This is a genomic window from Enterobacter sp. QK-SA4 (assembly GCF_056856775.1).
Genome location: NZ_JBXFXH010000007.1, coordinates 1,197,961 through 1,312,897, shown reverse-complemented (window position 1 = coordinate 1,312,897; position 114,937 = coordinate 1,197,961). Strand labels below are relative to the sequence as shown.

General features: G+C 58.0%; 101 protein-coding genes (2 of these 101 running past the window's edge). 31 read left to right on the top strand and 70 right to left on the bottom strand.

The features are described 5' to 3' along the window. The 5 genes from AC1VYI_RS07885 to dapA form a co-directional block, all read right to left on the bottom strand. A protein-coding gene (locus AC1VYI_RS07885; protein WP_226484166.1) for a tRNA(Met) cytidine acetyltransferase TmcA crosses the window boundary here: on the bottom strand, positions 1-1,631 show its 5' portion. It extends 316 nt beyond the left edge of the window; only the first 1,631 of its 1,947 coding nucleotides appear in the window; the start codon lies at positions 1,629-1,631; its stop codon lies off the left edge, out of view. Beyond that, entirely contained in the window at positions 1,631-2,497 is an 867-nt protein-coding gene (gene ypfJ / locus AC1VYI_RS07880) for a KPN_02809 family neutral zinc metallopeptidase (protein WP_047749253.1), read from the bottom strand. The genes AC1VYI_RS07885 and ypfJ overlap by 1 nt, the downstream gene beginning before the upstream one ends. Positions 2,498-2,617: 120 nt before the next feature. Further along, positions 2,618-3,331, bottom strand: a complete 714-nt coding sequence (purC, locus tag AC1VYI_RS07875; protein ID WP_023308755.1) for a phosphoribosylaminoimidazolesuccinocarboxamide synthase — start codon at positions 3,329-3,331, stop codon at positions 2,618-2,620. Positions 3,332-3,440: 109 nt separating this feature from the next. Continuing rightward, on the bottom strand, positions 3,441-4,475 hold the full coding sequence (gene bamC / locus AC1VYI_RS07870) for an outer membrane protein assembly factor BamC (protein WP_134867293.1): 1,035 nt from the start codon (positions 4,473-4,475) through the stop codon (positions 3,441-3,443). A 16-nt stretch (positions 4,476-4,491) separates the two neighbouring features. Further along, positions 4,492-5,370 (bottom strand): 4-hydroxy-tetrahydrodipicolinate synthase, encoded by an 879-nt coding sequence (dapA, locus tag AC1VYI_RS07865; protein WP_023308757.1) that lies wholly within the window; start codon positions 5,368-5,370, stop codon positions 4,492-4,494. A gap of 145 nt (positions 5,371-5,515) precedes the next feature. Here dapA and AC1VYI_RS07860 point away from each other — a divergent pair, with 145 nt between their 5' ends. Both AC1VYI_RS07860 and bcp read left to right on the top strand, forming a co-directional pair. Then, entirely contained in the window at positions 5,516-6,085 is a 570-nt protein-coding gene (locus AC1VYI_RS07860; protein WP_023308758.1) for a glycine cleavage system transcriptional repressor, read from the top strand. After that, positions 6,085-6,555, top strand: a complete 471-nt coding sequence (gene bcp / locus AC1VYI_RS07855; RefSeq protein WP_023308759.1) for a thioredoxin-dependent thiol peroxidase — start codon at positions 6,085-6,087, stop codon at positions 6,553-6,555. Before AC1VYI_RS07860 ends, bcp begins: the two co-directional genes overlap by 1 nt. A 95-nt stretch (positions 6,556-6,650) precedes the next feature. On the opposite strand, the gene AC1VYI_RS07850 is transcribed toward bcp, so the two are convergent. Next, a complete protein-coding gene (locus AC1VYI_RS07850; RefSeq protein ID WP_023308760.1) occupies positions 6,651-7,715 on the bottom strand; it encodes an AI-2E family transporter in 1,065 nt (354 codons plus the stop codon). Positions 7,716-7,936: 221 nt separating this feature from the next. On the opposite strand from AC1VYI_RS07850, the gene bepA reads away from it, so the two are divergent. Both bepA and arsC read left to right on the top strand, forming a co-directional pair. Then, positions 7,937-9,400 carry a beta-barrel assembly-enhancing protease gene (bepA, locus tag AC1VYI_RS07845; RefSeq protein ID WP_023308761.1) on the top strand — a complete coding sequence of 488 codons (1,464 nt, stop codon included), beginning with the start codon at positions 7,937-7,939 and terminating at the stop codon, positions 9,398-9,400. Between the two features lie 18 nt (positions 9,401-9,418). Then, positions 9,419-9,775, top strand: a complete 357-nt coding sequence (gene arsC, locus AC1VYI_RS07840; RefSeq protein WP_023308762.1) for an arsenate reductase (glutaredoxin) — start codon at positions 9,419-9,421, stop codon at positions 9,773-9,775. On the opposite strand, the gene AC1VYI_RS07835 is transcribed toward arsC, so the two are convergent. Then, positions 9,772-10,596 carry a helix-turn-helix domain-containing protein gene (locus AC1VYI_RS07835; protein ID WP_134867292.1) on the bottom strand — a complete coding sequence of 275 codons (825 nt, stop codon included), beginning with the start codon at positions 10,594-10,596 and terminating at the stop codon, positions 9,772-9,774. The genes arsC and AC1VYI_RS07835 overlap by 4 nt on opposite strands. 146 nt (positions 10,597-10,742) lie before the next feature. Between AC1VYI_RS07835 and celB the strand changes: the two genes are divergently transcribed. The 3 genes from celB to AC1VYI_RS07820 are packed head-to-tail and all read left to right on the top strand — an operon-like array spanning position 10,743 to position 14,443. Further along, the gene (gene celB, locus AC1VYI_RS07830) at positions 10,743-12,062 is read left to right on the top strand and encodes a PTS cellobiose transporter subunit IIC (protein WP_045399719.1); all 1,320 of its coding nucleotides are present in this window, start codon (positions 10,743-10,745) and stop codon (positions 12,060-12,062) included. A 3-nt stretch (positions 12,063-12,065) separates the two neighbouring features. Beyond that, entirely contained in the window at positions 12,066-13,022 is a 957-nt protein-coding gene (locus tag AC1VYI_RS07825) for a glycosylasparaginase (protein WP_047744109.1), read from the top strand. Beyond that, entirely contained in the window at positions 13,022-14,443 is a 1,422-nt protein-coding gene (locus tag AC1VYI_RS07820) for a leucyl aminopeptidase family protein (protein ID WP_226484558.1), read from the top strand. Before AC1VYI_RS07825 ends, AC1VYI_RS07820 begins: the two co-directional genes overlap by 1 nt. Before the next feature lie 44 nt (positions 14,444-14,487). Here the strand turns inward: AC1VYI_RS07820 and AC1VYI_RS07815 are convergent, their stop codons facing one another. The 4 genes from AC1VYI_RS07815 to AC1VYI_RS07800 all read right to left on the bottom strand — a co-directional run bounded on the left by AC1VYI_RS07815 (position 14,488) and on the right by AC1VYI_RS07800 (position 18,873). Then, positions 14,488-15,189, bottom strand: coding sequence for a DnaA inactivator Hda (locus AC1VYI_RS07815; RefSeq protein WP_211438414.1), 702 nt, complete (start codon positions 15,187-15,189; stop codon positions 14,488-14,490). A gap of 96 nt (positions 15,190-15,285) precedes the next feature. Beyond that, positions 15,286-16,575: a uracil permease gene (gene uraA, locus AC1VYI_RS07810; protein ID WP_023308768.1), complete on the bottom strand. Its 1,290-nt coding sequence runs from the start codon at positions 16,573-16,575 to the stop codon at positions 15,286-15,288. Between the two features lie 83 nt (positions 16,576-16,658). Then, entirely contained in the window at positions 16,659-17,285 is a 627-nt protein-coding gene (gene upp, locus AC1VYI_RS07805) for a uracil phosphoribosyltransferase (RefSeq protein ID WP_023308769.1), read from the bottom strand. Between the two features lie 157 nt (positions 17,286-17,442). Beyond that, the gene (locus tag AC1VYI_RS07800; protein ID WP_134867291.1) at positions 17,443-18,873 is read right to left on the bottom strand and encodes a 6-phospho-beta-glucosidase; all 1,431 of its coding nucleotides are present in this window, start codon (positions 18,871-18,873) and stop codon (positions 17,443-17,445) included. A 266-nt stretch (positions 18,874-19,139) separates the two neighbouring features. Between AC1VYI_RS07800 and purM the strand changes: the two genes are divergently transcribed. The 4 genes from purM to ppx all read left to right on the top strand — a co-directional run bounded on the left by purM (position 19,140) and on the right by ppx (position 24,625). Next, positions 19,140-20,177: a phosphoribosylformylglycinamidine cyclo-ligase gene (gene purM, locus AC1VYI_RS07795; protein ID WP_008501643.1), complete on the top strand. Its 1,038-nt coding sequence runs from the start codon at positions 19,140-19,142 to the stop codon at positions 20,175-20,177. Continuing rightward, entirely contained in the window at positions 20,174-20,815 is a 642-nt protein-coding gene (gene purN / locus AC1VYI_RS07790) for a phosphoribosylglycinamide formyltransferase (protein WP_023308771.1), read from the top strand. Before purM ends, purN begins: the two co-directional genes overlap by 4 nt. Before the next feature lie 207 nt (positions 20,816-21,022). Further along, the gene (gene ppk1 / locus AC1VYI_RS07785) at positions 21,023-23,083 is read left to right on the top strand and encodes a polyphosphate kinase 1 (RefSeq protein WP_032643595.1); all 2,061 of its coding nucleotides are present in this window, start codon (positions 21,023-21,025) and stop codon (positions 23,081-23,083) included. A 3-nt stretch (positions 23,084-23,086) separates the two neighbouring features. After that, positions 23,087-24,625 (top strand): exopolyphosphatase, encoded by a 1,539-nt coding sequence (gene ppx, locus AC1VYI_RS07780; protein WP_023308773.1) that lies wholly within the window; start codon positions 23,087-23,089, stop codon positions 24,623-24,625. A gap of 4 nt (positions 24,626-24,629) precedes the next feature. Here the strand turns inward: ppx and AC1VYI_RS07775 are convergent, their stop codons facing one another. Continuing rightward, a complete protein-coding gene (locus AC1VYI_RS07775) occupies positions 24,630-26,870 on the bottom strand; it encodes an EAL domain-containing protein (protein ID WP_134867289.1) in 2,241 nt (746 codons plus the stop codon). Positions 26,871-27,240: 370 nt separating this feature from the next. On the opposite strand from AC1VYI_RS07775, the gene AC1VYI_RS07770 reads away from it, so the two are divergent. Next, the gene (locus AC1VYI_RS07770; protein ID WP_023308775.1) at positions 27,241-27,411 is read left to right on the top strand and encodes a YfgG family protein; all 171 of its coding nucleotides are present in this window, start codon (positions 27,241-27,243) and stop codon (positions 27,409-27,411) included. On the opposite strand, the gene AC1VYI_RS07765 is transcribed toward AC1VYI_RS07770, so the two are convergent. Then, positions 27,408-28,298, bottom strand: coding sequence for a LysR family transcriptional regulator (locus AC1VYI_RS07765; protein ID WP_134867288.1), 891 nt, complete (start codon positions 28,296-28,298; stop codon positions 27,408-27,410). The genes AC1VYI_RS07770 and AC1VYI_RS07765 overlap by 4 nt on opposite strands. A 97-nt stretch (positions 28,299-28,395) precedes the next feature. Here AC1VYI_RS07765 and AC1VYI_RS07760 point away from each other — a divergent pair, with 97 nt between their 5' ends. From AC1VYI_RS07760 to AC1VYI_RS07750, 3 genes are read left to right on the top strand one after another with little or no spacing between them, the layout of a single operon-like run. Then, a complete protein-coding gene (locus tag AC1VYI_RS07760; RefSeq protein ID WP_134867287.1) occupies positions 28,396-29,625 on the top strand; it encodes an MFS transporter in 1,230 nt (409 codons plus the stop codon). A 50-nt stretch (positions 29,626-29,675) separates the two neighbouring features. After that, positions 29,676-30,143 (top strand): DUF6130 family protein, encoded by a 468-nt coding sequence (locus AC1VYI_RS07755; RefSeq protein WP_134867286.1) that lies wholly within the window; start codon positions 29,676-29,678, stop codon positions 30,141-30,143. 11 nt (positions 30,144-30,154) lie between these two features. Continuing rightward, on the top strand, positions 30,155-30,898 hold the full coding sequence (locus AC1VYI_RS07750; protein WP_134867285.1) for an alpha/beta fold hydrolase: 744 nt from the start codon (positions 30,155-30,157) through the stop codon (positions 30,896-30,898). Positions 30,899-30,908: 10 nt separating this feature from the next. Here AC1VYI_RS07750 and AC1VYI_RS07745 read toward each other — a convergent pair whose 3' ends face one another. Continuing rightward, positions 30,909-31,352 carry a winged helix-turn-helix transcriptional regulator gene (locus AC1VYI_RS07745; protein WP_045355326.1) on the bottom strand — a complete coding sequence of 148 codons (444 nt, stop codon included), beginning with the start codon at positions 31,350-31,352 and terminating at the stop codon, positions 30,909-30,911. Positions 31,353-31,467: 115 nt separating this feature from the next. Here AC1VYI_RS07745 and AC1VYI_RS07740 point away from each other — a divergent pair, with 115 nt between their 5' ends. Further along, positions 31,468-32,682, top strand: a complete 1,215-nt coding sequence (locus AC1VYI_RS07740) for an MFS transporter (RefSeq protein WP_134867284.1) — start codon at positions 31,468-31,470, stop codon at positions 32,680-32,682. On the opposite strand, the gene iolB is transcribed toward AC1VYI_RS07740, so the two are convergent. From iolB to AC1VYI_RS07690, 10 genes are all read right to left on the bottom strand, one after another. Continuing rightward, positions 32,648-33,472 (bottom strand): 5-deoxy-glucuronate isomerase, encoded by an 825-nt coding sequence (gene iolB, locus AC1VYI_RS07735; protein WP_045355324.1) that lies wholly within the window; start codon positions 33,470-33,472, stop codon positions 32,648-32,650. The genes AC1VYI_RS07740 and iolB overlap by 35 nt on opposite strands. Before the next feature lie 9 nt (positions 33,473-33,481). Beyond that, complete coding sequence (gene iolE / locus AC1VYI_RS07730) at positions 33,482-34,372, bottom strand: myo-inosose-2 dehydratase (protein ID WP_047647087.1); 891 nt, start codon at positions 34,370-34,372, stop codon at positions 33,482-33,484. An 11-nt stretch (positions 34,373-34,383) separates the two neighbouring features. Further along, positions 34,384-36,288 (bottom strand): bifunctional 5-dehydro-2-deoxygluconokinase/5-dehydro-2-deoxyphosphogluconate aldolase, encoded by a 1,905-nt coding sequence (locus tag AC1VYI_RS07725; RefSeq protein WP_059446282.1) that lies wholly within the window; start codon positions 36,286-36,288, stop codon positions 34,384-34,386. Between the two features lie 12 nt (positions 36,289-36,300). After that, positions 36,301-37,434 carry a Gfo/Idh/MocA family protein gene (locus tag AC1VYI_RS07720; protein WP_134867283.1) on the bottom strand — a complete coding sequence of 378 codons (1,134 nt, stop codon included), beginning with the start codon at positions 37,432-37,434 and terminating at the stop codon, positions 36,301-36,303. Positions 37,435-37,442: 8 nt separating this feature from the next. Continuing rightward, a complete protein-coding gene (locus tag AC1VYI_RS07715; RefSeq protein ID WP_008502116.1) occupies positions 37,443-38,471 on the bottom strand; it encodes an ABC transporter permease in 1,029 nt (342 codons plus the stop codon). A gap of 11 nt (positions 38,472-38,482) precedes the next feature. After that, positions 38,483-40,030 carry a sugar ABC transporter ATP-binding protein gene (locus tag AC1VYI_RS07710; RefSeq protein WP_226484170.1) on the bottom strand — a complete coding sequence of 516 codons (1,548 nt, stop codon included), beginning with the start codon at positions 40,028-40,030 and terminating at the stop codon, positions 38,483-38,485. A 54-nt stretch (positions 40,031-40,084) separates the two neighbouring features. Beyond that, the gene (locus AC1VYI_RS07705) at positions 40,085-41,014 is read right to left on the bottom strand and encodes a sugar ABC transporter substrate-binding protein (protein ID WP_023308788.1); all 930 of its coding nucleotides are present in this window, start codon (positions 41,012-41,014) and stop codon (positions 40,085-40,087) included. Between the two features lie 31 nt (positions 41,015-41,045). Next, positions 41,046-42,032, bottom strand: a complete 987-nt coding sequence (gene iolG, locus AC1VYI_RS07700) for an inositol 2-dehydrogenase (RefSeq protein WP_134867282.1) — start codon at positions 42,030-42,032, stop codon at positions 41,046-41,048. A gap of 303 nt (positions 42,033-42,335) precedes the next feature. Next, the gene (gene iolD / locus AC1VYI_RS07695; protein ID WP_134867281.1) at positions 42,336-44,261 is read right to left on the bottom strand and encodes a 3D-(3,5/4)-trihydroxycyclohexane-1,2-dione acylhydrolase (decyclizing); all 1,926 of its coding nucleotides are present in this window, start codon (positions 44,259-44,261) and stop codon (positions 42,336-42,338) included. Between the two features lie 11 nt (positions 44,262-44,272). Further along, the gene (locus AC1VYI_RS07690; protein WP_134867280.1) at positions 44,273-45,778 is read right to left on the bottom strand and encodes a CoA-acylating methylmalonate-semialdehyde dehydrogenase; all 1,506 of its coding nucleotides are present in this window, start codon (positions 45,776-45,778) and stop codon (positions 44,273-44,275) included. A gap of 291 nt (positions 45,779-46,069) precedes the next feature. On the opposite strand from AC1VYI_RS07690, the gene AC1VYI_RS07685 reads away from it, so the two are divergent. Next, complete coding sequence (locus AC1VYI_RS07685; protein WP_008502123.1) at positions 46,070-46,900, top strand: MurR/RpiR family transcriptional regulator; 831 nt, start codon at positions 46,070-46,072, stop codon at positions 46,898-46,900. Between the two features lie 56 nt (positions 46,901-46,956). Here the strand turns inward: AC1VYI_RS07685 and guaA are convergent, their stop codons facing one another. Both guaA and guaB read right to left on the bottom strand, forming a co-directional pair. Beyond that, positions 46,957-48,534 (bottom strand): glutamine-hydrolyzing GMP synthase, encoded by a 1,578-nt coding sequence (gene guaA, locus AC1VYI_RS07680; RefSeq protein ID WP_006811514.1) that lies wholly within the window; start codon positions 48,532-48,534, stop codon positions 46,957-46,959. Between the two features lie 67 nt (positions 48,535-48,601). Next, on the bottom strand, positions 48,602-50,068 hold the full coding sequence (gene guaB / locus AC1VYI_RS07675) for an IMP dehydrogenase (protein WP_023333022.1): 1,467 nt from the start codon (positions 50,066-50,068) through the stop codon (positions 48,602-48,604). Positions 50,069-50,226: 158 nt separating this feature from the next. On the opposite strand from guaB, the gene xseA reads away from it, so the two are divergent. The 3 genes from xseA to AC1VYI_RS07660 are packed head-to-tail and all read left to right on the top strand — an operon-like array spanning position 50,227 to position 53,030. Next, positions 50,227-51,600: an exodeoxyribonuclease VII large subunit gene (gene xseA / locus AC1VYI_RS07670; RefSeq protein ID WP_134867279.1), complete on the top strand. Its 1,374-nt coding sequence runs from the start codon at positions 50,227-50,229 to the stop codon at positions 51,598-51,600. 59 nt (positions 51,601-51,659) lie between these two features. Then, positions 51,660-52,679 carry a M4 family metallopeptidase gene (locus tag AC1VYI_RS07665; protein ID WP_226484181.1) on the top strand — a complete coding sequence of 340 codons (1,020 nt, stop codon included), beginning with the start codon at positions 51,660-51,662 and terminating at the stop codon, positions 52,677-52,679. Further along, on the top strand, positions 52,680-53,030 hold the full coding sequence (locus AC1VYI_RS07660; RefSeq protein WP_023308795.1) for a protealysin inhibitor emfourin: 351 nt from the start codon (positions 52,680-52,682) through the stop codon (positions 53,028-53,030). Here the strand turns inward: AC1VYI_RS07660 and AC1VYI_RS07655 are convergent. The 12 genes from AC1VYI_RS07655 to AC1VYI_RS07600 all read right to left on the bottom strand — a co-directional run bounded on the left by AC1VYI_RS07655 (position 53,027) and on the right by AC1VYI_RS07600 (position 71,565). Next, complete coding sequence (locus AC1VYI_RS07655; protein ID WP_023308796.1) at positions 53,027-53,248, bottom strand: zinc ribbon domain-containing protein; 222 nt, start codon at positions 53,246-53,248, stop codon at positions 53,027-53,029. The genes AC1VYI_RS07660 and AC1VYI_RS07655 overlap by 4 nt on opposite strands. A gap of 58 nt (positions 53,249-53,306) precedes the next feature. After that, positions 53,307-54,848, bottom strand: coding sequence for a peptide MFS transporter (locus AC1VYI_RS07650; protein WP_023308797.1), 1,542 nt, complete (start codon positions 54,846-54,848; stop codon positions 53,307-53,309). 300 nt (positions 54,849-55,148) lie between these two features. Continuing rightward, complete coding sequence (gene der, locus AC1VYI_RS07645) at positions 55,149-56,621, bottom strand: ribosome biogenesis GTPase Der (RefSeq protein ID WP_023308811.1); 1,473 nt, start codon at positions 56,619-56,621, stop codon at positions 55,149-55,151. Between the two features lie 111 nt (positions 56,622-56,732). Then, positions 56,733-57,911 carry an outer membrane protein assembly factor BamB gene (bamB, locus tag AC1VYI_RS07640; RefSeq protein WP_008502135.1) on the bottom strand — a complete coding sequence of 393 codons (1,179 nt, stop codon included), beginning with the start codon at positions 57,909-57,911 and terminating at the stop codon, positions 56,733-56,735. 10 nt (positions 57,912-57,921) lie between these two features. Then, positions 57,922-58,542 carry a YfgM family protein gene (locus tag AC1VYI_RS07635; protein ID WP_023308812.1) on the bottom strand — a complete coding sequence of 207 codons (621 nt, stop codon included), beginning with the start codon at positions 58,540-58,542 and terminating at the stop codon, positions 57,922-57,924. 13 nt (positions 58,543-58,555) lie between these two features. Beyond that, positions 58,556-59,830: a histidine--tRNA ligase gene (gene hisS, locus AC1VYI_RS07630; RefSeq protein ID WP_134867278.1), complete on the bottom strand. Its 1,275-nt coding sequence runs from the start codon at positions 59,828-59,830 to the stop codon at positions 58,556-58,558. Between the two features lie 80 nt (positions 59,831-59,910). Further along, positions 59,911-61,029 carry a flavodoxin-dependent (E)-4-hydroxy-3-methylbut-2-enyl-diphosphate synthase gene (gene ispG, locus AC1VYI_RS07625; protein ID WP_223604595.1) on the bottom strand — a complete coding sequence of 373 codons (1,119 nt, stop codon included), beginning with the start codon at positions 61,027-61,029 and terminating at the stop codon, positions 59,911-59,913. A 26-nt stretch (positions 61,030-61,055) separates the two neighbouring features. After that, the gene (gene rodZ, locus AC1VYI_RS07620; RefSeq protein ID WP_023308815.1) at positions 61,056-62,069 is read right to left on the bottom strand and encodes a cytoskeleton protein RodZ; all 1,014 of its coding nucleotides are present in this window, start codon (positions 62,067-62,069) and stop codon (positions 61,056-61,058) included. A 293-nt stretch (positions 62,070-62,362) separates the two neighbouring features. Further along, on the bottom strand, positions 62,363-63,529 hold the full coding sequence (rlmN, locus tag AC1VYI_RS07615; protein ID WP_014171168.1) for a dual-specificity RNA methyltransferase RlmN: 1,167 nt from the start codon (positions 63,527-63,529) through the stop codon (positions 62,363-62,365). A gap of 169 nt (positions 63,530-63,698) precedes the next feature. Then, on the bottom strand, positions 63,699-64,130 hold the full coding sequence (gene ndk / locus AC1VYI_RS07610) for a nucleoside-diphosphate kinase (RefSeq protein ID WP_003860625.1): 432 nt from the start codon (positions 64,128-64,130) through the stop codon (positions 63,699-63,701). Between the two features lie 156 nt (positions 64,131-64,286). Next, the gene (pbpC, locus tag AC1VYI_RS07605; protein WP_226484191.1) at positions 64,287-66,611 is read right to left on the bottom strand and encodes a peptidoglycan glycosyltransferase PbpC; all 2,325 of its coding nucleotides are present in this window, start codon (positions 66,609-66,611) and stop codon (positions 64,287-64,289) included. Between the two features lies 1 nt (position 66,612). Continuing rightward, entirely contained in the window at positions 66,613-71,565 is a 4,953-nt protein-coding gene (locus AC1VYI_RS07600; protein WP_482878702.1) for an alpha-2-macroglobulin family protein, read from the bottom strand. 286 nt (positions 71,566-71,851) lie between these two features. On the opposite strand from AC1VYI_RS07600, the gene AC1VYI_RS07595 reads away from it, so the two are divergent. From AC1VYI_RS07595 to AC1VYI_RS07580, 4 genes are all read left to right on the top strand, one after another. Then, positions 71,852-73,396: a PTS transporter subunit EIIC gene (locus AC1VYI_RS07595; protein WP_134867276.1), complete on the top strand. Its 1,545-nt coding sequence runs from the start codon at positions 71,852-71,854 to the stop codon at positions 73,394-73,396. A gap of 12 nt (positions 73,397-73,408) precedes the next feature. Beyond that, positions 73,409-74,776 (top strand): 6-phospho-alpha-glucosidase, encoded by a 1,368-nt coding sequence (locus AC1VYI_RS07590; RefSeq protein ID WP_134867275.1) that lies wholly within the window; start codon positions 73,409-73,411, stop codon positions 74,774-74,776. 90 nt (positions 74,777-74,866) lie between these two features. Then, positions 74,867-75,712, top strand: a complete 846-nt coding sequence (gene sseA / locus AC1VYI_RS07585; protein ID WP_023308820.1) for a 3-mercaptopyruvate sulfurtransferase — start codon at positions 74,867-74,869, stop codon at positions 75,710-75,712. After that, positions 75,712-76,482: a MurR/RpiR family transcriptional regulator gene (locus AC1VYI_RS07580; RefSeq protein ID WP_045399628.1), complete on the top strand. Its 771-nt coding sequence runs from the start codon at positions 75,712-75,714 to the stop codon at positions 76,480-76,482. The genes sseA and AC1VYI_RS07580 overlap by 1 nt, the downstream gene beginning before the upstream one ends. Positions 76,483-76,499: 17 nt before the next feature. Here the strand turns inward: AC1VYI_RS07580 and sseB are convergent, their stop codons facing one another. From sseB to trmJ, 11 genes are all read right to left on the bottom strand, one after another. Continuing rightward, a complete protein-coding gene (gene sseB, locus AC1VYI_RS07575; protein ID WP_023308822.1) occupies positions 76,500-77,276 on the bottom strand; it encodes an enhanced serine sensitivity protein SseB in 777 nt (258 codons plus the stop codon). Positions 77,277-77,386: 110 nt separating this feature from the next. After that, a complete protein-coding gene (pepB, locus tag AC1VYI_RS07570; protein WP_226484193.1) occupies positions 77,387-78,673 on the bottom strand; it encodes an aminopeptidase PepB in 1,287 nt (428 codons plus the stop codon). A 180-nt stretch (positions 78,674-78,853) separates the two neighbouring features. Then, the gene (gene iscX, locus AC1VYI_RS07565; protein ID WP_003860650.1) at positions 78,854-79,054 is read right to left on the bottom strand and encodes a Fe-S cluster assembly protein IscX; all 201 of its coding nucleotides are present in this window, start codon (positions 79,052-79,054) and stop codon (positions 78,854-78,856) included. 1 nt (position 79,055) lies between these two features. After that, positions 79,056-79,391, bottom strand: coding sequence for an ISC system 2Fe-2S type ferredoxin (fdx, locus tag AC1VYI_RS07560; RefSeq protein ID WP_003860652.1), 336 nt, complete (start codon positions 79,389-79,391; stop codon positions 79,056-79,058). Position 79,392: 1 nt separating this feature from the next. After that, positions 79,393-81,243: a Fe-S protein assembly chaperone HscA gene (hscA, locus tag AC1VYI_RS07555; RefSeq protein ID WP_023333038.1), complete on the bottom strand. Its 1,851-nt coding sequence runs from the start codon at positions 81,241-81,243 to the stop codon at positions 79,393-79,395. Between the two features lie 14 nt (positions 81,244-81,257). Beyond that, the gene (gene hscB, locus AC1VYI_RS07550; RefSeq protein WP_134867274.1) at positions 81,258-81,773 is read right to left on the bottom strand and encodes a co-chaperone HscB; all 516 of its coding nucleotides are present in this window, start codon (positions 81,771-81,773) and stop codon (positions 81,258-81,260) included. A 79-nt stretch (positions 81,774-81,852) separates the two neighbouring features. Then, complete coding sequence (gene iscA, locus AC1VYI_RS07545) at positions 81,853-82,176, bottom strand: iron-sulfur cluster assembly protein IscA (RefSeq protein ID WP_003860659.1); 324 nt, start codon at positions 82,174-82,176, stop codon at positions 81,853-81,855. A 13-nt stretch (positions 82,177-82,189) separates the two neighbouring features. Then, on the bottom strand, positions 82,190-82,576 hold the full coding sequence (iscU, locus tag AC1VYI_RS07540) for a Fe-S cluster assembly scaffold IscU (RefSeq protein ID WP_003860661.1): 387 nt from the start codon (positions 82,574-82,576) through the stop codon (positions 82,190-82,192). Positions 82,577-82,600: 24 nt separating this feature from the next. Further along, positions 82,601-83,815, bottom strand: coding sequence for a cysteine desulfurase (iscS, locus tag AC1VYI_RS07535; protein WP_008502157.1), 1,215 nt, complete (start codon positions 83,813-83,815; stop codon positions 82,601-82,603). 119 nt (positions 83,816-83,934) lie between these two features. Next, positions 83,935-84,426 (bottom strand): Fe-S cluster assembly transcriptional regulator IscR, encoded by a 492-nt coding sequence (gene iscR, locus AC1VYI_RS07530; protein WP_045399615.1) that lies wholly within the window; start codon positions 84,424-84,426, stop codon positions 83,935-83,937. A 216-nt stretch (positions 84,427-84,642) separates the two neighbouring features. After that, positions 84,643-85,368, bottom strand: a complete 726-nt coding sequence (trmJ, locus tag AC1VYI_RS07525; protein ID WP_023308827.1) for a tRNA (cytosine(32)/uridine(32)-2'-O)-methyltransferase TrmJ — start codon at positions 85,366-85,368, stop codon at positions 84,643-84,645. A 131-nt stretch (positions 85,369-85,499) separates the two neighbouring features. Between trmJ and suhB the strand changes: the two genes are divergently transcribed. After that, the gene (suhB, locus tag AC1VYI_RS07520; RefSeq protein ID WP_023308828.1) at positions 85,500-86,303 is read left to right on the top strand and encodes an inositol-1-monophosphatase; all 804 of its coding nucleotides are present in this window, start codon (positions 85,500-85,502) and stop codon (positions 86,301-86,303) included. Between the two features lie 59 nt (positions 86,304-86,362). On the opposite strand, the gene AC1VYI_RS07515 is transcribed toward suhB, so the two are convergent. Together AC1VYI_RS07515 and AC1VYI_RS07510 are read right to left on the bottom strand one after the other, a co-directional pair. After that, positions 86,363-87,343 (bottom strand): nickel/cobalt transporter, encoded by a 981-nt coding sequence (locus AC1VYI_RS07515; RefSeq protein WP_134867273.1) that lies wholly within the window; start codon positions 87,341-87,343, stop codon positions 86,363-86,365. After that, positions 87,334-87,972: a DUF1007 family protein gene (locus AC1VYI_RS07510; protein ID WP_134867272.1), complete on the bottom strand. Its 639-nt coding sequence runs from the start codon at positions 87,970-87,972 to the stop codon at positions 87,334-87,336. Before AC1VYI_RS07510 ends, AC1VYI_RS07515 begins: the two co-directional genes overlap by 10 nt. A 125-nt stretch (positions 87,973-88,097) precedes the next feature. On the opposite strand from AC1VYI_RS07510, the gene csiE reads away from it, so the two are divergent. Further along, on the top strand, positions 88,098-89,375 hold the full coding sequence (csiE, locus tag AC1VYI_RS07505) for a stationary phase inducible protein CsiE (protein ID WP_134867271.1): 1,278 nt from the start codon (positions 88,098-88,100) through the stop codon (positions 89,373-89,375). Here the strand turns inward: csiE and AC1VYI_RS07500 are convergent. Together AC1VYI_RS07500 and AC1VYI_RS07495 are read right to left on the bottom strand one after the other, a co-directional pair. Continuing rightward, entirely contained in the window at positions 89,370-90,515 is a 1,146-nt protein-coding gene (locus tag AC1VYI_RS07500) for a 3-phenylpropionate MFS transporter (RefSeq protein WP_134867270.1), read from the bottom strand. The genes csiE and AC1VYI_RS07500 overlap by 6 nt on opposite strands. A gap of 116 nt (positions 90,516-90,631) precedes the next feature. After that, positions 90,632-91,123 (bottom strand): DUF2569 domain-containing protein, encoded by a 492-nt coding sequence (locus AC1VYI_RS07495; protein WP_045355304.1) that lies wholly within the window; start codon positions 91,121-91,123, stop codon positions 90,632-90,634. 149 nt (positions 91,124-91,272) lie between these two features. Here AC1VYI_RS07495 and AC1VYI_RS07490 point away from each other — a divergent pair, with 149 nt between their 5' ends. After that, a complete protein-coding gene (locus AC1VYI_RS07490; protein ID WP_032667909.1) occupies positions 91,273-91,695 on the top strand; it encodes a DoxX family protein in 423 nt (140 codons plus the stop codon). Between the two features lie 54 nt (positions 91,696-91,749). Here AC1VYI_RS07490 and glyA read toward each other — a convergent pair whose 3' ends face one another. Then, positions 91,750-93,003, bottom strand: coding sequence for a serine hydroxymethyltransferase (glyA, locus tag AC1VYI_RS07485; protein WP_008502165.1), 1,254 nt, complete (start codon positions 93,001-93,003; stop codon positions 91,750-91,752). Between the two features lie 304 nt (positions 93,004-93,307). Between glyA and hmpA the strand changes: the two genes are divergently transcribed. Then, positions 93,308-94,498 (top strand): NO-inducible flavohemoprotein, encoded by a 1,191-nt coding sequence (gene hmpA, locus AC1VYI_RS07480; protein WP_134867269.1) that lies wholly within the window; start codon positions 93,308-93,310, stop codon positions 94,496-94,498. A 78-nt stretch (positions 94,499-94,576) separates the two neighbouring features. Here hmpA and glnB read toward each other — a convergent pair whose 3' ends face one another. The 5 genes from glnB to purL all read right to left on the bottom strand — a co-directional run bounded on the left by glnB (position 94,577) and on the right by purL (position 102,893). Beyond that, on the bottom strand, positions 94,577-94,915 hold the full coding sequence (gene glnB, locus AC1VYI_RS07475; protein WP_003860685.1) for a nitrogen regulatory protein P-II: 339 nt from the start codon (positions 94,913-94,915) through the stop codon (positions 94,577-94,579). Positions 94,916-94,980: 65 nt separating this feature from the next. After that, positions 94,981-96,318, bottom strand: coding sequence for a two-component system response regulator GlrR (gene glrR / locus AC1VYI_RS07470; protein WP_134867268.1), 1,338 nt, complete (start codon positions 96,316-96,318; stop codon positions 94,981-94,983). Then, positions 96,305-97,042 (bottom strand): two-component system QseEF-associated lipoprotein QseG, encoded by a 738-nt coding sequence (gene qseG, locus AC1VYI_RS07465; RefSeq protein WP_023308836.1) that lies wholly within the window; start codon positions 97,040-97,042, stop codon positions 96,305-96,307. The genes glrR and qseG overlap by 14 nt, the downstream gene beginning before the upstream one ends. A gap of 1 nt (position 97,043) precedes the next feature. Next, on the bottom strand, positions 97,044-98,471 hold the full coding sequence (gene qseE / locus AC1VYI_RS07460) for a two component system sensor histidine kinase QseE/GlrK (RefSeq protein WP_045355302.1): 1,428 nt from the start codon (positions 98,469-98,471) through the stop codon (positions 97,044-97,046). Positions 98,472-99,005: 534 nt separating this feature from the next. After that, positions 99,006-102,893, bottom strand: a complete 3,888-nt coding sequence (gene purL, locus AC1VYI_RS07455; RefSeq protein WP_047173872.1) for a phosphoribosylformylglycinamidine synthase — start codon at positions 102,891-102,893, stop codon at positions 99,006-99,008. Between the two features lie 267 nt (positions 102,894-103,160). Here purL and mltF point away from each other — a divergent pair, with 267 nt between their 5' ends. Further along, positions 103,161-104,711, top strand: coding sequence for a membrane-bound lytic murein transglycosylase MltF (gene mltF, locus AC1VYI_RS07450; protein WP_029741140.1), 1,551 nt, complete (start codon positions 103,161-103,163; stop codon positions 104,709-104,711). Here mltF and tadA read toward each other — a convergent pair. Genes tadA through murQ form a run of 4 tightly spaced genes read right to left on the bottom strand, consistent with a single transcriptional unit; the run spans position 104,608 to position 108,068 of the window. After that, positions 104,608-105,138: a tRNA adenosine(34) deaminase TadA gene (gene tadA / locus AC1VYI_RS07445; RefSeq protein WP_134867267.1), complete on the bottom strand. Its 531-nt coding sequence runs from the start codon at positions 105,136-105,138 to the stop codon at positions 104,608-104,610. The two genes, mltF and tadA, sit on opposite strands and share 104 nt — an antisense overlap. Positions 105,139-105,162: 24 nt before the next feature. After that, complete coding sequence (gene yfhb / locus AC1VYI_RS07440) at positions 105,163-105,798, bottom strand: phosphatidylglycerophosphatase C (protein WP_134867266.1); 636 nt, start codon at positions 105,796-105,798, stop codon at positions 105,163-105,165. A gap of 3 nt (positions 105,799-105,801) precedes the next feature. Further along, positions 105,802-107,163, bottom strand: coding sequence for a PTS transporter subunit EIIC (locus AC1VYI_RS07435; RefSeq protein ID WP_023308842.1), 1,362 nt, complete (start codon positions 107,161-107,163; stop codon positions 105,802-105,804). An 11-nt stretch (positions 107,164-107,174) separates the two neighbouring features. Further along, positions 107,175-108,068 carry an N-acetylmuramic acid 6-phosphate etherase gene (gene murQ, locus AC1VYI_RS07430; RefSeq protein ID WP_226484204.1) on the bottom strand — a complete coding sequence of 298 codons (894 nt, stop codon included), beginning with the start codon at positions 108,066-108,068 and terminating at the stop codon, positions 107,175-107,177. Between the two features lie 117 nt (positions 108,069-108,185). Here murQ and AC1VYI_RS07425 point away from each other — a divergent pair, with 117 nt between their 5' ends. Together AC1VYI_RS07425 and AC1VYI_RS07420 are read left to right on the top strand one after the other, a co-directional pair. Further along, positions 108,186-109,034: a MurR/RpiR family transcriptional regulator gene (locus tag AC1VYI_RS07425; protein ID WP_023308844.1), complete on the top strand. Its 849-nt coding sequence runs from the start codon at positions 108,186-108,188 to the stop codon at positions 109,032-109,034. A gap of 46 nt (positions 109,035-109,080) precedes the next feature. Beyond that, on the top strand, positions 109,081-109,341 hold the full coding sequence (locus AC1VYI_RS07420) for a YfhL family 4Fe-4S dicluster ferredoxin (RefSeq protein WP_008502177.1): 261 nt from the start codon (positions 109,081-109,083) through the stop codon (positions 109,339-109,341). On the opposite strand, the gene acpS is transcribed toward AC1VYI_RS07420, so the two are convergent. The 7 genes from acpS to lepA form a co-directional block, all read right to left on the bottom strand. Beyond that, positions 109,338-109,718, bottom strand: a complete 381-nt coding sequence (acpS, locus tag AC1VYI_RS07415) for a holo-ACP synthase (RefSeq protein WP_023294331.1) — start codon at positions 109,716-109,718, stop codon at positions 109,338-109,340. The two genes, AC1VYI_RS07420 and acpS, sit on opposite strands and share 4 nt — an antisense overlap. Next, positions 109,718-110,449 carry a pyridoxine 5'-phosphate synthase gene (gene pdxJ / locus AC1VYI_RS07410; protein WP_032659491.1) on the bottom strand — a complete coding sequence of 244 codons (732 nt, stop codon included), beginning with the start codon at positions 110,447-110,449 and terminating at the stop codon, positions 109,718-109,720. The genes acpS and pdxJ overlap by 1 nt, the downstream gene beginning before the upstream one ends. A gap of 75 nt (positions 110,450-110,524) precedes the next feature. Further along, complete coding sequence (recO, locus tag AC1VYI_RS07405) at positions 110,525-111,232, bottom strand: DNA repair protein RecO (protein WP_023308846.1); 708 nt, start codon at positions 111,230-111,232, stop codon at positions 110,525-110,527. 17 nt (positions 111,233-111,249) lie between these two features. Continuing rightward, complete coding sequence (gene era, locus AC1VYI_RS07400) at positions 111,250-112,155, bottom strand: GTPase Era (RefSeq protein WP_134867265.1); 906 nt, start codon at positions 112,153-112,155, stop codon at positions 111,250-111,252. Beyond that, the gene (gene rnc, locus AC1VYI_RS07395; RefSeq protein ID WP_003860711.1) at positions 112,152-112,832 is read right to left on the bottom strand and encodes a ribonuclease III; all 681 of its coding nucleotides are present in this window, start codon (positions 112,830-112,832) and stop codon (positions 112,152-112,154) included. The genes era and rnc overlap by 4 nt, the downstream gene beginning before the upstream one ends. A gap of 222 nt (positions 112,833-113,054) precedes the next feature. Next, the gene (gene lepB, locus AC1VYI_RS07390) at positions 113,055-114,029 is read right to left on the bottom strand and encodes a signal peptidase I (RefSeq protein WP_023308848.1); all 975 of its coding nucleotides are present in this window, start codon (positions 114,027-114,029) and stop codon (positions 113,055-113,057) included. Positions 114,030-114,044: 15 nt separating this feature from the next. Then, a protein-coding gene (gene lepA, locus AC1VYI_RS07385) for a translation elongation factor 4 (RefSeq protein WP_024908619.1) crosses the window boundary here: on the bottom strand, positions 114,045-114,937 show its end. The gene runs 907 nt beyond the window's last position; 893 of the gene's 1,800 nt are visible here — the last part of the coding sequence; its start codon lies beyond the right edge, outside the window — the gene reads right to left on this strand; its stop codon occupies positions 114,045-114,047.

The following is a 114,937-nucleotide window of genomic DNA, read 5'->3' as shown; positions in this document are numbered from 1 at the left end:
CAGGCCGATAGCACCCGCGCATCGCGCTTCAGACGCCGCTGCGCCTGCTCGCACAGCTGACGCCCGGCCTCGCTCTGCGGCAGCAACGCCATCGCGGTGTAGCAGCCGCTGCTGGCTTCACGATGGCTGCCCATCCGCACCAGCACAAAGCCGCATTGCTGCCAGAAACGCCAAAGCTCATCGGTATAGCCGAAGCTCACCGACAGATAATCTTCGCCGCTGGCGCTGCGAACAAGCGCCTGGCCAATCCCTTCCCGCTGACGGTGAGGATGTACGGCAATGCGGGTGACCCGTCGTCCTCTGAGCGTCGCCGCCAGCGGAGAGCCGCCGTGCGCCGCCAGGGACTGCGCCACCAGGTTACCGCGCGGACGCCGGTATCCTGCCCACACGGCGCGGCTAAGCTCAGGGGAGAGCCCGCCCTCCTCCACCAGCCAGAGCGCCCCGGCGATATCCGGGTCCGTTTCTGCAACGGCAAACTGCTGCCCGGGCGCGTCCATCATGCGGCGTAAATCGAGCGGCGAGGTGCGATAATGCGCCGCGCAGAGGAGTTCGTATACGCTCGCTGCAAGCGCCGGGCGGCGTTCCCAGGCCTCCGGGGTCAGGGAGGTTAAACGCACCTCTCCCTCCGGGCGGCGGTCGATCAGCGTATCGTCAAACAGCAGCGCGCTGGCGACAACCCGCTCAAGCGGGCAGCCCGCCGCCCAGCGTACCGGTGTAGATAAGCTGTAGCGCTGCAGCCCGGTAAACCGACCGCAGAATTTAAGCAGGAATCCCCGGCCCGTCCCTTCATAGCCCTGCACCGTGGTGGTCAACAACACGCGAGGGAAACGGACAGCCAGCTTTTCCAGCAGAGGTCCGGGGATAGCAGCGGCTTCATCAACAATCAGCCAGTCAGCCCGGCGTGAAGAGGCAAGCAGCGCGTCCGGGGCCATAAAATGAAAACGCTCTCCGGCGAAGCGGGCGATGATATCCGTCGCCCCTTTCGACGGCGCGGTAACCACGGCGCTGCCCGCAATGCGGTTCAGCAACATGCCCGCCAGGGCTGATTTTCCGCGCCCGCGCGCGGCGGTAACGGCCACGATGCCCTCCGCCATCCCCTGCAGCACATCCAGGATCTCAGCCTGCTCGCGCTGCGGTGCGCCGCTGGCAGGCTGCCAGTCTGGCGCGTCGGGTAAAGGCGGAAGGGAAAACGCGCGGCCCTGAAGCCAGACAATCGCGTCGGGATCGGCGGCAATCGTCCGGCAGAAATGGTGGACAAAATGCGGCGTGGCTATCGCTTCTGCGCTGTCGCTCCAGCGCAGTGAATCGCTGTCTGGCAACCCGGACCACGCGTCGAGCGACGGAACCCGCAGCACCAGAAGGCTTCCGGCGCTTAGCGTTCCGCTCAGGGCGGCAAACGCGGCGACATCAAACCCGGCGCTGGCGTCAAAAACGGCATGCCGGAACTCGCGTCCCAGCAGACCGCTGATGGCTTTTGAAGGATGTTCGTCAAGCCTTACCCAGTCTCCGGGCAAGGCGTCACGCAGGGCCAGCGCCTGGGTTAACGTCCACTGCGCCTCGCCGCTGAGCACCACCAGCCGACGATGGCCGGTGCGCTCAAGCTCGCTTATCAGCTGTTCAAACTGCAGCATTACATCGCTTTGCCGAAGGTATTACACTGCGCCGGATCGCCGCTGTCGAAGCCGCGTTTAAACCAGCTATAGCGCTGCTGTGAGGTACCGTGAGTGAAGCTGTCCGGCACGACGCGCCCCTGGCTTTGCTGCTGAAGGCGGTCGTCACCGATAGCCTGAGCGGCATTTAACGCCTCTTCAAGATCGCCGGATTCCAGCACGCCCTGCTGCTGCATGCTGTGGCCCCAGACGCCCGCGAAGCAGTCCGCCTGCAGTTCCATTTTAACGGAAAGGCGGTTCACTTCAGCCTGAGACGCATTTTGCTGGAGCTGGCGCACTTTTGGCTCAATCCCCAGCAGCTTTTGCACGTGATGACCGACTTCATGCGCGATCACGTAGCCCTGGGCAAAATCACCGTCGGCGCCAAGCTTGCGTTTCATGTCATCGTAAAAAGAGAGATCGATATAGACGGTGCCGTCTGCCGGGCAGTAGAACGGCCCCATCACAGATTGCCCGGTACCGCATCCGGTGCGGGTTGCCCCCCGGTACATCACCAGCTTCGGCTGCTGGTAGGTACGCCCCATCTTCTCAAACAGCTGACTCCAGGTGTCTTCTGTTGTGGCGAGAATAACGGAGGTAAATTTGGCCGCTTCATCTTCATTCGGGCTGATGGAGCGCTGAGAATGCTGCTGTTGCAGCGGCTGACCGGTCATTAAACCGGTGAGATCGACGCCGTAGTACCCCGCGACTAAAACCACAATCAGCAGGATGATACCGCCCTTGCCGCTGGGTAACCGGAAGCCAGGCCCACCCATTGAAGGACCGCCGCCGCCATCACTGCGTCTGTCTTCTACATTGTCACTTTCACGACGCCCTTGCCAGCGCATAACCACCTCGAACTATTCCATTTATAATAGCTATGATCGTAGGCGGTTAACGGCAAGATTACCATAGGAAACAAAGGTAAGACGCCAAAGGATGCAAACATCCTTTGGCAAGTGAGGAAGTTAGTCGAGCTTAACGCCTAAACGGTGAGCAACCGCTTCGTACGCTTCAATCAGACCACCCAGGCTCTGACGGAAACGGTCTTTGTCCATTTTATCCAGGGTTTCTTTATCCCACAGGCGGCTACCGTCCGGTGAGAACTCATCGCCCAGCACCACTTCGCCTTTGAACAGACCAAACTCCAGCTTGAAGTCAACGAGGATCAGACCCGCGTCATCAAACAGTTTTTTCAACACGTCGTTGGCTTTGTAGGTCAGCTCTTTCATGCGCGCCAGGTTCTTCTGGTTCACCCAGCCGAAGGTTTCGCAGTAGGATTCGTTGACCATCGGGTCGTGCATGGCATCGTTTTTCAGGAACAGGTCGAACAGCGGTGGATTCAGTTCGATACCTTCTTCAATGCCGAGACGCTTCACCAGGGAGCCCGCCGCACGGTTACGAATAACGCACTCAACCGGAACCATATCCAGTTTTTTCACCAGACATTCCGTATCGGACAGCAACGCTTCCATCTGGGTCGGGATGCCCGCTTCGGCCAGTTTGGTCATAATGAAGTGGTTAAACTTGTTGTTCACCATGCCTTTACGATCGAACTGCTCAATGCGTGCGCCATCCCCTGCTGACGTATCATTGCGGAACTCGAGCACCAACAGATCCGGGTTTTCCGTGCTGTATACGGTCTTCGCTTTGCCACGATACAACTCAGCTTGCTTCTGCATCTTCATTACTCCTGGTGTGATGATTTGTGTTCAAAACTGGGGATATTATGCCACGCACACGTTTGCGTAGCACTAAAATAAAAAGGGCTGGATTCACCAGCCCTCGTATTTATTTGCTGAATGCTGCCTGGAAGACAGCGACCAGCGCATCGTTCTGCGACTGGGTCAGCGTGTGACCTTTTGGATCGATAAACTGCAGACTGCTGCGGTTATCAAGGTCGCCTACCTGAATCTTGTAGTCACCGGAGGCAAGCTGAGGATCTTTCGCGCCCAGTTCCTGCCATGCGCTGTCGGAGAGCGGCTTATACGTTGCCGTCATGCTGCCGGTTGAACGCGTGCTGTCGGTCACTTTCATGCCCACTTTTTCCAGCGTCGCTGGCAGACGCTGCCAGGTCTGGTTAAACGGTGCACGCACCACCAGCATTGGCAGGCCGGTATCATCCGCACCGCTTTGTACATCGAAGGTCGCGCCGTTGCGGCTCTGCGCGGCGTTGGCGGCATCGGTAGCGGTCTTATCCAGACCCGCGGCAATCACGTTCAGCATTTCGGTGCTGTAACGCTGCAGGGACGCGGCATCCGCAACCGGTTTACCCGCCTGCTCCAGGTTCAACAGCTTAACGTTAACCGCCTGCTGGTAACCCTGTGGTTTTACGGAGACTTGATAGCGACCGCGGTACTGCTGGTCTTCATCCAGACGGTTCCATTCGACCCAGTCGGTGGTTAACGTCTGGCTGGCGTCATCGCGTTTATCGATAGTGTAGTTCTTCGACTGAATGACGCTGACAACCTGCGGCCACAGCGAGCTACCGCGCGCGCTCTCAACCATCAGAGACGCCGTATCACCGGTGAACTGGGTACGCGCCCCGCTGACCAGCGCCAGAGGTTGTGCTGGCGGACGAATATCAAGCGCTTTACCGACCGGGCCGCTGCCGTTGGTCACGGGAATATTATAATCGCCGTTCTGAATCGGCAGGATCATACCAGCCGGTGCGTGAAGTTCAGCAAGCGGGGTCGCATCCAGATAGGATTCATCACCGCTCACCTGGCGCTTGTAGCGCGAATCTGAACTACAGGCAGCGAGCAGCATAACAAGCGAAACACTCGCAACCTTCGCCAGGCGCGACTTCTGTACTGAATAAGCCATCAAATCTCCCTAAACTCTACAGCAAACCGGCATGCTTCAGCGCCGCCCTGACGATGTCACGACCGTGGTCGGTAATCGGTGTCATTGGCAGACGCAGCGTGTCGGATGCTACAAGTCCCAACTCCTTACATGCCCATTTCACTGGGATCGGATTGGGTTCGACAAATAATTTATTGTGCAGCGGCATCAGACGCTGATTAATGACACGCGCTTCATCAAAGTGACCGGCTGCGGCCAGTTTGCACATTTCTGCCATATCGCGCGCCGCAACGTTTGCCGTTACGGAGATCACGCCATGACCACCGAGCTGCATAAAGTCCAGCGCGGTCGCATCATCACCACTCAACAGGATAAAGTCGTCTGAAACCAGCTCTTTGATCTGATGAACGCGGCTTAAGTTCCCTGTCGCCTCTTTAATACCGATAATATTTTTTACTTCCGAGAGACGACCAACGGTTTCCGGCAGCATATCGCAACCGGTACGGGACGGCACATTATACAGAATTTGTGGCAAGTCAGTATGTTCAGCGATGGCTTTGAAGTGCTGGAACAAACCTTCCTGAGTAGGACGGTTGTAATATGGGGTCACCGTCAGACAGCCAACGATGCCGCTGTCGTTAAAACGTTTGGTCAGGCTGATAGCTTCTGCGGTTGCATTAGCGCCTGTCCCCGCGATGACCGGAATACGTCCGTCCGCCAGTTCCAGGGTCAGCATCACCACATCGCCGTGCTCGTCGTGGCTCAGCGTTGCGGATTCACCGGTAGTCCCTACCGAAACGATCGCCGAGGTTCCGTTGGCGACATGGTAATCAATGAGCTTCTTCATGCTTGACCGGCAGACATTACCTTTTTCATCCATCGGTGTAACAAGCGCGACAATACTTCCCGTGAACATGAGCCATCCTCTGTGCGAACAAGAGCCTCAATGTTACGTTTGGAACTGTAATAAAAGCAAGCGACCTGAGGCTCTCAGGCGGTTGTATGCATGTTTTTTTTATGCTTTCCTTAGGAAGACTTAACCATGCAAAGGAAGAACAGGTTTGACAACCTCATCACAACATTACCTGGTTATCACTGCGCTGGGTGCCGACAGGCCGGGTATCGTGAACACCATCACCCGTCACGTAAGCAGCTGCGGCTGTAATATCGAAGACAGCCGTCTGGCGATGCTTGGCGAAGAGTTCACATTTATTATGTTGCTTTCCGGGACATGGAACGCCATTACGTTGATTGAATCGACCCTGCCGCTGAAAGGGGCCGAACTGGATTTGCTGATTGTCATGAAGCGCACCACCGCGCGTCCGCGTCCGGCACTGCCTTCTACCGTCTGGGTACAGGTTGAAGTGCCTGATTCTCCGCATCTGATTGAGCGTTTCACGGCGCTTTTTGACAGTCACCAGATGAATATTGCCGAACTGGTATCCCGTACGCAGACAAGCGATGACCATGGTCTTCCGGTGCTGTTTATTCAAATTACCGCGCACAGCCCTGCCTCACAGGATGCGTCAAATATCGAGCAAGCGTTCAAAGCCCTCTGTACAGAATTAAACGCGCAGGGCAGTATAAGCGTCGTCAATTATTCGCAGCACGAACAGGATGGAGTTGAGTAATGAACCCACTGAAAGCCGGTGACATCGCACCGAAATTTAGCTTACCGGATCAAGACGGCGAGCAAGTAAATTTGACCGACTTCCAGGGACAGCGTGTTCTGGTCTATTTCTACCCGAAAGCCATGACCCCCGGCTGCACCGTACAGGCCTGCGGCTTACGCGACAACATGGACGACTTGAAAAAAGTCGGCGTGGAAGTGCTGGGTATCAGCACGGATAAACCAGAAAAGCTGTCACGATTTGCTGAAAAAGAGCTGCTGAACTTCACGCTGCTTTCTGATGAAGACCATCAGGTATGCGAGCAGTTCGGCGTCTGGGGCGAGAAGACGTTTATGGGTAAAACCTACGACGGCATTCACCGTATCAGCTTCCTGATTGACGCCGACGGTAAAGTTGAACATGTGTTTGACGACTTCAAAACCAGCAACCACCACGACGTGGTGTTGAACTGGCTGAAAGAGAACGCCTGATAAACAGCAAAACGGCAACCCAGGTTGCCGTTTTTAGTGTTTTCCCCCTCTTCCATAGGAGAGGGTCGGAGTGAGAGCATCGGGCCGCACAAAAACTACTTCTCTTCCACCGCCGGCACATCCGGCCACGCGTGGACCACGGCTTTAATCAGCGTCGCCAGCGGAATCGCAAAGAACACGCCCCAGAATCCCCACAGCCCGCCGAAAATCACCACGGATAAGATAATCACCAGCGGATGCAGGTTCACCGCTTCGGAGAACAGCACTGGCACCAGCAGGTTACCGTCCAGGCCCTGAATAATCAGGTACACCGCAAAGCAGCTCCAGAACTCTGTCCCCAGCCCAAACTGGAACAGCGCGACCCCAACAACCGGGATGGTCACTACAAACGCGCCGATGTACGGGATCAGGACCGACAGCCCCACCAGCACCGCCAGCAGCAGCGAGTAGTTCAGGCCAAAAATCAGGAAGCCAATCCAGGTGGCTACCCCCACGACAATCATCTCCAGCACCTTGCCGCGAATGTAGTTGGTGATCTGCTGGTTCATCTCTTCCCAGACCTGCCCTGCCAGCCCGCGGTTACGCGGCAGAATACGGCGTACGGCATTGAGCATCTGATCTTTATCCTTCACGAGGAAGAAGACCATTAGCGGCACGAGCACAAGGTAAACCGCGAGCGTGAGCAGACCGACCAGCGAGGCCAGAGAGTACTTCACCACCGAATCGCCCATCGTCATGATGCGGGCGCGCATATTTTCGGCCATCGCGTCGATAATCCCGGCATCCATCAGGGCCGGGTAACGGCGCGGCAGCGTGGCGGCGAAATCAGACAGCTTGTTCAGCATACCTGGCATGTCGCGGATCAGGTTAATTCCCTGCTGCCAGGCAACCGGCATCACCACAAAGGCCATCAACAGCAGGATGCCGACAAACAGCACCAGCACGATGCTGGTCGCCCAGCGCCGGGAACAGCCAATGTGCTCCAGGCGCACCGTTGGCCACTCCAGCAGGTACGCCAGCACAATCGCCACCAGCAGGGGAGCGAGCAGGCCGCTGAAGAAGAACAGAATACCGAACCCGGCAACCAGAATAACCAACAAAGCAATGGCTTCCGGGTCGCTGAACCGACGCCGGTACCACTGCATTAACATTTCGAGCATACAACCCTTCCCTGAATCGAATGGCGGGAGTGAGACGGTGAATTGTATCTAACTGTCACAAAAAAGACTTTCGCTTTTTGTATCCCGATCGCAATCCGCAAAAGCCTGATGAATGGGATTTTCTTCATGCTGTAACACGGCTACACTCGCAGAGCAGCAGAGATGAACGTTATGCCGGTTCATCGGTCAAATTAGCACATCCAACATACAGGACAGTGGTTATGTTCAGGCAGTTGAGAAAAACACTGGTTGCAACACTGATTGCCGCGGTGACGGTCGGTCAGGTGTTGCCCGCTTTTGCTGACTCGTCCGATTCATTGCCGGACATGGGCACCACAGCAGGAAGCACGCTCTCTATTGGGCAAGAGATGCAAATGGGGGATTACTATGTTCGCCAGCTGCGCGGCAGCGCCCCGCTGATTAACGACCCTTTGCTGGTACAGTACATTAACGGGCTGGGGATGCGTCTGGTTTCGCACGCCGACTCGGTAAAAACGCCCTTCCACTTCTATTTAATCAATAATGACGAAATCAACGCCTTCGCCTTCTTTGGCGGTAACGTGGTGCTGCATTCGGCGTTATTCCGTTACTCTGACAACGAAAGCCAGCTGGCCTCGGTAATGGCGCACGAAATTTCGCACGTCACCCAGCGCCACCTGGCGCGCGCCATGGAAGACCAGAAACGTAACGCCCCCCTCACCTGGGTGGGCGCGCTGGGCTCTATTCTGCTGGCGATGGCCAGCCCGCAGGCCGGGATGGCGGCCCTGACCGGTACGCTGGCGGGAACGCGCCAGGGGATGATCAGCTTTACCCAGCAAAACGAACAGGAAGCGGACCGCATCGGGATTCAGGTGCTGCAGCGCTCGGGCTTTGACCCGCAGGCCATGCCGAGCTTCCTCGAAAAACTGCTCGATCAGGCGCGTTACTCTTCCCGTCCGCCGGAAATTCTGTTGACCCACCCGCTGCCGGAAAGCCGCCTGTCGGACGCCCGTAACCGTGCCAACCAGATGCGTCCGGTGGTGGTTCAGTCTTCGCAGGATTTCTACATGGCGAAAGTGAGAACGCTTGGGATGTACAATTCCGGGCGTAACCAGCTCACCAGCGACCTGCTGGATACCCTGGCGAAAGGCAACGTGCGTGAGAAAAACGCCGCGCAGTATGGTCAGGCGCTCCAGGCGATGGAAGCCAGCAAATACGACGAGGCGCGCAAAGCGCTGCAACCGCTTCTGGCTGCCGACCCGAACAACCCGTGGTACCTCGATCTGTCGACGGATATCGATCTGGGCCAGAAGAAAACGGCCGATGCGATTAACCGTCTGAAGGGGGCGAAAGACGTCCGTACCAACCCGGTGCTGCAGCTTAACCTGGCGAACGCTTACTTACAGGGCGGTCAGCCTGGCGAAGCGGCGACCATTCTGAACCGCTATACCTTTAACAATAAAGACGATCAAAACGGCTGGGATTTGCTCGCTCAGGCGCAAGCCCAGCTCGGCAACCGCGATCAGGAGCTGGCGGCGCGTGCCGAAGGTTTTGCCCTGGTGGGCCGCCTCGATCAGGCGATTTCCGCGCTCAGCAGCGCCAGCTCGCAGGTCAAGCTCGGCAGCCTCCAGCAGGCCCGTTACGACGCGCGTATCGATCAGCTGCGCGGCCTGCAGCAGCGCTTTAAGCCGTACGAGAAGATGTAATAAAGGAGAATTCACGTCATGACAGACGCCGTAAAAATTTATCACAACCCTCGCTGCTCCAAGAGCCGCGATACCCTGAGCCTGCTGAAGTCTAACGGCGTTGAGCCGGAAGTGGTGCTGTACCTCGACACCCCACCTGACGCGCAAACCCTCCGCCAGCTGCTGCACATGCTGGGAATGGGCAGTGCAAGAGAGCTGATGCGCCAGAAAGAAGATCTGTATAAGTCGCTTAACCTGGATGACAGCCGTCTCACCGAGGCTGAGCTGATCCAGGCGATGGTTGAAAATCCAAAGCTGATTGAGCGCCCGATTGTGGTGGCGAACGGCCAGGCGCGCATTGGACGCCCGCCGGAAGACGTGCTCGAGATCCTCTAGTTCTTATGCCGCAGCGCTTCCAGAAAGGCCTGCGGCGTACTCTCTCCCAGCTTTTTCTGCGCTTTTCCGCGGTTGTAAAATTTGCACAGCTGGATCAACAGCTCGCCTGCCGGTTCACTGCTCAGACGCGGGATGATTTCACATAGCGGCAGAGCAACCTGAACGGCGCGGTACTGCTGCGGATGCGCTGTCACGGTGGTATTACGCTCCTCAAGCTTCACCTCAAAACCAAAAGTCTCAACAGATTGAATATCAGCCGGACAGGCTGCCAGCGCGTCGTTCGCCCAGTGGGCCAGCAGCTGCGGAGAAATGCCCGCGTACAGCCGGGCGTAGCACCAGCCGCTCACGGGTTCACGCGCCCACAGCAGATGCTGTTCCCCGCCATCGTCCATATGCAGCGACAGAGGCTGATGATGTAACAGGAGTTTTTGCGGCACGATGCCTGCCTTCAGCGCCTTTTTCCCCTGCAACGTCGCGCCCTTCTGCTTTACCGAAGCCGGTTTGAGATAGCGATTCAGGGTCGCGCGGGACACGGCGATCCCGAGTCCGCTATTGACCATCTGCAGCAGTTCGTCCAGCGGGGCGCCAGTGATATCCCGTAGGGCATTGACCAGCGCAACCTGCTCCTGTCTCAATGCTTTGTGTATCACTTTTGGCGTCGTATGGTTATCCGAAACCTGCTCGCGGTTGCGCCAGCGCCTGACGGTAGTGACCGAAATACCCAGCTCGGTAGCAAGCTCTCTGTCGCTTTTATCTGACTGCTGAAGATAGCGACGGATGCGCGGCGTCGTGGTGGCATTAGCATGCAGTTTAATTTCCATCGCAGGATCCTCAAAACTAATCTTATGAGATTTATATTACACCAGCGATTGCTTTGTGACCGATTTCACCTTTCGCTCGCCACGCTTCACTGATAATCCCCAGACATAACACAAACAACACCCCTCAATCTTGTACGGAGTTCACAATGAACAATGTTCTGGGATTTCTTGAAGCAAAACTGATGCCGCTGGCGGCCAAAACGGCCCAGCAGCGCCATCTCGGGGCCATTCGCGGCGCCTACGTGTCATTCATGCCGTTTATCATCGTCGGCTCTATTCTGCTGGTGATCTCGTCGTTCCCGAATCAAGCCTATCAGCAGTTTATGTCTCAGGCCTTTGGTGAGAGCTGGAGCGCCATCATAGAAATCCCGTTCAACGCGGTGTTCTCCACCATGTCGCTGTTCATCAGCTTCCTGGTCGCCTTCCGCCTGGCGGAACACTACGGTGAAGACCGCATCTCCTGCGGTATCCTGGCGCTGGTCGCCTTTCTCATCCTGACACCCTTTATCAAAGTGGCGGAAAACGGCGGTATCACCGTCATTCCGGTGGAGTGGATTGGCAGCAAAGGGCTGTTCGTGGCGATGATCGGTTCCCTGCTGTGGACGGAGCTGTTCTGCTGGCTCAAGCGCAAAAAGCTGGTGATCAAAATGCCGGACGGCGTGCCTCCGGCGGTGCAGGAGTCGTTCGCCGCGCTGATCCCGGCCCTGCTGGTGATGATTCTGGTACTGGGTATCCGCATCGTGTTTGAAAACACCCACTACAACACCATCCACCAGTTTATTTACGAAGTGGTTGCCACGCCGGTGCGCCACTACGGCACCTCTTACTTTGGCGCGCTGATGACGGTGTTCAGCATCACCATTCTGTGGTCAGTGGGCATTAACTCCGGCTCGATGATCAACGGCATCATTCGCCCACTGTGGATGGAGAACCAGACCGACAACATCGCCGCGATTCAGGCAGGCGCGACGCCGCCGCACATTATTACTGAACAGTTTTTTGACATGATCTGGATGGGCGGCGCGGGGGCCACGCTGTCGCTGGTGATTGCGATGCTGATTTTCGCCCGCAGCAAAAACATGCGTGAAGTGGCGCGCCTCGGCGCCGGGGCATCGGTGTTTAACATCAACGAACCGATCCTGTTTGGCCTGCCGGTGATCATGAACCCGATCATGCTCATCCCGTTCAACCTGGTGCCGCTGGTGCTGGTCACCGTGCAGTATGCGGCGATGAAGATTGGCGCGGTTGCCGTCACCACCGGGGTGTTTATTCCCTGGACGCTGCCGCCGGTCATCAGCGGCTTTATCGTTACCGGACACCTGAGCGGCAGCGTCATGCAGCTTATCAACCTGCTGATTGGCGCCATGCTGTATCTGCCTTTTATGCGTATCGTGGACAAACAGTACCGCGCGGCGGAAATGGCCACCGTTACGCAAACCGACACCACCCTTGCAAAACAGGAGTAAAGCATGTGGGGAATTATCGCGACCTGGAGAATGGCGCTTGAAGGCGTTACGGAGTCTGCGTCAGCGCTGGCTGCGGGTAAACCGGTCTCTGCAGCGGTGGTGGATGCAGTCGCCGCCGTCGAAGACTTTCCGTTTTATAAATCCGTCGGCTACGGCGGGCTGCCCACCGAAAATGGCGAGGTGGAGCTGGACGCCGCCTACATGGACGGCGATACGCTGGCGTTTGGCGCCGTGGGCAACCTGGTGGATATCGCCAACCCGGTGCGCGTGGCGCATGCGTTAAGCCGCCAGCGCTACAACAGCCTGCTTGTCGGCCAGGGCGCGCGGGAATGGGCGCTGAGCCAGGGCTTCGCCGACAAAACCATGCTCACTGACCGCGCCATGCAGCACTACCGCAAGCGCTGCCGCGAGACGCTGGATAAGGGCTTAAGCCCTTACGACGGGCATGACACCGTCGGCATTATCGGACTCGATAAACAAGGGTCAATGAGCGTCGCCACCTCCACCAGCGGCCTGTTCATGAAGAAACGTGGTCGACTCGGGGATTCGCCCATTATTGGTTCCGGCTTTTACTGCGACAGTGAAACCGGCGCCGCCACCGCCACGGGAGTCGGTGAAGATCTGATGAAAGGCTGCACCAGCTACGAAATTGTCCGCCGAATGGCGCAGGGTATGACGCCGCAGCAGGCGGCGGATTCAGTGGTGTTCGAGCTGGAAGACAAGCTGATGTCGCGCTTTGGCCGTGCGGGCGATCTTTCCGTGGTGTGCATGAACAAGAGAGGCGAGTTCGGGGCCGCCACCAACATCAAAACGTTCTCGTTTGTGGTGGCGACGGCTCGCCAGCCCCTCACCGTTTTTCGTACCGAACGCCTGCGGGAGAAAACGCATTATTACGCCGTAGACGATGAGTGGATGCAGGCCTATGCCGCGCGGATCCGCGCGCCGATTGAGGAATCATGATGATTACGTATCAGTTTATCAACGCGCTTTCTGACGCTGCTCCGCAAAGCCATTTGATTGCGTCCGCCTCCTGTACGCATTTGCCCGAAACGGCGCTTGTCGCGGAAATGCGCGAGTCTGCCAGCATCGCTGACACCCGCTTTGGCTGCGCCCCGTTTGCCCGGATCACCCTGCTGCCGGATGCCCTCTGGCAGGATAGCCTGACCGAAGGATTGCTGACGGCGCTGCGCCCGCTGCTGGCCTCGCCCGTCAGCCCCGAGCTGATACTGGACGTTACTGCTATCGACGATGTGGTGCTGGCGCAGGTGCTGCGCTTTCTCTTTAATCAGGCGCACAGGCTGAGCGACCTGAAGCTGAAGAAAACGGATGAATCGGCGGTGCGACTTGCGAACATCACCGCCCTCTGCCTGCCGGAACAGCAGGCAAAACTGGAGGGTGTTTTCCGCCAGCAGCAGGCCATCGCCCACGGCATGGTCGCGGCGCGACGTCTGGCGGATATCCCGTCCGACCGATGCACGCCGCAGTTTGTGGTGGAAGAGGCGCAAAGGCACTGTGCCGCCTTCCCCGCCCTGCGCTGCGAAGTGCTGAACGAAAAGGCTATTGCTGAGCAGGGTCTGGGGCTGCTGCAGGCCGTTGGCAAAGGGGCGACCTGTCCGCCGCGCCTGCTGGCTATTCATTATGACGGCGTCAACGACGGCCCGGTGCGCTGCTATGTGGGTAAAGGCATTACCTTCGATACCGGTGGCCTGTGGCTGAAAGAAGGCGCGGGCATGTACACCATGAAATACGACATGTGCGGTGCGGCTAACGTGCTGGGCCTGATGCTGACCGTGGCAGAGCTGGGGTTACCCGTGCGCATCATGGGCGTGCTGGCGCTGGCAGAAAACGCCATCGGCCCCGACGCCATGCAGCCCGGCACGGTGGCGACGGCCTGCAACGGCATCACGGTTGAAATCAACAACACCGATGCCGAAGGCCGACTGGTGCTGGCGGACGCCATCGCCTGGGCCAGCCAGCGCCATCCGCAGGCGCGCTATATTATTGATATGGCGACCTTAACCGGCGCGGTCGTGAAGGCGCTGGGGTATGAATTGAGCGGATTAATGACGCAGGATGAACCGCTGCGCGCGGCGCTGACGCTGGCGGGTAAGCAGAGCGGCGATGAAGTGTGGTCCCTGCCGCTGGATGCGCGGCTGAAAAAACAGACCGACAGCGCCATCGCCGATCTGTGCAACACGCCGACCAACAATGCGGCGATCAGCGCCTCGGCAGCGTGGCTGCTGCACCACTTTTGCCCGCCGACGATCCCGTGGGCGCATCTGGATATCAGCGGTACGGCGCTGTGGCGAGAAAACGGACGTAGCGTGGCGTCGGGAAGACCAATTCCGCTTTTGGTTGAGCACTTGCTGGGGGATGTCTAATTTTCGTAGGCCCGGTAAGACGCAGCCGCCACCGGGCAAAAAACTCAAAGCTTAAGAATATCTTTCACGAACGGAATGGTCAGCTTGCGCTGGGCGGTAATGGAGGCGCGATCGAGCTGATCGAGCGTGTCAAACAGCGTGCGCATTTCGCGATCCAGCCGCTTGAGCAGGAAGCGCCCCACGTCCTCCGGCAGCTCAAACCCGCGCTGCTTTGCGCGCAGCTGTAACGCCTGAAGCTTATCTTCATCCGACAGCGGCTGAAGCTTGTAGATTTGCCCCCAGTCCAGACGAGACGCCAGGTCCGGCAGCCCCAGATTGAGCTGTCTCGGCGGACGATCGCCGGTGATCAGCAGCCGGGTTTTGCCCGACTCCAGAATGCGGTTGTAGAGGTTAAAGATCGCCATTTCCCACGGCTCGTCCCCCGCCACGCATTCGATATTATCGATGCAGACCAGCGAGAGATGTTCCATTCCCTCCAGCACCTCAGGTACGAACCAGGTGCGTTTATCCAGCGGCACGTAGCCTACCGCATCTCCGCGCGCGGAAAGCTCCGCGCAGGCGGCATGCAGCAGGTGGCTGCGCCCCGCGCCTTCGCGTGACCAGATATAGATGTATCCGCTGTGATCCTGGCGCAGCACGTTTTGCAGTGCAGCCAGTAAAGAGGGGTTATCACCCGGCCAGAAACTCGCGAAAGTTTCGTCGTCAGGGAGATAGAGTGGCAGAGAGAGCTGTGCCGGTCCGTTCAGAAATACCTCAACCAGAGATCCTACGTAAAATCGGAATGGAGTTTAACACGGAACCTGCAAGGAGAGAACCGGGCGATCCCTCGCCCGGTAATACGATCAATGTGACGCTTTTTCGCTGTCGTCCGCGTCCAGAATTTCCTCTTCCGGGCGGATGACCGAGATCAGCTTGAAGATCAGGCTCAGGCCCACGCCGACGATGGTCGCCAGCGCCATGCCCTTCAGCTCGGCCGCACCAATGTGCACCTTCGCGCCGCTCACGCCGATGATCAGGATAACGGAGGTCAGGATCAGGTTTTGCGCCTTGCTGTAATCCACTTTGGATTCAATCAGCACGCGAATACCGGAGGCGCCGATCACGCCGTACAGCAGCAGAGAAACGCCGCCCATTACCGGTACCGGAATGATCTGAATCGCTGCCGCCAGTTTACCGACGCAGGAGAGCAGAATGGCGATGATCGCCGCGCCGCCGATAACCCAGGTACTGTAGACGCGGGTAATCGCCATCACGCCGATGTTCTCGCCGTAGGTAGTGTTTGGCGTCGAGCCGAAGAAACCGGAGATGATGGTGGAGAAACCGTTCGCAAACATGGAGCGGTGCAGACCCGGGTCGCGGATTAAATCGCGCTTAACGATGTTCGCCGTCACCACCAGGTGACCGACGTGCTCCGCAATCACCACCAGCGCCGCAGGCAGAATGGTGAAAATAGCAAACCATTCAAAGCGTGGCGTATAGAAGGTTGGCAGCGCGAACCAGTGGGCCTGAGCGATCGGGGTGGTATCCACCACGCCCATCGCGAAGGAGAGCGCATAGCCCGCCAGCACGCCGATCAGGATCGGGATAATCGCCATGAAGCCGCGGAACAGCACGGAGCCAAACACCGTTACGCCCAGCGTTACCAGCGAGATGATAATGGTTTTGGAATCCGGTGACTGACCGTCAGCAGGCAGCAGACCGGCCATATTCGCCGCGACGCCCGCCAGCTCAAGACCGATGACGGCAACGATTGCGCCCATCGCCGCAGGCGGGAACATCACGTCCAGCCAGCCGGTACCGGCTTTCTTCACAATGAAGGACACCACGCAGAACAGGACGCCACACATGATAAAGCCGCCCAGCGCGACTTCATAACCCAGCGGCAGCAGCAGCAACACCGGCGAGATAAAGGCGAAGCTCGACCCGAGATACGCCGGGATTTTGCCTTTACAGATAAAGAGGTACAGAAGCGTACCAATGCCGTTGAACAGCAGCACGGTGGCCGGGTTAATGTGGAACAGGATTGGCACCAGCACGGTTGCGCCAAACATGGCGAACAGGTGCTGCAAACTAAGCGGGATAGTCTGTAAAAGCGGCGGTCTTTCACTCACCCCGATAGCACGGCGCGTCATAGTGTTTTCCTCTGTGTAGTATTGTTGGTGTTTTATTCAAAAAAAAGCCGACTATCAAAGTCGGCTTATTTATCGTTATTCGATTATTTCGTACCAAAGATCTTATCGCCGGCATCGCCGAGCCCCGGGATGATGTACCCGTGCTCGTTCAGCCCCTGGTCGATAGAGGCGGTATACAGCTCAACGTCCGGGTGCGCTTTTTCCAGCGCCGCGATCCCTTCCGGAGCAGCAACCAATACCAGCACCTTAATGCTGTTACAGCCCGCGTTTTTCAGCAGGTCGATGGTGGCGATCATAGAGCCACCGGTCGCGAGCATTGGGTCAACCACCAGCGCCATACGCTCGTCGATGTTAGACACCAGCTTCTGGAAGTAAGGAACAGGCTCAAGGGTTTCTTCGTTACGGTAGATACCCACCACGCTGATACGCGCGCTTGGCACGTGCTCCAGCACGCCTTCCATCATGCCGAGACCGGCACGCAGGATTGGCACCACGGTAATTTTCTTACCTTTGATCTGCTCAACCTGCACCGGGCCGTTCCAGCCTTCGATGGTGACTTTTTCTGTTTCCAGATCAGAGGTCGCTTCGTAGGTCAGCAGGCTGCCGACTTCAGATGCCAGTTCGCGAAAACGCTTCGTGCTGATGTCATGCTCACGCATCAGGCCCAACTTGTGTTTAACGAGTGGGTGTTTCACTTCCACAATCTTCATTCTCTTTCTCCTCTGAGGTGGCGTCCGCAAAAAATCGCGGGATTATACCGCTTTTTTCAGATTAGGCCATACCCATGTTGCTTGACAGGGATCAAGCAAAGACAAAAAAGCCGGAGACTGGGCTCCGGCTTTTTTGCGGGGTTCTGCCGGGTGGCGCTTAGAGCTGCTCTCCGTTGCTGGCAATCACCTGCTTATACCAGTCGAACGATTTCTTTTTACTGCGGTTCAGCGTGCCGTTGCCTTCATTGTCTTTATCCACAAAGATAAAGCCGTAGCGCTTTTTCATTTCGCCCGTGCCGGCAGACACCAGGTCGATACAGCCCCAGGGGGTGTAGCCCATCAGATCCACGCCATCTTCCACCACCGCTTTTTTCATCTCGCGGATGTGGGCGGCCAGATAATCAATACGGTACTGGTCGTTCACCGTGCCGTCGCTCTCCTGCGCGTCGATCGCGCCAAAGCCGTTCTCAACGATAAACAGCGGCAGCTGGTAGTGATCCCAGAACCAGTTCAGGGAGTAGCGCAGCCCGACCGGGTCAATCTGCCAGCCCCAGTCGGATTTCTGGACGTACGGGTTAGAGACCAGGCTCTTGCTTTCGTCGTAATCCAGCTGCGGGTTGTCCGCCGTCGCCTTGGTGGCGAAGGACATGTAGTAGCTGAAGCCGATGTAATCGACGCAGCCCTGCTTCAGCGCGGCTTTATCCTCTTCGGTTATATCCAGCGCGAAGCCGCGACGTTCGAAGTAGTTGAGCAGGTGCTGCGGGTACCTGCCGCGCACGTGCACGTCGGTGAACCAGTAGCGGCGATGCATGGCGTTCATCGCCATCATCATATCGTCCGGCGCACAGGTCAGCGGGTAGATAGGACACATGGCAATCATGCAGCCAATCTGCAGCGACGGGTTAATCTCGCGCCCCGCCTTCACCGCCAGGGCGCTGGCCACCAGCTCATAGTGCGCCGCCTGGAACATCACCGGTTCACGGTCTTCACCCGGCGCGTACTTCAGCCCGGAGTTCGTAAACGGCGCAAAGTCTTCGTGGAAGTTAGCCTGGTTGTTGATTTCGTTGAAGGTCATCCAGTACTTCACCTTATGCTGGTAGCGCTGGAAAACCACTTTTGCAAAACGAACGAAGAAGTCGATCAGCTTACGGTTGCGCCAGCCGCCGTATTCGGTGACCAGATGGAAAGGCATCTCGAAGTGAGACAGGGTGATAACCGGTTCGATGCCGTACTTCAGGCATTCGTCGAACAGATCGTCATAGAATTTCAGGCCAGCCTCGTTAGGCTCAAGCTCGTCGCCTTTCGGGAAGATCCGCGTCCAGGCAATAGAGGTGCGGAAGCATTTGAACCCCATCTCGGCAAAGAGTCTGATGTCTTCTTTATAGCGGTGGTAGAAATCAATGGCTTCATGGTTAGGGTAATTTTTCCCCTCCAGCACGCCGTTGGTGATTTCACGCGGCACGCCGTGCGCCCCCGCGGTCATGACATCGGCAACGCTCACGCCCTTGCCGCCCTCTTTCCAGCCGCCTTCCAGCTGGTGCGCCGCAACGGCCCCGCCCCACAGAAAATCTGCTTTAAATCCTGACATTCGCTTTCCCTCATTCTGCGTTATTTTCTGCAAAAACAATTACAGAAACCGGTTTCAGTTCGATGATGTGCAAAGGGCATAGCTGTTGCAAGCAGTTCTCAGAAACCGGTTTCATTTTCGTGAACAGAGTCAAGTTTGGCTGCATTCATAAGGCACACAGAAAAAAAGATCCCCACCTCCAGAATAGGCTCGCAAACGTTTGCCTGGACTGTTAGAATTGCGCCGATTTTTCTTACTAGCTATGCAATCGCGTGGGGATTTAAGCCGTGACCAACAAAACTTCTCTCAGCTACAAAGATGCCGGTGTTGATATTGACGCAGGTAATGCGCTGGTTGACCGAATCAAAGGTGTGGTGAAAAAAACCCGCCGCCCGGAAGTGATGGGTGGTCTGGGTGGATTCGGCGCACTGTGCGCGCTGCCGCAAAAATATCGTGAACCTGTTCTGGTCTCGGGTACTGACGGTGTAGGCACCAAACTGCGCCTGGCGATGGATTTAAAACGTCACGACACGATCGGTATCGATTTGGTCGCGATGTGCGTGAATGACCTGGTGGTACAGGGCGCAGAGCCGTTGTTCTTCCTCGATTACTACGCGACCGGCAAACTGGACGTGGATACCGCTGCCAGCGTGATTAACGGTATCGCCGAAGGCTGTCTGCAGTCCGGCTGTGCGCTTGTCGGTGGTGAAACCGCGGAAATGCCGGGCATGTATCACGGCGAAGATTATGACGTCGCGGGCTTCTGCGTCGGCGTAGTAGAAAAATCAGAAATTATCGACGGCAGCAAAGTGGCCGATGGCGATGTGCTGATCGCGCTGGCCTCCAGCGGCCCGCACTCCAACGGCTACTCCCTGGTGCGTAAAATCCTCGAAGTGAGCGGCTGTGACCCGCTGACGACCGAGCTTGACGGCAAACCGCTGGCTGACCATCTGCTGGCGCCGACCCGCATCTACGTGAAAAACGTGCTTGAGCTTATCGAGAACGTCGACGTTCACGCTATCGCTCACCTGACCGGCGGCGGCTTCTGGGAAAACATCCCGCGCGTCCTGCCGGACAACACCCAGGCGGTGATCGACGAATCGTCATGGCAGTGGCCAGCCGTGTTTAACTGGCTGCAGACCGCGGGCAACGTGAGCTCTCACGAAATGTACCGCACCTTTAACTGCGGCGTGGGCATGGTTATCGCCCTGCCGGCAAGCGAAGCGGATAAAGCGGTTAAGCTGCTGACTGAAAAAGGTGAAAACGCGTGGAAAATCGGTACGATTAAAGCTTCCGATTCCGAACAGCGTGTGGTCATTGAATGAAAAACATCGTGGTGCTCATTTCCGGCAACGGAAGCAATTTGCAGGCCATCATAGACGCCTGCAAGCAGAAGAAAATCAATGGCACCATTCGGGCAGTTTTCAGCAACAAGGCCGACGCGTTCGGCCTTGAGCGCGCGCGGGAAGCGAACATTCCCGCGCACGCGCTGGAAGCCAGCCAGTTCGCCGGGCGTGAAGCCTTTGACCGCGAGCTGGTGCATGAGATTGATGCCTACGCGCCGGACGTGGTCGTGCTGGCGGGCTATATGCGTATTCTGAGCCCGGCCTTCGTCGAACACTTCGCCGGTCGTCTGCTGAATATCCACCCTTCCCTGCTGCCAAAATATCCCGGCCTGCATACCCATCGTCAGGTTCTGGAAAACGGCGATGAGGAGCACGGTACCTCCGTGCATTTCGTTACCGACGAGCTGGACGGCGGTCCGGTGATCCTGCAGGCGAAAGTTCCGGTCTTTGACGGCGACAGCGAAGAAGACGTGACCGAACGCGTGCAGACCCAGGAACACGCCATTTACCCGCTGGTGGTCAGCTGGTTTGTCGACGGGCGTCTCGAGATGCGCGACGGTGCAGCCTGGCTGGACGGCGTGAAGTTACCCCCGCAGGGTTATGCGGCCGAAGAGTAGTTTGTTATGTCGGGTGGCGCTGCTGCGCTTACCCGACCTGTACATTGCATTACCCGATATCCCCTTCTCCAACCTTCTAAAATCCCCAACAAAAAAAATAACTGTCATACTTTTCTGGCACTGTTGGACATATCGTGGAATTGCTCGCCATAATAAGGACGAGACGGATTTACCACGTCCTGTGATTGAACTGGAGTGTGAGCTGTAATGGGTCAGGAAAAGTTATATATCGAGAAAGAGCTAAGCTGGTTAGCATTCAACGAACGTGTACTCCAGGAAGCGGCAGACAAAAGTAACCCGCTTATCGAGCGCATGCGTTTTTTGGGCATTTATTCCAACAACCTGGATGAGTTCTACAAGGTTCGCTTTGCCGAGCTGAAAAGACGCATCATCATCAGCGAAGAACAGGGCTTAAACTCGCACTCGCGGCATCTGCTGGGCAAAATCCAGTCCCGCGTGCTGAAAGCCGATCAGGAATTTGACGGCCTGTATAACGAACTGCTGCTGGAGATGGCGCGCAATCAAATCTTCCTGATTAACGAACGCCAGCTTTCCGTTAACCAACAAAACTGGCTGCGCCACTACTTCAAACACTACCTGCGCCAGCACATTACCCCGATTCTCATCAACCGCGAAACCGATCTGGTTCAGTTCCTGAAAGATGATTACACCTACCTGGCGGTGGAAATTATTCGCGGTGAGTCTATCCGTTACGCGCTGCTGGAGATCCCGTCCGACAAGGTGCCCCGTTTTGTGAACCTGCCGCCGGAAACCCCGCGCAGACGCAAGCCGATGATCCTGCTGGACAACATCCTGCGCTACTGCCTGGACGACATCTTCAAAGGCTTCTTCGATTACGATGCGTTAAACGCCTATTCGATGAAGATGACCCGTGACGCCGAATATGACCTGGTGCACGAGATGGAAGCCAGCCTGATGGAGCTGATGTCCTCCAGCCTGAAACAGCGCCTGACGGCCGAGCCGGTGCGCTTTGTCTATCAGCGCGATATGCCGGACGCCATGGTGGAGATGCTGCGCGATAAACTGACCATTTCGCGCTATGACTCCATCGTGCCGGGCGGTCGTTACCACAACTTTAAAGACTTTATTGGCTTCCCGAACGTCGGCAAAGCCAATCTGGTGAACAAGCCGCTGCCGCGCCTGCGCCACCTGTGGTTCGATAAATTCCGCAACGGATTCGACGCCATTCGCGAACGCGACGTGCTGCTTTACTATCCGTATCACACGTTTGAGCACGTGCTCGAACTGCTGCGTCAGGCCTCGTTCGATCCGAGCGTGCTGGCGATCAAAATCAACATCTACCGCGTGGCAAAAGATTCCCGCATCATCGACGCGATGATCCACGCGGCGCACAACGCCAAAAAAGTCACCGTGGTGGTTGAGCTGCAGGCGCGCTTCGACGAAGAGGCCAACATTCACTGGGCGCGCCGTCTGACGGAAGCCGGTGTGCACGTCATCTTCTCCGCGCCGGGGCTGAAAATTCACGCCAAGCTGTTCCTGATTTCCCGTAAAGAGGGTGACGATGTAGTGCGCTATGCCCACATCGGTACCGGGAACTTTAACGAGAAAACGGCGCGAATTTATACCGACTACTCGCTCTTAACCGCCGACGCCCGCATTACTAACGAAGTGCGCCGGGTCTTTAACTTTATCGAAAACCCGTACCGTCCGGTGAGCTTTGACTATCTGCTGGTCTCGCCGCAGAACTCGCGCCGCCTGCTGTACGATATGATCGATAAAGAGATCGCCAATGCCCAAAAAGGGCTGTCGTCCGGCATCACGCTGAAGCTTAACAACCTGGTCGACAAAGGGCTGGTGGACAGGCTGTACGCGGCGTCCAGCTCAGGCGTGCCGGTTAACCTGCTGATCCGCGGCATGTGCTCGCTGATCCCGGAACTGGAAGGCATCAGCGACAATATTCGTGTGATCAGCATTGTTGACCGTTACCTGGAACACGATCGGATCTATATTTTTGATAATGCGGGTGATAAACAGGTCTATCTCTCTTCGGCAGACTGGATGACGCGCAATATTGACTACCGTATTGAAGTCGCGGCACCGCTGCTGGATCCGCGTCTGAAGCAGCAGATCCTCGACATCATCGAGATTCTGTTCAGCGATACCGTGAAAGCACGCTATATCGACAAAGAACTCAGTAACCGCTATGTGCCGCGCGGCAACCGCCGCAAAGTGCGGTCGCAACTGGCGATTTACGACTATATCAAATCACTCGAGCAACCCGATTAACCTATGCCGATAAATGATAAGACCCCACGCCCGCAGGAATTCGCCGCGGTCGATCTTGGCTCTAACAGTTTCCACATGGTCATCGCCCGTGAGGTGGATGGCGCGTTGCAGATCATCGGTCGTCTGAAGCAGCGCGTACACCTGGCGGATGGTCTTGATGAACGCAGCATGCTCAGCGAAGAGGCGATGGAGCGCGGGTTAAACTGCCTGTCGCTGTTTGCTGAGCGCCTGCAGGGCTTCTCGCCCTCCAGCGTGTGCATCGTGGGCACTCATACCCTGCGCCAGGCCCTGAACGCCCCGGAGTTCCTTAAGCGGGCAGAAAAAGTGATCCCCTACCCGATTGAGATCATCTCCGGCAACGAGGAAGCGCGTCTGATTTTCATGGGCGTTGAGCACACCCAGCCGGAAAAAGGCCGCAAGCTGGTTATCGATATCGGCGGTGGCTCAACGGAGCTGGTGATCGGCGAAGACTTTGAGCCGCGCCTGGTGGAAAGCCGCCGTATGGGCTGCGTCAGCTTCGCGCAGATGTATTTCCCGGGCGGCACCATCACCCGCGAGAACTTCCAGCGCGCGCGTATGGCGGCTGTCCAGAAGCTGGAAAACCTGGCCTGGCAGTACCGTATTCAGGGCTGGAACGTGGCGCTGGGCGCGTCGGGCACCATCAAGGCGGCGCATGAAGTGCTGCTGGCGATGGGTGAAAAAGACGGGTTTATCACGCCCGAACGCCTGACGTTGCTGACCGAAGAAGTGCTGAAGCATAAAAGTTTTGACGCCTTAAGCCTGCCGGGTCTTTCCGACGAGCGCAAGGCGGTCTTCGTGCCGGGGCTGGCTATTCTCTGCGGCGTGTTTGATGCCCTCGCCATAAAAGAGCTGCGTCTGTCGGACGGCGCGCTGCGTGAAGGCGTGCTGTATGAGATGGAAGGCCGCTTCCGCCATCAGGATATTCGCAGCCGCACCGCGCAAAGCCTGGCCAACCAGTACAACATCGACCGTGAACAGGCGAAGCGCGTGCTGGACACCACGGTACAGATGTATGAACAGTGGCAGGAGCAAAATCCTAAGCTGGCGCACCCGCAGCTTGCCGCGCTGTTGAAATGGGCCGCGATGCTGCACGAGGTGGGGCTGAACATCAACCACAGCGGGATGCACCGCCATTCGGCCTATATTCTGCAAAACAGCGATCTGCCTGGCTTCAACCAGGAGCAGCAAACCATGATGGCGACCCTGGTGCGTTATCACCGCAAAGCCATCAAGCTCGACGACCTGCCGCGCTTTACGCTGTTCAAGAAAAAACAGTTCCTGCCGCTTATTCAGCTCCTGCGCCTTGGCGTATTGCTCAATAACCAGCGTCAGGCGACAACCACGCCGCCCACGCTGAAGCTTAAAACCGACGACCATCACTGGACGCTGAGCTTCCCGCACGACTGGTTCAGCCAGAACGCGCTGGTCCTGCTGGACCTGGAAAAAGAGCAGCAGTACTGGGAAGCGGTCACCGGCTGGCTGCTTAAGATTGAAGAAGAGAGCGCTGACGTCGCCGCGTAACGGTTCAGGCGTCCGCGCAGGACGCCTCTGCTTCCGGCAGTGACTCAAGCGGCACCGGTCTGCCAATCAGATAGCCCTGCACATAATCGATGCCTAGCGCGTGAACCGCGCTACGTATCTCTTCGGTTTCAACATACTCCGCCACCACCAGCATCTTTTTCATGCGCGCCAGATGGCAGATAGACGCCACAATCTGATAATCCAGACTGTTATTGACGATATTGCGAATAAAGCTGCCGTCAATCTTGAGAATATCCGCATCCACGCTTTTCAGCCGCGCATAGCTCGCATAGCCGGTGCCAAAATCATCAATCGCAATACGTACCCCCATTTTCTGTAGCTGCCGGAGGATGTGTTGCGCCTGCTCCGCATTGCAAAAGGTGCTGCACTCCGTCACTTCAAAGATTAGCTGCCACGGCTCAATGGCGTATTTCGCCAGCAGGCGACTCACTTCAAGCGGAAACTGCACCCGACACACGGTCGACGGGGCCAGATTAATGGCAAAGCGCTGGCCGGGCAGTCTTTCGCGATGCGCGGCGAGAAAGCGCAGGGTGTGCTCGAGCACCCACAAATCTACCCGAGAAGAGAGACCAAACTCCTGTGCCACGGGCAGGAACTGGTCGGGGGAGATCAATAGCCCGTTGATATCCGGCATCCGGAGCAGGACTTCGTGATAGCAATCGCCACGCATGCCGCGAACGGGTTGAACCAGCAGGGTGAATTCGTCGTTATCAAGCGCCTTTTGCAGGCGGCTCATCATCGCGACTTTATCCTTCAGGTTGCGCTGCAAATGGACGGCACCCCGCTGCTGAAGGTTTTCCGGATGGTTGGAGGAGAGCGACAGGTCGGCAACCACACCCAGCTCGCCCAGCACCAGATAAAGATGGTTAACCGGGGACCGGACATAGCAATAGCTCACGCCCACCTGCGGCTGCAGCGGCATGCCGTCCCAGACAAAGCGGAACTGCTTGATATGCTCGTCCAGGGCTTCAATCCGCTGCTGGTGCGATTCCGCGTTGAGCCGTACCGCCAGGTCATACCCGGTCAGGTGATACACCAGCTCATTGGGCTGGAGAATGCCATTCACCCACTGCGCCAGCTGCTGCTTGTACTGAATCCGCAGCAACACGCCGTAATTTCGGCCCAGAATTTCCAGCTCCGGAATGCGCAGCAGGCAGAGCGCCGACCACGGGTTTTTCGCCAGATCGCGCGACAGCGCCCGCAGGTTAGGCATATGGACGACCGGGTCGAGCAGCGCCAGCCTGCGGGAGCGTTTGTTCGCCGCGCGCTGCCGTGTTGCCAGCATCGACATATAAATCACCACGAAGGAGAAGACCAGGTAACTGGAAGAGGTGATCGCCAGCTGAATGTCATACCCCGGATTTACCGGGATATAGCGATAAAAATAGTGAATTGACACCAGCAGTATCGGCGTCCAGATAAGCGAAATCAGCTTATAGCCAAAACGCATCGCGCCCCAGAGCATCACCGGCATCAGCAGGGAAAGAGTGTAGTTGGTGGTGAAAATGGAGCTGTTCTCATTCATCGGAATCAGCAGCAGCGAAAGCAGCACGCCAAGCGCGATAGCCCACACCAGCAACTCAACGACCGTCACCTTTTTGTCTATCTCGGAACGGATCTGCGAGAGAAGGCTTTTGATATAGCGCGGATGTCGAAGCAGGCGGATCAGCAGATAGCTCAGCGGCACGCCCGTTAGCCCGCTGACCAGCAGCGTCTGATAGTTGATGAGCGTGCGAATATTGAGGGGATTTAATCCCGCAAGGCTCTGACGGCTCTCATACACGCCTAAATACACCGCAAACTGAAACAGCACCAGAAATAGCGTCGCGGGGCAGAACGCCTGCCAGAAGATGCGCTGCGCCATCAGCCGCACGTCGCCGTACGCGGTCATATTCCGTCTGGGCGCAAACACCCGGTAGCCACCCCAGCTGAGCACTAAAGGGACGACAAAATGGAGGATCCCCGCGACGGTTTCAAACATCCCGACCGACGGGTAATAGCGGATAAACAGCGATAATACGATCCCGGGCAGCGCTTCCAGGCCAAAGAACATCATCAGCGAAAGCAAAAATGAGAGGGGTAAATAATAGAGTGCCGCAATGCCGTCGCCCAGCTGCGTGAATGTATTCGCGATGCTCAGCACGGGAAGTAAAACCACAGGCAAAATAAGCGGTAATGCCCACCAGCGGTTTTCATTTTTTTTCAGGAAAGCCAGAATGTTCATAGATGCCCGGTTAAACCCCTTTCGCTCCAGAGGGAAAATAAAGACAGGCATCCAACCTGACGTACGCGCCGCCCGGCGTCGTGCGGGGCGAACAGTATGGAGGAAGGATTTTAAATATCAGGGCCGGGAAGCCGTTGACTTAAATCAAACTACTTTACGCAAATAACTTTTTGCGGCATTTTTTTGAAATTATTTTCTTCATATTATCAATATGGTAAATGCATTAATTAATTTCAATAACATTAATCAATGTAAACATTGACGGTTATTTACACACTTCAGAATTGACCCCATCTTCCCGCTGTGCCTTAATATCCTTGTCGCCCAAAAGGGCTTATCCAGGAAAAACAGAGTGAGTCAGGTCACGCGTATGCGAAAACGACATCAATTTAATACCCGAATGACCCGCATCATACTGCTCATCAGCTTCCTGTTTTTCTTTGGCCGCTTCGTTTACTCTTCAATTGGCGCCTGGTACCACCATCAGGACAAAACCCAGTCGCAGCAATCCAGCCTGACCGTCGACACCACCGATCGCTAAACAGCCGCAGGATGTTGCACGAGCCGAATAATGGCCGCGATCCCTTTGCTGAGGATTTTATCCTGCCGCATGACCACCGCCAGCTGCCGCTGGAGCATGGGCGTAAGCGACATCACGCATAGCCCTTCGCGATCGGCATCCTGTTCGACCGCCATTCGCGGCACAATACTGTAGCCCAGCCCCGCGCGAACCATGCGTTTGATCGCCTCGATGCTGCCAAACTGCATCACCGGTGCGATCGCTAATCCATTAGCCGCAAACCAGCCATCGATCAGCGCCCGGGTACCGCTGCCTGATTCAAAGGCAATCAGCGGCTGAGCGTGCAGCGCCTCCGGGGTAAAGTCCCTGAAAGCATCCTGCTGCTCCCGCGACGCGATAAAGACAAACTCTTCGTCCATCACCGGCATGACGTCCAGCGCTCTGCCGCTCACCGGCAGCGTCACCAGCCCCATATCGAGCCGGTTCTCTTCGATGGCCCTGACGATGTCGAGGGTGTTGCCCGTCGTCACCCCCACGCTCAGGAGCGGATAGTCCTGGCGCAGCTTCTCCAGCAGCGGGGGCAGAAAATGGATGCAGGCCGTTGCCCCCGTGCCAAGCGTAATGGTGCCGCTCACATCGTGGCTGAATGCGCTCACGGACCGAATGGCGGCATCCACCGCCTGCTGAATACGCTCCCCATGCGCCAGCAACGCTTCTCCGGCAGGAGTCGCCTTTATCCCTCGCCCGGTACGCTCCACCAGCCGCGTTTGCAGAAATTGCTCCAGCTGGCGTATTTGCAGGCTGACGGCGGGCTGGGAAATACCCAGCACATCCGCTGCCGCTGAAAAGCTGCCGCGCTGGATCACCAGACGGAACGTGGCGAGATAGCCCAGATTAAGCGTTGTCATTCAAAGTTTCTCTTATACCGCGCATAAGGTTGCTGCCCTGCCAGCACAATAGCGCGCGAGTTATGCTCAGGACAACTGCATAACGGAATGAAAAACAATGGAAACACCCGCCCTGCCACGCCGCCTCGCCCTCACGGCGGGATGTAATCAGCTTATCAACTGGGGGATCTCGTTTTATATGCCCGGCACCTTTGCAATGGCGATTTCAGCCGACCGGGGATGGTCATCACCGCAAATTTACCTCGGCCTGACGCTGGCGATGCTGGTGATGGCGGCGGTTTCTCCGTTTGTCGCCCGCCTGCTGGCACGCTTTGGCGGTCAGAAAGTGGTGATGAGCGGCACGTTGCTGATCGCCGCAAGCTGCGCAGGGATGGCGTATACCCAGACGCTTTTTGGCTGGTACTGCGCCTGGCTTATCGGCGGCACAGGGATGCGCCTGTCGCTGTACGACGCGCTGTTCGCCGCGCTGGTAAACCTCTACGGGCAGCAGGCGCGAAGAACGATCTCACGCGTCACGCTGGCGGGCGGGCTGGCCTCCGCCGTTTTCTGGCCGCTGGGTGATGCCCTGCTTCAGGTCATGAGCTGGCAGGAGGCGCTGCGCGTCTATGCTCTCTTCGGCCTGCTGAGCGCGATGCTGATTCGAACGCTTCCCCGGCAAAGGCTGACGGTGACGACAAAGGTCACCGCGCCGCCGCTGAACAACGAGCGGCATAACGCCTGGCTTTATGCTGCCTTCATTGCCCTCATCACCTTTGTCTCTAACGGCACATCCACCCATCTGCCGGAGTTTATTGCCCACTTTGGCCTGCCGGTCGCCATCGGCATGCTGTGGGGGATCGGCCAGACGGGCGCCCGCTCGCTGGAAGTGCTGGCGGGTGCCCGCTTAACCCCCTTCAAACTCACGCTTTTTACCGCGATCGCCATGCCGCTCTGCTTTCTACTGGGGATAAGCAGCGCCCTGTTTATGTGGTGTGCAGCCGGGTTTGTGCTGGGCTACGGCGCCATCAACGGGCTGGTCACCATCGTAAAAGCCACCCTGCCGCTGGAGCTGTTTAGCACCGAAAGCTATGCCCGCCGCACGGGGATGCTGCTGATCCCAGGCCAGCTAATGGCGGCAGCCTCACCGTTTGCCTATGCGTGGCTGAATAAAACCCTGGGGATCGCGGGTGCAATGTGGGTTTCAACGGGGCTGACGCTGGTGATTGCCGGGCTGGCGATAGCGATTGTGCGCCGTCCACGCAGGCAAACTGTATCGCACTGTATCCAGAGCGCCACGCTGACAAACGGGTACAAAACGCCGCCTCCGGCAAATATCTCCGATACATAAAAATGTTTTTCTTTCCCTGTCGCCATTCAGAACCGATGAGGAGAGAACCCATGATTCGTCGTTATGCACTTATCCCCCTGCTTGTCCTGGCATCTGTAGCCCATGCCCGGGCCACACCGCTGGACAGCCTGAGCGCCGCGGACGTGAACGGCCCCGCCGCCGTTGCGCCGCTGGCGCAGCCGCAGCCGCCCGCAAAGCTGATAGTCGATCCCCCGCTTGTCGGGCCGCTGAGCAAAGGCGCGGTGTTTATTCAGTACCGTGCCGAAAACCTGCGCATCGAGCCGGTATTCGGCCCCGAAGCGCTCAAGGTTACCCCGCGCATCGGGCACATTCACGTGGTGGTGGATGACGCGCCGTGGCACTGGGCTGACGCCAGCGGAGAGCCGCTGATCCTGGTGGGGCTTCCCGCCGGTAAACACAAGGTGACAATTATTCTGGCCGACCCGACGCACAAGCCGCTCGACCACAAAACCGTTGAATTCACCGTCCCGCCCCACGCGGCGGTCCACCATTTTTAAGGAGTCTGAAGATGAAAGCACTGTCTGTAGTGACGGCAGGCCTGCTGGCGCTTTCCGCCAGCGCCTTTGCACAGAGTAAAACCAGCGTGGTGCTGGTCCACGGCGCGTTTGCCGACGGCAGCAGCTGGAATAAGGTGATTACCCTGCTGCAGAAACAGCACGCCGAGGTCATTGCCGTCCAGCTCCCGCTCACGTCGCTTAAGGATGACGTTGCGGCCACGCGGCGGGCCATCGCCCGCGCCGAGGGTGACGTGGTGCTGGTGGGCCACTCCTGGGGCGGCACCGTGATTAGCGAGGCGGGCAACGATGCGCGGGTAAAATCGCTGGTGTACGTGGCGGCGTTCGCGCCGGATTCCGGCCAGTCGACGGCGGATCTGGCAGGAAGCTTCCCTGCCCCGCCGGGCAGCGCGGGCATTGCTAAATCGGCGGACGGCTATTTATACCTGCCGACAGGAGCCGTCAGAAAGGACTTCGCGCCTGACGTGAAGCCAGCCATTCAATATAAGATTGCGGCCACGCAGGGGCCGATTAAGGCCGAGGCGTTTGGTGAAAAGGTCGCCCACGCGGCGTGGCATGATAAACCGAGCTGGTATGTGGTCAGCAAGAATGACCGTATGATCAACCCCGATCTTGAACGGGCAATGGCGAAGACGATCCATGCGAAAACCGCCGAGGTGGCGGCAAGCCACGTGTCGATGGTCAGCCAGCCGCAGATCGTTGCCCGGACGATTGAGCAGGCGATAAGCAGTAATTAACCGGAGTGACTCATTCGATCTTCTGCACTTCCGTATCCACCGGCAGCAGCGCAGTGCCGTCATGCGCTGCTGGCGCCATAAAGGGAACCGGCCTGCCCGTCCGCCTGTCAATCAGCAGCGAGTGACGCTCGCCCTGCGCAAACAGATTTTGCTCTCCCCACTGACGCAGCGCCACGATCACGGGGAAAAGACGTTCGCCTTTGTCGGTCAGAACATATTCCTGATAAGCCGTGCCGTCCGATGCTCCCTGTAACGTCAGGATTTCCGCCTCAACCAGCTTGCGAAGCCGGTCAGAAAGGATGTTGCGCGCCACCCCAAGGCTGCGCTGAAAATCCCCAAAGCGCGTCATGCCGTCAAACGCATTACGCACAATAAGAAGCGACCAGCGATCCCCGAGCAGGTCAACGCTGCGGGCAACGGGACAATATTCCTCTTTTACCGTATTTCGGGACATCACCTGTTTTCCTCGCAAAGGCCACCCTATAACTAGTTGCATTTTAAAACTGCTTAGCCTAGCATTCAACCAGTTTCATTTTAAAACCAGGTTATCACAGGCGAGGATTTTGAATATGTCACTGACGTCAGCCCTTCCTTCAGCCGACATGCCGCGCAGCATGGTCTGGCTGTTCGCCACCGCCAGCGGCCTAAGCGTGGCAAACGTCTATTACGCCCAGCCTTTGCTTGACGCGCTGGCGAACGATTTCGGCATCAGCCATGCGGCCGTGGGTGGCGTGGTGACCGCGACACAAATTGGCTGCGCGCTGGCTCTTTTGCTTGTCGTTCCTCTGGGTGACAAAGTGGATCGTCGACGACTCATGGCAGTACAGCTGATTGCTCTGGTGGTGGCGCTGGTTTCCGTCAGCATGGCACAGTCCTCTTCAGCGCTGCTTATCGGTATGCTTGCGACCGGTATGCTGGGCACGGCCATGACGCAGGGGCTGATCGCCTACGCCGCCAGCGCCGCGTCGGCCCATGAACAGGGGCGCGTTGTCGGCGCGGCACAGGGCGGCGTGTTCACAGGTTTGCTGCTCGCTCGCGTCTTTGCCGGTGGCATCAGCGATATCGCGGGCTGGCGCGGGGTTTATCTTTGTGCTGCCGCGCTGATGCTCATGATTGCGTTACCTCTGTGGTGGCGACTCCCCGCCCTGCCAACCGTCACTGCCACGATGAGCTATCCGCGCCTGATTGGCTCAATGCTCACGCTGCTGCGGCAGGAAAAAGTGCTGCAGATACGCGGCGTGCTGGCGCTGCTGATGTTTGCATCGTTCAACATTTTCTGGAGCGCACTGGTGCTGCCGCTGAGCGCACCGCCGTTTAACTTTTCGCATACAGCGATTGGGGCGTTTGGGCTGGCTGGCGCGGTGGGCGCGCTGGCGGCTGGCCGGGCAGGACGCTGGGCCGATCGGGGATATGCCCAACGCACCAGCGCGGCGGCGCTGAGTATCTTACTGTTAGCCTGGTGGCCCTTGTCGCTGATGGACCGTTCACTCGGGATCTTGCTTATCGGCATCATACTGCTCGATTTGGGCGGTCAGGCGCTGCACGTCACTAATCAGAGCATGATTTTCCGCACCCGTCCCGAGGCGCACAGCCGGCTGGTCGGGCTTTACATGCTGTTTTATGCCGTCGGCAGCGGGCTCGGCGCGCTCGGCACAACGATGACGTATGCCTGTGTCGGCTGGCCGGGCGTCTGCCTGCTTGGCGCCTCGGTCAGCCTGCTGGCGCTGGTGTTCTGGTGGCTAACCCGCGCTAGCCACCGCTGTCCGCGGGATAATCCCGATTAATCCACGCGTGGTCCTCTTCCCAGGTGAACATCCATTTGCGCACCGGGCCGGCCATCACGTTGAGATAGTAGCTGTCATACCCGGCCATCGTCGCGACCGGGTGGTAGCCCTTCGGCACCATCACCACGTCACGGTTATAGACCGCCATACACTCATCCAGCGTTCTGTCATCGGTGTAGACGCGCTGCATGCAGAACCCCTGCTCCGGGTTAAGGCGATGATAGTAGGTCTCCTCCAGGTAGGTCTCCTGAGGCGGGTTATCCGTGTCATGCTTGTGGCTCGGGTACGAGCTGGTGCAGCCCTCGTTGGTCCACACCTCCACCACCAGCAGGCTATCGGCGGGCCTGTCTTCCGGCAAAATGTTGTGCACGTAGCGCTGGTTGTGGCCCTTGCCGCGCGCCTCAGCGTCGATATCCTGCGGGGCAATCAGCCGCGTCGGATAGGTGCCCTTGCCCGGCGCGGCGCAGACCGCCAGCTCCAGCGTCGTCAGCGCCTTCACCTGCACCGTCTCCTGCGGGGTGACGTACACCGCCCAGGGCTTGATGCGCTCGAACGGGCTCATCCGCTCGCCGATATCGTTAAACTGCGCGGAAGGCGTGCTGATGGAGGCCCGCCCGGCAACCAGCACCAGGCAGCGCTCTTCGCTGACGGCGGGCAGCGTCAGCGTCTGCCCCTCCTGCAGCTCATACGCCTCAAAGCCGACGTAGCCCCACCCCGCGCTTTCCGGCGTAACGGACTGGGTGCGCCCCTCCGCGTTCGGCTGCTGCCAGCGTGATAACAGACGTGACATGTTCCCTCCTTAAATCAGTCCGGCGTCGCGGGCCAGACGGCTCAGGTTGTTATACCCCAGACGGGCGTAGGTCAGCGGATGGGCAATCGCCGGATCCTGCTCGGCCTCGACCACCAGCCAGCCGTGATAATCCTGCGCCTTCAGCAGCCGCATAATCGGCGGGTAATCGACGCAGCCGTCGCCCGGCACGGTAAACACGCCGCTCAGCACCGCATCGAGGAAGCTGGTTTTGCGGTTTTTCACGTCCGCCAGCACGTCGGCGCGCACGTCTTTACAGTGAACGTGGTTGATGCGCGACGCCCAGCGCTGCGCCACCGCCAGCGGATCGGCCCCGGCAAAGGTGAGATGGCCGGTATCCAGCAGCAGTCCGACCGCCTCCCCGGTGTGGATCATCAGGTTGTCCACGTCCTCGGCGGACTCAATCACCGTGCCCATATGGTGATGGTAGGCAATCTGCACGCCCTGCTGCTGCGTATAGCGGGCAAATTCGGTGAGCTTCTCGCCGTACTCCTTCCAGCGTTCCTGCGGGAAGCGCGGGCGCAGATGCACCGGGGTCTGCTGCTCGCCGTGAATGCAGCCGCTCACTTCCGCAAACACCAGCACCTTCGCCCCCAGCTCGCGCAGCAGCGTCAGGTGGGACTGCACGGCGGCGATCTCCTCCTCCACGCTGCGCTCCAGCAGGCGACCGGAGTACCAGCCGGAGACCAGCTGCAGGTCGTGACGCTGCAGGATGGGGCCAAGCAGCCGCGCTTCACGCGGGAATTTATTGCCCAGCTCGAAGCCGGCAAAACCGGCCTCTTTACCTTCACTCAGACAGGTCTCCAGCGAGGTTTCCGCGCCGAGAGAAGGCAGATCGTCGTTCGTCCAGGTCAGCGGGTTAATGCCTAATTGCACACTCATTTTCGTCTCCATTATGCGTGTCCGCGCTCGCGCCACCAGGCGATAAGCTGCAGGTAGTTGTCCCGGATGCGCGTCACCAGCTGCGCATCGTCAATATCGTGCTTCAGCCACGCGCGGGAGGCATCGCCAAACAGCGTGCGCCCCACTGCGAAGCCTTTAACTACCGTCTGCCCCGCTGCGGCTTTGAAGTCCGCGCGCAGCTGTTCCGCCGGGGCGTCCAGGCCGAGGATCACCACCCCGCGGCAGTGCGGATCGCGGCGTTCGATAATCTCGCTCAGCGCCGTCCAGCCGTCGGCCGAGAGCGGCGGCAGCTTCCACCAGTCGGGATAAATGCCGAGGTTGTAGAAGCGGGAGATGGCGCGCAGGTAGAGCTCGTCGCTGCGCGGCATGGTCGCGGGCAGGATCACCTCCAGCAGCAGCTCGTGCCCGGACCGGCAGCAGGCGTGGTACACCTCGGCGATTTTCTGCTCCTGCTCCAGGCGCAGGCCGTGGGCATCTTCCGGGTGGAAGAAGACCAGGCACTTCACCACGTGCTCCTGCGGCCAGCTGATAAGCTGGGTGCCGATGTTGCCGTGCTCCATCTCCAGCGGCCGGGAACCCGGCAGCTCGATGGGACGCCCAATCCACCACCCTTCCCCGGTGATCGCGTTCAGCGCGTCCTGACCAAAGGTGCCGTCGCACAGCAGGCCGGCTTTGCCCTCCAGCCCGGCGCGGCTCGCCGCCTCGCGGCTGGCCTGCAGGATCAGCTGCTTCAGCGCGGGAATGCGCTTAAGCGACGCGCCGCACTGCATCGCCATATCCTCAAGCTGGCTGCGGTGATCGAAGGCCATCACGCACAGCTCCGGCCATTCGCGGCGGCGGGTGGTCACCCGGTGGAGATGGTTAAGACGCGGGTCAAGATCCGGGCGCGGAACATCTGCAGCGCGTGAAAGATAGTCATCCAGCTCGATTTTGCTCGGCATCGCCGGGGCGCAGCCGTGACGCGAGACCACCAGCGCGCCGCAGGCGTTGGCGTAGCGGCACGCCTGCTCCCAGCCCTCGTCGTTCAGGTAGCCGCGCAGCAGGCCGGACATAAACGCATCCCCCGCCCCAAGAACGTTCAGCACCTCCACGCGCACGCCGGTCACCGTCAGGCCGTCGTCCAGCCGGGACGGAATAGCGTCGGTATAGACCGAGCAGCCGAGTGCGCCGCGTTTGCAGACCAGCGCAGCGTCACTGACGGCGCGCACCTGCTCCAGCGCCTGTAGGGTATCCGTGCTGCCGCCCGCAATGTGAAACTCCTCTTCGGTGCCGACAATGACGTCGAAGAGGTGCAGCACCTCCTGCAGCTCGCGGGTGACCTTATCGGCGGCGATAAAGCGCGTTTCCCCGTCGCCTAAGGCGGTGAGCCCCCACAGCACCGGACGGTAGTCGATGTCCAGCACCGTGCGCACGCCGTGACGGCGGGCATAGCCCAGCGCCGTCAGCACCGCCTCGCGGGTCTGCGGATGAGAAAGGTGAGTCCCGGTGATGGCAAGACAACGTGCGGAGGCAATGTAGCTTTCATCCACATCGCTGGCGGTAATCGCCATGTCCGCGCAGTTATCGCGATAAAAAATCAGTGGAAAGGTGTCCCGGTCTTTAATGCCGAGCAGCACCAGCGCCGTGAGGCGTTGTTTATCGGTAATCAGATGACTGGTATCGCAGCCCACCTGGTTGAGCTCTTCCCGCAGGAAGCGGCCCATATGTTCATCGCCGACGCGCGCCAGCATCGACGAACGTAAACCCTGGCGCGCGGTGCCGTACGCAACGTTACCCGACGACCCGCCGAGATATTTGGCGAAGCTCGACGCGTCCTCCAGACGGGCACCAATCTGCTGACTGTAGAGGTCTACCGCCACGCGGCCCATGCATATCACATCAAACTGCTTTTCCACGTTGATACCTCCTCAGACAATGTCGTTCACGTTCAGCCAGCGGCCTTCCTGGTGAGAGAGCGCGATCGCGTCCAGCACGCGCGACACCTTCCAGCCCTCTTCGAAGTCCGGCCACATCGGCGCGTCGGCGGCAATCCCGTCCACCAGGTCGCGCACCTCCACCGTTTTTTGGTCGTTAAAGCCAATCCCGTGGCCTGCGCCCATGCAGAACGCGGCGTAGTCCGGGTGCGCCGGGCCGACGAGCAGCGTGCGGAACCCCTGACGGTTCACCGGATCGTCATGCAGATAGAGCTTCAGCTCGGCCATGCGCTCCTGGGTGAAGCTGATGGCGCCTTTCGTCCCGGTGATGACGTACGACAGCCCCATCTTGCGGCCGCAGGCAACGCGGGAGGTTTCAATAACCCCTTGCGCGCCGCCCGCAAAGCGCACCATCGCGTGGGCCTGATCCTCGTTTTCGACGGCAATCATATCCGACGATCCGGCCTTCGCCGGACGCGCCGGGACCACGATCTTCAGGTCGCCGCAGACCTGCTCAATCTCCCCGACCAGGTACTGCGCCATGTTGACGATGTGCGCCGCGAGGTCGCCCAGCGCCCCCAGCCCGGCGGTCTCTTTAAAGCAGTGCCAGTGAATGGGCGAGAGCGGGTCGGCCATATAGTCTTCGTTGTGGGTGCCGTAGAAGTGGATCACCTCGCCAATCTCGCCGCGCGCGATAATCTCCTTCGCCAGCTGCGCGGTCGGGTTCTTCATGTAGTTGAACCCCACCAGCGTTTTCACCCCGGCCCGCTTCGCGGCGTCGACCATCTCGCGCGCGTCGTGGGCGTTAAGCGCCAGCGGCTTCTCCGAGTAGACGTGCTTGCCGTGGCGGATCGCCTCCAGCGCCATCTCCTTATGCAGGTGGTTGGGTGAACAAATATCCACCACGTCAATAGCAGGGTCGGCCACCAGCGCCCGCCAGTCGCCGGTGGAGCGATTGAAGCCAAACGCCTGCGCGCGCGCTGCCGCCAGCTCCGGCGTGACTTCCGCCACCATCTCGCGCACCAGCCTGCCGCGCAGGTTGAACACCGTCGGGGCCTGGGCGTAGGCGATAGCGTGCGCCTTGCCGATATACCCGGTACCAATTAATCCAATACGAACCTCTTTCATCGTGATCCTCACAGTGCGCCGCGACGGCTCTTGGCGTAGGTATCAAACGCCACCGCCAGAACGATAATTAATCCGGTGATAATCTGCTGGTAGTAGGCCGAGACGTTCATCAGCACCAGGCCGTTAATCAGAATCCCCATGATGATGGAGCCGATAATGGTTCCGCCGATGCGCCCGTAGCCGCCCATCAGCGAGGTGCCGCCAATCACCACCGAGGCGATGACACGCAGCTCAAAGGAGATCCCGGCCACCGCCTCAGCGCTCCCCAGACGCGCGCTCAGAATGAAGCCCGCCAGCCCCGCCAGGCAGCCAATCAGCACGTAGACGCTGACCAGCACGCGCTTGACGTTCACCCCCGCCAGGCGCGCCGCCTCCGGGTTACCGCCGATGGCGTAGACGAAGCGGCCCCAGCGGGTTTTATGCAGCGCCAGATAGCCGCCGAGGGCGACGATGGCGAAGATCCAAATCGGAATGGAGATGCCGAGCAGCTCCCCGCGCCCCCACCAGCGGTAGCCCTGATCGAAACCGGCAATCGGCGCGCCGTCGTTGATCACCAGCGTCAGGCCGCGCCAGATGGTCATCCCGCCGAGGGTGACGATGAACGGCGGCAGACGCAGGCGGGTCACGCCCAGACCGTGCAGGAAGCCAATCGCCGTGCCCATCGCCAGGCAAATCCCCAGCCCAATCAGCCAGCTCATGCCGCCCCAGGCGTTCGGGTCGACGGTGGTGAAGTTGTCGCCCTTAATCACGTACGCCGCGGTCATGGCGCAGACCGCCAGAATGGAGCCCACGGAGAGGTCAATCCCGGCAGTCAGGATGACAAAGGTCATCCCCACGGCCATGATCCCGTAGATGGAGACTTCGGTCAGGATGTTGAAAATATTGCGTTCAGAGAAAAAATTACTGTTCTGCGACTGGAAGAAGATCAGCAGCAGGATCATGAAAATCAGGACCCCGAAGCGCTCGAAGAAGGCGATGGGATCGATGCGTCCGGCGCGTTTTACCGGGGCCTGCGTTTTAGAAATCATCTGCGTCACGGGAAACTCCGTTATGCCGCGTTCAGGGCGTTGTGGTTGATGGCCATCATCGTCATCAGCCGTTCTTCGTTAGCGTCGTCACCGTGGATCTCGCCGGTCACCAGGCCTTCGCTGAGGGTGATGATCCGATCGGACACCGCCATCACTTCAGGCAGATCGGAGGAGATCACGATCACCGCCACGCCCTTTTTCGCCATGTCAAACAGCACCTGGTGCACTTCCGATTTGGTCCCCACGTCGATGCCGCGCGTCGGCTCATCAACGATCAGCACCCGCGGGTTGAGCGCCATGCAGCGCGCGAGGATCACCTTTTGCTGGTTGCCGCCGGAGAGCTTGCGCACCTCCTGCGCGCTGTTGACCATTTTGATCTGCAGCGCCTTGCGGTAGGACTCAATCAGATCGTCTTCTTTGCGGGTGTTTACGAACCAGCGCCACTGCAGCAGCGAGGAGAGGCAGGAGAGCGACAGGTTGTCGCGAATCGACAGCCCCAGCACCGCCCCCTCTTTTTTGCGGTCTTCCGGCACCAGCGCCACGCCCTGATCGAGAGCATACAGCGGGTCGCGCGGCTGGTACGGCACGCCGTCCAGCTCAAAGCTGCCCGAGGTAAACGCATCAGCGCCAAACAGGCAGCGGGCCACTTCGGTACGTCCCGCGCCCACCAGCCCGGCAATGCCCAGAACTTCCCCGGCGTGGACGTGGAAGCTGATGTCGTGCAGGGCGATGCCGTGCGGATCCAGCGGCGGCTTTTCGCGGCTCAGCCCCTTTACCGCCAGGCGGACGGGTTTGTCCTCGTGATGGGTTTCGCTGGCGGGGCGGCGGTTAAAGGCCACGTCGCGTCCGACCATCAGGCGGATCAGCTGTTCAACGTTGGTCTCCGCCACCGCGCCGGTGCCGGTGAAACGGCCGTCCTGGAAAACGGTGAAGCGATCGCAGAGCTGGAAAACTTCGTGCAGGCGGTGGGTAACATAAATAATGCTCACGCCGCGGTTTTTAAGCTCCCGCACCACGCGGTGCAGGCTTTCCACCTCGCTGTCGCTCAGCGCGGCGGAAGGTTCGTCCATAATGATTAACCGGGCGTTGAGGGTCAGCGCCCGGGCGATCTCCACCATCTGCTGCTGGGCGACGCTCAGGCGGGCGACAGGCGTGGTCGGCGCAACGTTCAGCTGGAGGTAATCGAGAATGACCTGCGCCTCCTGGTTTACCGCCCTTTCGTCGACGATCAGGTTACGTTTACGCGGCTCGCGCCCGAGAAACATGTTTTCCGCGACGGTCATATTGGGCAGCAGGTTGAACTCCTGATAGATGGTGATAATGCCCTTGTTCTGGCGTTCCACCGGGGAGTCGTCCACCGGCAGCGTTTCGCCGTTGAACCAGATATCCCCGCGCGTTTGCGGCTGCGCGCCCGCTAGCGCCTTCAGCAGCGTGGATTTTCCCGCCCCGTTTTCCCCCAGCAGGGCGTGAATTTCGCCGCTGCCGACGGTTAGCTGAGCGCTGCTCAGCGCCCAGACGCCGGAAAAGCTTTTTGCCAGGTCGGTCACTTTCAGTAAGGGTTGCGACATCGGTCTGCTCCTCCTTTAGAGTGAGCCGCCGCGCCAGCGGCGGCTGCGGATAAATCAGTTACCGGCCTCACCGATACGCTCAGCCTGCTGCAGGTTCTCTTTGGTGATCAGCGTCGGCGGGTAGTCGGCCCCGGTAATGGCTTTCTTCTCGCGCACGTTGGCCACCAGCTGGCTCATCGCCGTCTGCACCGCAAAGCCCGGACGCTGATCCGCCGTTACCGCCAGCCAGCCGTCGCGCACGCGGGCCAGCGCTTCCGGCACCGCATCAAACCCGGTCACGAGGATTTCGCCCGGCTTCACGCCCTGGCTCTGCAGGGCTTCAATCGCGCCCAGCGCCATATCGTCGTTGGCGGAGAGGATCACCTGCGGACGTTTCGGCAGCGAAGGCAGAACGCTTTCAACAATGCGCATCCCTTCAGAACGCATCCAGTTGCCGGTCTGATCGGCGACGATCTTGTATTTATCCCCGCCCGCCTTCAGGCTGTCGCGGATCCCTTTGGTGCGCTCAATATTGGAAGAGGAGCCCGGCTGGCCGGTGAGGAGAATGATGTCCGCGCCGTTAGGGAATTTGGTTTTGACGAAGTCGCCAATCGCCTGGCCGCCCTTGTAGTTGTTGGCGCCGAAGTGCGGCACTTTTTTCTGGCTGTCGACGGATCGGTCAAGGGTGACCACCGGCAGCTTCGCATCCTGAATTTCATCCACCGCGCTGGAGACCGCGTTGACGTCGTTCGGGGAGACGATAAAGCCCTGCGCCCCACGGGTGATGGCGTTTTCCAGGTCAGCTACCTGCTTCGGCGAGCTGCCCTGCCCGTCCAGCACCTGAAGCTTCACGCCCATCTCTTTTGCGGCTTTCACCGCCGTGCGCTGCATGTGAACTTCAAACGGCATGGCCAGGTTTGGCGTACTGAAAACAATTTGCTCGTTTTCGGCGAGGGCGGCCCCGGACGTCATGGCGATGAGGGCGGCTACGATCAGTTTTTTCATTATTATGTCTCTCTGTGTAGGGTTGTTGTGTTTAGAGGACGATCTCGCGCTGGCTGCGCAGTGACTCCAGCGCTTTATCCGCAAGGTACAGCGCACGTTCACCATCATCGCCGCTGCAGTCAGGCACCGCTTCGCCGCGCAGAACCGCGACAAAGTGTTCCCATTCCGCGGCGTAAGCGGATTTGTAGCGCTGCAGGAAGAAATGTTCCGGCAGCGCGCTGGTGCAGCCCTGTTTGCCGTAATGCTGTACCTGGTTTTCAAGAATATTGCCCGCGCACAGCAGCCCTTCGGAGCCGTGCAGCTCCAGGCGCTGGTCGTAGCCGTAAGATGAACGGCGGCTGTTGACGATGGTCGCCATCGCGCCGGAGGCATATTTCAGAACGATAAACGCGGTGTCGATATCCCCCGCCTCGCCAATCGCCGGATCCACCAGGTTGCTGCCCTGGGCATACACCGACACCGGCTCTTCGCCCATGATGAAGCGCGCCATGTCAAAGTCGTGAATGGTCATATCGCGGAACATGCCGCCGGAGACGCGGACGTACTCCGCAGGCGGCGGGGACGGGTCGCGGGAAACGATCAGCAGCGATTCCGGCTTGCCGATGCGCCCGGCCTGCGCATCGGTTTTCAGGCGGCGGAACTGCGGGTCAAAGCGGCGGTTAAAGCCGATAAACAGCGGCACATCGTACTCTTTGACCACCTTCAGGCAGTCGCGCACGCGGGCGAGGTCGAGATGTACCGGCTTTTCACAGAAGATGGCCTTGCCGTGGCGGGCGGCCATTTCAATCAGGTCCGCGTGGGTATCGGTCGCGGAGGCGATCAGCACGGCGTGAACGTTAGGGTCGGTCATCGCCTCATCCAGGCTCTGCTGGCGGGCCTGATACTGCGCGGCGAGGCGGGTGGCAAATTCCTGATTCGGGTCAACTACGGACCAGAGCGTGGTCGCGCCGTGGCTGGCGATGTTAGCTGCATGTACCTGGCCAATTCGGCCAGCGCCCAGTAAAGCAATGTTAAACATAACGGCTCCCGGTGTTGGTGAATGCTGTGAACTAACGACTCTATAAATAAAACATTTATTTCATTTTTATAAATAGTGAAAATTATGTTTTTGAGTGCGGGTTAACACTTTTGAGATGAATGAGATAAATTTTGTTATCAATCTCACAACATGGGAGGACATACATCTCCCCCTCACCCCGGCCCTCTCCCTCAGGGAGAGGGAGGAAAAACCGCACCGATCCGTCCCCTCTCCCAGTGGGAGAGGGTTAGGGTGAGGGGGAAGAAGAAAAATGAAATGAAAATTTCGTTAAGGCGGGAAAACTCAATACTGACGGGCTTTTTTCACCTGGGCCTGCGTTTGCTCGGCGGCTTCACGCACGGCAGACGACGCCGCCACCTGCGCATCACCGGTTCGCCACCACGAGGCGTAATCGTGGGTCATGGTCTTCGGCAATACCTTGATGTCCAGCAGCGTCGGGCCCGGATGCGCCCGCGACGCCTCAAGCGCCGCCAGCAGGCTTTGCTCATCGTTCACCCGCCACGCGCGGCAGCCGTAGCTCTCCGCGTTTTGCGCAAAGTCGACCTTCACCAGCGGCCCGTCAAGCCGCCCGGTTTCCGGGTTGCGATGGCGGTTTTCCGTGCCAAAGCTGCCCATGCCGTGCCCCATCTGCAGGTTGTTAATGCAGCCGAAGCTGGCGTTATCAAACAGCAGAACGATGATCTTAATGCCCTCCTGAACGGCGGTTTGCAGCTCGGAGTGCAGCATCATGTAGGAGCCATCCCCCACCATGGCGTACACCGGCAGTTCGGGTCTGGCGAGCTTCGCGCCGATGGCCGCCGCAATCTCGTAGCCCATGCAGGAGTAGCCGTACTCCAGGTGATAGCTGTCCGGCGTTTTGACCTGCCAGAGGCGCTGTAAATCCCCCGGCAGCGAACCGGCCGCGCCCACCACGATGGCGCTATCTTCAATATGCTGGTTGATCAGCCCCAGCACCCGCGTCTGGGTCAGGCGGGTGTTGAGCGTCTCGCCGTATTCCGCCAGCTGCCCGTCCATGTGCCCTGCCACTTCGGGCGCGTCTTCAGGGCGCCACTGGCGATCCCACAGGCGACGGCACTCCTCGCGCCAGACGGACTTCACCTCGGCTATCGCCTCTCCCCAGCCGCTGCGGTACTCCCCGAGCGCGTGGGTCAAGGCCTGCAGTCCGGTTTGGGCATCGGCAATCAGCGCGGTCGCGTCCAGCTTCAGGGCGTCAAACTCGGCCACGTTCAGCAGCAGAAACTCAACGTCCGGGTGGGAAAAGAGCGCCTTGGAGCCGGTGGTAAAATCGGTCAGGCGCGTGCCGACGCCAATCACTAAATCCGCCTGCGGCGCGAGCTGGTTGGCGGCCATTCCGCCCGTCACTCCTACGCCGCCCAGGTTAAGTGGGTGGTCACTTACCAGCGCTCCCTTTCCGGCCTGGGTTTCGGCAAACGGCAGCCGCAGCGTCTCGACAAATTCGCGAAACGCCTCATGCGCCCCGGAATAGCGCACGCCGCCGCCGCACACCACCAGCGGACGACGCTTGCGGGCGATCAGCGCCCGCGCCTGCGCCAGACGCTGCGGATCGGGCGGACGGCGTTCGATGTGATGCACGCGCCGCGCGAAGAAGCTCAGCGGGTAGTCCCAGGCCTCCCCCTGCACGTCCTGCGGCAGGCAGATGGTCACCGCGCCGGTATTGGCGGGGTCAGTAAGCGTTCGCATCGCGCTTAGCATGGCGCTCATCAGCTGCTCGGGGCGGTTAATCCGGTCCCAGTAGCGGGAGACCGGACGGAAGCAGTCGTTGGTACTGATGCTGAGATCGTGATACTGCTCGATCTGCTGCAGCACCGGGTCAGGCTGGCGACTGGCGTAGATATCGCCCGGCAGCAGCAGCAGCGGGATGCGGTTCGCCGTGGCGGTGGCCGCCGCCGTGACCATATTGGCGGCGCCCGGCCCGACGGAGGAGGTAACGGCAAAAATGCGCTGACGGCGGTGCTGTTTGGCGAATCCCGTCGCCATATGGGCAATGCCCTGCTCGTTGCAGCCCTGCATGATGTGCAGATGACCGGGGTCCTGCTCCAGCGCCTGGCCGATACCCAGCACGTTGCCGTGACCAAAGATGGTGGCGACGCCCTCTACGAAGGGCGTTTCGTTGCCGTCCACGCTGACGTACTGTTGATTAAGGAACCGGACCAGCGCCTGGGCCATGGTCATACGTTCGGTTTGCATAAAACCTCCTGTCAGCCCAGCGTTGGCATAGAGAACGCAGCGCCTGTCTCCTGCTGCATTTCCGGCCAGCGCGCGGTGATGGTTTTCATTCGGGTGTAGAAGCGCACGCCGTCGCTGCCGTGAACGTTGAGCGCGCCAAAGATGGAACGCTTCCAGCCGCCGAAGCTGTGGAATGCCATCGGCACCGGGATCGGCACGTTGACGCCCACCATGCCCGCCTGCACCTCTTCGCAGAAGCGGCGCGCGCAGCCGCCGTCGCGGGTGAAGATCGCTGAACCATTACCATATTCATGGCGGTTAATCAGATCCACCGCGCTGGCGTAATCTGCTACGCGCACCACAGAAAGCACCGGGCCAAAAATCTCTTCTTTATAGATGGTCATCTCCGGGGTGACGTTATCGAACAGCGTCGGCCCGACGAAGTAGCCCTGCTCTTGGCCCTTCACGCTGAAGCCGCGACCGTCCACGCGAAGCTTCGCCCCCTGCGCTTCCCCGCTGTCGATGTAGCCCAGCACCTTGCTGCGGTGCGCGGAGGAGATGAGCGGCCCCATTTCGTTTTCCGGCGACTGGTCCAGGCCCGGCCCGACGCGCAGCGCGGCAATCTGTTTTTCGAGCCGGGCGCAGAGGTCATCGGCGGTTTTATCTCCCACCGCCAGCACTACCGAGAGCGCCATGCAGCGCTCGCCCGCCGCGCCGTAGGCCGCGCCCATGATGGCGTTGGTCGCCATCTCCATGTCGGCATCCGGCATTAAAATGCAGTGGTTTTTCGCACCGCCCAGCGCCTGGCAGCGCTTACCGTGGGCAGATGCGGTCTGGTAAATGTATTCCGCAATCGGCGTGGAGCCGACAAAGCTCACCGCCTGCACGCGCGGGTCGGTCAGGAGCACGTCAACGGACTCCTTATCTCCCTGCACCACGTTGAACACGCCGTCCGGCAGGCCGGCCTCTTTCAGCAGCTGCGCCAGCGCGAGCGCCAGAGAAGGATCTTTTTCCGACGGTTTCAGCACGAAGGTGTTGCCGGTCGCCAGCGCAATCGGGAACATCCACATCGGCACCATCGCCGGGAAGTTAAACGGCGTGATCCCGGCGCAGACGCCGAGCGGCTGCATCAGCGAGTGGCTGTCGACGCCCGTGCCGACGTTCGCAGAGTGTTCACCCTTTTGCAGATGCGGGATGCCGCAGGCAAATTCTACTACTTCCAGGCCGCGGGTCAGTTCGCCCACCGCGTCGGAGAAGACCTTGCCGTGCTCTTCGCTGATGATGCGGGCCAGGCGCTCCATGTTCTCCTCCAGCAGCGCCTTGAAGCGAAACATCACGCGCGCGCGCTTCAGCGGAGCATGGCGCGCCCACGCCGGAAACGCCTGCTGCGCGGCGGCAATCGCCTGCTCCGTTTCCTGCGCCGTACTCATCACCACCTGGCGGATCTGCTCGCCGGTGGCCGGGTTGAAGATCGCCTGAACGCGCTGGCCTGAACCGGTGACACATTCGCCGTGAATAAAATTCGCTACCGTCTCCATCCTTAACCTCTCGCTGTTGATACGTGACTGTTACCTGAACACTGTGTACTGAACACTATATATGAAACAAATATTCCATTTTAAGTTGAAATAAAATAAATGCTGATTATTGTGATCAAGGATGGATTTTTATGTTAACAGCCAACAACACTGGTGCAGCGTGCGCTATTAAGGATTTCGGGCGAGGAAATGACTGAAGTTTCTGTTTCATTTTTGCTGCCAGATGGATGGCCGACATTTAAAAGACGCGGTTTTGCGTTTAGAATCATAAGACTGTATTTGGGGGATAAGATGACGACAGCAACCAGCCTGAACGAACTGCAGCAGCAAATCCGCGATCGCTACGATAGCCTGAGCAAGAGGCTGCAGCAGGTCTCCCGCTACGTGCTGGATAACACCAACAGCGTGGCCTTTGATACGGTTGCCGTCATTGCCGAGCGCGCCGACGTGCCGCCCTCGACGCTGATCCGCTTTGCCAACGCCTTTGACTTCACCGGCTTCAACGAAATGAAACAGCTGTTTCGTATGAACCTGGTGGAGGAGACCGCCAGCTACAGCGACCGCGCCCGGCTGTTCCGCGAGATGGAGAGCGAGGCCGTGCCGGAAACGCCGCTCGATATTCTGCAGGAGTTCGCCCGCTCGAACGCGCAGGCGCTGCAGCAGCTGGCCGCCCGCGCCGAACCGGAAATGCTGGAGCGCGCGGTGCAGCTATTGGCCGACGCCGACACCATCTACATCGCCGGACTGCGCCGCTCCTTTAGCGTCGCGGCCTACCTCACCTACGCTCTAAGCCATCTCGAGTGCCGCCCTATCCTGCTCGACGGCATGGGCGGCATGCTGCGCGAGCAGATCAGCCGCATTAAGGCGCGCGACATCGTGGTGTCGATCAGCTTCTCGCCGTACGCGGAAGAGACGGTGATGGTCAGCGAAACCGCCGCCAGCGTCGGCGCACGGCAGATCGTGATTACGGACAGCCAGATTAGCCCGCTGGCGACGTTCAGCGATCTCTGCTTTGTGGTGAAGGAGGCTCAGGTGGATGCGTTTCGCTCGCAGTCGGCGACGCTGTGCCTGGTGCAGTCGCTGGTGGTGGCGCTGGCGTATCGGTTGGGTGAGGGGAAGTAAGGCAATAAAAAACCCCCTGCACAAGCAGAGGGTTTTGGTGTTAATTCAGCGGGGAATTATTCCCATTCAATCGTAGCCGGTGGCTTACCGCTGATGTCATACACCACGCGGGAAATACCGTTCACTTCGTTGATGATGCGGTTAGACACGCGGCCCAGGAAGTCATACGGCAGGTGCGCCCAGTGCGCGGTCATGAAGTCGATGGTTTCCACCGCACGCAGGGAAACCACCCAGTCGTACTTGCGGCCATCGCCCATCACACCAACGGAGCGAACCGGCAGGAACACTGTGAACGCCTGGCTTACCTTGTTGTACAGGTCAGCTTTGTGCAGCTCTTCGATGAAGATCGCGTCCGCGCGACGAAGCAGGTCGCAGTACTCTTTCTTCACTTCGCCCAGCACGCGCACGCCCAGACCCGGACCCGGGAACGGGTGACGGTAGAGCATATCGTACGGCAGACCCAGTTCCAGACCGATCTTACGCACTTCGTCTTTGAACAGCTCGCGCAGCGGTTCAACCAGGCCCATCTTCATCTCTTTCGGCAGGCCGCCCACGTTGTGGTGAGATTTGATGACGTGTGCTTTACCGGTTGCAGAGGCCGCGGATTCGATCACGTCAGGGTAGATGGTGCCCTGCGCCAGCCACTTCACGTCTTCCAGCTTCAGCGCCTCTTCGTCGAACACTTCCACGAACACGCGGCCGATGATTTTACGTTTGGCTTCCGGATCGTTCTCGCCTTTCAGCGCGTCCAGGAAGCGCTGCTCGCCTTCCACGTGAACGATGTTCAGACCGAAGTGGTCGCCAAACATGTCCATAACCTGCTGGGCTTCGTTCAGACGCAGCAGACCGTTGTCCACGAACACGCAGGTCAGGTTTTTGCCGATGGCGCGGTGCAGCAGCATCGCGGTCACGGAGGAGTCCACGCCGCCTGAGAGGCCGAGAATTACCTTGTCATCGCCAACCTGCTGGCGGATACGCTCAACGGCGTCGTCGATGATTTTTGCCGGGGTCCACAGGGCTTCACACTGGCAGATGTCACGCACGAAGCGCTCCAGCATGCGCATACCCTGACGGGTGTGGGTCACTTCCGGGTGGAACTGCACGCCGTAGAAGCGTTTTTCTTCGTTCGCCATGATGGCGAACGGACAGCTTTCGGTGCTGGCAACGGTCACGAAGTCAGACGGGATGGCGGTAACTTTGTCGCCGTGGCTCATCCACACGTCCAGCAGCGGTTTGCCGTCTGCGGTCAGGGAGTCTTCGATACCGCGCACCAGCGCGCTGTCGGTGACGACTTCTACCTGTGCGTAGCCAAACTCACGCTCGTTGGAGCCTTCTACGTGGCCGCCCAGCTGCATTGCCATGGTCTGCATACCGTAGCAAACGCCGAATACAGGCACGCCAGCTTCGAACACGTACTGCGGCGCGCGCGGGCTGTTCTCTTCGGTGGTGCTTTCCGGGCCGCCGGACAGGATGATGCCGCTTGGATTGAATTCGCGAATCTGTGCTTCCGTGACATCCCACGCCCACAGCTCACAGTAAACGCCCAGTTCACGTACGCGACGCGCCACCAGCTGAGTGTACTGAGAACCGAAGTCCAGGATGAGAATGCGATGTTTATGAATGTTTTCCGTCATTGACGCTAATTCCGAGGCAAGTGAAACAAAAACAGAGCGCCCGGCTGAAGCCGGGCGCGGAAACTTATCAGGAGCCCAGACGGTAGTTCGGGGACTCTTTGGTGATCGTCACGTCGTGAACGTGGCTCTCCTGGATACCCGCACCGCTGATGCGTACGAATTCCGCTTTAGTACGCAGCAGGTCAATGGTACCACAGCCGGTCAGACCCATACAGGAGCGCAGGCCGCCCATCTGCTGGTGAATGATCTCTTTCAGACGGCCTTTATAGGCAACGCGACCTTCGATACCTTCCGGTACCAGTTTGTCAGCGGCGTTATCGGTCTGGAAGTAACGGTCAGAGGAGCCTTTGGACATCGCGCCCAGGGAGCCCATACCGCGGTAAGATTTGTAAGAACGGCCCTGGTAGAGTTCGATTTCACCCGGGGATTCTTCGGTACCGGCCAGCATTGAGCCTACCATTACGGCAGCTGCGCCCGCGGCGATCGCTTTGGCGATGTCGCCAGAGAAGCGGATACCGCCGTCAGCGATAACCGGAATACCGGTGCCTTCCAGCGCTTCAACAGCGTCAGACACCGCGGTGATCTGCGGAACGCCCACGCCGGTGACGATACGGGTAGTACAGATGGAGCCAGGGCCGATACCCACTTTCACCGCGCTGCAGCCAGCGTCAGCCAGCGCGCGAGCGCCTGCGCCGGTGGCCACGTTACCGCCAATGATCTGCAGATCAGGGTATTTGGCGCGGGTATCGCGAATACGTTGCAGAACGCCTTCGGAGTGGCCGTGAGAGGAGTCAATCAGCAGGACGTCAACGCCCGCAGCAACCAGCGCGTCAACGCGCTCTTCGTTACCGGCGCCAGCGCCAACCGCAGCGCCGACGCGCAGACGGCCATGCTCGTCTTTACAGGCGTTAGGCTTACGTTCTGCTTTCTGGAAATCTTTAACGGTGATCATGCCGCGCAGGTGGAAGCTGCTGTCAACAACCAGCGCTTTTTCAACGCGTTTTTCGTGCATTTTGGCCAGCACCACGTCGCGGGTTTCACCTTCGCGAACGGTGACCAGACGCTCTTTTGGCGTCATGTAGACGCTAACAGGCTGGTTCAGGTCAGTCACGAAACGCACGTCACGACCGGTGATGATGCCAACCAGTTCGTTCTCTTCGGTCACAACCGGGTAACCGGCGAAACCGTTACGTTCGGTCAGGGCCTTCACTTCGTGCAGCGTGGTGGTTGGCAGAACGGTCTGTGGGTCAGACACGATGCCGGATTCATGTTTCTTCACGCGGCGAACTTCTTCGGCCTGACGTTCGATAGACATGTTTTTGTGAATAAAGCCAATGCCACCTTCCTGTGCCAGGGCGATAGCCAGGCGCGCTTCAGTCACGGTGTCCATTGCCGCAGAGAGCATAGGAATGTTCAGGCGAATGGTTTTAGTCAACTGCGTGCTGAGATCGGCAGTATTCGGCAGAACAGTGGAGTGAGCGGGAACGAGGAGGACGTCGTCAAACGTCAGTGCTTCTTTAGCGATACGTAGCATGGGCAATATCTCTGACCTGGGTGGTTAAATATTGCCGTGGCATTATACAGAGCGTAACCGATTGCATCTACACTTTTTTATAAAAAAGCTTGCGATTGCCTCTCAGCAGGTTACTATCGACTGAATAACTTGCTGATTTAGAATTTGATCCCGCTCACATGTTATCCTCTCAATCCCCCTCAATTTATACCGTCAGCCGCCTGAATCAGACGGTGCGTTTGCTGCTTGAGCAGGAAATGGGGCAGGTCTGGATCAGCGGTGAGATCTCTAACTTCACGCAGCCGTCCTCCGGTCACTGGTACTTTACCCTAAAAGACGACACCGCCCAGGTGCGCTGCGCGATGTTCCGCAACAGCAACCGTCGCGTGACGTTTCGTCCTCAGCACGGCCAGCAGGTTCTGGTTCGCGCCAATATCACCCTGTATGAGCCTCGCGGCGATTATCAGATTATCGTCGAGAGCATGCAGCCCGCGGGCGAAGGCCTGCTGCAGCAGAAGTATGAACAGCTAAAAGCCCGGCTCTCTGCCGAGGGGCTGTTCGACCAGCAGTACAAAAAGACGCTGCCCTCCCCCGCCCACTGCGTTGGGGTTATCACCTCGAAAACCGGTGCGGCACTGCACGATATTTTGCACGTGCTGAAGCGTCGCGATCCTTCCCTGCCCGTCATAATCTACCCGACCGCCGTTCAGGGTGACGATGCGCCGGGCCAGATAGTTCGCGCCATTGAGCTGGCGAACGTGCGTCAGGAGTGTGACGTCTTAATCGTCGGACGCGGCGGCGGCTCGCTGGAAGATCTGTGGAGCTTTAACGACGAGCGCGTGGCGCGGGCAATCTTTGCAAGTATTATCCCCGTGGTGAGCGCCGTCGGCCACGAAACGGACGTAACAATTGCGGATTTCGTCGCGGATCTGCGTGCGCCTACCCCGTCCGCGGCGGCGGAAGTGGTCAGCCGCAACCAGCTGGAGCTGCTGCGTCAGATTCAGAACGTACAGCAGCGTCTTGAGATGGCGATGGACTACTTTCTTGCCAACCGTAACCGCCGCTTCACCCAGCTTCATCATCGTCTTCAGCAGCAGCATCCGCAGCTGCGTCTGGCGCGCCAGCAGACCGTGCTGGATCGTCTGCGTCAGCGCATGAACGTTGCGGTGGACGCGCAGCTTAAGCGCGCGGTATCGCGCCAGCAGCGCGTTACGCAGCGCCTGAACCAGCAGAACCCGCAGCCGAAAATTTATCGCGCACAAACGCGGATCCAGCAGCTGGAGTATCGTCTGGCGGAGACAATCCGGGCGCGGCTGAGCACCACCCGCGAACGTTTTGGCAATGCGGTGACCCATCTTGAAGCAGTCAGCCCCCTCTCCACGCTGGCGCGCGGCTATAGCGTGACGACGGCGACGGACGGCAAAGTGCTGAAGCAGACCAAACAGGTGAATACCGGCGATGTGCTGACGACGCGTCTTTCCGACGGCTGGGTAGAAAGCGAAGTGAAATCAATTAAACCGGTGAAAAAGACGCGTCAGCGTAAAACCGGATAATTCTTCGTCGGTTACTTACTATACTGCTGCTATTCCCTTTTTTTAATAAGGAGAGCAGCATGCCCCATCTTCATAGCGTTATTCCCCCTTATATTCTTCGTCGTATTATCGAAAGCGGTTCCGAGCCGCAGCAGCGCTGTGCCCGTCAGACCTTAACCCATGTCCAGACGCTGATGGCCCACATGCCGGGCAAACCCGCCGCGCCGCACGTGAATAAAGCCGGGCAGCTGGAGCGCGATATTTACGACGCGAAGCAAACCCAGGAGCTGCCGGGTACGCAGGTGCGTTACGAAGGCCAGCCGTCGAACGGCGATGTGGCGGTGGATGAAGCCTACGATTATTTGGGTATTACCCATGACTTCTTCTGGAAAGAATATCAGCGCGATTCGCTCGATAATAAAGGGCTTATTTTGACCGGCACCGTGCATTACGGCCGGGAATACCAGAACGCCTTCTGGAACGGGCAGCAGATGGTATTTGGCGACGGCGACGGGGAAATATTTAACCGCTTTACCATCGCCATCGACGTGGTGGCGCACGAGTTGAGCCACGGCGTAACCGAGACCGAAGCCGGGCTTATCTATTTTGAGCAGTCGGGCGCGCTGAACGAGTCTCTGTCGGACGTGTTTGGCTCGCTGGTCAAACAGTACCATCTGAAGCAAACCGCCGATAAAGCAGACTGGCTCATTGGCGAAGGGCTGTTGGCGAAAGGGATTAACGGCAAAGGGCTGCGCTCAATGTCTGAACCCGGCACCGCCTATGACGATCCCCTGCTTGGCAAAGACCCGCAGCCTGCGCACATGAAAGATTTCATTAAAACGCGCGAGGATAACGGCGGCGTGCACCTAAACTCCGGCATCCCCAACCGGGCATTTTATCTGGCCGCGACGGCGATCGGAGGCTACGCCTGGGAAAAAGCGGGTTATGCCTGGTACGACACGGTTTGCGATCGCAATCTGGCGCAGGATGCGGATTTTGAGGCCTTTGCAAAACTGACGATCGCGCACGGAGAGAAACGCTCCGGCGGCGACGTTGGAGCGGCCATTAAACAAGCCTGGGAACAGGTGGGAGTGTTGTAAATGCAGGTTCCGGAACTGACGGATGACGCCGTGGTTGAGCTGGCCCGGGAAGGCGGCGTCGCTTTTATCCCCAGGCTGAGCGGACAGCGCACCATCGCGCTCTCCTCGCTCAATGAAGCCCAGCGCCAGCGCCTGGTGAGCATCCTGGAGCAGGCTTTTCCGCGCGGTCAGCCGCCGGGGCAAGCCTCTTCACCCGGCAGCGGCGACCAGCGCTATTTCCGCATCCAGATTATCTGGACCGGGCAAAATCAGGCGCACTACGCCGATATCGTCGTGCTGGTGCCGGAGCAGGAAGCGCCAGAGTCGCTGGTTGAGCTGTGGAAGAAAGGCGAAGGCTGCGTCTGCGATTAACCTTCGGCCCGAACAAACTCCACGCGTTTTTTAGAGATAAGGCCGTGGCCGTTCTGGCAGAAATAGTCCACCGCGCCGCAGGCTTTTAATACCTGGAGCGGCTGATGGCACTCCGGGCAGCGGGCTTCAAGCGCAATATCTTTATTACAGCTGTCGCAGTGCGCTACGCCGTTCTGGGGCTCCAGCGGTGCCTGGCATTCCGGGCAGGTAATCGACATATTCTCTCCTGTTGGGTTTTACCGGGACAGGATAACTGCCCCGGTAGGCTGAACATTATCAGGCTTCAGCTGCCGGTTTAGTCTGCGCATTTTCCAGCATGCGGCGCACCGGAACAATAAGGACGATCAGTACCGCGGCACAGATCAGCAGCGCGATGGAGCAGCGAGCAAAGAGATCCGGCAGCATATCCAGCTGATCGGCCTTCACGTGGCCGCCAATCAGGCCCGCCGCCAGGTTACCGAGCGCGCTGGCGCAGAACCACAGACCCATCATCTGGCCGCGCATTCTTTCCGGCGCAAGCAGCGTCATGGTCGCCAGGCCAATCGGACTCAGGCACAGTTCGCCGAGCGTCAGCATCAGGATGCTGCCCACCAGCCAGAACGGCGACACGCCCGCTCCACCGCTGCTCAGCACGTTCTGTGCCGCCAGCATCATCAGGCCAAAGCCCGCCGCCGCGCACAGAATACCAATAACAAACTTGGTGATGCTGCTCGGACGAATGTTTTTGCTCGCGAGCTTCGGCCATGCCCAGCTAAACACCGGAGCCAGCAGAATGATGAACAGGGCGTTGATTGACTGGAACCACACCGCCGGGATTTCAAAATCACCAATCATGCGGTTAGTGTAGTCGTTGGCAAACAGGTTGAATGAAGTTGGCTTCTGCTCAAACGCGGACCAGAAGAACGCCGCGGAGATCAGCAGAATAAAGCAGACCAGCAGCCTGGCGCGCTCTTTACGATTCAGGCCCGCAAAAACAAACAGATAAATAAAGTAGAGGGCAACGGATGCCGCAATCACGTAGACCAGCACGCTGGCTACCGCGACCGGGTTAATCACAATCACGCCCTGCGCAATCAGCGTCACGATCGTTGCCACGCCTGCCGCCAGCGCCAGCAGCCAAACGCCCACGCCGTTACGCTTCACCACCGGGCTGTTCCAGGTGGAGTCGAGGCCGACTTCGCCGTCATAGCGTTTCATCGCCGGAACGGCAAACACGCGGAAGATAATCAGCGCCACCAGCATCCCGATGCCGCCAATACCAAAGCCCCAGTGCCAGCCGTGGGTTTTAATCAGCCAGCCGGAAATCAGCGGCGCGATGAACGAGCCCATGTTGATGCCCATATAGAACAGCGAGAAACCGCCGTCACGACGCGCGTCGCCTTTTTTATACAGGGTGCCGACCATCACCGAGATACAGGTTTTGAACAGCCCGGAGCCAAGCACGATGAACATGAGGCCGATAAAGAACAGGTTGTTCCCCATCACCGCAGAGAGCGCAATCGACAGGTGGCCGAGCGCAATCAGGATCGAACCGTACCAGACGGCTCTCTGCTGACCGAGCCAGTTATCCGCCAGCCAGCCGCCCGGCAGCGCGGCCAGGTACATAGTACCGGCAAAGATACCGACAATCGCCGAGGCGTTTTCACGCGCCAGGCCCATCCCGCCGTCATAGACGGTGGCGGCCATAAACAGGATCAGTAACGGACGAATGCCGTAAAACGAGAAACGCTCCCACATCTCGGTGAAGAACAGGGAACCGAGCGGATACGGATGGCCGAAGAACGTTCGGCTCTCTTTTTGATTAACAGTGGATTGCATAATTCTCCCGAAAGGTATGTCGTCGTGCTTGTAAACACCAGCAGGTACGCCGGCCAGTTACGTATCTGGCCGATTTTTTACATGCGGCGAAAAGTTAGTTAACCATTTGATAACCAGGCGCTAGTTTTGTCTAGTACCGGCCCCTGGACTTTAAGATGAAAATTCGACGATTGTCTACTTTCTTAGATTTAAACTTGGTTAAAAGTGAATAGTGATTGACTTCACACAGAGAAAACCGGCGGTATGATTGGGCAAAAAAAAACCCGCGATAAACGCGGGCTTTCGTGAAGCACGTAAAGCTTATTTGCTTTTCTTAATGTGCTTAATCAAGCGCTTACGCTTACGCATCTGGTTTGGCGTCAGGGTGTTGCGCTTGTTGGCAAACGGGTTTTCCCCTTCCTTGAACTGGATACGGATAGGCGTGCCCATCACGTCCAGCGATTTACGGAAGTAGTTCATCAGATAGCGCTTGTAGGAATCCGGCAGGTCTTTCACCTGGTTACCGTGAATTACTACGATTGGCGGGTTGTAACCACCGGCGTGAGCATATTTCAGCTTCACGCGACGGCCGCGCACCAGCGGCGGCTGATGGTCTTCCGCAGCCATGTTCATGATGCGGGTCAGCATGGCGGTGCTCTGACGACGGGTGGAGCTGTCGTACGCTTCACGCACGGATTCGAACAGGTTACCCACTCCGCTGCCGTGCAGCGCAGAGATGAAGTGCACGCGGGCAAAGTCGATAAAGCCCAGACGGAAGTCGAGAGTCTCTTTCACCTGCTCGCGCACTTCATTGCTCAGGCCATCCCACTTGTTGACTACGATAACCAGTGAGCGCCCACTATTGAGGATAAAGCCGAGCAGAGAGAGGTCCTGATCGGAGATACCTTCGCGTGCGTCGATGACCAGCAGCACTACGTTAGCATCTTCGATCGCCTGCAGGGTTTTGATAACGGAGAATTTTTCCACCACATCGGTGATTTTCCCGCGCTTACGCACCCCGGCGGTGTCGATGAGGACATACTCACGCTCATCGCGCTGCATAGGAATGTAGATACTGTCACGGGTGGTGCCCGGCATGTCGTAAACGACCACGCGCTCTTCACCCAGAATACGGTTAGTAAGCGTAGACTTACCTACGTTTGGACGACCCACGATGGCCAGCTTGATCGGCAGGTCCTGCGGGTTGAAGTCGTCTTCAGGCTCTTCTTCGCCCTCTTCTCCGTCTTCGAACTGCGCCCAGTATTCAGCGTCTTCGTCCACCTCTTCCGGCGGGTTCACTTCATCAACCCACGGTAGCAGAACGGTTTCCAGCAGGCTGGTGACGCCACGGCCATGCGATGCCGCAATCGGGTAGATTTCACCCAGGCCCAGAGACCAGAAATCCGCGACGGCCTGATCGGCATCGATGCCGTCAGTTTTGTTCGCCACCAGGAAGGTCGGCTTTTCGCGTGAACGCAGGTGTTTGGCAATAGCGGAGTCCGCCGGCATCAGGCCAGCGCGCGCATCCACCATAAACAGCACCACATCCGCTTCTTCAATCGCCAGCAGCGACTGTTCCGCCATGCGGGTTTCAACGCCGTCTTCTGTGCCGTCAATACCACCGGTATCGATACAGATGAACTCACGTCCTTCCACCTCTGCACGACCGTACTTACGGTCACGCGTCAGCCCCGGGAAATCCGCAACCAGCGCATCACGGGTGCGTGTTAAACGGTTAAAAAGAGTGGATTTTCCAACGTTAGGGCGCCCGACAAGCGCGACCACAGGTACCATGTTTGAAGCCTCATAAAATTCAAAATAACGTCGCTTTTGCGGCGTTTTTAAAAATGTCAAAACGGCTCCTGAGTGAACAGGAGCCGTTTAGTATACTACAACCGCCGGTAATTAACGCGTGATCGCGTACAGCGTGCCGTCTTTTGCCTGAATCAGCAGTTTGCCGTCGGCCACAACCGGATCGGTCAGGAAACCAGAGCTGTCGACTTTTTGCTGTGCAACAAAGCGGCCATTATCCGGATCGATCCAGTGCATATACCCTTCGCTGTCGCCAACCACCAGGCTACCGTTGTACAGTGCCGGAGCAGTCAGCAGACGGTGCAGCAGATCGCTTTGCGTCCACAGCGTCACGCCGCCTTCGGTGCTCAGAGCCAGCAGACGGTCGTTCTGATCGACCATATAGATGCGGTTGCCCTCAACGATGAAATCGTTCACAGAGCCCAGCTCACGTTTCCACATGATCTGGCCGCTGCGCAGATCCAGCGCGGTCAGGTTGCCGTTATAGGCCAGCGCGTAAACCACACCGTTAACGATGACTGGCGTTGTGTCTACGTCGCTCAGACGGTCAATTTCCGTTGAGCCAGTAGCCTGAGAGATACGCTGCTGCCAGATCATCTGACCCTGCTGCATCAGCACTGCGCTCACGCGACCGTTGTCACCGCCCACAATGGCAGCACCAAATGCGGTAGCCGGCGCGGATTCGCCGCGCAGAGAGAGCGCAGGCATATCCAGGTTAACGGTCCATTTCACCAGACCGTCAGCTTCATTCAGCGCCTGCAGCTGGCCGTTGCTGGTATGAATCAGCACCAGACCGTCGCTTACTACCGGACGAGACAGGGATTCACCCGCTACGGTTGTTTGCCAGGCAATGGAGCCGTCGCTGCTGTTCAGCGCATAAACCTGCGCTTTTTCGCTGCCCACGTAGACATGACCACCGGCAACGGTCAGACCACCAGACAGCAGTGCAGGTTTACGGGAGAACCAGCCGTCTTTTTCCGCCAGGTTAACGGACCATACTTCTTTCCCGTCATCGGCGTTCACCGCTTTCACGGTACCTTTGCGGTCAGCGGCATAGACAACGCTGTCGGCATACGCAGGATGAAGGTTGGAATAGAAATCACCAATCCCATTGCCCACGGAGACATCCCACGCGGTGGATGGGGTAAACTGGTTTTCAACCGTCGGCAGTGGGGACATTTTCACAACGTCTTCTTCGCCACTGAACAGTGAACAACCACTCAATAACGTAACAGAAAGCAGTCCTGGCAGAAGTAATTTACGCAATTGCATCGGGTCCCTCTCAGACGGACAAATTATTTATTTTCATCTGCATCATTTCGCTCAGCGCAGGTGAAGCATTGCTCTCTACGCCAGCTTGCCACGCTTTACGCGCGCCCGCTTTGTCACCTTTGCTCAGCAGTGCTTCACCGCGCAGATCGGCAACGATGGCAGCAAAACCTTCGCCTTTGATGGTATCGAGCGTTTTCAGCGCATCGTCAGCTTTTTTCTGCTGAACCTGAATACGTGCCAGGCGCAGATTGATCACCGCTTTCAGGTTCTCATCGCTGGCCGCAGCAAGGCTCTGCGAGAGCTGTGCAGCGGCTTTATCCAGTTCGTTCTTATCAACGTACTGCTGAGCCACTTCCAGCGCAGCCAGTGCACCGTAGGTGTTTTTGTTGTCAGCCGCAAATTTTTCTGCCGCAGCCAGCGTTTGCGGCTGATCGGCACGAATTGCGCTCACGGTATTTTCATAGGACAGCGACGCGCCACGCGCGGAATCTGCCTGATGATTGTTCCAGTAACGCCACCCCACCAGCGCACCGATACCTAAAATAACCCCAACAACCAGCGCTTTGCCGTTTTCAACAAAGAAGCGCTTAATCGCGTCGACCTGATCGTGTTCGTTCTCGTAAATTTCCACGCAGTCCTTCTCCTTAGCCCAATAGAGTGCGCAAGTGCGCCGCAACGCCGTCCTGCGTTACCGTTGTCTGCTCACCAGAGCGCAGGTCCTTCACCACCACTTCGCCGTTAGCCACTTCGGACTCGCCCAGCACCAGTGCAATACTTGCGCCCCACTTATCGGCACGCGCAAACTGTTTTTTGAAGTTGCCGCCGCCATGGTTGGTCATCAGCTTAACGCCCGGCAGCGCATCGCGCACGCGTTCGGCAAGCTGTATTGCCGCAGACTGCGTTTCCGCACCTGAGGCCACCAGGTATATATCGACAACGGAATCTGCTTTAAATTCCGGATTAACTGCCTGAACCAGCAAAACAAGTCGCTCAAGCCCCATCGCGAAGCCAACCGCAGGCGCAGCGCGACCGCCAAGTTGCTCAACCAGACCGTCGTAACGGCCGCCCGCGCACACGGTGCCCTGAGAACCGAGGCTGGTGGTCACCCACTCAAACACGGTACGGTTGTAGTAGTCCAGACCGCGTACCAGGCGCTGGTTCACGGTATAGGCGATACCCGCCGCTTCAAGCAGCTTGCAGAGGCCCGCAAAGTGTTCGCGAGATTCGTCGTCCAGGTAATCCCCCAGCGCAGGGGCATCGTTCAGCAGTGCCTGAACATCCGCGTTTTTGGAATCAAGAACGCGCAGCGGGTTGCTGTACATACGACGTTTGCAGTCTTCGTCCAGCTTCTCTTTATGCTGTTCCAGAAACGCCACCAGCGCATCGCGGTAGTTAGCGCGAGCTTCCAGAGAACCGATAGAGTTCAGCTCAAGGGAAACGTGATCGGCGATACCGAGCGCACGCCACCAGCGGGCGGTCAGCATAATCAGTTCAGCATCGATGTCCGGGCCCTGCAGGCCAAAGACTTCCACACCCAGCTGATTGAACTGGCGATAACGCCCTTTCTGAGGACGTTCGTGGCGGAACATCGGGCCGATATACCACAGGCGCTGCTCCTGATTGTACAGAAGACCATGTTCGATGCCGGCGCGTACGCAGCCCGCCGTCCCTTCCGGACGCAGGGTCAGGCTGTCGCCGTTGCGGTCCTCAAAGGTGTACATCTCTTTTTCAACCACGTCGGTGACTTCACCGATCGCGCGTTTGAATAACGGGGTCTGCTCTACAATCGGCAAACGGATTTCGCTGTAACCGTAGCTGCCGAGCACCTGCTTCAGTGTGCCTTCAATGCGCTGCCAGATGGCGGTTTCGCCAGGCAGATAATCGTTCATGCCGCGGATGGCTTGAATGTTTTTTGCCACGTTTATTCTCTTTCTATATACAAAAAAAACCCAAAGAATGGGTTCAATCATACATGGGAAGCGGCACGCTTCCCATCACGTTATTTTTCAACCTGCTGAACGCTGATACGCTGTGTTTCGTCCATCATGGCGGCTTTGGCGCGGATGCGGGCTTCAAGCTGGTCGATCATGTCGCTATTATCCAGACGATCTTTACGAACGCCATCTTCATAGAGACCACTTTTCTTGTTACCGCCGGTCACGCCCAGAGTTGACACCAGCGCTTCACCCGGACCGTTTACCACACAGCCGATGATGGAGACGTCCATCGGGGTGATAATGTCTTCCAGACGCTGCTCCAGGGCATTCACCGTCCCGATCACATCAAACTCCTGACGTGAGCAGGTTGGGCAGGCAATGAAGTTGATCCCACGCGCGCGAATGCGCAGTGACTTCAGAATATCGAAACCGACTTTGATCTCTTCGACCGGATCGGCCGCCAGCGAGACGCGCAGGGTGTCACCGATCCCTTCGGAGAGCAGCAGCCCCAGACCGATCGCAGATTTTACAGAGCCGCTGCGCAGGCCGCCCGCTTCGGTGATCCCGAGGTGCAGAGGCTGGTCGATCTGCTTTGCCAGCAGACGATAAGATTCAACCGCGAGAAATACGTCTGACGCTTTTACGCTGACCTTAAACTGGTCAAAGTTAAGACGATCCAGATGATCCACATGGCGCATCGCGGATTCGAGCAGCGCCTGTGGCGTCGGCTCACCGTATTTTTCCTGCAGATCTTTTTCCAGCGAACCGGCGTTAACGCCGATGCGGATAGGGATATTTTTATCGCGAGCGCAGTCCACCACCGTGCGAATACGCTCTTCGTTACCGATGTTGCCCGGGTTAATACGCAGGCAATCGACGCCGTATTCGGCCACTTTCAGCGCGATGCGGTAGTCGAAGTGAATATCAGCCACCAGCGGAACGCTGACCTGCTGTTTGATCAGTTTAAACGCCTCAGCGGCATCCATGGTCGGGACGGAGACGCGAACAATGTCCGCGCCTACACGTTCTAATGCTTTGATTTGATTGACCGTCGCTTCTACATCGGTAGTGCGCGTGTTGGTCATCGACTGAACGGCGATAGGTGCCCCATCGCCGATTGGCACATTCCCAACGTAAATCCGTTTCGATTTTCTACGTTGAATCGGAGCCTGGTTATGCATGAAAAATCTCCCGCGTTGCCCGTCTGTTACTGTGCTGCTGATTGTTCGGCATTAACGGTAAGACGTGCAACCTGGTTAGTTCTGATAAAGCGGCTCAGGTCGACAGGTTTTCCTTGATACTGGATCTGTACCGCTGCCGGAGCGCCGATTTTAAGTTTATAGGGAGCCTGGCCGGTTAGGTTTAACGTGCCATCTTTACGCTGCAGGCCGCTGAATAGTTTTTTACCTGTCGCGTCAGTCACTTCCAGCCAGCAGTCGGCGCTGAAGTTCATCACCAGCGCGTTGGGATCGGCTGCTGTCGCCGTACCCGCCGGGCTGGTTGGCAGAGTCGCTGCGCTATTGTCCGCAGGCTGAGCAGCCGCAGGCGCGTTCGCCGCAGTATCAACATTAGCCTGAGAAGGGGCAACAACCGCGTTTTGATCCTGAGCCTGCGGTGCAGCGGTGTTAGCCGTTGCTGCCGGAGCCTGTACAGCATCGGTCGCCGACGCGTCTGGCGCTGCGGTCTGTGGCTCGCTTGAGGAAGCTGCGCCGTCGGTATTCAGCGGCACGTTCTGGGCATTCTCACTTCCGGCCTGGTTGAGTTCGGCGGAGGATTGATCGGCCATGGTGGTGATCTCTTCCTGCTGGGCCTTGTGGTTTTGCCACCACCATGCGCCGGTCAGACCGATCACCACAAACAGCACCAGCCAGGTAAAGCTCATCAGCCAGCCATCGCGTTTTTTACGACGTTTCCCCAGGGAGAAGGTCTGCATCGGCGCAACTTTTGCTGCACGGACCGGTGCCTGCTTCTCCATCATTGGCAGTAATTCGTTTTCGGGGATATGCACCAGTTTTGCGTAAGAGCGGATATAACCGCGCAAGAACGTTGAAGCCAGATCGGCAGGTGCCTTATCTTCTTCAATATCGCGAACCGTGGAAACCTTCAGGCACAAGCGTTCCGCAACGGCTTGCTGGCTGAGTCCGAGTTGTTCACGGGCGTTGCGAAGACGAACGCCAGTGGAGAGTGCTTCATGTTGGTCGTGAGTGGCTTCAGTATTCATTCGCTACAACTACTGGTACGTGAAAAATAAGGGTTCAGGTGCCGGTGAGTCACAATGCCACCCGCACCGCGAAACTTCTGGTCAGTTAACCTTGAACAGAGAGTATAAGACTGTCAGCCCGGAGATGACAGTACAGCCCTGCCCGTACGGCTAAACTGTTGTTACGTCGTTACATACTGCCCGAAAGTCGGATGAAACGCACCGTAATTATTGTTCAGTCATCACGAATCTGACTGATTATTCAGTAAGAGTATGCTTCACGGCGCAGATAATGCGCCGTGAGTGCATAATAATCAAACAGCTTTAACCGCAATCGTCTCGCCCTGCATGCGTTTACGCAGGGTACGTTTGGTACGGTCAATAACGTCACCAGCCAGCTGTCCGCATGCTGCATCAATGTCATCACCACGGGTTTTACGCACGATGGTGGTGAAACCATACTCCATCAGCACCTTGGAGAAACGGTCGATACGGCTGTTCGAGCTACGGCCATACGGCGCGCCCGGGAACGGGTTCCATGGGATCAGGTTGATTTTACATGGCGTATCTTTCAGCAGTTCAGCCAGCTGATGTGCATGTTCGGTACCGTCGTTGACGTGGTCAAGCATCACGTACTCGATGGTGACGCGGCCCTGGTTGGCATTGGATTTCTCCAGATAGCGACGCACCGCAGCGAGGAAGGTTTCGATATTGTACTTTTTGTTGATCGGCACAATTTCGTCACGAATTTCGTCGTTTGGTGCATGCAGGGAGATCGCCAGCGCAACGTCAATCATATCGCCCAGCTTGTCCAGCGCAGGCACAACGCCAGAGGTAGACAGCGTGACGCGACGCTTGGACAGACCAAAACCGAAGTCATCCAGCATGATTTCCATCGCCGGAACGACGTTGGTCAGGTTCAGCAGCGGCTCCCCCATCCCCATCATCACCACGTTGGTGATAGGACGCGTACCGGTTACTTTTGCCGCACCGACGATTTTCGCGGCACGCCAGACCTGGCCGATAATTTCTGACACCCGCAGGTTACGGTTAAAGCCTTGCTGCGCGGTAGAGCAGAATTTGCACTCCAGCGCACAGCCTACCTGAGAGGAGACACACAGCGTGGCGCGGTCTTCTTCCGGGATGTAAACGGTCTCAACGCGCTGATCGCCTACCGCAATCGCCCATTTGATGGTGCCATCCGCTGAGCGCTGCTCTTCCACCACTTCCGGTGCGCGGATTTCAGCCACTTCCTTAAGCTTGTTGCGCAGGACCTTGTTGATGTCAGTCATGTCATCAAAATTGTCGCTGCAGTAATGGTACATCCACTTCATGACCTGATCGGCACGAAACGGCTTTTCGCCCATCTCTTTAAAGAACTCGCGCATCTGCTGACGGTTCAGATCCAGCAGGTTGATTTTTCCATTTTTATTGGGAACCGCAGGAATGGCGACTTCGGAGGTATTCACTAATTCAGACATAATATTTTCCGGCCTCGTTGTTACACGTTATGGCCCATGGAGGGTTGAATAGAAACGCCCCGGAAAGCAGTCTGCTCATCCGGGGCGTTGCATTGTACAAAGTCTGGCGCAGGGATGCCACGTCTGGACGCGGCATTTACGAAAATAATGTGTAAACGAAACCGTTAAATTAACGGGTGCGTGGACACACTTCGCCTTCAGCGAAGAAGAAAGCGATTTCGCGTGCAGCAGATTCAACAGAGTCAGAACCGTGGGTACCGTTCTCGGTGAAGCTGTCTGCATAGTCAGCGCGCAGGGTACCTGCCAGCGCGTTGTCCGGGTTGGTTGCGCCCAGCAGGTCACGGTGACGCTGTACTGCGTTTTCGCCTTCCAGCACGGATACCACAATTGGACCGGAGGTCATGAACTCAACCAGGCCGTCAAAGAATGGGCGACCTTCGTGCTCAGCGTAGAAACCGCGAGCCTGCTCAACGGTCAGGTGCAGCATTTTGGTGCCAACAATTTTGAACCCTGCAGATTCAAAGCGAGCGAAGATGCTGCCAATAACGTTTTTTGCCACCGCGTTTGGTTTGATGATGGAAAAAGTACGTTCAATAGCCATGATAACCTCTGTCAATGTTCTGTTGTTTTTCATACCTGAGTATGGTGTGGCGCGGATTATAATGAGCAATAGCGCCATTGCCTATGGATTCAGGTAACATTTTTTTAAAATAAGACGAGTTTTAGCAACAGCTCACATCTGAAAGCTGTTTTCAGATCACTGCAGCGTAAAATTCACCGTCGCGACCTGACCGGTCTCATCCATAACGAGTAACTGATAATCGCCAGATTTATCAAGCTGTAATGTGTAAACTCTTCCCTTCACATTCAGCGGTTCACCGTTCAAAAACCACCAGCGCTCACCGCTATTGCCGGTCGCCTGAAGCGGCAGCGAAACGCGGGATTCCCCCGGCAGACGTTTGATGACGGCCCCTTCACGCACGCCTGTCAGGATGAGTGGCGCAGGTGCGTCCTGCGACAGCGGAGGACAGGTGGTTGATGAAGAAGGGACCCGTACCGCGCGACGCTCGGTCGCCGGCAGCCACGGCTCCAGCGGCAGCGGCCAGACATCCAGGACTTTTTCAGTTGCATCAGGGCAATCTGCCGCCACGCGTTTACCCGTTTTATCCAGCCAGACCGGGAAACGAATGCCGCGTATCCCTTCCTGTTCGGGCAATAGCAGCGTGGGCGGTTCACTCCCTTCCAGCAGCCAGGTCGACAGGCGACGCCGACAGTTTTCACTCCCTTCCGGCAGCGACTGGCCGCCCGGCCAGCAGATCACGCCCCGCCCGACGCTCTCCGGACGCGGGTCGCGCGGCAGGCGGGCCTCGTCTACCGATGAGCGTGACTGAAGCAGGTTATTTACCTGATTTAAGAGTGGAACCGCGCTGGCGAAACCAAACTGCCCCGCTACGGGCGTGCCGTCCGGTCGTCCTGTCCAGATGCCTATTACGTAACGGGCATTCAGACCAATCGCCCAGGCATCACGGTAGCCGTAGCTGGTGCCGGTTTTCCACGCCAGCGGCGCGATTTGCGGTAGCGCATTATCCGGCAGCGGCTGCGCCTCGTTCGCCAGAATACGGCGAATAATCCACGCCGAGCCTTGCGACAGCAGCGGACGGTCAATGAGCGGATCGCCCGGCCGTAAACGCAGCCTTCCCGCCTTACCGTGTCGGGCAAACGCGCTGTAGGCCGCTGTGATATCCACCAGCCGGGCGCCTGCCCCACCGAGGATCAGGGACAGATTCGGCTGCGCCCCCGCAGGCAGGATCAGCGGTAAGCCTGCGTTGCTCAGCATCCCGGCAAAACGTTTTGGCCCGTAGGCTTCCAGTACCTGTACCGCGGGCAGGTTGAGGGAGCGCACCAGCGCTTCACTCATGCTGACCGGTCCGTGGAACCCACTGTCAAAATTCCCGGGGCGATAATCACCGGTTTTTCTGGGAACGTCCTGGAGCAGCGAGGCGGGATGGATCAGGCCATCGTCCAGCGCCATACCGTAAATAAAGGGCTTTAACACCGATCCCGGGGATCGGATCGCATTGACCATATCCACGTGGCTGAAACGCGTGTCATCGTTAATATCCACCGAGCCGACCCAGCCGCGCACTTTCATATCCGTATGATCCACGACGATCATCGCCAGCGAGCTGCGTGCCGGCAGGCGAGATTTCCAGTTCATCGCCAGCTCTTCCAGCTGCCGCTGTAGCCCGGCATCCAGCGTGGTGACAATTTTAGTGTCGCGGCTTTTGCCTAGCATCATGCGTGCAAAGAGCGGCGCCAGCTGCGGCATCTGCCGGGGCGCCAGCCATACCGATTCCTCCCGTGATTCTTTGACCTGCTTCGCGGACCAGACGCCCTGCGTGACCATGCGGTCTAGCACTTTGTTGCGCGCCGCCTCGGCCCGTTCAGGCCAGCGGTCCGGACGCAAGCGGCTGGGTGCCTGCGGCAGTACCGCCAGCAGCGCCGCTTCGGAATAGCTGAGCTGCGACGGCGGTTTGCCAAGATAGGTCCAGCTTGCCGCTCCGACGCCCTGCAGCGTGCCGCCAAACGGAGCGCGGTTGAGATAGAGGGTGAGAATGTCTCGCTTGGAAAGATGCCACTCCAGCTGCATCGCCCGCCAGAGCTGACGAACTTTGCCGCCAAAGGTGCGCGGATGTGGGTCCAGCAGGCGTGCCACCTGCATTGTGAGCGTGCTTCCGCCAGAGACGACTTTGCCAGAACTGAGATCCTGCCAGGCAGCGCGCAGGACAGAAAGCGGGTTTACGCCAGGGTGATCCCAGAACCAGCGATCTTCATACTGGATCAGCGCCTCAAGGTAGCGGGGAGAGACCTCTTCAATGGTAACCGGGTAGCGCCAGATACCGTCGCTATCGGCAAAACGCCAGAGCGGCGTGCCCTTCTCATCCACCACCACCCGGGCGGGGTTAACCTCTTTCAGAGGCAGCGGCCACAGGCGGTCGGCGGCGACAATCAGCCCCCATAAAACGAGAAGCGCTCCCGCCAGCCATAGCCAGCGGGAGCGTGTCAGACGTGCCATTCGCATATTACGGAACAACAATCAGCGGGCCGCTGGCCGACCCCGTTGCCCGCCACTGCGGAACGTACATAGACTCCACCATCGGGACCGGCACCTGATAGGTTCCCGGCGTCACGGCGCGCGCCAGATAGACCAGCGTGACTGGCTGACCTTCATTTACCGGCACGGCGGCCACAAAGCGGTCGTCGCGGAATTCCATATGCTGAATGTCCGCCTGCTGCATCTGGCTGAGCAGGTTCTGTACTTCGCTACCGCTGTCCTGCAGGCTGGCGCTGCTGCTTGCCAGGTTCTGGTTTTCCAGCTCCAGACCCGCAGGGAGGAGATCCACCACCAGCGCATCCGGCACGTTCTGGCTGGCTTTAACTTCCAGCCACACCAGCACCAGCTCACCGCTCTTCAGGGAAGAGAGTGATTTAGTGCTGCCGTCGGTTGCCAGGATATGACGTTCAACCTGCAGCACGTTCGCGCTCGGCTGAGGCGCGTATTCCGGATAGCCGGTGCTGTCCAGACGCACCCACAGCGGAGTCGTGCCAGTATTGGTCACCTGCAGCGCGCCAAGTTGGTCGCCGCTCACGTTTTGTACCAGTGACTTATCGCCGCCAGATGCGGTCTCAGACAGAGAGGTTTTCGCCTGCCATGTACCGGACAAGGTTTGCAGCGAACGTCCGGCCAGGAACAGCGCATTGCTCTCCTGCGTTGACAGCCAGCGCTGGCTGAAGGCCTGTTCAGACAGAGCATTCAGCAGCGTATTCTGCGCATCCGGCAGCAGCTTGTACTCCTCCAGCAGGGAGAGCATCAGAGCGTTATCGCGAAGCTGGCTGCCGTAATCGGCCATCCAGGTTTTGCTGTCGTTACGCGGCGTTTTGAGTGCCAGGTCCAGCGCCTGCTGGCTGCGCGGTGCATCGCCCATCAGTTTGAGCGCCATGCCCAGCTGCATCAGCGGCAACCCGGAAGCCGCCTGCTCGTGGCGATCCCAGATTTCACGCAGCGCGCCCAGCGGCGCTTTTTGCTGACGTGCCAGCACCAGCGCGGCATAGGCCTGCACGGCGAACTTGCTGGCCTGAGTATCATCGCTGTAGCGAATGGACATCATTCCCGGATCCTGGAGGTAGCGCAGCAGGCGGTTATTGGCGTTATTCACCGCATCGGCAGGTACGCTGTAACCCTGATCGCCCGCGCGCACCAGGAAGTCGGTCACGTAGGCGGTCAGCCAGTACTCTTCCGGGCCGTTTTTATCCCACAGCGCAAAACCTCCGTCTTCACGCTGCATCTGCAGCAGACGGGAGATGCCAATATCAATCGCCGCACGGCGCTTATCATCGGTGTCGCCTTTGATGCCAAGTGCAGTCAGCTGCGCCGCGTTGGTGTAGAGCGACGGGAACAGGCCACTGGTGGTCTGTTCCAGGCAGCCATACGGATACGCCTGCAGTTCGCGAATATAGCGCGCCAGGTTAAGCGGTGGTTTGCCGCTCAGCAGCAGCTGTCCCTGCAGGGTAGCAGGAGAGAAACCGTTACTATGCTGCGCCGGTGCGGTCCAGGACTCGCCGGGATTCAGCATGGCACCGGTATTCACCGTCTGCGCCGGGAATGCCGGACGCACGCCGATTTTCCAGCTCTTCTGCTGCGGGGCGAAGGTCTCACCCGGGAGCTGCAGGCCGGTCACCTGAGCGATCACTTCACCGTCACCATAACCGTCCAGCGCACGCACCGGAATAAACAGGGTGTTGCGTGCGCCAGGAGACAGCTGAATCGGCTGCGGCTGCCCGCCTTCCAGCGACAGTTTTCCTGTCGCGGTCAGGGCGACGTTCAGCGTTTGCGGCTGGTCGGTGAGGTTAGTGATATCCAGCGTCAGCCGCGAGGTATCTCCGCTTGCCAGGAAGCGCGGCGTATTAAGCTCGGCAATGACCGGCGCGGCCACCACAACCTTGCTTTCACTGCTGCCGAAATCGTCCTCCGTCCAGGCCTGCGCCATCAGACGCAGCTCACCGTTGAAGTCTCCTATCGGCAGCGCAACCGTGCCTTCTCCGTTGGCATCCAGCGTGACCGGCTGTGCCTGCTGGGCAATAATGGTGACGTGGTTCACCGGCGGCTTACCGCCGCGCTTAAGCTCATCACCGTCACCACCAAAGCGCAGCGCGGCCAGGCGGCCCTGCCCTTCGATGACCTGGCCATAGATATCGTAAATGTCCGCGCCATAGCGCTTCTGACCGAAGAAAGCCTGCCACGGATCGGGCGTAACGTAATCGGTAATATTCAGCACGCCGCTGTCCACCGCAGATACAAGCACATTCACTTTCTGCGGCACCGCCCCCTCTTTCACGCTGGCTTTCACCTTCACCGAGAGCGTCTGATTTGGACGCATCTTCTGTGGGTTATCAAGCGCAATGTTCAGACGGCGATTTTCGTCGCCCATCGGCAGATGCAGCAGGCCGACCGCGCGTTTCGGCGTGGCGGATTTGGATTTATCACCCGGACGTACCACCAGCGTGCTGAGGTAAAGATCGTGACGTTTCCAGGCTTTGTCGACCGGGATAGCGAGATCAAGCCCGTTTGCCGGTACGTCGATCTCTTTCCACCACAGCGGCCCTTCGCTGGACTCAATCATCGCATAGCCCTTGCCTGCTGCCGGCGCGGCAATGTGCAGGTTGATGGTATCGCCTGGCTGATAGGCTGGCTTATCCAGCTTCAGCGTCACGCGGTCAGGGCGTGCAGCCCCTGTGCCGTCGCTGTTATCCTGCCAGCTGTATCCCGCCCAGAAGCGTACGCTGCTGACCATCTCATCAGGCGCTTTCACCTCCAGACGATAAGAGCCCCACTCCACCGGGAAGGAGACTTTACCCGTCTCGTCGGCCTTGAGCGTCAGCTCCTGCTCGCCTTCAACCAGATCTTTCTGATCGAACTGAGACTGCCAGCCTTCGCTCTCTGACCAGTTCCAGAAGTAGTCCCGACGCTCGCGAATCAGGCGAACCTGTAACCCGGAAACGGCCTTTTTCGCGCCGCTGGCATCGGCGTAAACAATGTCGAAGCTGGCGTTACCGTTCTCGTCAACAATCGGCTGGTTGACGGTGGTATCGGTGCGGTAGTCGTAAACGGCTTTACTGGCGAACTGAGGGCGAATACCCGGCAGCTCAGCCGCTGGCCAGATGGCCTGCTCGGTGCGACGCGTCACCGGACGACCGCCCGACTCCAGCAGGCTGGCCTGCAGGATCAGCTGCAGCGGAGAGTGCACCTCTTTCCACTGGCTTTCGGTAGAAACCTGCCCACGCCCCTGCTCATCAAGCGTAAGCTGAACTTCATCCAGGCTGCGGCTCAGGTTCTCCTCGGCGATATCGCCAAACTGGAAGCCCGGCAGCGCAGCCACCGCGTCACGCAGCGGACGCAGGAAAAGCTGGCCCTGCAGGGAATTACCGTTGGCCGGTGCGCCATACAGGTAATAGCCCACCACGTTAAAGTCCACGTTATCCTGCGGTGAAACCGGCGATTTTTGTCCGCTCAGGTTCAATGCCATACGCTCGGGCATGAAGTCTTCGACGTGGAAGTCCCACAGGCGCTGCAGGTTATCGCCCGTGTTGGCACGGATATGCCACATACCGGTCTGCGCTCCGCTGTCCAGCGGATAGTTAAAGCGATAGAGCCCATTCTCTGGCTTGACGACAATCGTACGCGCGACCTCTCCATCCGGGCGCAGCACGTCAAGCTTCACGGGCTGATCGGGAAGCGGCTTACCGTCACTGTCGCGCAGCAGGCCGTTGAGGATCACTGTTTCACCCGGACGATAGAGATCGCGCGGGCCAAACATAAAGAATTGCTTGCTGTAGCCGGGGCTACCGGCAATATCGAACTCCGCCAGATCCAGCGCCGGAAGCTTGAGGTCAAGCAGCGTGGTCTGACCGTCTTTGCTCGCCAGAATCAGCGCGGCTTCTTTGTCCGTTTCAAGCTTCGCATGACCGTCGGCATCGCTTTTCGCCTCAGCGAGAGTCTGGCCTTTGTCGTTCAGCAGCGTGACGGTCACGCCGGACTGCGCCGCACCGTTTTCCAGACTCTGAGTGAAAATATCCAGGCGGTTATGATAACGGTGAGCGGACAGACCAATATCGCTTAAGGTAAAGAGCGTTGCGGCGTTGCTGTAGTTGTAGTGCCCTGCCTGGTTCATGACCGCGATGTAAACGCCAGACTGCTGGAGCGGTTTAATATCCTTCAGGGGCAACAGCAATTTTTCGCGCGTATTGCGCGCCGGATTAAGATCGAATCGACCGGTGTAAACCAGCTCCGCCATCTTCAGCAGGTTATCGGATTCCCAGTTGGTCAGCGAGTTACGGTACTCCCACTGGCTGACAAGGGAGGCCAGCGATTCCGGCTTCACGCGGTAAAAGTTGACATCGACATTGTTGACGTTGAGCGCCATCACCGGCAGACCTTCCACCACCTTACCCGGCAGCAGCGAGCCGCGGCTGGCAAAACCAACGGTGGGTTCAATGTCACGGGTGGTCAGGGCTTTTTCATAATCAATGCCAAACGTCGCCTTGTTCAGCGCCTGCAGGTCACGTTCAACGGTGACGACCAGATTGCGGTTAGGTTCCAGATGGCGCAGTCGAAGCTCTTTCAGGTTAGGCGCAAGTTCCCACGCCCCGTCAACCTTGCCGCTTTTCTTATCCACGACATGCACCGTTTTGGCGAAATCCTGATCGGGATTTAGCGGAACAGAAAAGGTCAGCACCAGCGTGGCGGCACCGTCGAGCTGAACTTCAGAGGTATCCAGCAACGTCAGCGCTTTTCCCTGACTCTGGGCAGCCAGTTTAGCCAGCGTTTCTGCGTTGGGCTTTTCCGCGGCTTTCGGTGTCGATGCGGTGGATGCCGCGGGAGCCGCAGCCTGGGGTTTATCGTCGCTGTTATCACAGCCGACAAGCGTAAACGTGGTAAGCAGCGCAAGAGAAAGCGCGGCTAAGCGAAACGGTTTCATCCTTTATCCCTGGCCCATGGAGCCTGTTGGTCGTCGTCCGGATAAGTATTATCCGCAAGTTTCATTAATTCAAAAAGGCCAATTTTAAAATCTGGAAAGCCCCTCGCAGAATGGCATCACGTCGCTACGCCGTGATGGAACCGCGATCACAGCACATAACGTCACATGTTACCTTTCAAGTCATTTGTTTTTAAAACAAGAAGATAGCTGGCTAAGCTCGCCTGAAGGCTGCTAGTTTTATGACCATGACGCACCCCGAGTGCGCGGTTCAAAAAGAGAGAAAGCCATGAAACGAGCCGTGAACGCTCTACAAAATTTCGGAAAATCATTGTACGGACCGGTACTTATCTTACCGATCGTCGGTCTGTTTATCGCCTTTGGTAACGTGCTGGGTAACGGTAATCTCGCCGAGTACCTGCCGTTTCTTGGACATCCTCTGATTCAGCATACTGGTCAGCTTATCGCGAAATCTGCCGTGTCGGTGCTGGTTAACCTGGCGCTGGTGTTTGCCGTCGGTATCCCGATTGGTCTGGCGACGCGTGATAAAGGCTATGCCGCGCTGATTGGCCTGGTCACCTTTATCGTGTTCATCAACGCCATGAACGTCACGCTGCAGCTGCAGGGCGCGCTGGCGCCAGTTGCCCAGATGAAAGCGGCCGGACAGACCATGGTGCTGGGCGTGCAGGTGCTGGAGATGGGCGTTTTTGCCGGGATCCTGACCGGGGCGCTATCCGGATATCTGTACAACAAATACTCCGGCGTACAGTTTAACGGCGCGATGGCGATTTACTCCGGCCACTGTTTTGTCGCCATCGTCATGCTTCCCGTCTCCATGCTGCTCGGCGTGGTGATGAGTGAACTGTGGCCGTTTGCCCAGCACGGCATTAGCGCCCTGGCGCTGGCCATCAAAGGCTCCGGGCCGTTTGGCGTGGCAATCTACGGTTTCCTGGAACGAATTCTGGTCCCCACCGGCCTGCACCATCTGGTTTATACCCCGTTCCTCTATACCGAGCTGGGCGGCACGCAGGAGGTGTGCGGCGCAACCTATCAGGGCGCGCGCAATATCTATTTCGCCGAGATGGCCTGCCCGGACGTGAAGCAGCTCAGCAGCACCGTGGTGTGGGACGCGCGCGGCATCAGCAAGATGTTCGGCCTGCCTGCCGCCGCGCTGGCGATGTATATGACCGCCAGGCCGGAGCGTAAAGCCATTGCGAAAGCCATTCTGATCCCGGCGGCGCTGACCTCGCTGCTGGTCGGCGTGACCGAGCCGATTGAGTTCTCCTTCCTGTTCGTCGCCCCGCTGCTGTTCGTGGTGCACGCGGTGCTGACCGGCATCGGCATGATGCTGTTCTCGCTGCTGGGCGTTCACGCCATCGGCGCCAACGGGATTATCGACTTTATCCTCTACAACCTGCCGCTCGGCACGGAGAAGTCCAACTGGCCGATGTACATCGTGGTCGGGCTGATCATGTTTGCCCTCTACTTCGTGGTGTTCCGCTTCCTGATCCTGCGCTTCAACATGAAAACGCCGGGCCGTGAGGATGACGATCGGGAGACGCGCCTCTACAGCAAGCAGGAGTACCAGGCGAAGGGCAATAACGACGGGCTGGGCGAATCCATCGTGACGGGTCTGGGCGGCAGGGAAAACATTGAGGTGGTGGACAACTGCTACACCCGCTTACGCGTCACGGTGAAGGACGTCGCCATTATCGACGAGCCGCGGCTCAAGGCGACTGGCGCGAAAGGGATTATCAAACAAGGTAACAACGTTCAGGTGGTCTACGGGCTGCACGTCAAAAAAATGCGAGAAGCCGTTGAGACGTTTCTCTGAAAGGAGCTAAAGATGTTTATACCCCCATTCATTCTTTCGATTGCCGGCGGCGGTAGCACCTACACGCCGGGCATTGTGAAAAGCCTGATGGTGCGCCTGCAGGATTTCCCGCTGGCTGAAATCCGCCTTTATGACATCGACGAGGCGCGCCAGAACACCATTGCGCCCGTCGTCGAAAAGGTCATTCGCGACCACAGCCAGAGCATCAAGTTCACCGTTACCAGTGACCCGGAAGTGGCGTTCAGCGGCGCGCATTTCGTCTTCGCCCAGATGCGCGTCGGCCAGTACAAGATGCGCGAGCAGGATGAGAAGATCCCGCTGCGCCACGGCGTGGTCGGGCAGGAAACGTGCGGGCCCGGCGGCCTGGCGTACGGGCTGCGCACGATCCTGCCGATGGTGGAGCTTATCGATCTGGTGGATCGCTACGCGCACGAAAAAGCCTGGATCGTGAACTACTCCAATCCGGCGGCGATTGTCGCGGAGGGCGTGCGCCGCCTGCGGCCAAATGCACGGGTGCTGAACATCTGCGATATGCCGGTGGCCGCGATGCGCAATATGGGGGCGATTCTGGGTGTCGATCGCCGCAGGCTGGAGGTGAACTACTTCGGCCTGAACCACTTCGGCTGGTTTACCCGCGTGCTGGTGGACGGCGAAGACAAGCTTCCCGAGCTGCGTAAGCATATCGCGAAGTTTGGCCTGCTGACGGAAGATGCGGCCAAAACCGATCCGCAGCATTCCGATCCATCATGGGTAAAGACCTGGCGCAACATTAAGCCGATCATGGACAACTTCCCAGAGTATCTGCCGAACCCGTACCTGCAGTACTACCTGATGCCGAACCAGATCGTCGAGCATCAGAACCCGGACTATACCCGCGCCAATGAAGTCATGGACGGGCGCGAGAAAAAGCTGTTCGCCGCTGCCGAAGAATACAAGCGCACCGGGATCCTGCCGGACGCCTTCCACGTGGGCGTCCACGGCGAGTTTATCGTCGATGTCGCCTGCTCGCTGGCCTTTAACCTGCGAAGCCGCCATCTGGTGATGGTGGAAAACCGCGGGGCGATTACCAACCTGCCTTACGATGCGGTGGTGGAAGTGCCCGCTTATATCACCTCCGAAGGCCCGGAACCGATTCGCGTCGGTCAGGTGCCGCTGTTCCATCAGACCCTTTTGCAACAGCAGCTTGCGTCTGAGCAGCTGCTGGTGAAAGCGACCATCGAGGGGAGCTATGAGAAAGCCCTGCAGGCGTTTACCCTCAACCGCACCGTGCCGACCATGGAACACGCGAAAGCGATTCTGGATGAGATGATCGAGGCCAACCGCGACTACTGGCCTGCGCTGCAAAAAGCCTGGCAGGATGGCGAACCGGTGAAAAAATAGGGGCTTGCTCGCGAGTTGAACGTGGTTTGCTTGTCGGTGTCAGAAAAAACACCGACAATCCTTTTTTACGGAAAAGAATGGAGGCAACCCATGTCCACCTCATATTTTGTCGCCGCCGACTGGCTGATTGAGCACGGTGACGATCCGGAAGTTCAGATAATTGACGCGCGTATGGCCCCGCCGGGGCAAGAGCATCGCGACGTGCCCGGTGAATACCGTGCAGGGCATCTGCCTGGCGCGGTATTTTTTGATATCGAAGCCCTCTCCGATCGCAACTCTCCCCTGCCGCACATGCTGCCGCGCCCGGAAGCGTTTTCTGTGGCGATGCGCGAGCTGGGCGTCAGCAAAGACAAACACCTTGTTGTCTATGATGAAGGTAACCTCTTCTCCGCCCCGCGCGCGTGGTGGATGCTGAAGAACTTCGGCGTGGAAAAAGTCTCGATTCTGGCGGGCGGGCTGGCGGGCTGGAAGCGCGACGAGCTGCCGCTCCAGCAGGGTGACGTGACGCTTCCGGAAGGCGAATTCGATGCCACGTTCGACGCGCACGTGGTAAAACGCCTGACCGACGTGCTGGTCGTGAGCCATGAAAAAACGGCGCAAATCGTCGATGCCCGTCCTGCTCCGCGCTTCAATGCCGAAGCGGATGAACCGCGTCCAGGGCTGAAGCGCGGACATATTCCGGGGGCGCTGAACGTGCCGTGGGGCGATCTGGTGTTTGAGGGAGAGCTGAAAACCACCGACGAACTGCGCGCCATTTTTGACCGTGCCGGCGTTGATTTACACCGTCCGATTATTGCCAGCTGCGGCTCCGGCGTAACGGCCTGCGTGGTGATCCTGGCGCTCGCCACGCTTGGCGTAAACGACGTCACGCTTTACGATGGCGCCTGGAGCGAATGGGGTGCGCGGGACGATCTTCCTGTCGAACCCGCGAAATAATGGATAACCGCCTGGCCACGCTGTTAACGCGCGGTGCGTCGCTGACCCGCGCGGAGTATCGCGTCCTCGCCCACCTCACGGAGCACCCGATGCTGGTGGGCAACATCACGGTGCGAGAGCTGGCGCAGGCGACATTTGTTTCCACCGCCACCATCATGCGGCTGTGTCAGAAGCTGGGGTTTAGCGGCTTTAGCGAGTTTATCTGGCACTGCAAGCAATTGCTCTCCGACACGCCGCATATTGCCGCCCAGGCGCCCTCCCTTCCAGAACTCCCGGTGCTGTTTAATCAGTTTATCGCCAACTATCAGCACACCTTCCAGTGGGTCACGCAGGAGAAGCGCCAGCAGTTTGCCGACCTGCTGCGCCAGAAAGAGAGCTTCTTTCTCTACGGGGCCGGTTTTTCCTATCTGTTTGCGGAGTACCTGACCAAGAAGCTGCAGGTGCTGGGCAAAACGGCGTTTATCTCCGGGCCGGGAGACAGCCGGAATATTTTCCTCAGCAACGCCTCACGCTATCAGGTGTTTATTGCCGTCTCGCGCAGCGGCGAAACCGAGCAGGTGCTGGATAAAGCGCGGATTGCCAAAAACGTCGGTATGACGATTGTCGCGTTTACCCGCGCCTCAGCCAATACGCTGGCGGGGATGGCGGACGTGCATTTTGCCCTCTATGACGAAGCGGTACACTTCGCCGCCGAAGCCGCGGGGGTGACGTCGTTTGAGTCGAATCTGGTGCTGCTGATGGATTTACTGCTGCTGGAAGCAACGGGGTGATATTCACCCCGCCGTAATCAGATGATGCGGTTGGTTTTGAGATCGCGCAGGAAGCCGCCCCAGCGACGCTCGTAGAAAGGCGTGATGTGCTCGGTAATAAAGTGGCTGATGCCCTTTTCACCGTTCTTCACCTGGCAGATATCAATCGGCTCGTCGCCCGGCAGCGTGTCGGTCGCCACGCTTCCCGCCGCCTGAATGATGTCGTCGATATCGCCGTCCGCCTCAATACCAATCAGCAGCACCGGCTGCTCGTCCGCACGCTCTTTAATGGAGCAGAGAAACGCGCGTCTAACCGGTTTCAGGGTTTTGAACAGCGTCGTCAGGGAATCAATCATCTGCGCGGGCGGCTCGGCCACTTCAGACAGCAGCAGCGTTTCGCCCCCTTCCAGCACTTCCTGGGTGCTGAGCGGGTTGCCCTCTTCGCCTATCAGATGGCTGATTTCACGCGGCGTAAACTCTTTCCCGGTCGGCAGCTTCGCGTTAAGGAACAGCGTCTGGCCCAGCGTCATTTCAAACAGGGTACGCACCGGCATCACCACGAACGCCTGTTCGTCTTCTACCGCTTCCTGCAGAGCTTCCAGCGAGGTAAAGAACGGGATCACCGACGTGCCGTCGTCTTTCTCCCAGTGCAGCAAATCCAGCGCGCTGTCTTCTACAACCTGCTCACCTTCCGCCGCGGTTCCCGGCACCCAGACGGTGGATTCCAGCAGCGTGCGGAAAAATGCCGGACGGTGGGCGGGCTCGGTCGCCGCCTGCTCCAGCAGGGTTTCTAATTCGTTTTTGGTTTCGGACATAACAATTCCAGATGATGCATTTCCCCTCACCCCGGCCCTCTCCCTCAAGGGAGAGGGAGCAAACCATCCCCTCTCCCCTTGGGAGAGGGTTAGGGTGAGGGCAATAAAGATTACTCAGCCGTCAGCAGGTTCGCCACGGTACGCACGCCCAGACCGGTCGCGCCAGCGGACCACTGCTCAACCGCCGCTTTACGGTAGGTTGCGGAGCAGTCGATGTGCAGCCAGCCTTCGTGATAATTCTCAACGAAGTGGGACAGGAAGCCTGCCGCCGTGCTTGCACCTGCAGGGTACGCCGTGCTCGCGGTGTTGTTCAGCTCGGCAAAGTTGGACGGCAGCTGGCTGCGGTGGAACTCGGCCAGCGGCAGACGCCAGAACGGTTCGTTTTCGGCAGCGGCGCTTGCCAGCAGGCGAGCGGCCAGCTTGTCGTCAAAGCTGAACAGCGCGTGGTAGTCGTTGCCCAGAGCGGTTTTTGCCGCGCCGGTCAGGGTCGCCATGTCAATAATCAGCTCTGGCTTCTGGGCAGACGCGTCGATCAGGCCATCGGCCAGCACCAGGCGGCCTTCGGCGTCGGTGTTCATCACTTCGACGTTTTTGCCGTTGCGATAGCGAATGATGTCGCCCAGCTTGAAGGCGTTACCGCTCACCATGTTGTCCGCGCAGCACAGATACAGCTTCACGCGCTTGTTCAGACCGCGGGTAATGGCGAACGCCAGCGCGCCGGTGATAGTTGCCGCGCCGCCCATGTCGGACTTCATGGAGTCCATGAACGCGCTCTGCTTCAGGCTGTAGCCGCCGGTATCGAAGGTGATACCTTTACCCACCAGGCAGGCAAAGACCGGCGCCGCTTTATCGCCGGTTGGGTTGTAATCCAGCGCCAGCAGGACCGGAGGACGCTCAGAACCACGGCCCACGGTGTGGATACCCATGTAATTCTGCTCGCGCAGGTCTTCACCTTTGGTAATGCGGTAGGACATCTTGTCGCCCGCCACGCCGCACAGCAGGTCAACCGCGCGCTGCGCCAGCTGCTCAGGACCAAGCTCTTCCGCCGGGGCGTTGATGGTGTCACGCACCCAGTCGATGATTTGCAGGCGGCTTTCCAGCTCTTTTTGACCGGCAGCGTCAAGGTTTGCCCACTCAATTTTGCGGGTGCCTTTCGGCCCTTTGTAGCCAGCCCAGAATGCCCAGCTGCGGTCGGTGTCCCAGCCTTCGCCTTCCAGGGACACATGCTTAATGCCCAGGCCGTCAATTTTACGCGCGGCGCGCTGGATCAGGCCCAAATCATCGTTGCCCGTCAGGTGCAGGGTAATGCCGTCGTTGTTGATGCTGTAGGTGGCTTTCTCGCCCCAGCGCGCATCGGCTGGCTGCGTAGAGAGCGTAATCTTCATCGCTTCGGTCATTTTATTTATCCTTATTAGCAAACGGGCCGCCTGAAGGCAGCCCATAGAGTCTCTTTCCACTAAATGATTCGCGTTGCAGGAAGGCGGCAAGCGAGTGAATCCCCGGGAGCAGAGATAACTCTGTGACCGGGGTGAACAAGCGCAGCCAACGCATCGGCAACGTGAAGCATGACGTGGAAATTATTCTGCTTCATCTAACCAGACTAACAGAATCGCCTCCAGAATTTTTTCATTGGATGCGTTTGGATCGTCGTCGAAATCCTCTAAATCGCAGATCCACTGGTGCATGTCGGTGAATCGTACGGTCTTCGGATCGAGATCCGGGTTCGCGTCGTAGAGCGCTTCGCCGATTTCGCGGCTGTCTGTCCACTTAAGTCCCATATCAATGCTCGCGTGCGTGGTTGATGGTGTAGCGTGGGAATTCCACGACCAGATCTTCATCGGTCACCGCGGCCTGGCAGCTCAGGCGGCTGTCAGGCTCCAGACCCCATGCTTTATCCAGCATGTCGTCTTCGTCTTCGGTGCTCTCGGCGAGAGAGTCAAAACCTTCACGCACGATGCAGTGGCAGGTGGTGCAGGCACAGGATTTTTCACAGGCGTGTTCCACTTCGATACCTGCACGCAGGGCAACATCGAGAATGGTTTCACCGGTCTTCGCTTCCAGAACAGCGCCATCCGGACAGAGGTCCGCATGAGGCAAAATAACAATCTTTGGCATATTAAACCTCGTCCACGGACTGGCCTTTCAGCGCGACGCGGACAGATTTGTCCATGCGGCGAGCAGCAAAGTCCTGGGTTTGTTTATCAACGTTTTTAATGGCTTCTTCTATTGCGTCAGCGTCATTGCCTTCTGCTACTGCGCTCAAGCGCGCGGCAGCGTCGTCAATCACCTGACGCTCAGCGGCGCTTAACAGCGCGGCATCGGCAGCGAGCGCGCCGTTCAGGCTTTCCAGCACGCGTGCGGCTTCAACTTTTTGTTCAGCCAGCATACGCGCCTTCACATCCTGCTCGGCGTAGCTCATTGAGTCCTGAATCATGGAGGCGATTTCGCCATCGGTCAGGCCGTAGGACGGCTTCACCTGAATGGACGATTCCACGCCGGTGGATTTTTCCATCGCCGTGACGCTTAGCAGACCGTCGGCGTCCACCTGGAAGGTAACGCGAATATGCGCCCCGCCCGCAGGCAGCGCCGGGATGCCGCGCAGCGCAAAGCGAGCCAGAGAGCGGCAGTCCTGCACCAGCTCGCGCTCGCCCTGCATTACGTGGATGGACATCGCGGTCTGACCGTCTTTGAAGGTCGTGAACTCCTGCGCGCGCGCCACCGGAATAGTGGTGTTACGCGGGATCACTTTCTCTACCAGGCCGCCCATGGTTTCTAACCCGAGCGACAGCGGGATGACGTCCAGCAGCAGCATTTCGCTGTCCGGCTTGTTGCCGACCAGAATATCGGCCTGGATAGCGGCGCCCACGGCAACTACTTTGTCCGGATCGATGGAGGTCAGCGGCGTGCGGCCAAAGAATTCGCCCACGCGCTCGCGCACCAGCGGCACGCGGGTCGAACCGCCCACCATGACCACTTCCAGCACCTCGTTCGCCTCAACGCCCGCATCTTTCAGTGCGCGACGGCAGGCCAGCAGGGTGCGTTTCACCAGCGGGGCAATCAGATCGCTGAACTGGTCGCGGGCGATCTCACCCTGCCAGCCCGCAACGTTTACGGTAACCGTCTGCGCATCGCTCAGGGCTATTTTAGCGTCGATGGCCGCATCCAGCAGTTCACGCTGCACGCGCGCATCGCTGCGATCGCTGATGCCCGCCTGCTCGCGAATGTAGTCCGCCAGCAGATGGTCGAAGTCATCGCCGCCCAGTGCGGAATCCCCGCCGGTCGCCAGCACTTCAAATACCCCGCGGCTTAAGCGCAGGATCGAGATATCAAAGGTACCGCCGCCGAGATCGTAAACCGCAATGACCCCTTCCTGACCGGAGTCGAGGCCGTAGGCAATCGCCGCCGCCGTCGGTTCGTTCAGCAGGCGCAGCACGTGCAGGCCCGCCAGACGCGCAGCGTCTTTGGTGCCCTGACGCTGTGCATCGTCAAAATAGGCCGGAACGGTGATGACTACGCCGTCCAGATCGCCGCCGAGCGTCGCCGTAGCGCGCGCGGCCAGCGCTTTGAGGATGTCGGAGGAAACGCGAATCGGGTTCAGCAGACCGGCCGCGGTCGCAATCATCGGCAGGCCGTTTTCACTGGCCTGCAGCTGATACGGCAGATGCGGATAGCGGGTCTGAATATCGGCCAGCGAGCGGCCCATCATGCGCTTTACGGAGCTGATGGTGTTGGCCGGATCGCGCGCGGCGTTGGCGCGGGCGTCATAGCCGACCGCGTGACCCTGCTGCTGGTAGTGGACCACGGAAGGCAGCAGATGGCGGCCCTGCTCGTCGGCCAGCGTTTCCGCCTGGCCGCTGCGCACGGTCGCCACGAGGGAATTGGTGGTGCCCAGATCGATACCCACCGCCAGACGACGCTGGTGCGGTGCGGCACTTAAGCCAGGCTCACTAATTTGTAATAAGGCCATAATTGCTTCCGAAATTAAAAATCGAGCAGCTTTTCTTCGAGTTGTTCAGCACTGCTTCGCAGTTTATCGAGAAAACGGAGTTTGCGCACAGTGTCTGCCGCCGCGTCCCAGGTCTCGTTGTTCAGTTGCTCCACCATCTGCTGATGGCGGGTATCGAACATGCCCTTCACGCGCGTGATGAAGCTTTCCAGACGCGCTTCGTCTTTGGCCTGTTCAATCTCATCCAGCTCTTCGCGAAGCTCCAGCTGTTCCATCAGAAACGCGGTGTCGCGCACGGTATGCTGTTCGCTCGCCAGATCGAAACCGTGGAGCGAGAGCAGATATTCTGCACGCGCCAGCGGATGGCGCAGCGTCTGCCAGGCCTGGTTGATGGTCGCAGAGTGCGATACCGCAGACAGCTGTTCTGCCTGAGTACCACTGGCGAATTTATCCGGGTGATACTGACGCTGAAGATCCTGAAAACGGATCGTCAGCGCCTGGAGATCAATCGGGTATTGAACGGGTAGTCCGAAGAGAGTGAAATAATCCATAACAATCTCAGGGGTAGCCTGTTAGAACAAACCCCACGCGCAGCGGGTAAGCCACGGTGGGGTTTCGGATGACGCGCGGTTAAACGTGGAAGCTTTCGCCGCAACCACACTCGTCTTTGACGTTCGGGTTCGTGAATTTGAACCCTTCGTTCAGGCCTTCTTTAACGAAGTCCAGCTGAGTGCCGTTGAGGAATTGCAGGCTTTTGCCATCGACCACCACCTTCACGCCCTTGTCTTCAAACACGGTATCATCAGACGCCGGTTCATCAACAAACTCCAGTACGTAAGCCATACCAGAACAGCCGGAGGTACGTACGCCCAGTCGCAGGCCAAAGCCTTTACCACGGTTCGCCAGAAAAGAGCTTACTCGCGCGGCAGCGCTGTCGCTAAGGGTAATCGACATACTCAAACCTCAATTATTTTGCTTCACGTTTGCTTTTATAGTCCGCAATGGCGGCTTTGATCGCGTCTTCTGCCAGAATTGAACAGTGAATTTTCACCGGTGGCAGTTCGAGTTCTTCAGCAATATCGGTGTTCTTGATTGCCTGTGCTTCGTCCAGGGACTTGCCCTTCACCCATTCGGTGACCAGGGAGCTGGACGCGATAGCAGAACCGCAGCCGTAGGTCTTGAAGCGCGCGTCTTCAATGATACCTTCATTGTTGACTTTAATCTGCAACTTCATCACGTCGCCACACGCCGGTGCGCCAACCATGCCGCTACCGACAGATTCGTCGCTGTTGTCAAAAGAGCCAACGTTGCGCGGGTTTTCGTAATGATCGATGACTTTTTCGCTGTATGCCATGATTGAATTCTCCTTATGTACCGATTAGTGATGTGACCATTCAATGCTGTTCAGATCCACGCCCTGCTTGAACATTTCCCACAGTGGAGAAAGGTCGCGCAGACGGCCGATGGAGTTGCGAACCAGCTTGATGGTGTAGTCAATCTCTTCTTCGGTAGTGAAACGACCTAAAGAGAAACGGATAGAGCTGTGTGCCAGCTCGTCGGTCATGCCCAGCGCGCGCAGCACGTAGGATGGCTCCAGGCTTGCAGACGTACAGGCGGAACCGGAAGAAACGGCCAGGTCTTTCAGCGCCATGATCAGCGATTCGCCTTCAACATAGTTGAAGCTGACGTTGAGGATGTTCGGTGCGCCCTGCTCGAGATCGCCGTTCAGATACACTTCTTCCATATCTTTCACGCCGTCCCACAGACGGTTACGCAGCGTGCGCAGGCGCGCCATCTCGGTTTCCATCTCTTCTTTTGCAATGCGGTACGCTTCGCCCATGCCCACGATCTGGTGAACAGGCAGAGTGCCGGAACGCATGCCGCGCTCGTGACCGCCGCCGTGCATCTGTGCTTCGATGCGGATACGCGGTTTACGACGAACGTACAGCGCGCCGATCCCTTTCGGGCCATAAATTTTGTGGCCGGAGAAGGACATCAGGTCCACTTTCAGCTGGCTCAGATCGATAGGCAGTTTGCCCACGCTCTGGGTCGCGTCAACGTGATAGATGATACCGCGCGCGCGGCACATTTCGCCGATGGTTGCGATGTCCTGAACGACGCCGATTTCGTTGTTAACGTGCATGATGGAAACCAGAATGGTGTCATCACGCATGGCCGCTTCGAGCTCTTTCAGGTCGATGATCCCGTTGCTCTGTGGCGCCAGGTAAGTCACTTCGTACCCTTCACGCTCCAGCTGGCGGCAGGTATCCAGCACGGCTTTGTGTTCGGTTTTGCTGGTGATGATGTGCTTGCCTTTTTTCTGATAAAAGTTGGCTGCACCTTTGATCGCCAGGTTGTCGGATTCGGTCGCACCGGAGGTGAATACAATCTCACGCGGGTCGGCACCCACCAGGTCGGCAATCTGATTACGGGCGATATCAACCGCCTCTTCAGCATGCCAGCCAAAACGGTGTGAACGGGAAGCTGGGTTACCAAAGTTTCCGTCCAGGGTCAGACACTGCATCATTTTCTCGGCAACACGCGGGTCCACCGGCGTGGTTGCGGAGTAATCGAGATAAATCGGTAATTTCATTGCTCTTTAAACTCCGTACATCGCTTCAATGCAAGGAATCAGGCAACCGGCTGGATGTACGACCGAGTACACGGGGCGAGTCTTCGCCCCGGCCTGATTCTGAAATACTTATCGTTTTATTACGCGCGTAATTTGACGTCGATAGCGTCCTGCGCGCGGGTGCTGCGTTGGGAATCATGGCCGTGCTGACGGCCCGATACGTCCAGAACTTCCTGGTTATTCACCAGCTCACCGAGGGTGATGTTGTTCAGGAAGCCGGTCAGACGGTCGCTCAGATCGCGCCACAGCGCGTGGGTCAGGCACTTATCGCCGCCCTGGCAGCCGCCTTTACCCTGGCAACGGGTCGCGTCAACGGATTCGTCAACTGCGCTAATCACTTCACCAACTGCAATACTGCCCGCGTCTTTACCCAGCAGATAACCACCGCCTGGACCACGAACGCTGGAAACCAGTCCATTTTTACGCAGTCTGGAGAACAGCTGTTCCAGGTAAGAGAGGGAGATCCCTTGTCGTTCAGAAATATCAGCCAACGGAACCGGGCCCGCTTCGGAGTTGAGCGCAACGTCCAGCATCGCGGTCACGGCATAACGCCCTTTAGATGTCAGTCTCATGTCTTACTTAACCTCAAACTCGCCCCTGCCCGGGGTTTTTTATTGTAAAATGGGGGTATTGCATAGCAGGGCCAAGTCTGACATTCCTGACTAAAATGGTCAACTATTTACTTGACTGTTTTAGTCAGGTATTTAACGTTCCGTGCCTTCATAACCCAGGTGCGGTCTGATGCCCTCACCCTAGCCCTTTCCCGCGGGGAGAGGGGGAAATCGACACTACTCTTTATTCTTCTGCTCAATCGACGCCAGAATCCCGCGCAGGATGTTCAGCTCCTGGCTTTCCGGGCGAGCGCGGGTAAACATACGGCGCAGCTTGTTCATCACCTGGCCCGGGTGGCCTTCACGAATAAAGCCGGTTGAGAGCAGCGTCTGCTCCAGGTGACCGTAGAAGCGCTCAAGGTCGTCCACCAGCGGGTAGACCGTCTCTTCTTTAGGCTCTACCTGTTTCTCCTGCGTCGCCAGCCACGCCATACGCACCTCATAGGCGATAACCTGCACCGCCATCGCCAGGTTCAGCGAGCTGTATTCCGGGTTCGCCGCGATGGCGACGTGATAGTGGCACTTCTGCAGCTCGTCGTTGGTCAGGCCAACGCGCTCGCGGCCAAACACCAGCGCAACCGGTGCCTGCTCCGCTTCTGAGACGCTTTTCAGGCCGCATTCGCGCGGATCCAGCATCGGCCACGGCAGCGTGCGTGAACGCGCGCTGGTCCCGACAACGAGGCTGCAGCCGGCCAGCGCTTCGTCAAGGGTATCGACGATCTGGGCGTTGCCGATCACGTCGCTGGCACCGGCCGCCAGGGCGATAGCCTGCGAGTCAGGTTTCACCAGCGGATTAACCAGCCACAGGTTCGTTAAGCCCATGGTTTTCATAGCGCGGGCAACGGAGCCCATGTTGCCGGTGTGCGATGTTTCGACCAGCACGATTCGAATGTTTTGCAGCATAATTTTTAATGTCTGAATTCAGCGTCTGAAGAATATTCCGGCATATTATCATAAACGGGAGACATAATCCGATCCCACTGCTATACTCTGCGCCGATTTTCCTGTTCTTTAACATCCAGTGAGAGAGACCGATGCATCCGATGCTGACCATCGCCGTGCGCGCAGCGCGCAAGGCGGGTAATGTAATTGCCAAACACTACGAAACGCCAGACTCCGTAGAAACCAGCCAGAAAGGCAGCAATGATTTCGTGACTAACGTCGATAAAGCCGCAGAAGCGATTATTATCGAAACGATCCGCAAATCTTACCCGCAGCACACCATCATCACCGAAGAAAGCGGTGAACATGAAGGTACCGATCAGGATGTTCAATGGGTTATCGATCCACTGGATGGCACCACCAACTTTGTTAAACGCCTGCCACACTTCTCTGTGTCTATCGCAGTACGCATTAAAGGCCGTACTGAAGTCGCCGTTGTTTACGATCCAATGCGTAATGAACTGTTCACCGCTACCCGCGGTCAGGGCGCACAGCTGAACGGCTACCGTCTGCGCTGCAGCAACGCACGCGATCTGGACGGCACCATTCTGGCGACCGGTTTTCCGTTCAAGGCGAAACAGCACGCGACCACCTATATGAATATCCTGGGCAAACTGTTTACCGAATGCGCTGACTTCCGCCGCACCGGTTCTGCCGCGCTGGATCTGGCCTACGTGGCGACCGGCCGCGTTGACGGTTACTTCGAGCTGTCTCTGAAGCCGTGGGACTTTGCTGCGGGCGAGCTGATCGCACGTGAAGCAGGCGCCATCGTATGTGATTTCACCGGCGGCCATAACTATATGTCTACCGGCAACGTCGTTGCAGGTAACCCACGCGTTGTTAAAGCCATGCTGGCAAACATGCGTGATGAACTGAGCGATGCGCTGAAGCGTTAATCCAGTTAGTTAAGCCCGGTGGCGCTACGCTTACCGGGCCTACAAAATCCCTCAGTACGCTAGAAAGGCCGCAATCCCCTTCCCACCGGCACCGCGCTCATCCACATCGTCACCGCCGCCACCAGCAGAATCACTCCGCCCGCCAGCGCAAGCGTTGTCCACCCTACCTGCCGCCACAGCACCGGCGTTTTATTGCCGCTCAGTTTGACCGCCAGCTGACGGAAGCTATGAACCAGCAGCGCTAAAGACGAAATGGTGAGAGACGTTCCTGCCGCCATCGCCAGCGCAGAGAGCATTCCCCAGCCAAACACGCCAATCACCTTACTGAACAGCAGCACCATGATGGCCCCCGAACACGGGCGCATGCCCATCGAGAGAACAATCATCAGTCGCGCGCGCCAGTCGTCGCCGTTCTGCAACTGTTCCTGCGTGGGCAAATGCTGATGCCCGCAGCCGCAGTTTTCATCATGAACGTGGTGCGGCGTAAAGGATTTGAACGTTGGCTTTCGCAGCAGCGCGCGCAGCTTTTTCAGCGCCCGCCAGCAGAGGATCAGCCCCAGCACGCCGACCAGCGCGTAACTCCCCTTCTCCAGCCAGAAACTGCTCATGTGCAGCTGGCGCGCGGGAAGCTGCAACAGCGAAAGCACGACAACGACGAGCGCAATCGCCACGCTGCCCTGAAGCAGCGAGGAGGCCAGCGTCAGCCCGATACTCGATTTCAACTTCGACGGATGGGTGGCGAGCCAGGTCGCGATCACGATTTTGCCGTGCCCCGGCCCCAGCGCGTGCAGAACGCCATAGATAAAGCTGAACGCCAGCAGGGATCCGCCCGCTTTGGTCGGGTTCTCCGCCACCGCCTTCAGCAGTCCGCTCATCTGCTGGTTGACCTCACGCTGCCAGACGATGCTTTTCATCATCACCTGCGGCCAGGCCTGCCATAGCCAGAGCGAACCGCAAACGGCTAGCAGGAGAAAGAGCGCCAGCGGCCAGAGGTGCAGCCAGCGGCGCGGTTTACGAACCGGAGAAGAGATCACTGACATTGTAACGTCACCTCCTGCGCGAACTGTTTACCCAACTCCATGTCCTCAGGGGGTGCATCTTCTTTATCAAGCGAGATCGCAAAGTTCAGCGTCTCTTCGCTGGGTTTCGGGGTGTGCACGCCAATTTTGCAGTTTTTTTGCAGAGCGTCCGGCAGCCGTACGTCGCCGTCTTTGTCATAGCGCATGTCGACATAGTAGGTAGGATCAAAGGTAGAAAAGCGGTACGTTTGCCCCGCCAGCGGCTGCGGATGCGCCAGCGGAAGCACAAACGTCAGCACCGCCTGATGCCCGTCACGCGCCATACCGTATTCCGTTGGCCGGTTCAGAAATTTGACCTTCTGCCCGTTGTGCCAGAATTCCGTGAAGTAGTGCTGGCCGAGCACGTTGGCCATCACTTCCGCCGCCAGCTTTTTCCAGATTTCATCGCCGGGCTTAGCGTTTCCCGCATCATAGAGCAGATCGGCCGAGGTGATTTCATCCATCGTCCAGCGCATCTTCAGGCCGCTCAGCTGCGTGCCGTCGGTAACCAGCTCGGTCTGGAGGTCAATAAAACTGTGAGGGTGTGCGCTGGCGGTGAAGCTGATAACCGCCAAAAATAACGCCATCGCACTTTGTTTAACTGTTTGCATCAATTCCTCACGTCAAAAATTCTGTGATGTTCCCCAGCAATCCTGAGTGAAAGGCCTGCCGGCGCGCTTTTCAGCGCTCATCCTTTAGCTATTCTTATCAAACATTCACACTGGATACCCGACAGATGATGACGACGCTTGAAATTCCATCTGTGCTTTCCAGTTCGCAGCGCCGCTGCCAGGTGCTTTTGATGCTTTACCTGCCCGATGCTGCCGTCACCGCACAGAGCATAATTGCTGCCAACGGGGTGGACGACGCGATGGCACGGCAAGATATAGCCGAGACGCGCGATGAAATCCAGCGCTATCACCGGCTGGACATCGTCACGCACCACGACGGCAGCTTCCGGATTGAAGGCACATCCCTGAATCAGCGTTTATGCCTGCTGCACTGGCTGCGCCGGGCGCTGCGGCTTTGCCCGCAGTTTGTCTCGCACCAGTTTACCCCCGCATTAAAAACCGCGCTTAAACAACACGGCATTGCGCGGCCGCTTTACGATGATGCGAACCTGCGGGCGCTGATCGGCTTCTGCTCCCGCAAGCTGCAGCGCCAGTTTGAATGCCGCGACGTCCAGTTTTTACAGCTCTATCTGCAATACTGTCTTATTCAGCATCAGCTCGGGAATACGCCGCAGTTTTCTCACGTTCAGCGCAGCTGGACCCAGTCGAGAGGGGAGTATTTTACGGCCCAGGAGATCGTGCGTCACTGGAGACGTCGCGTGCCGCAGGGTGCGCACGGGGATGAACAGCTGTTTCTGGCCCTGCTGTTTATGATGCTCCGCACGCCCGATCCGGTGCTCGATAAACACCAGCAGGATCAGCGCTTGCGTCGGGCCATCGTGCGCATGGTCGCTCGTTTTCGCTCGCAGACCGGGATGAACTTCAGCGATGAGCAAGGGCTGACCGATCAGCTATATATCCATCTGGCTCAGGCGCTGGACCGCTCGCTGTTTGAGATCGGCATCGACAATAGCCTGCCGGAGGAGATCCATCGCCTTTATCCCCGGCTCTTACGCACCACAAAGGAAGCGCTGTTTGAGCTGGAGGCGGAGTTTGGGCTGCGTTTTTCAGATGAAGAGATGAGTCTTGTCGCGGTGATTTTCGGTGCCTGGCTGATGCAGGAGACCGATCTGCACGAAAAACAGGTGATCCTGCTGACGGGAGACGATAAAGCCACCGAGGACCTGATTGAACAGCAGCTTCGCGAGCTGACGCTGCTGCCGCTCAACATTCGCTATCTGACGCTGCAGGCTTTCCAGAAAGAGGGGGCACCGCGCGAAGCCGCGCTGGTTATCACCCCCTACCCTACCGTCCTGCCGCTGTTCTCGCCGCCGCTGATACATGCCGTTGAGACATTGAACGCGCAGCAGCAAGAACATATTCGCGCCATGCTGGAATCATAGCGAGGCGCGAGCGGCCACTTTAGGACGAACAACGATGGCGGGTAAGGCGACCAGCGCCATCACCCAGAAGACCCCATGCCCCAGATGCTGGTAGAGGAACCCCGCAAAGACCGTCATGATCGCGATACTGCCCCCCATCGCGACCGCCGAATAGACGGCCTGCAGGCGAATAACGTCTCCGCCCTCGCGCGCTGCGATATAGCGCATGGCCGCCAGATGGCACACTGTAAAGGTGCCGCAGTGAAGGACTTGCGCCACTATCAGCCATGGCAGATCGGTCGTCCAGCCCATAATCCCCCAGCGCGCCACGCCGCACACGGCGGAAAGCAGCAGCAGGTCTCGCGCGCCAAAGCGGCGGAACAGCTTCTTGCTCAGGGCGAAGATAATGACTTCGGCCACTACCCCCAGCGACCACAGATAGCCCACTGCGGAAGCAGAGTATCCCGCCCCCTGCCAGTAGATGGCGCTGAAGCCATAGTATGCCGCATGCGCCCCCTGAAGCAGACAGACACATGCCAGAAAACGCCAGCTCTGGGCCACCAGACTCCGCCAGGCGGGCCAGCCTGCGCTCTCCTGATGGCGGCTTTCCCCTTGCGGCATCACCGAAGGACGCAGCAGCATGCCCAGCAGCATTGAGGCAATACCGATACTCAGCAGGGCGAGAATGGCGCGGTAATCGTAAAGGCTGACCAGTTTGCCCACCAGCGCGGAACCTATCACAAAGGCAATAGAGCCCCACAGGCGCACGCGGCCATAGTCCATGGTGATCTGCTTTTGCCAGGTGTTCGCCAGGGCATCCGTTAGCGGCACCAGCGGTGAGAAGAACAGGTTAAAGCCGACCATCACCACCATCAGCCAGGCAAACTGGTGGCTGACCCAGAAGCAGGCAACAAAGACCAGCGTCAGCAGAGCAAGAATACGCACGGCCTTGATCAGCAAGGAGGGATCGCTGACGCGCGGGGCAATCAGCAGGCTGCCGAGGAAACGCGCCACCAGCCCGGCCCCCAGCAGGACACCGATGGTCTCAGGAGTCAGGCCGATACCCTTGAGCCAGACGCTCCAGAAAGGAAGAAAAATACCGTAGCTAAAAAAATAGGTGAAATAACTGAGCGCCAGCCAGCGCGTGGAATGCAAGACCATGAATCCCTCCCGAAATCGAGGCCATAGTCTGGCGTTAAATCAAAGCCTGCGCAAGCAACTATTAACAAGTGAATAACACGCACATTTTACAGGGCCATGGCGGCCCTGCGAAACGTCTAGCGCACAAAGACCTGATTAATGCGTTTGGAAACCAGGAAGTAGGGGATCCAGATCGATGCGCCAACAATGGAGGAAAGCGCATTGCGAATATCAGCCGTATCCAGCCTTGCGTCGAAGAGCCAGGCAGGTATGCCCACAAAATAAAGCATAAAGACAACGCCCATTAAATAGTAGGGAATGATGATCTTACGGATACCCGACTTTCTTTTAAAGAAATACCAGCCTGCGGCCGCGGTCAGTGCCACATCAATTATCATTACCGCGATACCCACGGCCCCAAACAGGTTAATTCCCCCTGACTGGAAAAAGTGGAACATCGCCGCAAAGTAATTCCATGCTCCAATAGGCGTCATGATGAGGTTAATCACCAGGCCCGCCGCCGGGAGATAAAGCAGCCCGTTAATTTTCTTTTCGTCTGCACGCTCACACTGATTACAAAGCCCGGATTCTTTATTTGCCTCTTCTTGCTGACATGATATGCACTGCATAAATTTCCCTTGCCAAAGAAAAGAGACAATTTTACACGAAGTCTGAATTTAACATCACGCGAACGCCTGATTTATGAAGAAAAGCTGAATGGAAGACTATGGATTTGTGTATTAATTTTAAATTGGGTCCCCTGAAAAATGAGCCAGCTATGAACACTCTACGTTATTTAGATTTCGGTCAGTCACGTCACCTGCTGCTGCTGATTGGCCGCATCGCGCTTGTCGTGCTGTTTATTATCTTTGGTTATCCAAAACTGACGGGGTTTAGCGGCACCGTACAATATATGACCTCGCTGGGTGCGCCGATGCCCATGCTGGCGGCCATTATTGCGGTGGTAATGGAAGTGCCTGCCGCTATCCTGATCGTCCTGGGCTTTTTCACCCGTCCTCTCGCGGTACTGTTTGTATTCTATACCCTCGGAACCGCGGTGATTGGGCACCACTACTGGGATATGACAGGTGATGCGGTCGTGCCGAATATGATTAACTTCTATAAGAACGTCAGTATTGCTGGCGCCTTTATTTTGCTGGCGATTGTCGGACCTGGAGCCATTTCCCTCGACCGGCGTTAAGCCATAAAAAAAGGCCGCAAGCGCGGCCTTTTTTATTTCTGCCAGGCAGAGGAATTATGCGTAAACCGGGAAGCGTGCGCAGATATCCAGAACTTTACCTTTGACGCGCTCGATAACCGCTTCGTCATTGATGTTGTCCAGAACGTCACACATCCAGCCAGCCAACTCTTTAACTTCCGCTTCTTTAAAGCCGCGGCGAGTTACGGCCGGAGAACCGATACGGATACCGGAGGTCACGAACGGGCTCTTCGGATCGTTTGGCACGCTGTTTTTGTTCACGGTGATGTTGGCGCGGCCCAGGGCTGCGTCAGCTTCTTTACCGGTCAGGTTCTTATCAACCAGATCCAGCAGGAACAGGTGGTTTTCAGTACCGCCGGATACCACTTTGTAGCCACGGTTCAGGAACACTTCCACCATCGCTTTGGCATTCTTAGCAACCTGCTGCTGATAAACCTTGAACTCAGGCTCCATCGCTTCTTTCAGCGCGACCGCTTTTGCCGCGATAACGTGCATCAGCGGGCCACCCTGCGCGCTTGGGAATACAGCGGAGTTCAGTTTTTTGTACAGCTCTTCGTCACCGCCTTTCGCCAGGATCAGGCCACCGCGTGGACCCGCCAGGGTTTTGTGGGTGGTGGTGGTCACAACGTGAGCGTGTGGAACCGGGTTCGGGTAAACGCCAGCGGCAATCAGGCCCGCAACGTGCGCCATGTCGACGAACAGGTAAGCACCGATGCTGTCCGCGATTTCACGCATTTTTGCCCAGTCAACGATACCGGAGTAAGCAGAGAAGCCACCGATGATCATCTTCGGTTTGTGCTCTTTAGCCTGCTTCGCCATGTCTTCGTAGTCAATTTTACCGGACTCATCAATACCGTAAGGGATGATGTTGTACAGTTTGCCGGAGAAGTTAACCGGGGAGCCGTGAGTCAGGTGGCCGCCCTGCGCCAGGTTCATACCCAGAACGGTATCGCCCGGCTGCAGCAGCGCGGTGTAGACCGCGAAGTTAGCCTGAGAGCCAGAGTGCGGCTGCACGTTCGCGTAGTCAGCGCCAAAGAGTTCTTTCGCACGGTCGATAGCCAGCTGCTCAACGATATCAACGTACTCGCAACCACCGTAGTAGCGCTTGCCCGGGTAACCTTCAGCATATTTGTTAGTCAGCTGAGAACCCTGCGCCTGCATGACGCGCGGGCTGGTGTAGTTTTCGGAGGCGATCAGTTCGATGTGCTCTTCCTGACGTACTTTTTCCTGCTCCATAGCCTGCCACAGTTCGGCATCATAATCGGCAATGTTCATTTCACGCTTTAACATCCGCATCTCCTGACTCAGCTAACAAGTAAATTTTGGCCTGAAAAGGCAGTCCTGTTGGACGACGGGCAACAGTATAACTGATTAGTTCTGTGATAACAGGTCTTGACAAACGATTTTACGCAAACGTTTTCCTACCCGCCACGCAAGGGTTTGAGGAATAAAGCTCTCGCTCTTTCCAGCGGATTTCTTTTCAGGTTTGTGATGCATATTTTTCATCTTGCAAAGAACCATTTACAACGCAGGGGTATTTTTTATAAGATGCATTTAAAATACATCATTAAAGTCACATCAGAAGGATGCGCTCATGCTCGACGCTCAAACCATCGCTACCGTTAAAGCCACCATTCCCCTGCTGGTGGAAACCGGCCCTAAACTCACCGCCCATTTCTACGATCGCATGTTCACGCACAACCCGGAGCTCAAGGAAATTTTCAACATGAGCAACCAGCGTAACGGCGATCAGCGCGAAGCGCTTTTCAACGCCATCGCGGCCTACGCCAGCAATATTGAAAACCTGGCGGCACTGCTGCCCGCGGTGGAAAAAATCGCGCAGAAGCACACCAGCTTCCAGATCCAGCCCGAGCAGTACAACATTGTGGGTGGCCACCTGCTGGCAACGCTGGACGAGATGTTCAGCCCGGGCCAGGAGGTGCTGGACGCGTGGGGGAAAGCCTACGGCGTGCTGGCAAACGTGTTTATCAACCGCGAAGCGCAGATCTACAGCGAAAATGCCAGCAAGAACGGCGGCTGGGAAGGCACGCGCGCCTTCCGCATCGTTGAGAAAACGCCGCGCAGCGCGCTGATTACCAGCTTTGAATTTGAGCCAGTGGACGGACAGCCGGTTGCCGATTACCAGCCGGGCCAGTATCTGGGCGTGTGGCTGAAGCCTGAAGGTTTCCCGCATCAGGAGATCCGCCAGTATTCTCTTACCCGCAAGCCAAACGGCAAAGGCTACCGCATTGCGGTGAAGCGTGAGGACGGCGGTCAGGTATCCAACTGGCTTCACAACGAAGCTAACGTGGGCGACGTGGTTCATCTGGCCGCGCCGGCGGGCGATTTCTTCATGGCCGTTGAAGCGAATACCCCGGTTACGCTGATCTCTGCGGGCGTCGGCCAAACGCCAATGCTGGCGATGCTTGATACGCTGGCGAAAGCCAACCACGGTGCGCAGGTCAACTGGTTCCACGCTGCGGAAAACGGTGACGTACACGCCTTTGCTGATGAAGTGAAAACGCTCGGGGCGTCCCTGCCGCGCTTCACCGCGCACACCTGGTATCGCCTGCCGACGGATGCAGACCGCGCGGCCGCACGATTTGACAGCGAAGGTATGATGAATTTAAGCCTGATGGAAGGGGCGTTTAGCGCGCCGGACATGCAGTTCTACGTCTGCGGGCCGGTGGCGTTTATGCAGTATGCCGCGAAGCAGCTGGTGGAGCTGGGTGTGAACAAAGACAACATTCATTATGAATGTTTCGGGCCCCATAAGGTGCTGTAATGAAAAAGCCCCTCGTTCGAGGGGCTTTTTTTCGCCGGGTGGTTGCACCTTACCCGGCCTACAAAACCGTTGGCATTGTTAAATCGCGGCGTCGTCTTCTTCGCCGGTACGAATACGGATCACGCGCGCCACGTCAAAGACGAAGATTTTACCGTCGCCGATTTTGCCCGTCTGCGCCGTGCGGATAATGGTATCCACGCAGGTATCGACGATATCGTCGCTGACCACGATTTCAATTTTTACTTTCGGCAGAAAGTCGACCATGTACTCTGCGCCACGGTAAAGCTCGGTGTGGCCCTTCTGACGACCAAAACCTTTCACTTCCGTCACGGTCATCCCGGTGATGCCGACTTCCGCCAGCGCTTCACGCACGTCATCCAGTTTGAAAGGTTTAATAATCGCATCAATCTTTTTCATGGTGGGTCCTTAAACTCTTGCCTGTAAGCTGCCTCGTAATCGATTGCTCACAGTACCATACGGCATTACTCTTTAAAATCGTTTGCTTCCAGCTCGTGGCGCGACAGCAGCTTGTAGAACTCGGTGCGGTTGCGTCCGGCCATGCGCGCCGCGTGGGTCACGTTGCCTTTGGTGATCTGCAATAGCTTACGCAGATAGTTCAGCTCAAACTGATTCCGCGCTTCCGCAAACGTCGGCAGGGCCGTGTTTTCCCCTTCCAGCGCCTGCTCCACCAGCGCATCGCTGATCACCGGTGAGGAGGTCAGCGCCACGCACTGCTCAATCACGTTCACCAGCTGGCGCACGTTACCCGGCCAGCCTGCGGCCATCAGCCGCTTCATCGCGTCGGTGGAAAACGCGCGCACGAATGGTTTATGGCGATCGGCCGCCTGGCGCAAAAGATGGTTCGCCAGCAGCGGAATGTCTTCCGCACGCTCCGCCAGCGCCGGGATCTTCAGATTCACCACGTTCAGACGGTAGTAGAGATCTTCGCGAAACTCGTTGCGGGCCATCACTTTTGGCAAGTCGCGGTGGGTAGCGGAAATAATGCGTACGTTAATATCAATGTCGCGATTGCTGCCCAGCGGGCGAACTTTTCGCTCCTGCAATATGCGCAGCAGTTTGACCTGCAGCGGCGCGGGCATGTCGCCAATCTCGTCCAGGAACAGCGTGCCCCCTTCCGCGGCCTGGAACAGCCCTTCCCGGCTGCTCACCGCGCCGGTGAATGCGCCGCGGGCGTGACCAAACAGTTCAGATTCGAGCAGCTGTTCTGGAAGCGCGCCGCAGTTAATGGCGATAAAGGCGTTTTTACTGCGCGGGCTGGCGTTATGGATCGCCTGCGCCAGGATCTCTTTCCCGGTTCCGCTCTGGCCGTTGATGAGCACGCTGACGTCGGACTGCGCCACCATCCGGGCCTGTTCAAGCAGACGCAGCATAATGGGGCTGCGGGTGACGATGGACTCCCGCCACGCTTCATCCCCCGCCGGGGCGGCGTGTTCCAGCGCGCTGTCGATAGCCTTATAAAGCGCGTCTTTGTCCACCGGCTTGGTCAGGAAGCTGAAGACCCCCTGCTGCGTCGCGGCAACCGCATCCGGGATCGACCCGTGCGCCGTCAGGATAATCACGGGCATACCCGGCTGCTGCTTCTGGATCTCCGCGAACAGCTGCAGACCATCCATTTCGTCCATCCGCAGGTCGCTTATTACCAGATCGATTTTCTCGCGGCTGAGGATCTTCAGTCCTTCCAGCCCGCTTTCAGCGGTCACGACGCTGTAGCCTTCACTCACCAGACGCATCCCCAGCAGCTTTAACAGTCCGGGATCGTCATCTACTAGTAAAAGATGGGCAGGTTTACGGCTCGTCATGCTTCACATCCTCTTGTTTCGGCGTATCGCTGTCCGGTGCAGCGGATGAACTCCCCGGCTGATATTTACGCGACGAGAGCTGCCTTTCGATATCCGTCAGGTTTTCCAGCTTGCGCGTCGTGGTATCCAGCTGCGTACGTAAATGTTGCTGCTGTTGACGCAGCGTATCAAGCTCGCTGTCGGTTGACTGCTGCAGCTTGCTGTAGCGGGAGCGCTCTTCAGACAGCTGAAGCTGTAATGTCTGCCCATCGCGCCAGAGCTGGTATACCGGGCGTACCTGCACAGGAAGATTGACTACAAACGTGTCCAGCCGGGTGACATTGACGCGGCGTTCAACGGGGGTGATTTTCGCATCTGCGAGTAAAATCCCGCGCTTGAAAGCGTCCTGCCAGGTGTCGTCATCCAGCATCGCCGCCTTCGAGCGGGCGTCTACCGGCGCAAGACGCTGGGCGCAATCTATCCCACGCAGCCAGAACAGCGGGTTGCTTTCAACGTCATGTCCTGACAGGTTCCAGATATCGTCGCAGCGGGTTGAGAGGAAATCTGCCAGCTGGTTATCGGGCCATTTATCTTCTTGTTTATCGCTAATTGCACTTTGTGGCGCATGGGAAACACACCCTGCCAGAAATAAACAGGGCAGGCTCAGGCGAAGCGTGTTGCAGGAAAACACCGCGCGTACGGCGCGGAAAAAGACGTGTGACATACTCACCAGACATAGATTCATTTTATTGATTTTTCCGGCTCACGGGCAGTTCGATACGGAAGCAAACGTCTGAACGTTCGTCCGCTGCAATGTTTAGCTCACCCTGCATGCGTCTTATGCAGTCCCGGGCGATGCTCAAGCCCAGCCCGCTTCCTTTAACCGCGCCTTTCCGCTGATGACTCCCCTGGAAAAAGGGTTCGAAGATCATGGTTTTTTCGTCATCGGGGATCGGGGTGCCGGTGTTTGCGACGTCAATAAACACCCGTGAACCATTCGTATTACTTCGGATATAAATGTTACCGGATTCAGTACCATAGTGCACCGCATTGGAGTAAAGATTATCCAGAACGCTCATCAGCAGCATGGGTTCAGCCAGGCACGCAGGCGCATTCAGCTCAACGCCGGTATGCATCATTTTAGCTCTTGCTGGCAAGCTGTGGGCGGAGATCACCATATCCACCAGCGGCTCAATTTCAACGTTTTCCAGTACGACCGCCCCGTCAGCCAGCTTGCGGTTGTAATCCAGCAGTTGCTCAATCAGCTTTTGCAGATTGCGGCTGCTGTTATCCAGGATCTCGACAATTTCTTTCTGTTCTGGCGTAAGGGGCCCGGCCACTTCGTCCGCCAGCAGCTCCGTCCCTTCACGCATGCTGGCCAGCGGCGTTTTAAGCTCATGGGAGATATGGCGCAGGAACTGATGGCGCTGTGATTCGAGCCACGCCAGGCGCTCGGACAGCCAGATAATGCGCTGGCCTACGGATCGCAGCTCGCGGGGACCTTTAAAGGCTACCGTATCCCCGAGCGATTTCCCCTCCCCCAGACGGTTGATCATACGCTGAATGCCCTTCACCGGGCCGATGATCATGCGGGTAAAGAGCAGAACCAGCCCCAGGCTCACCAGGAACAGCACCAGCGCCTGCCAGCCGAAGAACTGGCCACGCTCGGCAATCTCCTGCTGGAGCTGCTGGCCGCGAGAGAAAATCACCGCGCGCGTTGACTGCACCATCTCGGTGTTGGCGCTGGCAAATGCTTCGAGGCGCGCGGCGGCGGCGGCATCCGGGCCGCTGTTGCTGCACTGCAGCTGCGCGAGATCGTTCAAATCCTGACGTAACGCCTGATACAGCTTGTCATCAGGCAAGACCCCCGCGTGAGCGTCCAGCATTTCGCTGTAGCGTTTACGCTGACTCTGATAAACCTTTTCCAGCGTCCGATCGTCAAGCACGCAATACTGACGATAGCTACGCTCCATCTCCAGCGCGGCGTTGGTCATTGCTTCACTGCGTCTGGCGTCGATGAGCGTCGTGCGGTTGGTCAAAGCCGCCTGCGCGCTCAGCGCGTTCAGGCTTTGCCACGCCTGCCAGGCAAGGATCAGCAGCGGCAGCAGGATCAGCAGGAAGGCCATCATGACGAGCTGCCGCAGGGAGCGGGGGAAAACGGGCCAGCGTTTCAACGCATTACTCTCTTAATGGGGATTTACGCAGAGCGTAACTGAGTCTGCCCTTCAGATACAACAAAGCCGGGTAAAAACCCGGCTTTGTCATGGAATGAGGCGGTGCCTAACTCGACGTTTCGCCCTGGCCTGATAAAGCATCGCTATGATCAGTAGTTGGACGGCAGGCACCTTTTTGTGCGTCATTCGAAGTTTATGTAGCGCGTCCCGAAGGGGCTGACATAAGAAGGTGAATGAGCCACTGGTTAATATTATGCAACACCCGTGCCAAAATGCAAAACAAAATATTAACAGTTTGAAATATATGAGTTTTACTCGTTTAGCCTGTTAATTATCGGTTGAATGATTTCCAGGCTAAGTGTCGCTGTTAAGCAACACCTTAACGGGAACCTTTACTGCCACATATAAATCAATGAGTTAAATGTCGCCTTTTGGAGACAGTTGGATTACGGGTCTGTCGCGTAATTGCGACACAAATAAAAAAGCCCGGTGGAGCTTTCGCTTACCGGGCCTGGAAGGGTGTGGGGCTAAAACTTAACCCAACTGCTTACGCGCGTTGCGGAAGATACGCATCCACGGGCTGTCCTCGCCCCAGTTGTCCGGGTGCCAGGAGTTGCTCACGGTACGGAATACGCGTTCCGGGTGCGGCATCATGATGGTCGCGCGACCGCTTTCGCTGGTCACCGCCGTAATACCGTTGGCGGAGCCGTTCGGGTTAGCCGGGTAAGTTTCAGTCACCTTGCCGAAGTTATCGACAAAGCGCAGCGCCACCAGGCCTTTGCTCTCCAGCTGAGCCAGATGCGCAGCATCACGTACTTCTACCTGACCTTCACCGTGGGAAACGGCGATTGGCATCTGAGAACCGACCATTCCCTGCAGCAGCAGAGACGGGCTTTGGGTCACTTCCACCAGGCTGAAGCGCGCCTCGAAGCGGTCAGACTGGTTGCGCACAAAGCGCGGCCAGGCTTCGCTGCCCGGGATCAGCTCGCGCAGGTTAGACATCATCTGGCAGCCGTTACACACGCCCAGCGCCAGGGTCTGCGGACGGTGGAAGAAGGTTTCGAACTCGTCGCGCACGCGGCTGTTGAACAGGATGGACTTCGCCCAGCCTTCGCCCGCGCCCAGCACGTCGCCGTAGGAGAAGCCGCCGCACGCCACCAGCGCCTGGAAATCTTCCAGACCGGTACGTCCGGCCAGCAGGTCGCTCATGTGGACGTCGATAGCGTCAAAGCCCGCGCGGTGGAAGGCAGCCGCCATCTCAACGTGGGAGTTGACGCCCTGCTCGCGCAGCACGGCCACTTTTGGACGCGCGCCGGTCGCAATGTACGGCGCAGCGATATCTTCGTTAATGTCGAAGGAGAGCTTCACGTTCAGGCCTGGATCCTGGTCATTCGCTTTCGCGTTATGCTCCTGATCGGCACATTCCGGGTTATCACGCAGGCGCTGCATCTGCCAGGTGGTTTCCGCCCACCACATGCGCAGCGTGGTGCGGCTTTCGCTGAATACCGCGTGACCGTCTGCTTCAATCACGAAGCGGTCGCCCTGAACGGCTTTACCCAGATAGTGCACGCAGTCTGCCAGACCGTGCTTCGCCAGAATCGCTTCAACCGCGTCGCGATCCGCCGCGCGCACCTGAATCACGGCGCCCAGCTCTTCGTTGAACAGCGCCGCCAGACGGTCTTCGCCCAGCGTCGCAATGTTCGCTTCCACGCCACAGTGGCCGGTGAAGGCCATCTCTGCCAGGGTCACCAGCAGGCCGCCGTCGGAACGGTCGTGGTAGGCCAGCAGCTTACGCTGCGCCACCAGCGCCTGAATCGCGTCGTAGAAGCCTTTCAGCTGGGCCACGTCACGCACGTCGGCTGGCTTATCGCCGAGCTGACGGTAAACCTGCGCCAGCGCGGTAGCACCCAGCGCGTTGTGGCCTTTACCCAGGTCAATCAGCAGCAGGGCGTTGTCTTCGGTCGCAAGCTGCGGCGTAACGGTGTGACGCACGTCTTCCACGCGGGCAAACGCGGTGATCACCAGCGACAGCGGAGAGGTCATCTCGCGCTGCTCGCTGCCTTCCTGCCAGCGGGTTTTCATCGACATGGAGTCTTTGCCCACCGGAATGGTCAGGCCGAGGGCAGGACACAGCTCCTCGCCCACCGCTTTCACGGCTTCATACAGGCCAGCATCTTCGCCAGGGTGGCCGGCAGCGGCCATCCAGTTGGCGGAGAGCTTGATACGTTTAATATCGCCAATCTGCGTCGCGGCGATGTTGGTCAGCGCTTCACCGACCGCCAGACGGGCAGAAGCAGCGAAGTCCAGCAGCGCCACCGGGGTACGTTCGCCGAGAGCCATCGCTTCGCCGTAGTAGCTGTCGAGGCTCGCGGTGGTCACGGCGCAGTTAGCGACAGGGATCTGCCACGGGCCGACCATCTGATCGCGCGATACCATACCGGTCACGGTGCGGTCGCCGATGGTCACCAGGAAGGTTTTCTCTGCCACAGCAGGCAGATGCAGCACGCGGTTGACCGCTTCTGCCACGGTGATGCCCTGGCGATCCAGCGCTTTGCCCGCCGCTTTACGGGTGGTTACGTCGCGGGTCATCTTCGGCGTTTTACCGAGCAGAACGTCGAGCGGCAGATCGATTGGCTGGTTGTCAAAGTGGGTGTCGCTTAAGGAAAGGTGCTGCTCTTCGGTCGCTTCACCGATGACGGCATACGGCGCGCGCTCGCGGCGGCACAGCTCGTCAAACAGCGGCAGCTGGTCGGCAGCAACCGCCAGCACGTAACGCTCCTGGGATTCGTTACACCAGATTTCCAGCGGGCTCATGCCCGGCTCATCGCTCAGGATATCGCGCAGGTTGAAACGCCCGCCGCGGCCGCCGTCGCTTACCAGCTCCGGCATGGCGTTGGACAAACCGCCCGCGCCCACGTCGTGAATGAAGAGGATCGGGTTAGCGTCGCCCAGCTGCCAGCAGCGGTCGATCACTTCCTGGCAGCGGCGCTCCATCTCAGGGTTGTCGCGCTGCACGGAGGCGAAGTCGAGATCCGCATCAGACTGGCCGGAGGCCATAGAAGAGGCCGCCCCGCCGCCCAGACCGATGTTCATCGCCGGGCCGCCCAGTACGATCAGCTTCGCGCCGACGACGATCTCGCCTTTCTGCACGTGATCGGCACGGATGTTGCCGATCCCGCCCGCCAGCATGATCGGCTTGTGGTAGCCGCGCAGCTCTTCGCCGTTGTGGCTGTCCACTTTCTCTTCATAGGTACGGAAGTAACCGTTCAGCGCCGGACGACCAAATTCGTTGTTAAACGCCGCGCCGCCCAGCGGGCCTTCGGTCATGATATCCAGAGCGGTCACGATACGCTCTGGCTTGCCGAAATCTTCTTCCCACGGCTGTTCAAAGCCCGGGATACGCAGGTTAGAGACGGAGAAACCGACCAGACCCGCTTTGGGTTTAGCGCCACGACCGGTCGCACCTTCATCACGGATTTCACCGCCGGAGCCGGTCGCCGCGCCCGGCCACGGGGAGATCGCCGTCGGGTGGTTGTGGGTTTCCACTTTCATCAGGATATGCGCGGGCTCCTGATGGAAGTCATAGCGCCCTGCTTCGCGATCGGCGAAGAAGCGGCCCACCTCGGAACCTTCCATTACCGCGGCGTTGTCCTTATAGGCAGACAGCACGTGGTCAGGGGTTTGCTCCATGGTGTTTTTGATCATTTTGAACAGCGACTTCGGCTGCTGTTCGCCGTCAATAATCCAGTCGGCGTTGAAAATCTTGTGGCGGCAGTGCTCAGAGTTAGCCTGCGCGAACATGTAGAGTTCGATGTCGTTCGGGTTACGGTTGAGCTTAACAAACGCATCCTGCAGGTAATCAATTTCGTCTTCAGCCAGCGCCAGGCCGAGACGCAGGTTGGCGTCAATCAGCGCCTGACGGCCCTGCCCCAGCAGGTCTACGCTCTGTACCGGCGCAGGCTGATGGTGAGAGAAAAGCTTCTGCGCGTCATCGAGAGAGGCAAATACGCTCTCCATCATGCGATCGTGCAGTTCAGCCGCAACCGCCTGCCACTGCGCGTCGCTCAGGGTAGAGGCTTCCACGTAGTACGCCACGCCGCGTTCCAGACGGTTAATCTGGCTCAGGCCACAGTTATGGGCGATGTCGGTGGCTTTGGAAGACCAGGGGGAGATGGTGCCCGGACGAGGCGTCGCAAGGATCAGTTTGCCGGTTGGCGTATGGCTGCTCAGGCTTGGACCATACTTGAGCAGGCGTTCCAGCTGTACGCGCTCCTCTGCATTCAGGGGGGCATTCAGGTCAGCAAAATGGACATACTCAGCGTAAATATTGCTTACCGGAAGGTCGGCCGCCTGAAAACGTGCCAGCAGTTTAGTGATACGGAAGGCAGACAGTGCAGGCGAACCACGCAGAATTTCCATCATAAGTCTCTCGTCTTCGAAGCGCCGGGGCGCTTACAGTGTGCGCAAGGGGGGAAAACGGGCGTCATTATAGAGAATCCTGAGCGCCGACGAAACCGTTTGCGTCGAAATAAAATTTGCACAGAGATTTAACAATAGATGTGACCTGTCTCTCTAATTGGTTGCCAAGTGGCGCAAGTTTACGCAAAATGCCGCTCATTCAATGGCAAACCTTATGATTAACATGGCTACAGCAAACTGAGGCAACCGGCGTCGCAGAGAATTAACTAATTGAAAAAATTAAAGATTAATTATCTGCTCATCGGCATTGTAACGTTGCTGCTGGCAGTGGCCCTCTGGCCTTCCATCCCCTGGTTCGGCAAAGCCGAAAACCGTATCGCCGCCATTCAGGAGCGGGGGGAATTGCGCGTCAGTACCCTCAACTCCCCGCTGATTTACAGCGACGTCAACGGCAAAATCATTGGTCTGGATTATGAACTTGCACAACAGTTCGCCGACTATCTTGGCGTGAAGCTTAAAATCACCGTCCGCCAGAATATCAACGAGCTGTTTGACGACCTCGATAACGACGATGCCGATATGCTCGCCGCCGGGCTGGTGTATAACAGCGAGCGCAGCAAGAACTACCAGCCAGGCCCGACCTACTACTCCGTTTCTCAGCAGCTTGTTTACCGCGTCGGGAGCCTGCGCCCGCGCTCGCTGGCTTCAATTAACGATCGGCAGCTGACGATTGCGCCCGGCCACGTGGTGATTGACGATCTGCGGGAGCTCAAGGAGAAGAAATATCCCGACCTGAGCTGGACGGTGGATCCGAAACTCGGCACGACGGAGCTGCTGGAGCAGGTAAAAGATCAGAAGGTGCCCTACACCATCGCCGATTCGGTCGCGATCAGCCTGTTCCAGCGGGTGCATCCTGAAATCGCCGTGGCGCTGGACGTCACCGACGAGCAGCCCGTGACCTGGTTTAGCCAGCTTGATGACGATCAGACCTTCTCTGCCGCGATGCTTGATTTCTTCAACACCATCAATGAAGACGGTACCCTGGCGCGTCTCGAGGAGAAGTACCTCGGGCACGGCGATGACTTTGACTACGTTGATACCCGCAGCTTCCTGCGCGCGGTAGACAGCGTCCTGCCGGACCTGCAGCCGCTGTTCGAAAAATACGCCCAGGAGATTGACTGGAAGCTGCTGGCGGCTATTTCGTATCAGGAATCCCACTGGGACACCCAGGCCACGTCGCCCACGGGCGTACGCGGTTTGATGATGTTAACCAAAAATACCGCGCTGAGCCTTGGCGTCAATGACCGTACCGATGCCGAACAGAGCATCAGCGGCGGCGCGCGCTACCTGCAGGATATGATGGCCAAAGTACCGGAAACGGTGCCGGAAGAAGAGCGGATCTGGTTTGCGCTGGCGGCCTACAATATGGGCTACGCGCATATGCTTGATGCGCGAGCGTTGACGGCCAAAACGAAAGGTAACCCGGACAGCTGGTCAGACGTTAAGCAGCGCCTGCCGCTGCTGAGCCAGAAGCCATGGTATAACAAGCTGACATACGGCTACGCGCGCGGGCATGAAGCCTACGCCTACGTGGAAAATATCCGTAAATATCAGATTAGCCTGGTCGGGTATCTGCTTGAGAAAGAGAAAGAGGCGACGGAGGCCAAACAGCTGGCTCAAAGTTACCCGGTCGTGGCGCCGGACGAGCTCAATCGTCCTACAGCTTCAATTCTGCCTTTTGCTGCTTTTTCTGCTGACGGCGCATTCGAAAGAAATCGCTTAATAGCCCCGAACACTCTGGTGCAAGCACCCCACCGATAGTCTTCACCTGGTGGTTCATGCCCGGGTGACCCAGCACGTCCATCAGCGAACCGGCCGCACCGGTTTTTTCATCCCGCGCCCCGAAAACCAACGTCCCGATCCGGCTGTGCACCATCGCGCCGGAGCACATCACGCACGGCTCCAGCGTCACATACAGCGTGGTATCAAGCAGGCGATAGTTTTGCAGCACCAGACCGCCCTGGCGAAGCGCCATGATTTCGGCATGCGCAGTAGGATCGTGGCGACCAATAGGCCGGTTCCACCCTTCGCCAATCACCTGATTGTTATGAACCAGCACCGCGCCCACGGGCACTTCGCCCTCGTCCCAGGCGCGTTGAGCCAGCGTCAGCGCGTGGCGCATCCAGTATTCATGATTGTGTACAGGGTTGGACAAAGGCTGATACTCCAGTCGAAAAGCGGGCGGCATTATACACGCCAGTTTTAGAGAAGACTATTCGAGTTGCTGAAGTTCGCCTGATGGCGTGACGCGCCAGCGGTGCTGGCAAAAATAGAGCAGCGGATTGTCCTGCTTGCTGTCGCTATAGCCGCTGTACAGGCGCAGCGGCGTACCGATGCGTTTCTCCAGTTGGACCACTTTTTCATGCCCCAGGCAGCGCAGGGTCAGCACCCAGCCGCCGTAGCCGCGGCTAATTTGCGTGGCGATAAGATTCACGCGCGGAAGCCAGGGGGTATCAAAATAGACCTGCTCCACCAGCGTCTGCGGGGAGCCCGTAATCAGCCAGATGTCGGCATCGTTAGCGTCGAGGTAGCTGGTCAGGCGCGCCTGCACCACCGGAAAGGCGGCGACGTGGCCGCGAAACCAGTGCGCAAAATCCTTTTCGAGCTGCTTGAGCCGCGCTTCGCTGTGCCCAAAGGTACATCCCCACAGCAGCAAACTCATCGGCCATCGCGCCGCACGGCCTTTCAGCAGCAGCGCGATACCGATAACCGGTAAGAGCGGCAGCACGAGCAGCGCATTCAAAGGCTGACGCCGCAGCAGGTAACGCATAAACGTACCAAACATATCCTGCTGATGCAGCGTTCCATCCAGGTCGAAAAAGACAACGCGACGCGCGTGATTTGCCAAACCTTACTCCTCTGGGTCGTTGAAACCTAACAGCCAGGTAAACAGGAACCCGGCGATCACCGCTACTAAATAGCCTAACAGATAGAGCATCACTTTTCCGGTCACGATGGTTAATGCCAGCGGTAAACCGGAAAGCCCAAAGGTGATAACGGTAGCGACTTTCCAGTAGCTGATCAGCGCCCCGCCTACCGCGCCCCCCAGACAGGCGGCGAGGAACGGTTTACCCAGCGGCAGCGTAACGCCGAAAATCAGCGGCTCGCCGATGCCGAGCAGTCCGACCGGGAGCGCTCCTTTAATCATTTTTTTCAGACGCGCGTTGCGAGTTTTCATCAGTACGGCAATTGCCGCGCCGACCTGCCCCACCCCCGCCATCGACAGGATAGGCAGCAGCGCGTTATAGCCGTGCGCCTGTACAAGCTCGACGTGGATCGGCACCAGCCCCTGGTGCAGGCCGGTCAGCACCAGCGGCAGGAAGGTACCGGAAAGCACAGCGCCAACCAGCAGACCGCCTCGGTCGATAGCCAGAGACGCACCGTGAGCGATAGCTTCAGAGATCCATCCGCCTAGCGGCTGGAGGGCCACAATCGCTACGCTACCGGTAATTAACGTGGTCAGCAGCGGGTTGAGAATCAGCTCGATCGAGCCAGGCAGAACCGCGCGCAGCCTTTTCTCGATCCAGCACATCAGGATGACCACCAGCAGCACGGCGATCACCCCGCCGCGGCCCGGCTGGAGCGCCTCGCCAAACAGCGTGATCTGCGCCAGCTGCGGGCTGGACAAGATGCCCGCCATTACCCCGCCCATCGCCAGCGATCCGCCAAACACCTTCGCGGTATTCACCCCGACCAGAATGTTCATGATGGCGAAAACAGCGCTGCCGAAGATCCCGAGAATCCCCAGCAGGTTCGGATACTGCGTGGCGAAATCCCCCACAATATCCGGTCGCTTGAGGATGTTGATGATCCCGGTGATCAGGCCTGAGGCAATAAACGCCGGGATTAGCGGAATGAAGACGTTTGCCAGCTGACGCAGCGCATCGCTCATGGGGGCTTTGTATTTGGCCTTTGCCTGCGCCCTGGTGCGCTCCGCATCGTCCATCGACGCGCTCGCGCTAACGCCCATCAGCGCGCGCATGGCATCGACAACCTGCGCCGCTTTCCCCGGCCCGACGATCAGCTGATGCTGCTGCCCTTGTTTCACGTAGCCGCTGACGCCGGACAGCTGCTTAAGGCGCGGCACGTCAAGCTGGTCGTCGTTATGCACCTCGACGCGCACGCGCGTCATGCAGTTTTCGAGACGCTGAATATTTTTTTCCCCACCGATCCCCTGCAGGATATCGCTGGCGAGCGCTGCTGTTTTGTCCATAGACGCCTCTGTTAGTTTTCTAATGCCGCCCGTAAGAAGCCGTTATGCGCAGCGAGTTTGGCCCTCGCGGCAGCCGCATCCAGCCCGCTCAGGATCATCAGAATGGCCGGTTTAACATCGTGAGCGGTCTGCCTGAGCACCGCCTCTGCCTCTTCACGGCCTGCGCCTGTCGCCTCCATCACCATGCGGCAGGCTCTGTCCAACAGCTTGACGTTGGTGGCCTGCATATCCACCATCAGGTTCTGATAAACCTTGCCGAACTTCACCATCGCGCCGGTGGAGATCATATTGAGCACCAGCTTTTGCGCGGTCCCGGATTTCAGACGCGTGGAGCCGGTGAGCGCTTCCGGCCCGACTACCGGAGAGATAGCGATAGCGGCCACCTGCGCAATCGGGGAACCCGGATTACAGGAGATGGCGACCGTCGTGCAGCCCGTCCGGTTGGCGTATTCCAGCCCGCCAATGACGTACGGGGTGCGCCCGGATGCCGCCAGCCCGACCACCAGATCATTCGCGGTCAGATTCAGATCTTTCAGGTCATCCTCGCCCAGCTGTTTATTGTCTTCCGCTCCCTCAACGGCTTTCAGCAGCGCGCCGGGTCCACCGGCAATCAGCCCAACGACCAGACCGTGCGGCACCCCAAAGGTGGGCGGACATTCTGACGCATCCAGAACCCCAAGACGCCCGCTGGTGCCCGCTCCCATGTAGATAATGCGACCGCCGGCCTTAAGGGCTTCCGCCGCCGCATCGACCGCTTTCGCCACCTCGGGTAAAGTCTCTTTCACTGCCTGCGCGACCAGCGTATCCTGTTGATTAAAGCGGTTAACCAGCTCCAGGGTGGAGAGCGCATCCAGATCCATGGTTTGTGGGTTACGCGTTTCAGAAACAAGTGAGCCAAGATTCATTTTTGTACCTCAAGAATTTTTAATTCATAATAATCACACTATAATGGAATATAAAATTCATTCAGGCGAGCAAAATTCGTATTTGCGCAGATAATCACATTTTCGCCAGGAGACCCTATGAACTGTTTAATTCGCATTCGCCAGCGTTATGCAGGCTTTGCCCAAAGCGACAAAAAGCTGGCGGATTTTCTGCTTTCTCAACCCGATCATGCACGCCACCTCAGCTCGCAGCAGCTGGCGAGTGAAGCCGGCGTGAGCCAGTCCAGCGTGGTGAAGTTTGCCCAGAAGATTGGCTTTAAGGGGTTCCCCGCCCTCAAGCTGGCGATCAGCGAAGCGCTGGTGAGCAACCCCAACCCGCAGTCAATGCCGGTGCATAATCAGATCCGCGGCGATGACCCGATGCGGCTAGTTGGCGAAAAGCTGATCAAAGAGAACGTGGCGGCTATGCACGCGACGCTCGACGTGAATACGGAAGAGAAGCTGCTGGAGAGCGTAGCGATGCTGCGCGGCGCGCGGCGCATCATCCTGACCGGTATCGGGGCGTCCGGACTTGTGGCGCGTAACTTTGGCTGGAAGCTGACGAAAATTGGGCTTAACGCCATCGTCGAGCAGGATATGCACGCCCTGCTGGCGACCGTACAGGCGATGGATCCTGACGATCTGCTGCTGGCCATCTCTTACTCCGGCGAGCGCCGTGAAATCAATATGGCAACCGATGAAGCCCTGCGCGTCGGCGGTAAAATTCTGGCGATCACCGGTTTTACCCCGAATGCCCTGCAGCAGCGGGCCACGCGCTGTTTATATACCATTGCCGAAGAGCAGGCCACGCGCAGCGCGGCTATCTCGTCCACCAGCGCGCAAATGATGCTGACGGACCTGCTGTTTATGGCGCTGGTGCAGCAGGATCTGGAGCGCGCGCCCGAACGCATTCGTCACAGCGAAGAACTGGTAAAGAAACTGGTTTGACGCTTATAATGCCCGCCCGGTTTGTGTTGTTTCTGAGAATTTCCTGATGGCGCTGTTAATTACCAAAAAATGCATTAATTGCGATATGTGCGAGCCCGAATGCCCGAACCAGGCCATTTCGATGGGCGACAGCATTTATGAGATTAACAGCGACCGCTGCACCGAATGCATCGGCCACTATGAAACGCCGACCTGTCAGAAAGTGTGCCCGATCCCGAATACCATCCTGAAGGATCCGGCCCACGTTGAGAGCGAAGAGCAGCTATGGGATAAGTTTGTCCTGATGCACCACGCGGACAAACTTTAACTTTCGATGATCACCGTCGCGCTGGCATAGTGGCGTTCATCCGCGATCGTCACGTGCATGTGATTCACCCCCAGCTTTTCCGCCAGCTTTTGCGCTTCTCCCCACAGACGCAGGCTCGGTTTGCCCAGCTCATCGTTAAACACTTCGAACTGATTAAACGCCAGGCCGTTACGAATGCCGGTCCCGAAGGCTTTGGCCGCCGCCTCTTTTACCGCAAAGCGCTTTGCCAGAAAACGCACCGGCTGCTGATGCGCTTCCCAGATGGCCCACTCGTTATCGCTCAGCACGCGTCTTGCGAGGCGATCGCCGCTACGGGCGATCACCGCTTCAATACGGGCTATTTCAACGATATCGGTGCCTAAGCCCAGAATGGCCATTACTGACGCGCTTCCTGCATCAGGCGTTTCATTTCTGAAACCGCCTCTTTCAGGCCGCTCATCACCGCGCGGCCAATGATGGCGTGGCCAATGTTCAGCTCGTGCATTTCCGGCAGCGCGGCAATGGCCTTCACGTTATGGTAGGTCAGGCCGTGACCGGCGTTAACCTTCAGTCCCAGGCTTGAAGCATACGTGGCCGCTTTGGCAATACGCTCCAGCTCTTTGGCCTGCTCGGCGTCGTTTTTGGCATCGGCATAGCAGCCGGTGTGGATTTCGATATACGGTGCGCCCACGTCGGCCGCCGCTTTAATCTGGGCGAAATCGGCGTCGATAAACAGAGAAACCAGGATACCGGCATCCGCCAGGCGCTTGCAGGCATCGCGCATTTTGTCGAGCTGACCGGCCACATCCAGACCGCCTTCGGTGGTTACTTCCTGGCGTTTTTCCGGCACCAGGCAGCAGAAATGCGGCTGGGTCTCGCAGGCAATCGCCAGCATCTCTTCGGTGACCGCCATCTCCAGATTCATACGGGTGTCCAGCGTCTGACGCAGAATGCGCACGTCGCGATCGGTGATATGGCGACGGTCTTCACGCAGGTGAACGGTAATGCCATCAGCGCCAGCCTGTTCAGCGATAAACGCCGCCTGAACCGGATCGGGATACGCCGTACCGCGCGCATTACGCAGCGTGGCGATGTGGTCGATGTTGACGCCTAACAGTAATTCAGCCATGACAATCCTCGGTATTTTGGTTCATTTCTCTTCCCCTCTTCCCTCCGGGAGAGGGCTGGGGTGAGGGGTAAAACATTAACGTTTCGGCACAAACTGCCTGAATAATTCGCGGCTCTTTAAGGGCTTGCCGCCAAGATAAGGCTTGAGGGCAATCCGGGTAAAGCGTTTTGCTGCGCGCAGGGTGTCCAGATCGGGAAACTCGCGCTCATACAGCGCCCGGAGCTGGCGCCCGGTAAAGGTGCTGTTGTCTATCACGATACTGGCAATGAAGCCTTTTTCTTCGCGGTAGCGGTAGGTCATGGTGTCTTCTATCTCGTCACCGCTGCCCGCGCAGTGCAGAAAATCTACGCCGTATCCGAGGTGGCCCAGCAGCGCCAGTTCAAAACGACGCAAGGCGGGTTCGGGCGTGCCGGTTCCGCCAGCCAGCGCCTGGATACAGTGCAGATAATCGAAGAAAAGTTCAGAGAAGCGGGTCTCATGTTCAAGAACGCGTGAGATGAGTTCGTTGACATACAGACCGCTATAGAGCGTGATGCCGGAAAGAGGAAGCGCCAGGGAGACGGCTTCAGCGCTGCGCAGGGTTTTCACTTCCCCTCGCCCACCGAAGCGTACCAGCAGCGGCGTGAAAGGCTGTAGGGCACCTTTCAGGTTAGAACGTTTGGAACGTGCGCCTTTCGCAACAAGGCGCACGCGGCCCGACTCTTCCGTGAAGACGTCCAGCATAAGGCTGGTTTCGCTCCAGGGACGACTATGCAGGACAAAGGCGCGCTGCCATCCATCCATATGCTCGTCGTCTTAAGTTACTGGTCTTCGCCGTAACCGAGGCTGCGCAGAGCACGCTCATCATCGGCCCAGCCAGATTTCACTTTCACCCACAGTTCGAGGTGAACCGGCGCTTCGAACATCTCCATCATGTCCTTACGGGCTTCAATGCCGATGGTTTTGATCTTGGCCCCTTTGTTGCCGATCACCATCTTCTTCTGCCCTTCGCGCTCAACGAGGATCAGGCCGTTGATATCGTAGCCACCGCGCTCGTTGGTCTGGAAACGCTCGATCTCCACCGTTACGGAGTAAGGCAGTTCAGCACCCAGGAAACGCATCAGCTTTTCACGGATGATTTCAGACGCCATAAAGCGCTGAGAGCGATCGGTGATGTACTCTTCCGGGAAGTGATGAATCGCTTCCGGAAGGTGCTTACGCACGATGCCCGCGATGGTATCAACGTTCAGACCGGTCTCAGCAGACAGCGGAACGATGTCGAGAAAGTTCATCTGGCTACCGAGCCACTGCAGATGCGGCAGCAGGTCGGCCTTTTCCTGCACGTTATCAACTTTGTTGACCGCGAGGATGACAGGCGTTTTGCCGTCACGCAGCTTGTTCAGCACCATCTCGTCGTCCGGCGTCCAGCGGGTGCCTTCCACAACGAAAATCACCAGCTCTACATCGCCGATCGAGCTGCTCGCCGCCTTGTTCATCAGGCGGTTGATGGCACGCTTCTCTTCCATGTGCAGGCCAGGGGTATCGACGTAGATCGCCTGATACGCGCCTTCAGTATGGATGCCGACGATGCGGTGACGCGTGGTCTGCGCCTTACGCGAAGTGATAGAAATCTTCTGCCCAAGCAGATTATTCAGCAGGGTGGATTTGCCAACGTTCGGACGTCCGACGATGGCAATAAATCCGCAATAGGTTTTATCTTCGCTCATTCCAGCTCCAGCATTTTTAACGCCTGTTCGGCGGCAGCCTGTTCAGCCTTACGACGGCTTGAACCTGTGCCCACCACCGGTTCACTCAGGCCACTGACCTGGCAATGGATGGTAAATTCCTGATCGTGCGCTTCGCCACGCACCTGTACCACCAGATAAGACGGCAGCGGCAGATGACGACCCTGCAAATATTCCTGCAGACGCGTTTTCGGATCTTTTTGTTTATCGCCCGGGCTGATTTCGTCCAGACGGGTCTGATACCAGTTCAGGATCAGCTTTTCTACGGTCTGGATATCGCTGTCCAGGAACACACCACCAATTAATGCTTCGACCGTATCGGCAAGAATAGATTCACGACGGAAGCCGCCGCTTTTCAGTTCACCCGGTCCAAGACGCAGACATTCGCCCAGTTCAAACTCGCGCGCGATTTCCGCAAGGGTATTACCCCGAACCAGCGTGGCACGCATGCGGCTCATATCACCCTCGTCCACACGCGGGAAACGATGATAAAGCGCATTCGCAATCACGAAACTTAAAATAGAGTCGCCTAAAAACTCGAGACGCTCATTATGTTTGCTGCTGGCACTGCGGTGGGTTAATGCCTGTTGCAACAACTCCTGATGATGAAAAGTGTAGCCCAGCTTCCGTTGAAGCCGATTAATTACGATGGGGTTCATGCGATACCAATAAATGAATGCGTCAAAAATGCAGCACACGAAACCGACCTGAGAAAACCAACGCGGTTTCGTGTGCCGTGGCACCCTTGCAGGGCCAACCTTAAACTTCGGGGGAATATTCTATACACAACGACAGGGGATGTCGTTAGTTCGAAGAGATTTATCGTGGAAATAATTCACGTAGCCGCTAATAAAAGCGGCTACGCGTTCATTTATTGAGAATTAATGGATTCCGCCGATACGATTCAGGCGTACACCGGTCGGCCATTCGCCTTCCTGCTTCTCAAAACTCATCCAGATGGCGGTGGCTTTGCCGACCAGATTCGCTTCCGGCACAAAGCCCCAGTAACGGCTGTCCGCAGAGTTATCGCGGTTGTCACCCATCATGAAGTAATGTCCTGGCGGTACAATCCAGCTCGCCAGCTGCTGGCCCGGCTGGCGATAGTACATACCCAGCTGGTCCTGCGCGATTGGCACGGTGAGGATTCGGTGCGTCACATCGCCCAGCGTCTCTTTGCGCTCAACCAGACGGATGCCGTCCTCTTTGGTTTCACCTTTCGGTACCTGGAAGAATCCGCTGGTCGCTTCGCCGCCGTTACGACGGGCAAAGGTCTGCACAAAATCACTTGGCTCAACGTTTGAGTAGGTGATTGGCAGCGCGTTTTCACATGCGGTACCGGAGCTGCAGCCCGGCTGAACGGTGACTTCTTTCGCAACCGGATCATAAGTCACTTTATCACCCGGCAGACCTACCGCGCGCTTGATGTAGTCCAGGCGCGGATCTTCCGGATATTTAAACACCACGATGTCGCCACGTTTCGGATGACCGGTTTCGATCAGCGTTTTCTGGTAGATAGGATCTTTAATGCCGTAGGCAAACTTCTCTACCAGAATAAAATCACCAATCAGCAGCGTTGGCATCATTGAACCTGATGGGATTTGGAACGGCTCATAAATAAACGAACGTACCACCAGAACAATTGCCAGCACCGGAAATACCGAGGCGCCCGTTTCCAGCCAGCCCGGTTTCGGGCCGACTTTCTTCAGGGTTTTCGCGTCAATCCCATCTCCAGTGGCTGCCTGTGCGGCAGCCTGACGTTCACGACGTTTTGGGGCGAAGATAAACTTATCCAGACACCACAGCAGACCTGTCACCAGGGTAGCAATGACCAGGATCAGGGCAAACATGTTCGCCATGCCAACTCCTTAGGGTTATTTGCCGTCTTTACCAACATGAAGGATGGCAAGGAATGCTTCCTGCGGCAGCTCGACGTTACCGACCTGCTTCATACGCTTCTTACCTTCTTTCTGCTTCTGCAGCAGCTTTTTCTTACGGCTGACGTCACCGCCATAGCACTTCGCCAGAACGTTTTTACGCAGCTGTTTCACGGTTGAACGCGCGATAATGTGGTTGCCAATCGCCGCCTGAATCGCGATATCGAACTGCTGACGCGGGATCAGATCTTTCATCTTCTCAACCAGCTCGCGGCCACGGTACGGCGCATTGTCGTTGTGGGTGATCAGCGCCAGCGCATCCACACGCTCGCCGTTGATCAGCACGTCCACACGCACCATGTTGGAGGCCTGGAAGCGTTTGAAGTTGTAATCCAGTGACGCATAGCCACGGGAGGTCGACTTCAGACGGTCGAAGAAGTCGAGTACCACTTCCGCCATCGGGATTTCATAGGTCAGCGCCACCTGGTTACCGTGGTAAACCATGTTGGTCTGCACGCCACGCTTCTCAATACACAGCGTAATGACGTTACCCAGGAATTCCTGCGGCAGCAGCATGTGACACTCTGCGATAGGCTCACGCAGCTCCTGAATGTTGTTCAGCGGCGGCAGCTTGGACGGGCTATCGACGTAGATCACTTCTTTCGAGGTGGTTTCAACTTCATAGACTACGGTCGGCGCCGTGGTGATCAGATCCAGATCGTATTCACGCTCCAGACGCTCCTGAATGATCTCCATGTGCAGCAGACCGAGGAAGCCACAGCGGAAGCCGAAGCCCAGCGCCGTTGAGCTTTCTGGCTCGTAGAACAGTGAAGCATCGTTCAGGCTCAGTTTACCGAGCGCGTCACGGAAGTTTTCGTAGTCGTCAGAGC

What these genes read in the sequence shown, in the direction of transcription:
- trmJ (WP_023308827.1), bottom strand. Translation starts at nt 85,368, where the DNA reads ATGCTGCAAAACATTCGAATCGTGCTGGTCGAAACATCGCACACCGGC.
- arsC (WP_023308762.1), top strand. Translation starts at nt 9,419, where the DNA reads ATGACAGACGCCGTAAAAATTTATCACAACCCTCGCTGCTCCAAGAGC.
- AC1VYI_RS07800 (WP_134867291.1), bottom strand. Translation starts at nt 18,873, where the DNA reads ATGTCAGGATTTAAAGCAGATTTTCTGTGGGGCGGGGCCGTTGCGGCG.
- AC1VYI_RS07740 (WP_134867284.1), top strand. Translation starts at nt 31,468, where the DNA reads ATGTCACTGACGTCAGCCCTTCCTTCAGCCGACATGCCGCGCAGCATG.
- upp (WP_023308769.1), bottom strand. Translation starts at nt 17,285, where the DNA reads ATGAAGATTGTGGAAGTGAAACACCCACTCGTTAAACACAAGTTGGGC.
- glrR (WP_134867268.1), bottom strand. Translation starts at nt 96,318, where the DNA reads ATGACGAGCCGTAAACCTGCCCATCTTTTACTAGTAGATGACGATCCC.
- hmpA (WP_134867269.1), top strand. Translation starts at nt 93,308, where the DNA reads ATGCTCGACGCTCAAACCATCGCTACCGTTAAAGCCACCATTCCCCTG.
- AC1VYI_RS07820 (WP_226484558.1), top strand. Translation starts at nt 13,022, where the DNA reads ATGATTACGTATCAGTTTATCAACGCGCTTTCTGACGCTGCTCCGCAA.
- rodZ (WP_023308815.1), bottom strand. Translation starts at nt 62,069, where the DNA reads ATGAATACTGAAGCCACTCACGACCAACATGAAGCACTCTCCACTGGC.
- recO (WP_023308846.1), bottom strand. Translation starts at nt 111,232, where the DNA reads ATGGATGGATGGCAGCGCGCCTTTGTCCTGCATAGTCGTCCCTGGAGC.
- ypfJ (WP_047749253.1), bottom strand. Translation starts at nt 2,497, where the DNA reads ATGCGCTGGCAAGGGCGTCGTGAAAGTGACAATGTAGAAGACAGACGC.
- ppx (WP_023308773.1), top strand. Translation starts at nt 23,087, where the DNA reads ATGCCGATAAATGATAAGACCCCACGCCCGCAGGAATTCGCCGCGGTC.
- AC1VYI_RS07650 (WP_023308797.1), bottom strand. Translation starts at nt 54,848, where the DNA reads ATGCAATCCACTGTTAATCAAAAAGAGAGCCGAACGTTCTTCGGCCAT.
- AC1VYI_RS07755 (WP_134867286.1), top strand. Translation starts at nt 29,676, where the DNA reads ATGATTCGTCGTTATGCACTTATCCCCCTGCTTGTCCTGGCATCTGTA.
- celB (WP_045399719.1), top strand. Translation starts at nt 10,743, where the DNA reads ATGAACAATGTTCTGGGATTTCTTGAAGCAAAACTGATGCCGCTGGCG.
- ispG (WP_223604595.1), bottom strand. Translation starts at nt 61,029, where the DNA reads ATGCATAACCAGGCTCCGATTCAACGTAGAAAATCGAAACGGATTTAC.
- AC1VYI_RS07750 (WP_134867285.1), top strand. Translation starts at nt 30,155, where the DNA reads ATGAAAGCACTGTCTGTAGTGACGGCAGGCCTGCTGGCGCTTTCCGCC.
- iscX (WP_003860650.1), bottom strand. Translation starts at nt 79,054, where the DNA reads ATGGGACTTAAGTGGACAGACAGCCGCGAAATCGGCGAAGCGCTCTAC.
- AC1VYI_RS07515 (WP_134867273.1), bottom strand. Translation starts at nt 87,343, where the DNA reads ATGTCAGTGATCTCTTCTCCGGTTCGTAAACCGCGCCGCTGGCTGCAC.
- guaB (WP_023333022.1), bottom strand. Translation starts at nt 50,068, where the DNA reads ATGCTACGTATCGCTAAAGAAGCACTGACGTTTGACGACGTCCTCCTC.
- AC1VYI_RS07705 (WP_023308788.1), bottom strand. Translation starts at nt 41,014, where the DNA reads ATGAAAAAACTGATCGTAGCCGCCCTCATCGCCATGACGTCCGGGGCC.
- iscA (WP_003860659.1), bottom strand. Translation starts at nt 82,176, where the DNA reads ATGTCGATTACCCTTAGCGACAGCGCTGCCGCGCGAGTAAGCTCTTTT.
- pdxJ (WP_032659491.1), bottom strand. Translation starts at nt 110,449, where the DNA reads ATGGCTGAATTACTGTTAGGCGTCAACATCGACCACATCGCCACGCTG.
- AC1VYI_RS07660 (WP_023308795.1), top strand. Translation starts at nt 52,680, where the DNA reads ATGCAGGTTCCGGAACTGACGGATGACGCCGTGGTTGAGCTGGCCCGG.
- pepB (WP_226484193.1), bottom strand. Translation starts at nt 78,673, where the DNA reads ATGACCGAAGCGATGAAGATTACGCTCTCTACGCAGCCAGCCGATGCG.
- ndk (WP_003860625.1), bottom strand. Translation starts at nt 64,130, where the DNA reads ATGGCTATTGAACGTACTTTTTCCATCATCAAACCAAACGCGGTGGCA.
- AC1VYI_RS07510 (WP_134867272.1), bottom strand. Translation starts at nt 87,972, where the DNA reads ATGCAAACAGTTAAACAAAGTGCGATGGCGTTATTTTTGGCGGTTATC.
- AC1VYI_RS07770 (WP_023308775.1), top strand. Translation starts at nt 27,241, where the DNA reads ATGCGAAAACGACATCAATTTAATACCCGAATGACCCGCATCATACTG.
- guaA (WP_006811514.1), bottom strand. Translation starts at nt 48,534, where the DNA reads ATGACGGAAAACATTCATAAACATCGCATTCTCATCCTGGACTTCGGT.
- AC1VYI_RS07760 (WP_134867287.1), top strand. Translation starts at nt 28,396, where the DNA reads ATGGAAACACCCGCCCTGCCACGCCGCCTCGCCCTCACGGCGGGATGT.
- iscS (WP_008502157.1), bottom strand. Translation starts at nt 83,815, where the DNA reads ATGAAATTACCGATTTATCTCGATTACTCCGCAACCACGCCGGTGGAC.
- hscA (WP_023333038.1), bottom strand. Translation starts at nt 81,243, where the DNA reads ATGGCCTTATTACAAATTAGTGAGCCTGGCTTAAGTGCCGCACCGCAC.
- AC1VYI_RS07580 (WP_045399628.1), top strand. Translation starts at nt 75,712, where the DNA reads ATGGATAACCGCCTGGCCACGCTGTTAACGCGCGGTGCGTCGCTGACC.
- acpS (WP_023294331.1), bottom strand. Translation starts at nt 109,718, where the DNA reads ATGGCCATTCTGGGCTTAGGCACCGATATCGTTGAAATAGCCCGTATT.
- rnc (WP_003860711.1), bottom strand. Translation starts at nt 112,832, where the DNA reads ATGAACCCCATCGTAATTAATCGGCTTCAACGGAAGCTGGGCTACACT.
- AC1VYI_RS07745 (WP_045355326.1), bottom strand. Translation starts at nt 31,352, where the DNA reads ATGTCCCGAAATACGGTAAAAGAGGAATATTGTCCCGTTGCCCGCAGC.
- AC1VYI_RS07655 (WP_023308796.1), bottom strand. Translation starts at nt 53,248, where the DNA reads ATGTCGATTACCTGCCCGGAATGCCAGGCACCGCTGGAGCCCCAGAAC.
- sseA (WP_023308820.1), top strand. Translation starts at nt 74,867, where the DNA reads ATGTCCACCTCATATTTTGTCGCCGCCGACTGGCTGATTGAGCACGGT.
- iolG (WP_134867282.1), bottom strand. Translation starts at nt 42,032, where the DNA reads ATGTTTAACATTGCTTTACTGGGCGCTGGCCGAATTGGCCAGGTACAT.
- lepB (WP_023308848.1), bottom strand. Translation starts at nt 114,029, where the DNA reads ATGGCGAACATGTTTGCCCTGATCCTGGTCATTGCTACCCTGGTGACA.
- pbpC (WP_226484191.1), bottom strand. Translation starts at nt 66,611, where the DNA reads ATGCGAATGGCACGTCTGACACGCTCCCGCTGGCTATGGCTGGCGGGA.
- AC1VYI_RS07425 (WP_023308844.1), top strand. Translation starts at nt 108,186, where the DNA reads ATGAACTGTTTAATTCGCATTCGCCAGCGTTATGCAGGCTTTGCCCAA.
- der (WP_023308811.1), bottom strand. Translation starts at nt 56,621, where the DNA reads ATGGTACCTGTGGTCGCGCTTGTCGGGCGCCCTAACGTTGGAAAATCC.
- AC1VYI_RS07500 (WP_134867270.1), bottom strand. Translation starts at nt 90,515, where the DNA reads ATGGTCTTGCATTCCACGCGCTGGCTGGCGCTCAGTTATTTCACCTAT.
- AC1VYI_RS07710 (WP_226484170.1), bottom strand. Translation starts at nt 40,030, where the DNA reads ATGTCGCAACCCTTACTGAAAGTGACCGACCTGGCAAAAAGCTTTTCC.
- qseG (WP_023308836.1), bottom strand. Translation starts at nt 97,042, where the DNA reads ATGAATCTATGTCTGGTGAGTATGTCACACGTCTTTTTCCGCGCCGTA.
- purL (WP_047173872.1), bottom strand. Translation starts at nt 102,893, where the DNA reads ATGATGGAAATTCTGCGTGGTTCGCCTGCACTGTCTGCCTTCCGTATC.
- sseB (WP_023308822.1), bottom strand. Translation starts at nt 77,276, where the DNA reads ATGTCCGAAACCAAAAACGAATTAGAAACCCTGCTGGAGCAGGCGGCG.
- iolD (WP_134867281.1), bottom strand. Translation starts at nt 44,261, where the DNA reads ATGCAAACCGAACGTATGACCATGGCCCAGGCGCTGGTCCGGTTCCTT.
- glyA (WP_008502165.1), bottom strand. Translation starts at nt 93,003, where the DNA reads ATGTTAAAGCGTGAAATGAACATTGCCGATTATGATGCCGAACTGTGG.
- AC1VYI_RS07765 (WP_134867288.1), bottom strand. Translation starts at nt 28,298, where the DNA reads ATGACAACGCTTAATCTGGGCTATCTCGCCACGTTCCGTCTGGTGATC.
- tadA (WP_134867267.1), bottom strand. Translation starts at nt 105,138, where the DNA reads ATGCCGCCCGCTTTTCGACTGGAGTATCAGCCTTTGTCCAACCCTGTA.
- purC (WP_023308755.1), bottom strand. Translation starts at nt 3,331, where the DNA reads ATGCAGAAGCAAGCTGAGTTGTATCGTGGCAAAGCGAAGACCGTATAC.
- xseA (WP_134867279.1), top strand. Translation starts at nt 50,227, where the DNA reads ATGTTATCCTCTCAATCCCCCTCAATTTATACCGTCAGCCGCCTGAAT.
- iscR (WP_045399615.1), bottom strand. Translation starts at nt 84,426, where the DNA reads ATGAGACTGACATCTAAAGGGCGTTATGCCGTGACCGCGATGCTGGAC.
- AC1VYI_RS07835 (WP_134867292.1), bottom strand. Translation starts at nt 10,596, where the DNA reads ATGGAAATTAAACTGCATGCTAATGCCACCACGACGCCGCGCATCCGT.
- AC1VYI_RS07720 (WP_134867283.1), bottom strand. Translation starts at nt 37,434, where the DNA reads ATGAAAGAGGTTCGTATTGGATTAATTGGTACCGGGTATATCGGCAAG.
- AC1VYI_RS07595 (WP_134867276.1), top strand. Translation starts at nt 71,852, where the DNA reads ATGAAACGAGCCGTGAACGCTCTACAAAATTTCGGAAAATCATTGTAC.
- uraA (WP_023308768.1), bottom strand. Translation starts at nt 16,575, where the DNA reads ATGACGCGCCGTGCTATCGGGGTGAGTGAAAGACCGCCGCTTTTACAG.
- AC1VYI_RS07495 (WP_045355304.1), bottom strand. Translation starts at nt 91,123, where the DNA reads ATGCAGTGCATATCATGTCAGCAAGAAGAGGCAAATAAAGAATCCGGG.
- AC1VYI_RS07590 (WP_134867275.1), top strand. Translation starts at nt 73,409, where the DNA reads ATGTTTATACCCCCATTCATTCTTTCGATTGCCGGCGGCGGTAGCACC.
- glnB (WP_003860685.1), bottom strand. Translation starts at nt 94,915, where the DNA reads ATGAAAAAGATTGATGCGATTATTAAACCTTTCAAACTGGATGACGTG.
- murQ (WP_226484204.1), bottom strand. Translation starts at nt 108,068, where the DNA reads ATGAATCTTGGCTCACTTGTTTCTGAAACGCGTAACCCACAAACCATG.
- AC1VYI_RS07685 (WP_008502123.1), top strand. Translation starts at nt 46,070, where the DNA reads ATGACGACAGCAACCAGCCTGAACGAACTGCAGCAGCAAATCCGCGAT.
- era (WP_134867265.1), bottom strand. Translation starts at nt 112,155, where the DNA reads ATGAGCGAAGATAAAACCTATTGCGGATTTATTGCCATCGTCGGACGT.
- dapA (WP_023308757.1), bottom strand. Translation starts at nt 5,370, where the DNA reads ATGTTCACGGGAAGTATTGTCGCGCTTGTTACACCGATGGATGAAAAA.
- fdx (WP_003860652.1), bottom strand. Translation starts at nt 79,391, where the DNA reads ATGCCAAAGATTGTTATTTTGCCTCATGCGGACCTCTGTCCGGATGGC.
- AC1VYI_RS07490 (WP_032667909.1), top strand. Translation starts at nt 91,273, where the DNA reads ATGAACACTCTACGTTATTTAGATTTCGGTCAGTCACGTCACCTGCTG.
- iolB (WP_045355324.1), bottom strand. Translation starts at nt 33,472, where the DNA reads ATGTCACGTCTGTTATCACGCTGGCAGCAGCCGAACGCGGAGGGGCGC.
- AC1VYI_RS07825 (WP_047744109.1), top strand. Translation starts at nt 12,066, where the DNA reads ATGTGGGGAATTATCGCGACCTGGAGAATGGCGCTTGAAGGCGTTACG.
- AC1VYI_RS07775 (WP_134867289.1), bottom strand. Translation starts at nt 26,870, where the DNA reads ATGAACATTCTGGCTTTCCTGAAAAAAAATGAAAACCGCTGGTGGGCA.
- iscU (WP_003860661.1), bottom strand. Translation starts at nt 82,576, where the DNA reads ATGGCATACAGCGAAAAAGTCATCGATCATTACGAAAACCCGCGCAAC.
- bamB (WP_008502135.1), bottom strand. Translation starts at nt 57,911, where the DNA reads ATGCAATTGCGTAAATTACTTCTGCCAGGACTGCTTTCTGTTACGTTA.
- csiE (WP_134867271.1), top strand. Translation starts at nt 88,098, where the DNA reads ATGATGACGACGCTTGAAATTCCATCTGTGCTTTCCAGTTCGCAGCGC.
- rlmN (WP_014171168.1), bottom strand. Translation starts at nt 63,529, where the DNA reads ATGTCTGAATTAGTGAATACCTCCGAAGTCGCCATTCCTGCGGTTCCC.
- AC1VYI_RS07690 (WP_134867280.1), bottom strand. Translation starts at nt 45,778, where the DNA reads ATGGAGACGGTAGCGAATTTTATTCACGGCGAATGTGTCACCGGTTCA.
- hscB (WP_134867274.1), bottom strand. Translation starts at nt 81,773, where the DNA reads ATGGATTATTTCACTCTCTTCGGACTACCCGTTCAATACCCGATTGAT.
- AC1VYI_RS07850 (WP_023308760.1), bottom strand. Translation starts at nt 7,715, where the DNA reads ATGCTCGAAATGTTAATGCAGTGGTACCGGCGTCGGTTCAGCGACCCG.
- bcp (WP_023308759.1), top strand. Translation starts at nt 6,085, where the DNA reads ATGAACCCACTGAAAGCCGGTGACATCGCACCGAAATTTAGCTTACCG.
- AC1VYI_RS07435 (WP_023308842.1), bottom strand. Translation starts at nt 107,163, where the DNA reads ATGGACAAAACAGCAGCGCTCGCCAGCGATATCCTGCAGGGGATCGGT.
- iolE (WP_047647087.1), bottom strand. Translation starts at nt 34,372, where the DNA reads ATGAGTGTGCAATTAGGCATTAACCCGCTGACCTGGACGAACGACGAT.
- purN (WP_023308771.1), top strand. Translation starts at nt 20,174, where the DNA reads ATGAAAAACATCGTGGTGCTCATTTCCGGCAACGGAAGCAATTTGCAG.
- ppk1 (WP_032643595.1), top strand. Translation starts at nt 21,023, where the DNA reads ATGGGTCAGGAAAAGTTATATATCGAGAAAGAGCTAAGCTGGTTAGCA.
- bamC (WP_134867293.1), bottom strand. Translation starts at nt 4,475, where the DNA reads ATGGCTTATTCAGTACAGAAGTCGCGCCTGGCGAAGGTTGCGAGTGTT.
- bepA (WP_023308761.1), top strand. Translation starts at nt 7,937, where the DNA reads ATGTTCAGGCAGTTGAGAAAAACACTGGTTGCAACACTGATTGCCGCG.
- AC1VYI_RS07665 (WP_226484181.1), top strand. Translation starts at nt 51,660, where the DNA reads ATGCCCCATCTTCATAGCGTTATTCCCCCTTATATTCTTCGTCGTATT.
- AC1VYI_RS07420 (WP_008502177.1), top strand. Translation starts at nt 109,081, where the DNA reads ATGGCGCTGTTAATTACCAAAAAATGCATTAATTGCGATATGTGCGAG.
- AC1VYI_RS07600 (WP_482878702.1), bottom strand. Translation starts at nt 71,565, where the DNA reads ATGAAACCGTTTCGCTTAGCCGCGCTTTCTCTTGCGCTGCTTACCACG.
- suhB (WP_023308828.1), top strand. Translation starts at nt 85,500, where the DNA reads ATGCATCCGATGCTGACCATCGCCGTGCGCGCAGCGCGCAAGGCGGGT.